The sequence below is a fragment of the Azospirillum humicireducens genome (assembly GCF_001639105.2).
Taxonomy (GTDB): Bacteria; Pseudomonadota; Alphaproteobacteria; order Azospirillales; family Azospirillaceae; genus Azospirillum; species Azospirillum humicireducens.
This window is the reverse complement of record NZ_CP015285.1, coordinates 756,558-867,180: the sequence shown is the minus strand read 5'-3', so window position 1 is coordinate 867,180 and position 110,623 is coordinate 756,558. Positions and strand designations below refer to the sequence as shown.

Annotated in this window: 112 protein-coding genes, 2 tRNA genes, 2 pseudogenes and 1 CRISPR repeat array (2 of these 117 only partly in view); of the genes and pseudogenes, 33 read left to right on the top strand and 83 right to left on the bottom strand. The window is 66.7% G+C overall.

The genetic code is table 11. The features are described 5' to 3' along the window. The 4 genes from A6A40_RS03990 to A6A40_RS03975 form a co-directional block, all read right to left on the bottom strand. Window positions 1-535: the 5' end (the start) of a type I restriction endonuclease subunit R gene (locus A6A40_RS03990; RefSeq protein ID WP_063634214.1), read on the bottom strand. It extends 2,435 nt beyond the left edge of the window; only the first 535 of its 2,970 coding nucleotides appear in the window; the start codon lies at window positions 533-535; its stop codon lies off the left edge, out of view. Then, on the bottom strand, window positions 532-1,749 hold the full coding sequence (locus A6A40_RS03985) for a restriction endonuclease subunit S (RefSeq protein WP_158279275.1): 1,218 nt from the start codon (window positions 1,747-1,749) through the stop codon (window positions 532-534). Before A6A40_RS03985 ends, A6A40_RS03990 begins: the two co-directional genes overlap by 4 nt. Before the next feature lie 91 nt (window positions 1,750-1,840). Beyond that, window positions 1,841-3,358, bottom strand: coding sequence for a type I restriction-modification system subunit M (locus A6A40_RS03980; RefSeq protein WP_063634212.1), 1,518 nt, complete (start codon window positions 3,356-3,358; stop codon window positions 1,841-1,843). Continuing rightward, window positions 3,355-3,969, bottom strand: a complete 615-nt coding sequence (locus A6A40_RS03975) for a restriction endonuclease subunit S (protein WP_082860715.1) — start codon at window positions 3,967-3,969, stop codon at window positions 3,355-3,357. Before A6A40_RS03975 ends, A6A40_RS03980 begins: the two co-directional genes overlap by 4 nt. A 236-nt stretch (window positions 3,970-4,205) precedes the next feature. On the opposite strand from A6A40_RS03975, the gene A6A40_RS03970 reads away from it, so the two are divergent. Continuing rightward, entirely contained in the window at window positions 4,206-4,475 is a 270-nt protein-coding gene (locus tag A6A40_RS03970; RefSeq protein WP_063634210.1) for a hypothetical protein, read from the top strand. 8 nt (window positions 4,476-4,483) lie between these two features. Next, window positions 4,484-5,521 (top strand): DUF4917 family protein, encoded by a 1,038-nt coding sequence (locus A6A40_RS03965; RefSeq protein WP_063636109.1) that lies wholly within the window; start codon window positions 4,484-4,486, stop codon window positions 5,519-5,521. A gap of 18 nt (window positions 5,522-5,539) precedes the next feature. Here the strand turns inward: A6A40_RS03965 and A6A40_RS03960 are convergent, their stop codons facing one another. The 19 genes from A6A40_RS03960 to A6A40_RS03870 all read right to left on the bottom strand — a co-directional run bounded on the left by A6A40_RS03960 (window position 5,540) and on the right by A6A40_RS03870 (window position 20,884). Next, on the bottom strand, window positions 5,540-6,535 hold the full coding sequence (locus A6A40_RS03960) for a TraB/TrbI/VirB10 family type IV secretion system protein (RefSeq protein WP_063634209.1): 996 nt from the start codon (window positions 6,533-6,535) through the stop codon (window positions 5,540-5,542). After that, window positions 6,532-7,488: a TrbG/VirB9 family P-type conjugative transfer protein gene (locus A6A40_RS03955; RefSeq protein WP_063634208.1), complete on the bottom strand. Its 957-nt coding sequence runs from the start codon at window positions 7,486-7,488 to the stop codon at window positions 6,532-6,534. The genes A6A40_RS03960 and A6A40_RS03955 overlap by 4 nt, the downstream gene beginning before the upstream one ends. Further along, the gene (locus A6A40_RS03950; RefSeq protein ID WP_063634207.1) at window positions 7,485-8,255 is read right to left on the bottom strand and encodes a hypothetical protein; all 771 of its coding nucleotides are present in this window, start codon (window positions 8,253-8,255) and stop codon (window positions 7,485-7,487) included. Before A6A40_RS03950 ends, A6A40_RS03955 begins: the two co-directional genes overlap by 4 nt. Then, window positions 8,252-9,568: a type IV secretion system protein gene (locus A6A40_RS03945; RefSeq protein ID WP_063634206.1), complete on the bottom strand. Its 1,317-nt coding sequence runs from the start codon at window positions 9,566-9,568 to the stop codon at window positions 8,252-8,254. The genes A6A40_RS03950 and A6A40_RS03945 overlap by 4 nt, the downstream gene beginning before the upstream one ends. A gap of 6 nt (window positions 9,569-9,574) precedes the next feature. Next, window positions 9,575-9,769, bottom strand: coding sequence for a hypothetical protein (locus A6A40_RS03940; RefSeq protein WP_063634205.1), 195 nt, complete (start codon window positions 9,767-9,769; stop codon window positions 9,575-9,577). A gap of 3 nt (window positions 9,770-9,772) precedes the next feature. After that, complete coding sequence (locus tag A6A40_RS03935; RefSeq protein ID WP_063634204.1) at window positions 9,773-10,678, bottom strand: hypothetical protein; 906 nt, start codon at window positions 10,676-10,678, stop codon at window positions 9,773-9,775. Continuing rightward, a complete protein-coding gene (locus A6A40_RS03930) occupies window positions 10,675-13,146 on the bottom strand; it encodes a hypothetical protein (protein WP_063634203.1) in 2,472 nt (823 codons plus the stop codon). The genes A6A40_RS03935 and A6A40_RS03930 overlap by 4 nt, the downstream gene beginning before the upstream one ends. Before the next feature lie 3 nt (window positions 13,147-13,149). Then, entirely contained in the window at window positions 13,150-13,482 is a 333-nt protein-coding gene (locus A6A40_RS03925; protein ID WP_063634202.1) for a VirB3 family type IV secretion system protein, read from the bottom strand. Between the two features lie 3 nt (window positions 13,483-13,485). Next, complete coding sequence (locus A6A40_RS03920; RefSeq protein ID WP_236783725.1) at window positions 13,486-13,779, bottom strand: hypothetical protein; 294 nt, start codon at window positions 13,777-13,779, stop codon at window positions 13,486-13,488. Further along, window positions 13,760-14,797: a CpaF/VirB11 family protein gene (locus A6A40_RS03915; RefSeq protein ID WP_063634200.1), complete on the bottom strand. Its 1,038-nt coding sequence runs from the start codon at window positions 14,795-14,797 to the stop codon at window positions 13,760-13,762. Before A6A40_RS03915 ends, A6A40_RS03920 begins: the two co-directional genes overlap by 20 nt. Then, window positions 14,794-15,165, bottom strand: coding sequence for a translin family protein (locus tag A6A40_RS03910; protein ID WP_063634199.1), 372 nt, complete (start codon window positions 15,163-15,165; stop codon window positions 14,794-14,796). The genes A6A40_RS03915 and A6A40_RS03910 overlap by 4 nt, the downstream gene beginning before the upstream one ends. After that, on the bottom strand, window positions 15,162-16,625 hold the full coding sequence (locus A6A40_RS03905) for a type IV secretory system conjugative DNA transfer family protein (protein ID WP_063634198.1): 1,464 nt from the start codon (window positions 16,623-16,625) through the stop codon (window positions 15,162-15,164). The genes A6A40_RS03910 and A6A40_RS03905 overlap by 4 nt, the downstream gene beginning before the upstream one ends. Continuing rightward, the gene (locus A6A40_RS03900) at window positions 16,622-16,981 is read right to left on the bottom strand and encodes a hypothetical protein (protein ID WP_063634197.1); all 360 of its coding nucleotides are present in this window, start codon (window positions 16,979-16,981) and stop codon (window positions 16,622-16,624) included. The genes A6A40_RS03905 and A6A40_RS03900 overlap by 4 nt, the downstream gene beginning before the upstream one ends. Beyond that, window positions 16,978-17,721, bottom strand: coding sequence for a hypothetical protein (locus A6A40_RS03895; protein ID WP_063634196.1), 744 nt, complete (start codon window positions 17,719-17,721; stop codon window positions 16,978-16,980). Before A6A40_RS03895 ends, A6A40_RS03900 begins: the two co-directional genes overlap by 4 nt. A 314-nt stretch (window positions 17,722-18,035) precedes the next feature. Then, a complete protein-coding gene (locus tag A6A40_RS03890) occupies window positions 18,036-18,689 on the bottom strand; it encodes a nucleotide-binding protein (RefSeq protein ID WP_063634195.1) in 654 nt (217 codons plus the stop codon). Continuing rightward, a complete protein-coding gene (locus A6A40_RS03885) occupies window positions 18,686-18,925 on the bottom strand; it encodes a hypothetical protein (protein WP_063634194.1) in 240 nt (79 codons plus the stop codon). Before A6A40_RS03885 ends, A6A40_RS03890 begins: the two co-directional genes overlap by 4 nt. Further along, window positions 18,922-19,560 carry a ParA family partition ATPase gene (gene parA / locus A6A40_RS03880; RefSeq protein ID WP_063634193.1) on the bottom strand — a complete coding sequence of 213 codons (639 nt, stop codon included), beginning with the start codon at window positions 19,558-19,560 and terminating at the stop codon, window positions 18,922-18,924. Before parA ends, A6A40_RS03885 begins: the two co-directional genes overlap by 4 nt. A gap of 211 nt (window positions 19,561-19,771) precedes the next feature. Next, entirely contained in the window at window positions 19,772-20,623 is an 852-nt protein-coding gene (locus A6A40_RS03875; protein WP_063634192.1) for a replication initiator protein A, read from the bottom strand. A gap of 9 nt (window positions 20,624-20,632) precedes the next feature. Next, complete coding sequence (locus tag A6A40_RS03870; RefSeq protein ID WP_063634191.1) at window positions 20,633-20,884, bottom strand: helix-turn-helix transcriptional regulator; 252 nt, start codon at window positions 20,882-20,884, stop codon at window positions 20,633-20,635. Between the two features lie 464 nt (window positions 20,885-21,348). Between A6A40_RS03870 and A6A40_RS03865 the strand changes: the two genes are divergently transcribed. Beyond that, on the top strand, window positions 21,349-22,170 hold the full coding sequence (locus A6A40_RS03865) for a restriction endonuclease (RefSeq protein WP_082860714.1): 822 nt from the start codon (window positions 21,349-21,351) through the stop codon (window positions 22,168-22,170). Between the two features lie 11 nt (window positions 22,171-22,181). Here the strand turns inward: A6A40_RS03865 and A6A40_RS03860 are convergent, their stop codons facing one another. The 3 genes from A6A40_RS03860 to A6A40_RS03855 form a co-directional block, all read right to left on the bottom strand. Beyond that, window positions 22,182-22,727, bottom strand: a complete 546-nt coding sequence (locus A6A40_RS03860; RefSeq protein WP_063634190.1) for a DUF2285 domain-containing protein — start codon at window positions 22,725-22,727, stop codon at window positions 22,182-22,184. Window positions 22,728-22,734: 7 nt separating this feature from the next. Beyond that, window positions 22,735-22,941 (bottom strand): transcriptional regulator domain-containing protein, encoded by a 207-nt coding sequence (locus tag A6A40_RS30885; protein ID WP_162363812.1) that lies wholly within the window; start codon window positions 22,939-22,941, stop codon window positions 22,735-22,737. Between the two features lie 200 nt (window positions 22,942-23,141). Beyond that, entirely contained in the window at window positions 23,142-23,417 is a 276-nt protein-coding gene (locus A6A40_RS03855) for a DNA -binding domain-containing protein (protein WP_014248245.1), read from the bottom strand. A gap of 194 nt (window positions 23,418-23,611) precedes the next feature. On the opposite strand from A6A40_RS03855, the gene A6A40_RS03850 reads away from it, so the two are divergent. After that, window positions 23,612-23,857: a transcriptional regulator gene (locus tag A6A40_RS03850; protein WP_236783724.1), complete on the top strand. Its 246-nt coding sequence runs from the start codon at window positions 23,612-23,614 to the stop codon at window positions 23,855-23,857. 190 nt (window positions 23,858-24,047) lie between these two features. Here the strand turns inward: A6A40_RS03850 and A6A40_RS03845 are convergent, their stop codons facing one another. Beyond that, entirely contained in the window at window positions 24,048-24,638 is a 591-nt protein-coding gene (locus tag A6A40_RS03845; protein WP_236783723.1) for a hypothetical protein, read from the bottom strand. 97 nt (window positions 24,639-24,735) lie between these two features. On the opposite strand from A6A40_RS03845, the gene A6A40_RS03840 reads away from it, so the two are divergent. Continuing rightward, window positions 24,736-25,014 (top strand): helix-turn-helix domain-containing protein, encoded by a 279-nt coding sequence (locus A6A40_RS03840; RefSeq protein WP_082860712.1) that lies wholly within the window; start codon window positions 24,736-24,738, stop codon window positions 25,012-25,014. Here A6A40_RS03840 and A6A40_RS03835 read toward each other — a convergent pair. Continuing rightward, window positions 25,007-25,456 (bottom strand): helix-turn-helix domain-containing protein, encoded by a 450-nt coding sequence (locus A6A40_RS03835; RefSeq protein WP_063634186.1) that lies wholly within the window; start codon window positions 25,454-25,456, stop codon window positions 25,007-25,009. The genes A6A40_RS03840 and A6A40_RS03835 overlap by 8 nt on opposite strands. Window positions 25,457-25,611: 155 nt before the next feature. On the opposite strand from A6A40_RS03835, the gene A6A40_RS03830 reads away from it, so the two are divergent. Beyond that, entirely contained in the window at window positions 25,612-25,869 is a 258-nt protein-coding gene (locus tag A6A40_RS03830) for a helix-turn-helix domain-containing protein (protein WP_063634185.1), read from the top strand. Window positions 25,870-25,880: 11 nt separating this feature from the next. On the opposite strand, the gene A6A40_RS30960 is transcribed toward A6A40_RS03830, so the two are convergent. Both A6A40_RS30960 and A6A40_RS03825 read right to left on the bottom strand, forming a co-directional pair. Further along, window positions 25,881-26,054 carry a hypothetical protein gene (locus tag A6A40_RS30960; protein WP_167562460.1) on the bottom strand — a complete coding sequence of 58 codons (174 nt, stop codon included), beginning with the start codon at window positions 26,052-26,054 and terminating at the stop codon, window positions 25,881-25,883. A 300-nt stretch (window positions 26,055-26,354) separates the two neighbouring features. Beyond that, window positions 26,355-26,651, bottom strand: a complete 297-nt coding sequence (locus A6A40_RS03825) for a DUF736 domain-containing protein (RefSeq protein WP_063634184.1) — start codon at window positions 26,649-26,651, stop codon at window positions 26,355-26,357. Window positions 26,652-27,899: 1,248 nt separating this feature from the next. Here A6A40_RS03825 and A6A40_RS03820 point away from each other — a divergent pair. Beyond that, entirely contained in the window at window positions 27,900-28,982 is a 1,083-nt protein-coding gene (locus tag A6A40_RS03820) for a hypothetical protein (RefSeq protein WP_108546628.1), read from the top strand. 346 nt (window positions 28,983-29,328) lie between these two features. Here the strand turns inward: A6A40_RS03820 and A6A40_RS03815 are convergent, their stop codons facing one another. The 5 genes from A6A40_RS03815 to A6A40_RS03795 all read right to left on the bottom strand — a co-directional run bounded on the left by A6A40_RS03815 (window position 29,329) and on the right by A6A40_RS03795 (window position 39,236). After that, a complete protein-coding gene (locus A6A40_RS03815) occupies window positions 29,329-30,267 on the bottom strand; it encodes a DUF2493 domain-containing protein (RefSeq protein ID WP_063634182.1) in 939 nt (312 codons plus the stop codon). 314 nt (window positions 30,268-30,581) lie between these two features. Next, window positions 30,582-31,592 (bottom strand): DUF7146 domain-containing protein, encoded by a 1,011-nt coding sequence (locus tag A6A40_RS03810; protein ID WP_472240441.1) that lies wholly within the window; start codon window positions 31,590-31,592, stop codon window positions 30,582-30,584. Window positions 31,593-31,622: 30 nt separating this feature from the next. After that, a complete protein-coding gene (locus A6A40_RS03805) occupies window positions 31,623-35,996 on the bottom strand; it encodes a strawberry notch family protein (protein ID WP_063634180.1) in 4,374 nt (1,457 codons plus the stop codon). Between the two features lie 66 nt (window positions 35,997-36,062). Further along, window positions 36,063-38,228: a ParB/RepB/Spo0J family partition protein gene (locus tag A6A40_RS03800; RefSeq protein WP_063634179.1), complete on the bottom strand. Its 2,166-nt coding sequence runs from the start codon at window positions 38,226-38,228 to the stop codon at window positions 36,063-36,065. 48 nt (window positions 38,229-38,276) lie between these two features. Further along, window positions 38,277-39,236, bottom strand: a complete 960-nt coding sequence (locus A6A40_RS03795; RefSeq protein ID WP_063634178.1) for an ArdC family protein — start codon at window positions 39,234-39,236, stop codon at window positions 38,277-38,279. A gap of 512 nt (window positions 39,237-39,748) precedes the next feature. Between A6A40_RS03795 and A6A40_RS32385 the strand changes: the two are divergent. Beyond that, window positions 39,749-40,714 (top strand): annotated as a pseudogene (locus A6A40_RS32385) (tyrosine-type recombinase/integrase); the annotation flags it as partial. 449 nt (window positions 40,715-41,163) lie between these two features. On the opposite strand, the gene A6A40_RS03785 reads toward A6A40_RS32385, so the two are convergent. From A6A40_RS03785 to A6A40_RS03770, 4 genes are all read right to left on the bottom strand, one after another. Further along, window positions 41,164-41,239, bottom strand: a tRNA-Ile gene (locus A6A40_RS03785). A gap of 134 nt (window positions 41,240-41,373) precedes the next feature. Then, a complete protein-coding gene (rpoD, locus tag A6A40_RS03780) occupies window positions 41,374-43,374 on the bottom strand; it encodes an RNA polymerase sigma factor RpoD (protein ID WP_063634176.1) in 2,001 nt (666 codons plus the stop codon). 210 nt (window positions 43,375-43,584) lie between these two features. Beyond that, window positions 43,585-45,492 (bottom strand): DNA primase, encoded by a 1,908-nt coding sequence (gene dnaG, locus A6A40_RS03775; protein ID WP_063634175.1) that lies wholly within the window; start codon window positions 45,490-45,492, stop codon window positions 43,585-43,587. Window positions 45,493-45,716: 224 nt separating this feature from the next. Continuing rightward, window positions 45,717-46,181, bottom strand: coding sequence for a GatB/YqeY domain-containing protein (locus A6A40_RS03770; protein WP_063634174.1), 465 nt, complete (start codon window positions 46,179-46,181; stop codon window positions 45,717-45,719). Window positions 46,182-46,546: 365 nt separating this feature from the next. Between A6A40_RS03770 and carA the strand changes: the two genes are divergently transcribed. After that, on the top strand, window positions 46,547-47,719 hold the full coding sequence (gene carA, locus A6A40_RS03765) for a glutamine-hydrolyzing carbamoyl-phosphate synthase small subunit (protein ID WP_063634173.1): 1,173 nt from the start codon (window positions 46,547-46,549) through the stop codon (window positions 47,717-47,719). A gap of 115 nt (window positions 47,720-47,834) precedes the next feature. Beyond that, window positions 47,835-48,179 (top strand): HNH endonuclease, encoded by a 345-nt coding sequence (locus A6A40_RS03760; protein ID WP_063634172.1) that lies wholly within the window; start codon window positions 47,835-47,837, stop codon window positions 48,177-48,179. A 21-nt stretch (window positions 48,180-48,200) separates the two neighbouring features. Here the strand turns inward: A6A40_RS03760 and A6A40_RS03755 are convergent, their stop codons facing one another. Beyond that, window positions 48,201-48,935 (bottom strand): hypothetical protein, encoded by a 735-nt coding sequence (locus tag A6A40_RS03755; protein WP_063634171.1) that lies wholly within the window; start codon window positions 48,933-48,935, stop codon window positions 48,201-48,203. Between the two features lie 93 nt (window positions 48,936-49,028). Further along, on the bottom strand, window positions 49,029-50,273 hold the full coding sequence (gene serA, locus A6A40_RS03750; protein WP_063636108.1) for a phosphoglycerate dehydrogenase: 1,245 nt from the start codon (window positions 50,271-50,273) through the stop codon (window positions 49,029-49,031). Window positions 50,274-50,491: 218 nt separating this feature from the next. Here serA and arsC point away from each other — a divergent pair, with 218 nt between their 5' ends. The 3 genes from arsC (at window position 50,492) to A6A40_RS03735 (ending at window position 52,312) form a co-directional block, all read left to right on the top strand. Then, a complete protein-coding gene (gene arsC / locus A6A40_RS03745; protein WP_063634170.1) occupies window positions 50,492-50,833 on the top strand; it encodes an arsenate reductase (glutaredoxin) in 342 nt (113 codons plus the stop codon). A gap of 34 nt (window positions 50,834-50,867) precedes the next feature. Further along, window positions 50,868-51,800 carry a 50S ribosomal protein L3 N(5)-glutamine methyltransferase gene (gene prmB / locus A6A40_RS03740; RefSeq protein WP_063634169.1) on the top strand — a complete coding sequence of 311 codons (933 nt, stop codon included), beginning with the start codon at window positions 50,868-50,870 and terminating at the stop codon, window positions 51,798-51,800. Between the two features lie 179 nt (window positions 51,801-51,979). After that, window positions 51,980-52,312, top strand: a complete 333-nt coding sequence (locus A6A40_RS03735) for an alpha/beta fold hydrolase (protein WP_063634168.1) — start codon at window positions 51,980-51,982, stop codon at window positions 52,310-52,312. Here A6A40_RS03735 and A6A40_RS03730 read toward each other — a convergent pair. The 20 genes from A6A40_RS03730 to A6A40_RS03640 all read right to left on the bottom strand — a co-directional run bounded on the left by A6A40_RS03730 (window position 52,303) and on the right by A6A40_RS03640 (window position 69,066). Next, window positions 52,303-52,905, bottom strand: a complete 603-nt coding sequence (locus A6A40_RS03730) for a GNAT family N-acetyltransferase (RefSeq protein ID WP_063636107.1) — start codon at window positions 52,903-52,905, stop codon at window positions 52,303-52,305. The genes A6A40_RS03735 and A6A40_RS03730 overlap by 10 nt on opposite strands. An 88-nt stretch (window positions 52,906-52,993) precedes the next feature. Continuing rightward, window positions 52,994-53,449: a MarR family winged helix-turn-helix transcriptional regulator gene (locus tag A6A40_RS03725; protein WP_063634167.1), complete on the bottom strand. Its 456-nt coding sequence runs from the start codon at window positions 53,447-53,449 to the stop codon at window positions 52,994-52,996. Window positions 53,450-53,602: 153 nt separating this feature from the next. Then, window positions 53,603-54,022, bottom strand: a complete 420-nt coding sequence (locus tag A6A40_RS03720; RefSeq protein ID WP_063634166.1) for an organic hydroperoxide resistance protein — start codon at window positions 54,020-54,022, stop codon at window positions 53,603-53,605. Window positions 54,023-54,517: 495 nt separating this feature from the next. Continuing rightward, window positions 54,518-54,835: a hypothetical protein gene (locus A6A40_RS03715; RefSeq protein WP_063634165.1), complete on the bottom strand. Its 318-nt coding sequence runs from the start codon at window positions 54,833-54,835 to the stop codon at window positions 54,518-54,520. Window positions 54,836-54,856: 21 nt separating this feature from the next. Beyond that, window positions 54,857-55,630 (bottom strand): PDZ domain-containing protein, encoded by a 774-nt coding sequence (locus A6A40_RS03710; protein WP_158279274.1) that lies wholly within the window; start codon window positions 55,628-55,630, stop codon window positions 54,857-54,859. Window positions 55,631-56,124: 494 nt separating this feature from the next. Beyond that, on the bottom strand, window positions 56,125-56,280 hold the full coding sequence (locus tag A6A40_RS03705) for a major capsid protein (protein WP_257792287.1): 156 nt from the start codon (window positions 56,278-56,280) through the stop codon (window positions 56,125-56,127). Between the two features lie 2 nt (window positions 56,281-56,282). Further along, a CRISPR array of direct repeats spans window positions 56,283-56,846; the repeat unit is 36 nt; unit sequence GTTGCGGCTGGACCCCGATCCCCCAGCGGCTACAAT. 75 nt (window positions 56,847-56,921) lie between these two features. After that, window positions 56,922-57,251 carry a CRISPR-associated endonuclease Cas2 gene (cas2, locus tag A6A40_RS03700; RefSeq protein WP_199275886.1) on the bottom strand — a complete coding sequence of 110 codons (330 nt, stop codon included), beginning with the start codon at window positions 57,249-57,251 and terminating at the stop codon, window positions 56,922-56,924. Then, complete coding sequence (cas1, locus tag A6A40_RS03695) at window positions 57,205-58,188, bottom strand: type II CRISPR-associated endonuclease Cas1 (protein WP_082860710.1); 984 nt, start codon at window positions 58,186-58,188, stop codon at window positions 57,205-57,207. The genes cas2 and cas1 overlap by 47 nt, the downstream gene beginning before the upstream one ends. 3 nt (window positions 58,189-58,191) lie before the next feature. Beyond that, complete coding sequence (gene cas9, locus A6A40_RS03690) at window positions 58,192-61,371, bottom strand: type II CRISPR RNA-guided endonuclease Cas9 (protein WP_063634161.1); 3,180 nt, start codon at window positions 61,369-61,371, stop codon at window positions 58,192-58,194. 280 nt (window positions 61,372-61,651) lie between these two features. Beyond that, window positions 61,652-62,038: a hypothetical protein gene (locus A6A40_RS03685; protein WP_063634160.1), complete on the bottom strand. Its 387-nt coding sequence runs from the start codon at window positions 62,036-62,038 to the stop codon at window positions 61,652-61,654. Between the two features lie 55 nt (window positions 62,039-62,093). After that, window positions 62,094-62,294 (bottom strand): hypothetical protein, encoded by a 201-nt coding sequence (locus tag A6A40_RS03680; RefSeq protein WP_063634159.1) that lies wholly within the window; start codon window positions 62,292-62,294, stop codon window positions 62,094-62,096. 457 nt (window positions 62,295-62,751) lie between these two features. Continuing rightward, entirely contained in the window at window positions 62,752-63,396 is a 645-nt protein-coding gene (locus tag A6A40_RS30325; protein ID WP_146191537.1) for a hypothetical protein, read from the bottom strand. 647 nt (window positions 63,397-64,043) lie between these two features. Then, a tRNA-Pro gene (locus A6A40_RS03675) sits at window positions 64,044-64,120 on the bottom strand. Between the two features lie 94 nt (window positions 64,121-64,214). Continuing rightward, window positions 64,215-64,661, bottom strand: coding sequence for a MerR family transcriptional regulator (locus A6A40_RS03670; protein WP_063634158.1), 447 nt, complete (start codon window positions 64,659-64,661; stop codon window positions 64,215-64,217). Between the two features lie 103 nt (window positions 64,662-64,764). Next, the gene (locus A6A40_RS03665) at window positions 64,765-65,097 is read right to left on the bottom strand and encodes an integration host factor subunit alpha (RefSeq protein WP_014247260.1); all 333 of its coding nucleotides are present in this window, start codon (window positions 65,095-65,097) and stop codon (window positions 64,765-64,767) included. A gap of 151 nt (window positions 65,098-65,248) precedes the next feature. After that, entirely contained in the window at window positions 65,249-66,220 is a 972-nt protein-coding gene (locus A6A40_RS03660) for a beta-ketoacyl-ACP synthase III (RefSeq protein WP_063634157.1), read from the bottom strand. A 3-nt stretch (window positions 66,221-66,223) separates the two neighbouring features. After that, window positions 66,224-67,276 carry a phosphate acyltransferase PlsX gene (gene plsX, locus A6A40_RS03655; protein ID WP_063634156.1) on the bottom strand — a complete coding sequence of 351 codons (1,053 nt, stop codon included), beginning with the start codon at window positions 67,274-67,276 and terminating at the stop codon, window positions 66,224-66,226. Between the two features lie 82 nt (window positions 67,277-67,358). Then, the gene (gene rpmF / locus A6A40_RS03650) at window positions 67,359-67,547 is read right to left on the bottom strand and encodes a 50S ribosomal protein L32 (protein WP_012973646.1); all 189 of its coding nucleotides are present in this window, start codon (window positions 67,545-67,547) and stop codon (window positions 67,359-67,361) included. Window positions 67,548-67,737: 190 nt separating this feature from the next. Next, window positions 67,738-68,325, bottom strand: coding sequence for a YceD family protein (locus A6A40_RS03645; protein ID WP_063634155.1), 588 nt, complete (start codon window positions 68,323-68,325; stop codon window positions 67,738-67,740). Between the two features lie 174 nt (window positions 68,326-68,499). Further along, the gene (locus tag A6A40_RS03640) at window positions 68,500-69,066 is read right to left on the bottom strand and encodes a ubiquinol-cytochrome C chaperone family protein (protein WP_063634154.1); all 567 of its coding nucleotides are present in this window, start codon (window positions 69,064-69,066) and stop codon (window positions 68,500-68,502) included. 147 nt (window positions 69,067-69,213) lie between these two features. On the opposite strand from A6A40_RS03640, the gene A6A40_RS03635 reads away from it, so the two are divergent. From A6A40_RS03635 to A6A40_RS03595, 9 genes are all read left to right on the top strand, one after another. Further along, window positions 69,214-69,708 (top strand): outer membrane protein assembly factor BamE, encoded by a 495-nt coding sequence (locus A6A40_RS03635; RefSeq protein WP_063634153.1) that lies wholly within the window; start codon window positions 69,214-69,216, stop codon window positions 69,706-69,708. Window positions 69,709-69,757: 49 nt separating this feature from the next. Beyond that, window positions 69,758-70,849: a bifunctional diaminohydroxyphosphoribosylaminopyrimidine deaminase/5-amino-6-(5-phosphoribosylamino)uracil reductase RibD gene (gene ribD / locus A6A40_RS03630; protein WP_063634152.1), complete on the top strand. Its 1,092-nt coding sequence runs from the start codon at window positions 69,758-69,760 to the stop codon at window positions 70,847-70,849. Window positions 70,850-70,951: 102 nt separating this feature from the next. Beyond that, window positions 70,952-71,539: a riboflavin synthase gene (locus A6A40_RS03625; RefSeq protein ID WP_063634151.1), complete on the top strand. Its 588-nt coding sequence runs from the start codon at window positions 70,952-70,954 to the stop codon at window positions 71,537-71,539. Next, a complete protein-coding gene (ribB, locus tag A6A40_RS03620; RefSeq protein ID WP_063634150.1) occupies window positions 71,536-72,675 on the top strand; it encodes a 3,4-dihydroxy-2-butanone-4-phosphate synthase in 1,140 nt (379 codons plus the stop codon). Before A6A40_RS03625 ends, ribB begins: the two co-directional genes overlap by 4 nt. 18 nt (window positions 72,676-72,693) lie before the next feature. Continuing rightward, on the top strand, window positions 72,694-73,158 hold the full coding sequence (ribH, locus tag A6A40_RS03615; protein ID WP_063634149.1) for a 6,7-dimethyl-8-ribityllumazine synthase: 465 nt from the start codon (window positions 72,694-72,696) through the stop codon (window positions 73,156-73,158). Between the two features lie 35 nt (window positions 73,159-73,193). Then, window positions 73,194-73,784 (top strand): transcription antitermination factor NusB, encoded by a 591-nt coding sequence (nusB, locus tag A6A40_RS03610; RefSeq protein ID WP_063634148.1) that lies wholly within the window; start codon window positions 73,194-73,196, stop codon window positions 73,782-73,784. Continuing rightward, window positions 73,781-74,788 (top strand): thiamine-phosphate kinase, encoded by a 1,008-nt coding sequence (thiL, locus tag A6A40_RS03605; protein ID WP_063634147.1) that lies wholly within the window; start codon window positions 73,781-73,783, stop codon window positions 74,786-74,788. Before nusB ends, thiL begins: the two co-directional genes overlap by 4 nt. A 94-nt stretch (window positions 74,789-74,882) precedes the next feature. Next, on the top strand, window positions 74,883-75,338 hold the full coding sequence (locus A6A40_RS03600) for a hypothetical protein (RefSeq protein ID WP_063634146.1): 456 nt from the start codon (window positions 74,883-74,885) through the stop codon (window positions 75,336-75,338). A 245-nt stretch (window positions 75,339-75,583) separates the two neighbouring features. Further along, the gene (locus tag A6A40_RS03595; RefSeq protein WP_063634145.1) at window positions 75,584-77,686 is read left to right on the top strand and encodes a sodium-translocating pyrophosphatase; all 2,103 of its coding nucleotides are present in this window, start codon (window positions 75,584-75,586) and stop codon (window positions 77,684-77,686) included. A gap of 90 nt (window positions 77,687-77,776) precedes the next feature. Here A6A40_RS03595 and nrdR read toward each other — a convergent pair whose 3' ends face one another. The 3 genes from nrdR to rpiB form a co-directional block, all read right to left on the bottom strand. Continuing rightward, window positions 77,777-78,244 carry a transcriptional regulator NrdR gene (gene nrdR, locus A6A40_RS03590; protein WP_063634144.1) on the bottom strand — a complete coding sequence of 156 codons (468 nt, stop codon included), beginning with the start codon at window positions 78,242-78,244 and terminating at the stop codon, window positions 77,777-77,779. Between the two features lie 49 nt (window positions 78,245-78,293). Continuing rightward, window positions 78,294-79,595, bottom strand: coding sequence for a serine hydroxymethyltransferase (gene glyA, locus A6A40_RS03585; protein WP_063636105.1), 1,302 nt, complete (start codon window positions 79,593-79,595; stop codon window positions 78,294-78,296). A 147-nt stretch (window positions 79,596-79,742) separates the two neighbouring features. Next, window positions 79,743-80,180: a ribose 5-phosphate isomerase B gene (gene rpiB, locus A6A40_RS03580; protein WP_063634143.1), complete on the bottom strand. Its 438-nt coding sequence runs from the start codon at window positions 80,178-80,180 to the stop codon at window positions 79,743-79,745. A gap of 561 nt (window positions 80,181-80,741) precedes the next feature. On the opposite strand from rpiB, the gene A6A40_RS03575 reads away from it, so the two are divergent. Next, window positions 80,742-81,185, top strand: coding sequence for a Ros/MucR family transcriptional regulator (locus A6A40_RS03575; RefSeq protein ID WP_014247241.1), 444 nt, complete (start codon window positions 80,742-80,744; stop codon window positions 81,183-81,185). Window positions 81,186-81,365: 180 nt separating this feature from the next. Here the strand turns inward: A6A40_RS03575 and A6A40_RS03570 are convergent, their stop codons facing one another. After that, window positions 81,366-81,851 (bottom strand): hypothetical protein, encoded by a 486-nt coding sequence (locus A6A40_RS03570; protein WP_063634142.1) that lies wholly within the window; start codon window positions 81,849-81,851, stop codon window positions 81,366-81,368. A gap of 374 nt (window positions 81,852-82,225) precedes the next feature. Continuing rightward, the gene (locus tag A6A40_RS03565) at window positions 82,226-82,498 is read right to left on the bottom strand and encodes a DUF6898 family protein (protein ID WP_063634141.1); all 273 of its coding nucleotides are present in this window, start codon (window positions 82,496-82,498) and stop codon (window positions 82,226-82,228) included. A 187-nt stretch (window positions 82,499-82,685) separates the two neighbouring features. Here A6A40_RS03565 and A6A40_RS03560 point away from each other — a divergent pair. From A6A40_RS03560 to A6A40_RS03540, 5 genes and pseudogenes are all read left to right on the top strand, one after another. Next, window positions 82,686-83,197: pseudogene (locus A6A40_RS03560) on the top strand (YciE/YciF ferroxidase family protein). Window positions 83,198-83,318: 121 nt separating this feature from the next. Continuing rightward, window positions 83,319-83,801 (top strand): hypothetical protein, encoded by a 483-nt coding sequence (locus A6A40_RS03555; RefSeq protein WP_063636104.1) that lies wholly within the window; start codon window positions 83,319-83,321, stop codon window positions 83,799-83,801. Window positions 83,802-83,840: 39 nt separating this feature from the next. Next, the gene (locus tag A6A40_RS03550) at window positions 83,841-84,251 is read left to right on the top strand and encodes a hypothetical protein (RefSeq protein ID WP_063634140.1); all 411 of its coding nucleotides are present in this window, start codon (window positions 83,841-83,843) and stop codon (window positions 84,249-84,251) included. 16 nt (window positions 84,252-84,267) lie between these two features. Continuing rightward, complete coding sequence (locus tag A6A40_RS03545) at window positions 84,268-84,729, top strand: GNAT family N-acetyltransferase (protein WP_063634139.1); 462 nt, start codon at window positions 84,268-84,270, stop codon at window positions 84,727-84,729. Between the two features lie 325 nt (window positions 84,730-85,054). After that, the gene (locus A6A40_RS03540; protein ID WP_236783721.1) at window positions 85,055-86,728 is read left to right on the top strand and encodes a methyl-accepting chemotaxis protein; all 1,674 of its coding nucleotides are present in this window, start codon (window positions 85,055-85,057) and stop codon (window positions 86,726-86,728) included. A gap of 74 nt (window positions 86,729-86,802) precedes the next feature. Here the strand turns inward: A6A40_RS03540 and A6A40_RS03535 are convergent, their stop codons facing one another. The 8 genes from A6A40_RS03535 to pdxH form a co-directional block, all read right to left on the bottom strand. Beyond that, on the bottom strand, window positions 86,803-87,624 hold the full coding sequence (locus A6A40_RS03535) for a universal stress protein (protein WP_063634138.1): 822 nt from the start codon (window positions 87,622-87,624) through the stop codon (window positions 86,803-86,805). A 182-nt stretch (window positions 87,625-87,806) separates the two neighbouring features. Further along, window positions 87,807-88,919 carry a hydrogenase formation protein HypD gene (gene hypD, locus A6A40_RS03530; protein WP_063634137.1) on the bottom strand — a complete coding sequence of 371 codons (1,113 nt, stop codon included), beginning with the start codon at window positions 88,917-88,919 and terminating at the stop codon, window positions 87,807-87,809. 125 nt (window positions 88,920-89,044) lie between these two features. Then, entirely contained in the window at window positions 89,045-90,274 is a 1,230-nt protein-coding gene (locus A6A40_RS03525) for a GAF and HD-GYP domain-containing protein (protein ID WP_236783720.1), read from the bottom strand. A gap of 136 nt (window positions 90,275-90,410) precedes the next feature. Next, on the bottom strand, window positions 90,411-91,646 hold the full coding sequence (locus A6A40_RS03520; RefSeq protein WP_063634135.1) for an SLC13 family permease: 1,236 nt from the start codon (window positions 91,644-91,646) through the stop codon (window positions 90,411-90,413). A 70-nt stretch (window positions 91,647-91,716) separates the two neighbouring features. Then, a complete protein-coding gene (locus tag A6A40_RS03515) occupies window positions 91,717-92,541 on the bottom strand; it encodes an MBL fold metallo-hydrolase (protein WP_063634134.1) in 825 nt (274 codons plus the stop codon). Window positions 92,542-92,808: 267 nt separating this feature from the next. Further along, a complete protein-coding gene (locus A6A40_RS03510) occupies window positions 92,809-94,200 on the bottom strand; it encodes a methyl-accepting chemotaxis protein (protein ID WP_082860709.1) in 1,392 nt (463 codons plus the stop codon). A 264-nt stretch (window positions 94,201-94,464) separates the two neighbouring features. Continuing rightward, window positions 94,465-95,388, bottom strand: a complete 924-nt coding sequence (locus A6A40_RS03505) for a cation diffusion facilitator family transporter (protein ID WP_063634132.1) — start codon at window positions 95,386-95,388, stop codon at window positions 94,465-94,467. 53 nt (window positions 95,389-95,441) lie between these two features. Next, complete coding sequence (pdxH, locus tag A6A40_RS03500; protein WP_063634131.1) at window positions 95,442-96,053, bottom strand: pyridoxamine 5'-phosphate oxidase; 612 nt, start codon at window positions 96,051-96,053, stop codon at window positions 95,442-95,444. A gap of 203 nt (window positions 96,054-96,256) precedes the next feature. On the opposite strand from pdxH, the gene A6A40_RS03495 reads away from it, so the two are divergent. The 3 genes from A6A40_RS03495 to A6A40_RS03485 all read left to right on the top strand — a co-directional run bounded on the left by A6A40_RS03495 (window position 96,257) and on the right by A6A40_RS03485 (window position 98,353). After that, window positions 96,257-96,730 (top strand): RT0821/Lpp0805 family surface protein, encoded by a 474-nt coding sequence (locus tag A6A40_RS03495; RefSeq protein ID WP_063634130.1) that lies wholly within the window; start codon window positions 96,257-96,259, stop codon window positions 96,728-96,730. Between the two features lie 51 nt (window positions 96,731-96,781). Next, the gene (locus tag A6A40_RS03490) at window positions 96,782-97,747 is read left to right on the top strand and encodes a DnaJ C-terminal domain-containing protein (protein WP_063634129.1); all 966 of its coding nucleotides are present in this window, start codon (window positions 96,782-96,784) and stop codon (window positions 97,745-97,747) included. Window positions 97,748-97,966: 219 nt separating this feature from the next. Beyond that, window positions 97,967-98,353 (top strand): DUF805 domain-containing protein, encoded by a 387-nt coding sequence (locus A6A40_RS03485; RefSeq protein WP_063634128.1) that lies wholly within the window; start codon window positions 97,967-97,969, stop codon window positions 98,351-98,353. A 4-nt stretch (window positions 98,354-98,357) separates the two neighbouring features. On the opposite strand, the gene A6A40_RS03480 is transcribed toward A6A40_RS03485, so the two are convergent. Next, the gene (locus tag A6A40_RS03480; RefSeq protein ID WP_063634127.1) at window positions 98,358-99,728 is read right to left on the bottom strand and encodes a YihY family inner membrane protein; all 1,371 of its coding nucleotides are present in this window, start codon (window positions 99,726-99,728) and stop codon (window positions 98,358-98,360) included. A gap of 118 nt (window positions 99,729-99,846) precedes the next feature. Between A6A40_RS03480 and fabI the strand changes: the two genes are divergently transcribed. Continuing rightward, window positions 99,847-100,695, top strand: coding sequence for an enoyl-ACP reductase FabI (fabI, locus tag A6A40_RS03475; protein WP_063634126.1), 849 nt, complete (start codon window positions 99,847-99,849; stop codon window positions 100,693-100,695). Window positions 100,696-100,905: 210 nt separating this feature from the next. Then, the gene (locus tag A6A40_RS03470) at window positions 100,906-101,994 is read left to right on the top strand and encodes a hypothetical protein (protein ID WP_236783775.1); all 1,089 of its coding nucleotides are present in this window, start codon (window positions 100,906-100,908) and stop codon (window positions 101,992-101,994) included. A 231-nt stretch (window positions 101,995-102,225) separates the two neighbouring features. Here the strand turns inward: A6A40_RS03470 and ftsH are convergent, their stop codons facing one another. From ftsH to tolQ, 8 genes are all read right to left on the bottom strand, one after another. Then, a complete protein-coding gene (gene ftsH / locus A6A40_RS03465; protein ID WP_063634124.1) occupies window positions 102,226-104,163 on the bottom strand; it encodes an ATP-dependent zinc metalloprotease FtsH in 1,938 nt (645 codons plus the stop codon). An 82-nt stretch (window positions 104,164-104,245) separates the two neighbouring features. After that, window positions 104,246-105,616, bottom strand: coding sequence for a tRNA lysidine(34) synthetase TilS (gene tilS / locus A6A40_RS03460; RefSeq protein WP_236783719.1), 1,371 nt, complete (start codon window positions 105,614-105,616; stop codon window positions 104,246-104,248). Then, window positions 105,604-106,455 (bottom strand): tol-pal system protein YbgF, encoded by an 852-nt coding sequence (gene ybgF, locus A6A40_RS03455; protein WP_063634123.1) that lies wholly within the window; start codon window positions 106,453-106,455, stop codon window positions 105,604-105,606. Before ybgF ends, tilS begins: the two co-directional genes overlap by 13 nt. A 237-nt stretch (window positions 106,456-106,692) precedes the next feature. Beyond that, entirely contained in the window at window positions 106,693-107,163 is a 471-nt protein-coding gene (pal, locus tag A6A40_RS03450; RefSeq protein WP_063634122.1) for a peptidoglycan-associated lipoprotein Pal, read from the bottom strand. Between the two features lie 150 nt (window positions 107,164-107,313). Then, window positions 107,314-108,666, bottom strand: coding sequence for a Tol-Pal system beta propeller repeat protein TolB (gene tolB / locus A6A40_RS03445; protein WP_063634121.1), 1,353 nt, complete (start codon window positions 108,664-108,666; stop codon window positions 107,314-107,316). Between the two features lie 2 nt (window positions 108,667-108,668). Continuing rightward, window positions 108,669-109,856, bottom strand: coding sequence for a hypothetical protein (locus A6A40_RS03440; protein ID WP_063634120.1), 1,188 nt, complete (start codon window positions 109,854-109,856; stop codon window positions 108,669-108,671). A 16-nt stretch (window positions 109,857-109,872) separates the two neighbouring features. Further along, on the bottom strand, window positions 109,873-110,355 hold the full coding sequence (locus tag A6A40_RS03435; protein ID WP_063634119.1) for an ExbD/TolR family protein: 483 nt from the start codon (window positions 110,353-110,355) through the stop codon (window positions 109,873-109,875). A 3-nt stretch (window positions 110,356-110,358) separates the two neighbouring features. Then, window positions 110,359-110,623, bottom strand: partial view of a protein TolQ gene (gene tolQ / locus A6A40_RS03430; RefSeq protein WP_014247212.1) — the end only. Its footprint extends 470 nt past the window's final position; only the last 265 of its 735 coding nucleotides appear in the window; the start codon falls outside the window, past its right edge — the gene reads right to left on this strand; its stop codon occupies window positions 110,359-110,361.

The following is a 110,623-nucleotide window of genomic DNA, read 5'->3' as shown; positions in this document are numbered from 1 at the left end:
GATAGCGCCCGAACTGCTCGATGCCGTCGCCGATGGGATCGGCGAGGCCGGGCGCCTTGCATTCGATAACGCAGAGCGGCAGACCGTTCACATAGATCAGGATGTCGGGAATGATCTCCTGCCGCGGGCCGCGCAGACGGATCCGGCGCGCATATTCGAAGCGGTTGTTCGCGGGCGTGTCGAAGTCGAGGAAGCGCACGGTCCGGTCCTGCCGCCGTCCGTCCGCGTCGGTCTGGCCGAGCGCGATGCCGAAGGTCAGCAGCGTGTGCCCCTTCTCGTTCGTCTCGATCAGATCGATGCCGGTCAGGCGGTTGACGGTGGACACGGCGCGGCGTGCATTGTCCTCGTCGATCCACGGATTCAGCCGCCGCACCGACTCCAACAGGCGGCCGTGCAGAACGGCATCCGCCGGTCCCTCCCGCAGGTCCGCCACAGCGTCCGGCGTCAGCGGGGCATAGCCCAGCACGTCCTCCAGAAGGGCGGCCGCCGGAAGCTCCACCTCGATCAGCTCTTCCTGTCGGCGCGCTTCGGTCATTCGGCGGCGGCCTCGTGCGGCGGAGCGGTCTCGAACCGGGCGATCATCGATGCCGGCAACCGGACCCGGCCGGACAGCAGTTCCTGCGCAAGTGCGTCCTTGGTGGCACGCAACTCCGACAGATGCGCACGTTCGGCCGCGATGCGCCGGTCGAACGCCTCACCAGCATCGGCGATGGCTATCTGTTCGTCGAGCGGGGGGAGAAGCAACTTGAGGCCTTTCAGTTCCTTGACGTTCAGATGCTGTTGTGCGAGGCCACCCTGCAAAACCGCAATCTGCCGCTTTGCCAATGATGAGTTGAGGAATTGGGTCAGAAACCCTGGAACGGCATTCTTACCTATCCTGGAGATAAGGATATCGATACAGTTTGCGCCATCGAGATCATCAGGAACAACAGCACTGATACCTGGAACCCCAGTCCGTACCGTTACAACATTGCCCGCCCTCAACTCGGACTTTTTATTTGCCTTATGAGCTTTCTCCGAAATAAGAACCATATTGGAGCGGTCAACTTGGTTTTCCTTTACATTCAGGGACCGAAGAGCAGGAACCCCAACGTCTGCGTATAGCGATGCAGGTTGAACAACGATGCCAACCTGTATGCTGAGACACGCCTCGTCATACCTGACCAGTTGCCATCCGGCCGGCATATGCGTAACGCCCTCGGCCACCCGCCCAAGCACCCACCGCTCAGGCAGCGGCACCATCCGCGCCCACTCTCCGGCCAACCCGCGCGTCAGCAGTTCGCGCATGACGGCGGTCTTGGCGTGCTCGACTTCCTTGATAAGGAGTTCGACCGCCTCGATAGCGCTGCATACTTCCGACAAGACGCTTGCAATTGCGCATTGTTCGCTCAACCGCGGCATCGGACGCCGAATGGAGCAGAAGTCGGAAAAGCTTGTCGTCCTCCGCTTCCCTTCTTTATTGGCCCCTTGAGAGAGGGCGGAGTAGACTTGGACGATCCTACGGTCTCGAAGCACCAAATCCAAAAAATCGGAGTTTACACTACCACTTGCACAGAAAGTAATGTAAGCCGGACTAACAATAGCTTCCTCGTGCCCGCGATACTTTCCAACCGCTCCATAATAAAGAGACATCGGCGCTGCCGAAAATTCTCCAGGCTTGAGAATTTTGTAGAGGCTTTGATCCTGGCTGGAGACTTCCTTCGTATAGGTTTCCGCCTGCGGAACAATACCGGACTTTGTAACACTCATAATTGGAAGGTTTGAGCGCGCGCGCCCGACTCTTCTGTCCGTCTCAAGACACACGCTGCCGAGTTGAACGGGAGTCCACCCAGAGGGCTGCCTAAACCACATATCCCATCTCCTTCAACAGCGCGTCCATGCGGGCGGCTGCTTCATCGCGCTTTGCCTCGACCTCGCGCAGACGAGCGAGAACGGCGGCGACGTCGATGGGTTCTTCCGGTTCCAGGGTGTCGATGTAGCGGCTGATGTTGAGGTTGTAGTCGTTCTCCGCGATCTCCGCCATCGGCACGACCCGGCAGAAGCGGTCCTCGTCCGTCCAGGCGCGGAAAGCGTCCACGATCCGGCGGATGTGGCCATCGGCCAGGATGTTCTTTTTCGGCCGCGGATCGAAACAATGGGCGGCGTGGACGAAAAGCACCTGCTTCTTCCGATTCGCCGCCTTGGCGCGGTTGAGGATCAAGATGGCAGCGGGAATGCCGGTACCGGCAAACAGGTTCTCCGGCAGGCCGATCACCGCCTCGACCAGATCGTGCTTCAGGATGCCCTCGCGGATGCGGCCGTCGCCGCTGCCGCGGAACAGAACGCCGTGCGGCATGACCACGCCGCAGACGCCGTTGTGGTTCAGCGTCGCCAACATGTGCTGGACGAACGCGAAATCGCCGGTGTTCTTGGGCGGCAGCCCATAGGGAAAGCGCTTCAGCGGGTCCTTGGCCGCCTCCTCGGCGCCCCACTGGTCCAGCGAGAAGGGCGGGTTGGCGATCACCCTGTCATACAGCATCAGGTTGCCGTCGGCGTCCAGCAGACGCGGGTTGCGGATGGTGTCGCCCTTTTCGATCCGCGCGTCCATCAGGCCGTGCAGCAGCAGGTTCATCTTGGCGATGGCCCAGGTGCCCAGGTTCTTCTCCTGGCCATGCAGGGTCAGGTTCAACGGCTCACCACCGCCCAGCAGGCGCCCCTTTCGGCGCAGCACATGTTCGGCCGACTGGATCAGCATGCCGCCGGACCCGCAGGTGGGATCGCAGACCCGCATGCCCTCCTGCGGGTCGAGCAGTTCGACCAGCAGATGCACGACCGTGTAGGGCGTGTAGAACTCGCCGCCCTTCTTGCCGGCGTCGTCGGCGAACTTCTCCATCAGGTATTCATAGGCGCGGCCCAGCATGTCCGGCTCGGCCAGATCGGCGTTGCGCAACGAGATGCGCGAGAAATGATCGATCAGCCGGGCCAGCACGCCTTCGCGGTTCTTGGGTTCGCCCAGGCGGGATTCGTCGAGGAAGTTGATGTTGCGCAGCACGCCGTCGATGACCGGGTTGGCCTCCTCCAGCGCGCCGCACGCCTTGTTCAGCTCGTCGCCGATATCGACGGTCAGCGTCTTCAACACCGGCCAGCGCGCGCGCTTCGGCACGAAGAACTGATGCTCGTCCGGGTCTTCCCAGGCGATCTCCGACTCCATTCCCTCGGCGATCAGCGCCTCCGCCTCCTCCTCGAAGCGGTCTGACAGGCGCTTCAGGAACAGGAAGCCGAAGATGTAATGCTTGTAGTCCGAACTGTCGATCGAGCCGCGCAGGATGTCGGCTGCGGCCCAGAGGTGGGTGTTCAGACGGTCGCTGGTCAGGGTCATATCTGTTCTCGGTCGTTCGGCGTCAGAAGATAGCGCACCGCAATGTTCAAGCCCAGGTCGCGGCGCATGTCGGCGGCATGGACGGCGTGACGGCAGGCCGCTTCGCTTTCGGCGATAAGCGCCGCCGCCCGGTGTTGGACGTCCATCGGCGGCACGGGAATGGGCAGGTCGGCCAAATCCCGCGCGGTGATGGAGATCTGGTTGGTCACGCCGCGCGAGATGCCGGCGATCAGCTTGGCGAAGGACCCGCTTTTCAGGATGGCGTACAGCACCGGCCCGAGGAGGAGCGGTCCGGGACGGATGACCAGCAGGTTAGCGCTCGCCACCGCGCCGGCCGCGTTCATTCCGACCCAGCCGACTTTCGGCGCCGATCCCTTTGCCGCTACAAGCACATCGTTAGGACGGACGACGTAACGTTCAATGGGTGTTTTGTCCGAAACCAGCAACAGGGCGACCGGCTCGGCCACGCCGACTTGTCCCTCTCCGATATCGCGCACCGTGATGAAGGGGATATCCGTACCGTTGGCCGGCGGATCGCCGCGTGGAGGCGCCATGCCCGCGAAGACCGCCTCGGCAACCTCGCCCAATGGCCTTAGTGGGCCGTTCGTCATTCACTATTTCTCCCTCATCCGTACGCTCACAACCTATTCCGGTGGCACAAAACCGTCAATCGTAGAATGCTATGCTATAACAAGCCCGAAGGAAATCGCGTCGGAACAGCGGACCACCCGTCGCCGGAATCAGTACGTAGAGTGCTACGCATAATTTTTCGTTGACAGTGTACCCCAATACCCCCATCGTTTGGGGCAGGGCGAGCCCGCCCCCGACAACCCAGGGGTTTCCGAAGATGATCAAGCGCTCCAGGAATAGCGGTGTCCGGCTGACGGCCAGCGATGCCGCGATCGTCAAAGGCATGCGGCAACGCGGCGACCGCCAGCACGACATCGCCTCGTTCTTTGGCGTCAATGCAGGACGAATCGCGGAAATCTGCACAGGGAAGCGGTTCGCCTCCGTAATGCCGGCCGAGTCTGAGAGCCTGCCGCCGCAGGGTCCCTACCTCACGCTCGCCCAGCGGTGGCGGAGCGAAACGCCGGCTCGCATGACCGGCCGGTGGTGAAAAACGCCATGGAACTCCTGACGTTCGACACTGTGATGCGCCGCGCAGAAAAGGCAACCAATCGCCATCTGCTGCTGGGCAACGGCTTCAGCATCGCGTTGAAGCCGGATATCTTCCACTATGCCTCGCTTTACGAGGCGGCTGACTTCAGTGCGGCACCGAAGGTCAAGGATCTGTTCGAGGCACTGGGCACGCGCGACTTTGAGACGGTCATCCGGCATCTGACGGATACGGCCAAGGTGGTTCGCGTCTACTGGCCGGAGCGGGTCAAAGCGATTGCCCGGCTCGAAGAGGACGCCGCCGCGATCAAGAACGCCCTGGTGTCGGCCATTGCCCGCAACCACCCCGCTCGGCCGTACGAGATCAGTCCCGAACAGTACGCCCATTGCCGGCACTTCCTGATGCCGTTCAAGCACATCTACACCCTGAACTACGATGTGCTGCTTTATTGGGCCCTGATGCAGACCGAGGTGGATGACCTCAAGCTTCTCCCCGATGACGGCTTCCGTCACCCGGAAAACGATCTGGATGCGCCCTACGTGTCCTGGCAAGAGGCAAATTCGCCGACCGTCCACTACCTGCACGGCGCACTCCACTTGTTCGACGCAGGGGCGGAAATCACCAAGTACACATGGTCGAAGACGGACGTTCCCCTGGTCGACCAGATCCGCCGGGCGCTGGACGATAGCAAGTATCCCATCTTCGTCACCGAAGGCACCAGCGCGAGCAAGCGGGCGAAGATCCTGCACAACGCCTATCTCCACAAAGCGCTACGCAGCTTTGAAGCTGTCTGCAAACCCGCGAACAGTGCCCTGGTCATTTTCGGCCATTCCCTCGCCGAGAACGACCAACACATCCTTCGCTGCATCGCCAAAGGCGCGATCGGTCAGGTCTTCGTCAGCTTGTATGGTGATCCGAACACGGCGGGGAACAAGGCGATCATCAAAGGGGCTTCCCGGTTGATGGCGGGACGGGAAAAGGACCGGCCTGCCGCGAAGCTCAACATCAGCTTCTTCGATGCCGCTTCGGCTGAGGTCTGGGGATAGGTCGCGATTGTGGGCAACCTATCCGCCCCGCGCATCATCGGCCCGCAACGCGCCGCGCAGGATCACGGTGATCGGCTCCCCAGCCTCCAGCGTGATTACCGGGGCGCGGTCGAGCAGGTCCTTGGTGACCTTGTCGAGCGGGCTGTCCAGGTTGCGGCCAAGCATTGCTCCGAGCAGGCTGCCACCTCCGGTCAGGGCGGCGGTTGTCAAATCCACGGCGGTGCTGGCGGCGATGAGCAGGCCGGTGCGGAACCACGGCACCTCCACATTGCCCGGTAGGCCGCTCGCTCCCGTGGTGTCGGCGATCATGGCGGCGACGGTGACGGTGTCGTTCTTCGGCCAGGGGCGGGTGATCACCGGGTTGGCGATATCGATGCGTTTCTGGCCGCGCGACATGGCGGGGGTATAGGCCATGCTCAGCATTGAACCGGCCGGTACCGCCAGACAGGAGAAGCCGGCGTCCCAGACGTCGCGGGTCACCATGGCGGTAACGATGCCGCCGTGTTCGCTCACCACCCGCGTGATGGTCTGCGCCGGGATCGGAGTGCCGGACGGCACAACACAAGCACCGTCGACCGACACGAAATCGGAGGCAGCGAGGCCCCCTTCACCGTTCTTCCCCTCCTCCTTGCGGCTCCAGCCGCCGACGCCGGCCTCCATCGCCTTCTTGCGCAGTTCGTCCTCCTTCGAGGCCGCCTTGGCCTGTGGCCGGGGCGGCGGCGGGGCGGGCTCCCTCTTCTCGATGCGGGGAGCCGGCGGCGGGAGCGGCTTGGGTGCCATGTCCTCGTAGCTGGGCAGCCGCGGCTCCGGCTGGGTCGGGCCGAGGGCGACCGACAGCTTCGGCAGGCCGCCGGCTCCCTGGCTGCGACCCAGCATGTAGGCCACCAACCCCAGCCCCATCACGACGGTCGCCACCAGCAGGATGCGGACGACGTGCGGGCCGGAGGTGATCACCCGGTGGCGGGCCAGCGGGTCGGGCGGCAGCGGCGGCGGGGTGTCGTTGACCGATGTCACGGGCGGGTCCTCCGGATATGCACCTCCTGCGCGCCGATCGCCAGCAGCAGGTGGTCGTGGATGCCGGCGACGCGGTAGGTGGCGTTCACCCGGCCGTACTGGACGGGGATGCGGGTGCCGTCGGCGCCGATGCGCCAGAGGATCGGCGCCCCGTAGGCGCCGAGCGCGCCGGGGGTGAAGTTGATGATGGTCACCTCGCCGTCGTCGCACACCGGCGGCTGGCCGTCGGCGGTCGGCACCGGCCGCCACTTCGGCGTGTCGCCGTCCAGCGTGTAGGTGCAGCGCCGATCCCGGTACGCCAGCTCGGTGGTGCGGTCGCTCCGGTCGCCAACCGTGCCTGAAACAGCCCCGGTTTGCCCGTTCAGCGTCGCGAGATAATCCTCGGGATAGCGCCAGCGCACCTCGACGTGGTGGGTGCGCTTGTGGGTCTCGACGTTGAGGTCGTATTTCCGTTCGCTGGTGAAGAGGGAGATCTGCTGGTTGAGGCCGGCCCGGCGCGGCATGAAGGCGATGCACTCGGTGCGCTGAACGCCCTTGCCGAAGCTGTAGGGTTGGTGGGGAATCCACACCTGTGCACCCGGCGCCACGATGTCGCGCACCACCTCGCCCGGCTTCAGGCAGACCAGCGTTTGGTTCCCCTCGGCCATGTAGACGAGGTACTGCAGGTCAGGCTGGTACCAGTATTCGCAACTCTTGCCCTTGAAGCAGGTCAGCGTCGGCAGGTCGAGGGCGGCCTCGTTGGCCTGCCCGACCCAACTGCGGGTCTGCGCCCGCGACGGCCGCGGCTCCGCCTTCTCCTTCGGCTCCCGCTCCATCGCCGTCGGCGGGATGTGCAGGTCGGCCAGGGTGTAGGGGCGCTGCCGAGTGGCGGGACCGGCGGTCGGCGCCGAGGGTGACTCGGTAGCGCAGGCGGCCAGCAGCGGCAGCGCCAGCAGGGAAACCGGGAGTCTCATGGCTGGGGCTCCATCGTCTCGGATTGGGGGATGGGGTGGGCTTTGGCCGGTTCCTTCGTCTCGGCCTTCAGCGGCGTGCCGCTGGGCTCGGAGAAGCCGGAGATCGACACGCCGTCGAGCGCGCCGTCGCGCGAGGGACCGTCCACGGTGACAACGGCGGCGCTCATCAGGGTCTTCGAGCGCGGCTTGAAGTCCCGGTACACCGTCTCCGTCCACACCACATAGAAAGCGGTAGCGCCGGTCTTCGGGTCGGCCTCGCGCTCCTGGACGCGGATGTCGGCGACGTCGCGGGTCCAGCCCTCGGCCGGGTCAAGGTCCGCCGCCAGCAGGGCGTCCCACTTGCGCTCGGCGCCGCCGGTCAGCCGGGCGCGGGCGGCGGCGCGGTCCCTGGCGCGCATCACCGGGTCGGTGCCGATCTGCCGCTGCCAGCGCACGAACCACTGGACGGCGTTGATCCGCGCGCCCTTGCTCACGGTGATGGTGTTGTCCAGCAGCACGAGGCGTTGGTGGCCGTCCATCTCCTGCTCGACGCGGTAGACCGGCTTGTACCGGGCGATCTCCACCAGCTTGCCGGCGATGCGCAGGTTGTCCCAGGTCATCAGCGTGCCCCAGGACAGGCCGAGCACCGCCAGGGCGAAGGTCCAGCGTTTCAGCCGCAGAGCCTTGGCTTCGCGACTGGCGCGATAGGTCATGGCAGCGAGGTACTTGGCGCTGTCGGGCACGGCCGCCGGTGGCGGGTCGTAGACGTTGACGACGCGCTCCTTCATGACGGGTCGATCTCCTTGTCGTCGGCGCGGCGATCCGTTCCGGGCGACTGGCCCGGCGGGTCCTGCGGCCGTTCGGTGGCGTTGGAGGCGGTGCGGCGCAACCACGACTCTTCGCCGCCCCATTGCTCGATCAGGCGGCTGGCCTGCCCGCGGGTGAGATTGGGATCGACGGTGCGGCCGGCGGCGAGGCGGTCGAGTTCGCCGCGCTGGGCATCGGTCATCGGCTTGTCCCAGCCGCTGCCGCGCGGGGCCGAAGCCCGGGAACCGCCGAAGCGGCCGGCCGGGTAACGGCGCCCGGCCGAGGTGCCGGTGGAATCACCGCCGGTCCCGCCACCAGCACTGCCGCCGGTGCTGCCGACAGACGCGGTTGCACCCGTCGTCACATGACGAAGGCCGCTCCACAATGCCGAGGCGCCGACGGCGAGGCTGCCGGGTGCCCCGGTGGTGGCGGCCGCCGCACCCGCCATGGTGCGCATGCCGAGCCAGCCGGCGGTCCACAGCGCGGCCAGCGCCGTCACGCCGTCCATCACCGGGCCGCCGTTCACCAGGCCGGCGGCGGCGCGCGGCGCCTTGATGGCGAGCACGAAGATCGCTGCCGCCAGCACCGCCACGCCGAAGGCCTGGGCCAGGGTCGGGGTGCCCTGGAAGGTCAGCGCCAACAGGGTGGCGCTGCACATCGCGATGATGCAGCCGAGCACGAGCAGCTTGAGCGCGGTGGCCGCGATGTAGCCAATGGCGCGCTCGGCCACGAAGCTGGTGGGACCGAGCAAGGCGAAGGGGATGGCGAGGTAGGCGGCCAGCGACAGCAGCCGGTATTCCAGAAAGGCGAGAAAGACCTGGATCGCCAGGACGCAGAAGCTGACGATCACGACCAGGGCGGCCAGCAGGAAGATGACGATCTCGACGAAGTTCAGGAAGAAATCGACCGGCCCGAGCATCTCCTTGACGCGCTGCATCAGCGGGATGACCGCCTGGATGCCGAGGTGGGCGATGTAGCCGGGATCGTCGAGGGCGAAGCCGCCGCCCGGCACGAGGTTGAGCCCCTGCTGGGCGGCGGCCTGCATCAGCGCCGCCGAGCCGGCGGGGAACCACTCGACCAGCGCGCCGACGGCGGCAAACTTCAGCAGCATGCGCAGGAAGGGGCCGTGCACCGCCGCCTTGCCCTCGAACAGCCAGAGCAGCAGCGCCAGCGTGTAGGACAGCATCATCAGCAGGCGCAAAGCGGTCTGCACGTCCGGCCCGAGCAGGCCAAGGCCGGTGACCACGGCGGCGGTGAGCTGATGCAGGACGACCGACAGGGCGCTGACGTCCATGGCCGGTCACTCCTGTACAGAGCGGGCCGGAACCGGCCGCTCATACCGGCCGATGCCCTCCCAGGCCGGGTTGCTGCGCTCCAGCCGTTCCAGGGCCGAAGCTCCCGTGTCGGAGCGGACGTAGAGGACCAGGGCCACGGCGCCGATGACGCTGACGAACAGCATGGCGCCGAGGGCGAGGAGAATGTGCCGGATGCCCATGGCTCAGCTCCCCGGTGCGCCGTAGGTGTCGAGGCCCTGCCAGTTGATGCGGGTGTGCTGGCGGGCGCGCTCGACGGCGGCCTGCTCGTAGTCGAGCTGGGCTTCCGCCGCCCGATGGTGGGCCGCCTGCATCATCAGGAGCTGGCCGGCGACCTCGGCGTTCAGCAGCGTCGCCTGGGTGCCGGCGTCGATGGCGCAGGTCTGGCCGTCGCACGCCTTCAGCGCCGCCATCAGCACCCGGGCGCGGGCCGGGTAGTCCTCGATCCCGGTCATCACGTCGGCCGAGACCAGCTTGCTCGCCCGGCTGGCGTCCCGGGCGAGACGCGCCTGTTCGGCCTGATGCTCCGCCAGCGCCGCGGCGCTCATCCCCTCGGGCAAGGCATCGGGGTAGAGGTCGGCGAACTGCTGGCCGACGCCGTCCAGGCTCCACAGCACCCGGTCCACCAGACCGGCCGCGCGGCGGGCGTCGCCAAGCCGGACGGCCACGTCGACGCGGGTGTCGAGATCCGAGAGGCGGCGCATGCGGATCATGTTGTCGATCTGGGTGAGCATGTGCGCGGTCTGGGCGATGATCTCGACTTCCTGGCGCTGCACCATGTCCTCGACGATGCGCGGCCGGCTCTCCACGATCGGGCAGCCGGGCGCCTGGGAGCCGCCGCTCCCCGTCACGCCGGATGCGGCCCCCATGGCGGCTCCGGCAGCTCCGCCGGTGACGTAACCGGCGACGACCGAAAGCGCGGTGCCGAACAGCCCATCGCCCTCCTCGGAGAAGCAGCCTCCTCCGCCACCACCGCCGAAGAAGCTGTTGAGCAGCCCGCCCAGGAAGGCGTGGGCCGGGGGCGGGCCGGCGGTCAGGCCGACCGTGAGGGCGAGCGCCGCCGTGGCGGCGCGCAGGGTGCGGGTCCTCATGGGGTTTCTCCTTCATGAAGCGTCTCCAGGGTGTCGGCGGCCTCGGCCAAGCCGTGACGGCGCAGCCATTCCGCGGCGAAGCGCTGCGACCCGGCCTCGGTCCTCAGTTCGAAGGCCCGGCGCTTGTGGGCCGCCCCGCCGCAGCCACAGACGGCCAATGCGGCAGGATCAAGGGTGAGCTGGCCGAGCCGGCTGCCCTCGGGCGTCTTGAAGAAGACGTCGCGGCGCGGCATGGCGCGGGCGACCTGCCCGGCCTGGGTGGCGTTCAGTCCCCAGTCGCGCAGAATGCTCCGCTTGGCGGCGTTGGGGTCGGCCAGCAGCACCAGGACCTGGATGGTCTTCAGCATCGCCGCGATGGCCGAGCCCTCGATGTCGTCGAGCTGGTGGGTGGCCAGCACGAGGGCCACGTTCTTCTTCGGGCCGCGCCGGCGCAGCTCGTCCAACTCGGCCGGCTGGTGCTTGAGCGCCTTGAACGCCTCGTCCACCAGGAACAGGGTCGGCCGGCCGTCCTCGAACAGCCGGTAGAAGCGGCGGAACAGCGCCCTGATCACCGGGGCGGCACCGGGGCCGCGGTCGATCAGCGCGCCGATGTCCACCGTGGTCCAAGCGGAGCCGAGAAAGCGATCCTCCGCCGCATCGACGAGGTCGCCGTAGGGGCCGCCGCGGCAGTAGGGCTCCAGCGCGATGCGGACGATGTTGTCCTGCACCAGATGGGCGAGGTGCGACAGCGTGCGTTCGGCCGGCGGTGAGACGGCCAGCAGGTGCAGGGCGGCGTCCACCACGTCGCCGGCTTCGGCCGCCGACAGGTTGCCCGGCGCCAGCACGCCCTGGAGGCGCAGCAGATCCATGACGAAGCCGTGGCCCCAGGCGAAGCCGTTGGGGGTGTCGACGTCGGCCAGCGGCTGCAAGGCGAGGTCGCCGAGCGCCCCGTCGCCGGAGCCCATGGAGAGGAACTCGCCGCCGGCCGCCCAGGTCGCCACCAGCGACGTGCTCTCGGTGGCGTCCACGTCGATCCACACCACGCGTCCATTTGGGACGCGGGCGAGGAACTGATGGCCCATGAAGGCGAGCACGGTGGATTTCCCGGTGCGCGGCGGGCCGATCACCAGCGCCGCCCCGTCCTGCCCCTGGTGGATGTCGAGCATCAGCGGGGTGCCGCCCTCGGCTTCCAACTGCATCAGCGGATCGCACTTGAGGTGCGGGTTGCGCTCGGGTCCGCCCCAGGCGGAGGAGAGGATGAGGAAGTCGGCGAGTTGGACCTGGGTCAGCGGCACCTTGCGCGGGTTGGGCCGCACATGGCCGGGCAGCGTGCCGTACCACGCGCGCTCGGCCCCCCAGGTCTCCTCGATGACGGTGAAGCCCAGCGTGCGCAGCGCCTTGACCAGCTCGTCGCGGCGTTCCTCCACCTCCTCCACCGAGCGGCCCCACAGCACGGCGGTCGGCGTCATCCAGCCCGAGCTGGTGCCGGCCTGTTCGGCTTCCAGGCGTGCGGCCTCGGCCTCCAGCGCCTCCATCACGCCGACCGGGTCGTGGCGCAGGGCGGCGTAGCCGCCGACGGCGCGCAGCAGAACGGAGCGCCAGTCGTAGGAGGTGTCGTCGTGCTTGCGCCAGAGGGCGGCGAAGACGCCGCGGGCCTGGACGTGGTCCATCGCCTCGAAGCGCACCGACCAGCGGAACTCGAACGGCAGCTTGTCCAGCACGTTGAGCAGGCCGGGATGGCTGACTTTGGGATAGCCGCCGATGCCGATCATGCGGACCGGCCACTCGGCCCCGCCGTTGCTCCAGGCCGGGAACGAGCCGGGCTTGAAGCCGACGTCCACGAGGTTGGCCTTGATCGGAAACCCCGGAATGTCGGGGGCGGTGACGTGGCGCTGGTAGAAGGGCGAGACACAGTTGTGCAGCAAGGTCTGCACTCCGTCGTCGTCCAGCATCCTAGCCCAGCCGACGGCGCGGCCGAGCAGGGAGGCGAACTGGAGCACGAGCTGGCGGAAGGGCTCGACGTGGTCGCGCATGACGTCGGGCTTGACGCGTTCGGGTGGGTTGCGGGTGAACCAGGACGCCACGGTGCGGGTCGTCGGCCGGGACGGCGTATACGTGATCGCCACGAAGGTGCGGGTGCGAAGCTGCCGGCCGGTGTCGTCGAGGCGGTCACGCCGCTCCCGATCAATCAGCTCGGACACCGGGTGCGTTCCGGTGGAGCGCGGATAACCACCGACCTCGCGCCGCTGCATCTCGAAATGGAAGGTCCAGCCGCCGGTGAAGGGGAACAGCACGTTGCCGGCGGCCAGCGCCGTCTGCATCCGCTCGGCCGGGTCCTGACCGTCCTGGTCGCGTCCGCCGTACTCGACGACGGCCATCAGCGCGCCATCTTCCTCCAGCAGCACCACGCCGGGCCAGACGAAGCAATCCCACGGCAGGTGCCGGGACAGGGAATCGAAGCCGTCGTCGAAGGCGGTCAGGTCGAGCATGCCTCACCTCGGGGCGCGGTAGGAGGAGAGGGATAGCGAGCGGCCGCGGGTGCGCAACGCCCGCAGCAGCCAGGCCGAGGCGTTCTGGCGGACGATCTCCAGCCACCAGGGATCGCGGCGCGTCAGGTAGCGCGCCGTCAGGAAGACGAGCAGGAACCCCGCCACCGCCTGCGGGATGGCGCTGAGCGCCAGCCACAGCTCCGCGGCCAGCCAGACGGCGATGGCCAGCAGTTCCATCGGCACGCCGAGCGGCATCTTGGTCGGCCGCACCGAGGTGCGGCGCACCGGCTTCTCCCAGCCATCGGGGACCGACGGCGGCGGCAGCGGGGTCTCCACGACTCAGCCCCCCGCCAGCGCGATGATGGCGTCGCGGGCACCGTAGGCGGCGGCACCGGCCACGGTGAAGACGAAGACCACCACCCCGGCGATGCGGGAGAACATCGCCGCCACCAGCGCCAGCAGCAGCCCGGCGGTGACGGCGATTGGCACGAAGTTGGTGTCGAACACCGCCTGCCAGGACAGCAGTTCCGCGCCGAGATTGGCGATCACTTGGGCGCGCGCCGGCTGCGCCGTCCACGCCAGCACCAGCGCCAAGGCCACTCCCCGGCGCGCGTTACCGTTGCTCCGCATCATCACCTCCACCGTCAAACTCCCTCGCCCCCAGCGGGCGGAGGACGAACCCCCGGTCCGGGTCGAAGCGCTCGACCCGGACGATCTCGTTGACGAAGCGCTTGCCCGTGCGGTCACGGGCGAGGTGCACCACCGCGTGCACCGCCTTGGCGATCCAGCGCATCTGCAGGGCGTCCATGGCGACGCCACCGAGGCCGACCATCTGGGCGATGCGGTCGAGCGCGTCCCAGGCGGAGCCGGCGTGCACGGTGCACAGCCCCGGATGCCCGGTGGTCCAGCCGACCACCATCTGCCGCGCCTCGGCCCGGCGCACCTCGCCGAGCACCAGGTGCGTCATCGGCACGCGCAGCGCGTTGGCGACCAGCGTCTCCAGGGTGACCGGCGGATCGGCCCACGGGTCAGCGATCATGGCGTAGGCGTGCGGGCACGGCGGCTCGAACTCGTAGGGGTCCTGGAGCACCGCCGGCAGGCCCTCCCGGAAGGCCGGTTCCTCCAGGCAGGCGCGCAGCAGCGTCGTCTTGCCGGTGTCCACGTCGCCGGCGATCACCACGGTGCGGCGCCCGTCGATCAGCCGGCGGATAAGCCGCGCCTGGAGTGTTGTCGCGGCGCCGGAGAGCACCCAGTCGTCGAGCGTGATGCGGCCGCGGTAGGGCTTGCGGATCGAGCAGGCCGGGCCGGTGGTGACCGGCTCGATGTCGGCGTGAATGCGCTCGCCGGTCTCCGGCAGGGTGACGTCGAGGGTCGGGCGGTCGCGGCGCAGCTCCTTGCGCTGGAAGCCGGCGACGTAGGCGAGGAAGCGGCGCACCTGATCGGGGTCGGCCTCGCGCACGAACTCCGGCGACGGGCCGTTCTTGACCAGAACCCGGCAGGTGCCCTGACCGCGCAACGGCGGCAGCACCAGGACGTTGGCGACGTCCTCACGGGAGAGCAGGTCGCCGAACAGCCCGTCCATCAGCCGGCGCAGGGCCAGCAGCAGCATCTCGCGCCGCGCCGGCTCGTCGATGACCACCAACTCGGTCATGCCCCGGCCTCCTTCGGGTGGAAGCCGTCGCGCACGCTGGGCACCGTGCGCCGGGGATGGCCGAGCTGTTCCAGGATCGCCGCCTTGGTCGCGGCCACATCCGCCGGGTCGAGGTCATGCACGAGGTTGAGGACCGCGACCACGGTGATCAGCAGGTCGTCGATGCGGGCGACGGTGGCCTCCAGCCGCTCGGTCTTCGCCCGCTCGTTGGCGATGGCGTCCAGCCCCTTGTCGAGCACATGGATCACCGCGTCGCTCAGCGTGCGCAGCCCCTGACGGGCCTGGACCAGGGCGATCTGATCGGCCAGTGGCACCGGCACGCGGGCGGAGACCGGGCGGGTGGCGGTGGGATCGGGGGTGTCCGTCATGTCCAGACCTTTGGGGGTTTGCCGGGGCGCCGGGGGGCCGATGGCACACCACTCTCGGGGGCCGGGCCATTGGCGCCGAACCAGCGGTTGGCGTCGGGGTTGGGACTCCAGGCCGCCGCGGCGCGGCCGTAGAGCGGGCGCCAGCGCGGATCGGCGTAGGGGTGCAGGCGGGCGGCGCGGATGGGCTTGCCGTAGCCGAAGACGATCAGGTCGTCCCCGCCCATCTCCAGCGCCTCATGCATCGGCATCACCGGCCGGCGGTCCACCCGCACGCCGCGGCTGACGGTGGGGAAGAGGTCGAGCAGCTCCTTGGAGGTCGAGCGGGTCGGCACCTCCTCGATGGCCTCGCCGACCATCCGGCTGATCCGCTCGGCCTCGTCCGACGAGTTGGGGCGGAAGACCACCAGCCGGCAGTTGGCGGTGAGGCCGCGGCCGTACTCCTCCTCCACCTCCCACAGGCTCTGCGCCAGCAGCAGCAGGCGGATGCCGTATTCGCGGACGTACTTGATCCACTCCGCCGCCTCGCGGAGGTGGAACTGCAGGAACTCGTCGAGCACCACCAGCAGCCGCCAGCGCCGCGCCCGGCCGTCGTCGGCGAGAGCGCGGTCGATGGTGAGGAAGTCCACCATCTGCGTCAGGATCAGCTTGAACACCCGGCGAAGCCGCCGGGCGTCGAGCGGGCGGGCGACGATGTAGAGGGTGACCGGCCGTTCGCCGGCCACGAGGTCGGATATCGAGAAGTCGCTGGCGGCGGTCTGCGCCTCCAGGACGGAATCCTCGAACTCGGCCAGCAGCACCGATGCGGTGACGTAGACCGACTTGCGGTAGTGCAGGCTCTTGTCGGGCGGGGTGGAGCCGCCGCCCGGCCGCCCCTTCCCCTCGCCGCTGCCGCGCTCCTCGGCAAGCGCCAGACTCTTGTCCCACAGCTCCTGGGCGGCGCGCTGGGCGGTCGGGTGGATGCCCTCGGCCAGCATCAGCGTCAACCCGTCGTCGCCGAGCAGGATGTGCCGGCGCGCCCCGGCCAACGACTTCTCGGAATCGGCCGCCGCGGTGAGCAGGAAGACGAAGACGCCGGCGAGGTAGGAGAAGGCGGCGTTGCGCCAGTGCCCCTCCTGCTCGCCCTCGGTGAGGACGCGGGCGGCGTGCTGGCAGTCGGGGACGAGGTACGGCTCCGGCCGCACCGCCATCAGCGGGTTGTAGCGGGGGCCGCCCCGGCGGGCGAGGTCGAGCACGACGACGTCGCCGAAGCGGGTGCGGGCGCGGCTGGTGTCCTCGGTGACCGAACCCTTGAAGTCCCAGACCACCGCGCTCTCGTCCCAGGCGGCGAGCAGTGTCGGATGCACGGTGGTGGTGGTCTTGCCCGAACCGGTCGGGCCGATCACCAGCACCGGCTGCATGGTGCGCTCGTGCAGCAGGTCGCGGCCGTAGGCGCCGAGAATGACGGAGGAACGGTCGGTCATCGCCGTTCCCCTCCCAGCAGGCCGCTGCGGCGCACGGCGGCGCGGTCGGCCCAGCGGCCGGCGCCGAACCCCGGCCGGCGGGTGCCCCGGAGGTCGAGGACGACGCGGGCACCCAGCGCCAGCGCGCAGAGGCCCGACACCACGGTGGCGCCATCGACGATCCAGCGGTGACCAGGGGCCAGCAGCCCGCGCCAGCCGAGAAACTGGCCGGGTCCGTACAGGGCGATGGGACCGACGCGCAGCCCACCGAAGACCGGGGGCCAGGCGAACAGCCAGCCGGTCAGCTCGGTGATGGCGAAGACGGCGGCGAGCCAAACCAGCAGCAGGGTTGCGACGCGGCGGATGGAAGCGGTCACAGCTCGCGCCCTCCCAGATCGTGGAGGTCGTCGCGCCCGGCCTCACGGCCACGCTGCTGCTCGCGCAGCCGCTGCATCTCGACAAGCTGGCGCTCAAAGTCGCGGCGCTCGCGCTCGGTCATGTAGCCGAGGCGGTCGGTGGTCACCTCGACGGCGTCATGGCGCAGCCAGCGTGAGACGACGTCCGGATCGAGGTGGAGGTCGCGGTCGTGCTGGACTCCGCGCACCATGATGTGCAGGTGCTGGTTGCCCTCCGGGTGGGCCATGTCGGGCTTGCGCTCGACCGAGGCCACCCACTCAAGCGGGCCGACCCGGCGTTCCCAGGCGGCGACGACGTCGCGGCCGTAGGACACCATGTCGTCGATGCGGTGCCCGTCGTTCGGGCTGACGATGAGGTGGAACACCCGGCGGTCGGCCGACCACGCGTCCACGATCCCGGCGGTGTCGATGCCCAGCCGCTCGCGGTCGAACAGCGGCCCCTCCTTGGCGAGGTAGTTGGCCAGCGCCGAGACGGTGTTCGGGTAAGCCCCGCGGGCGCGGTCGTGGTAAAGCACCTTGACCATGACCGGGCGGGCGTAGGGACCGGCCTGCGGCGGTGCCCCCTTGACGCGGACCTTCTGCATCGGCCGGCGGGTGTAGGCGCGGGCCAGGCGGCGACCGCGGTCGGCCAGCGCCTTCATGCGCGCCTTGAAGCCGTCGTCGTCGAGGATGCCGCCGAACAGGCCGAACCGTTTTCCCATGCTCCACCCCACAGATCACCGGACACAAATCCGACATGATCATCGTTGAGCCGTGCGCCGGTATTTCTCAATTTCCCGGAGGTGTTAAGAGGATTGGCACGTTGAATGCGCCTGAATTCCCAAGCATATCTGGAATACAGATAAGCTGTTGATCTGGAACTGGACGAAACGGCGGCGTATACACTCTTTTATCTTGCTGAATAGTCCTTCTTAACACCCCAACAACCTTCGCATATTCTTTCCGATGGCCGCCGGGCGCCTGTCTTTGCCGCCGTTCCTACGCCACACCACGCCCGATCCCGGAACCGCCCTGTTCAGCCCGTTTCCCCCGTCCGGCCACGGCCGAACACCTCATCGACCAGCCGCCGGACATCGACCTCGGCCGGCCCGACAAAGTCGATCTCCTGGACCAGCAGCCCTGTGCCCCGGCTCATGGCGAAGCTCATCCGCTCGCCCACCACCGCGGCGGCCACGGGCAGGCGCAGGCCGCAGACGGTTACCTCGGTGCCCCGCTCGATCTCCAGGCCCGCGGGGGCATGGGTCAGGACCACCGACGCCGTCATGGCCGGCTCGACCGCCAGCGCCTCGACCACCAGCTGCATGGTGGCGGCGCAGCGTCCCATGGCGTCCCGTTCGGGGTGGGTCGGCACCAGCACGGTGTCCGCCGCCAGCAGCGCCGCACGCAGGGCCGCGGTGGACGCCGCCGGGGTGTCGACGATCACGTGGTCGAAGCGGGTGTGCAGGCCCCAGACGCCGCAGCGAAGGTCCGGGCTGGCGATGCCGATGGTCTCGAACAGCGCCGGAATGCCGTTGCGCCGCCGGCACTCAGCCCACTCCAGGGCGCCGGAGCACCCGTCAGTGTCGAGCAATGCCACCCGCTTGCCCTGGAGCGCCAGTTCGCCGGCGAGATGCACCGCCAGCATCGTCCGTCCGGCCCCACGGGTCTGGTTCACAAGCGCCACGATCATGAGGAACTGCCCTCCTCGGGAAAGGCGCCGTCCAGCAGCTCGCGCAGCAGCACCGCCATGGTCACACCCCGGCGGAAGGCGGCGATCCTGATCCGCCCGCGCAGCTCGGGTGTGATGTCCACCGTCAGCCGCGCGGTGTAGAGGTCCGCCTTGGGGGTGGCCGGCCCGTCGCCACGGCGCACCCAGCTGTCGGGGGTGCCGGGGCGTGCCCCGAAGCCGATCCGCCCGCCGCTCATCGCGCCGTCCCCAGCACTTCGGCGGCGAGCGCTGCCATCTCGCGGGCGGCCGGCGATCCCGGCGCCTCCTCGGCCGCCAGCCGGCCAGTGCGGGCGCAGCGGGCGAAGACGACGCGCTGCCCCACCGTCGTCGCCAGGGCCGGCGGCAGCGTGCCGGCGAGTTCCCGGCGGGCGTCGCGCAGCAGCAGCGTGCGGGCGATGCAGCGGTTGAGGACGAAGCGCGCCTCCAGGCCGGGCTTCCAACCGCGGGCGTCGTCCAGCAGGCGCAGCAGCTCCGCCGCCGCCCAGGCGTCGTAGGGGCTCGGCTGCACCGGGATGAGCACGAGGTCGGCGGCCAGCAGCGCCGAGCGGACGAGACCGGTGACACGCGGCGGCCCGTCGATGACGACGTGCTGGTAGCCGCGGGCCAGTTCCGGCACCTCGCGGTGCAGCGTCTCGCGGGCCAGCCCGGTCATGGCGAACAGCCGGGGCAGCCCCTCGCGGTCGCGCTGCACCGACCAGTCGAGGGCGGAGCCCTGGGGATCGGCGTCGATCAGCAGAACCCAGTAGTTTGGGCGCGCCAGTTCGGCGGCGAGGTGGGTGGCGAGCGTCGTCTTGCCGACGCCGCCCTTCTGGTTGAGCAGCGCCACGATCATGACGCCGCTCCCCGGAATCGGACGGCGTACCGCCCGTCCCCATGAATCCGCCGTCCCATCAACAAAGACTCTTTAGACTCTTCGTTAGATAAGTTAAGGGCGCGAATCGGCCCGGTATACCAAGGGCTTGCAGGGTGTTCGTGCACCCGATAGCACGGGTGCCGTGCACCTGATGGCACGAGCGTTTGCACACCCGATAGCACGAGCAGTGTCACCGGTTTATCCCCCGAGTCTGTGGATAAGTCTGCGGCGCAAAGCGCAGCCGTTCGCCGCCGTCCGGCCGGCGCTCGACGGCCAGCCGGTAGCCGGGCAGCCGCTGGCGCCGGGCGACGGTGCGCAGGTCGATGGCGAAGTTGGCGAAGCGGGCAAGGCTGCCCGACTTTGCGTGCAGGTGGCGGAAGTCGAAGGCCCAGCCTTCGGACTGGCGGCCGGCGTGCTTGCGGGCCAGCCGGTACAGCCAGCGTTCGATGCCGCCGGTCAGGCCGAAATAGTCCCGCTCGATGGTCAGCACGAAGGCGTCGGCGAGGACGCCCTGGTAGAACCAGTCCGGCAGGATCAGCTCCAGCCCCAGCGGCCGGCCGGCGGCGTCGGTGCGCTCCTTCCACTCGTTGATCCAGGAGAAGCGATGCCGGCGCCGCAGGTCGGGCTGGCGCAGGTTGGTGACCACCGTGGTCGCCTGCAGCCGGTCGAGCGCGGCGCGCAGGCGCTGGTAGTCGCGCAGCGAGGTGCCGCGGCCGGTGAAGGTGAGGATCTGGTGCGGAGTCGCGCTGAGCAGGCGGGCGGTGCGCAGGCCGGCGTCGCGCGCCTCGACCAGCTGGCTGGCCGCCCAGATCAGCACGTCGGCATCCCAGATGGTGGCGATCCCGTGCTCGGCGGTGCCCTCGACGCGGATGCGGGTGTCGCCGGCGGCGTAGTCGATCGGCTCGGTGCGCTTCGACTTGGCGAGCGAGAAGAACGGATGCGTCATCAGGTCCTGCTGGTCGCGCACCGCCATGTCGCCGGGTAGCGCCACGAACAGGTCGAGTTGCATCTGGCGGTCGCCGCTGCGGAAGACCCCGTCCATGGCACGGCCTTACCCGTGGGCCGGGCGGGCCGGCCGCACGGTGCCGGTGCCCGGATCGGAAGTGGAGGTGCGCAGTCCCTGGTCGGCCCAGCTCTTCAGGTCCTCGACGGCGTAGACCACCCGGCCGCCGATCTTGCGGTAGCGCGGGCCGGTGCCGTAGAGGCGGTGTTTCTCCATCGTCCGGCTGGACAAGCCGAGGAAGCGAGCGGCCTCGGGCGTGCGCAGGAAGCGTGGGGGAAAGCCGCCGGTCTTGTCGTCCATTCGTCCGTCTCCGTGTGCTGCGGGCGCCCCTGGGACAGAAGGGCGCGTCGTGGAGCACGGTGGCGGAGGGAATGCTTGGTCAGGGAGGGGAAAGACTTTATGGGGACGAGTCCCCCGGCAGGGCACGCTTAACACCTTGAAAACGTTTGATGTCAGAGCCCCTTAAGAGTCGGCGCAAGGCGCAACGGGCAACAATCGTGCTTCGAGAACAGCGTGATGCCGCCGGATCAGCGGCAATCCGGATTTCCGATCGGCTTTTTATTGGATGGCGAGATCGTCACCGTGCGCCACGAGTCGTCATTGCCGCTCCTGCAGCAGCGGAAAGCGCTCAGCTTGTGGCCTGTCCACCCGCGGCATATTGCGTATAGTGGTCCTGGAGTTCTGAAGCGGTCGGCGCTGTACACGACCGGCTCGTCGTCAACGACACAACGTCGTGAGTTGAGCAGCCTCCCGAGACGAATGAGATGAACGGACAACCGACACCAGAATGGCGCGAGTTTCAGCATGCCGTGGCAGCGGTATTCAATGCCGCCGGGTGTGATGTCAGGATCGAACATCCCGTAGAAGGAGCCCGTGGAATCCACAACGTGGATGTCGCCGTATATTTCAAAAAACACGGCATTGAATGCCTCTGGATTGTCGAATGCAAATTTTGGAACACCCCTGTTCCCAAAGAAAAGGTTCTGACCTTGCAGACCATCGTTGCTGATTGCGGCGCAGACCGCGGCCTGATGGTATCGAAATGTGGATTTCAGTCCGGAGCGGTGCGAGCCGCCAACAAAACCAATATAACCCTAACCAATCTGGAAGATTTAAGCAGCTATATTGACGACAAGATGATGGAAATCGAATCCCTGCGCCGGCAGCTTGCCGACGCGCAGGAACAATTGGACGACTATCTTTGTCCGCATTGTGGAGCTTCGTTGTCTGAGAGAACAGAAATTCCTTACAACGATAAACATAGCGGCATGATAGAAATATTTGAGTGCGGTTATCAGCGCGATGGTGCAATGATTAGACCTTGCCCTTTCAGCGACGAATTTCCTAGGCTCGATGAATTTGACATGCAGATACACATGGAAAATGGATGGTATTTGTGCTTTCCAAAGCCAACAACCGACAAATCCCGTAAAGTACGATTGCAGACTGGACGCGGCAGCACAGAAAATGAAGCCCGCGCCATGGTGGCTGAGCACTATGCGTATTTGACTACACCACTCGGACAGGAGTTTCGCGGTCGTTGGATATTTCGTTCTGGCCAAAGAAAACCTGACGCATCGGAATAGCGCCTTCTGCTCTACAGCGTCATCCGCCGCAGCAGATCACGATACCCGCCGTCCATTAGTTGGCGCCCACGACGGATCAGGTAGCGCACTTGGTCGCGCAAGGGCGTGTCTCGGTACCAGTCGGCCTTGACGCGCTCGGCACCGAACAGCGCCTCGGCCGTCTCCCGCGCGCTGGCCCCATCGAGGTGGGCGTCGAGTGCCTGGAGGGTGCGCATCAGCATGCGGGTCTGGTACGGCGTCAGGTCGGGGGGCGCGGCCGGGTTGGTCACCGAGTCGTGGAACCGGCGGAGTGCTGCGATCTGGGCGTCCAGGTCACCGTTCAGCGCGATCAGCGCCCGCAGCGGCGTGCCGCGTCCGGGCAGGCGCTTGCCCTCGATCCAGAAGCGGCGCTCGCGCGGCCCTTCGGCCAGCGCAACGTGGAAGCCCTCTGCGGTGTGGAAGATGGCCTGGCGCGACATCCCCCACCAGGGATCGAGGCCGGTGCCCGGACCGGCATACGTCCTGGGGGCCGGCGACAGCCGGACCAGCACCGGCAGCACCTCGGGTCCCCAGAACACCAGGGTCTCAGCCCCGCTCTTGCCCGGATCCTCCAGGACTGTGCAACCCCCAATCGCCGGCCCCCTCGGCGGAGGCCGGCTCGTCGCGCTGTCCCGCCGCATCCGCCTGATAATCCCTGTTGCGGCGCAGGAACTCCCACGCCCAGCAAGAGGCGGGGACGGTCAGGACATACTGGTAGGCGGTCGATGTTCGCCAGTCATTCATCGCCGTCATGGTGCCTTCGCTGCGTGGACAGCGTCAGGTTATGCCCAGGTTGAAGAGTGACCTGCCGCCGCAAATTTGCGATGGCGCCGATGGCGAAGAACGGGGCGGGAACGGCGTACACCGCCAGACTCAGCGCCAGACTCACAGGCACACTCCGCCGATCCGGCCATTCGGAACGGCGGATTTCCGGAAATCCGGCAATGCGGAATTCAGTGCATGCCCTGGCGGAGAAGGTGGCGGTAGCCGACGCGGGTCATCCATTGCGCCCGTGCCAGATGGGTGGCGTGGGCGTGCCGGGCGCGGTCGGGCTCACGGGCGGGATCGATGCGCAGCACGATGCGGGCGACTTCGTCCGGGTCGGCCCCCTCCGCATCGGCATCGAGCAGGCGCAGATAGGTGACGAGGTGCAAGCGGTCGTAATCGGTCAGACTGTCCGAACCGGGCGGCTCGTCGGCCACCGGCGGTTCGAGCTGCGGCTTCGTCATCGACTGGTCTCCTCCCTCTGTGTGGCCTGAACCGAAGCGATGGGCGGGCGCATATTATAATATGCCGGCATGATCCGAAGCGGTGTCGAAGACAGGCCCCGAAAGATCACCGGATTGCCCGGCCGGATCCGAACGGGCGATGTCTTCGGTGGAAACCTGCCCCGCAATCCCGCGCCATCCCGCCGATGGAGGACATGCCCGACATCCTGGCTCTGAACCTCCGCCGCCTGCGCCTTGCCAAGGGCACCACGCAAGAGGAGGAGCGGGGGCGCCGTGCCGACATCGACCGCAGCTATCCCGGCACCATCGAGCGGGCGGAACATAAGGCCACGGTCGTCATTGTCGGCCGCCTGACAGCGGCGCTCCCGGTACTCCCCCGCGGTCTCCTGGAACTTCCCGCCAATCACCCCCACCTCGCGCGGCTTTCCGAAAATCCGTAGATCTGGAACGACGGCGGCGCGTCCTGGATATCACAGTGCCGCTGTGTCTTTAGATGCTCGATAGTGGGTGATCGCCAACGGGGCATCCGGTGGGTTTTAGCTAAACTTTTATCCTATCCCGTTGATCGGTCATTCGTCCGGGTAAGCATGGCGTCGGTTCGGACCGCGGACCGGGCGTGACCGACCCGGATTACGTTTCACTTGCAGTCATCGCGGTCAGGTCTGCGAGGGCGCCGCGGATGAAGTCCCAGGGGTGGCCGTCGGCTCCCGGTTCCAGCTCGCCCCATTCGGTTGCGATGGCGAGCTTGGCGATGACGCCGGGGATCGACCGTGCGGGCGTGCGGGAGGCGGATTTGAGGATCTCGTCCACCCGCCGGTCCGCGGCGGCCTCCCGCTCGATGGCGCTGGTGAGGCCGACCGCCGCCGCCTCGGCGTCCCAGCGCGCCTGTGCCGCGGCGAGGTCGCGTTTCAGCCGCCGTCGCAACGACCGGGTGGCCGGCGCCGTTCCCAGCAGCCGGTCGATCTGACGGGCGGCGGTGGCGACGACCGAGGGGCGCTCCGGGTCTTCGAGAGGAACCTCGACACGGGGGAAGCCGATCCTTTCGGCCAGCTCCCGTTCCAGGCGCTGGGCCTCCTGGCACAGCCGCTGCGAGGAGGCGAAGGTCTCCCGCCAGTCCTGCCAGAGGGCGATGAGCGGGTCGGTGTCCTGACCCTCTTGCGACACAGAGGTGAGCAGACGGGCAGCGGCAGCGATACTCCCCTTCCGGGGTGCGCGATTCATCTTCGGCGCTCGCGTCCTTGGAGACACGTCACCTCCTTTGCGGCTTTCGGCGCAACTGATATGATGCAAAATGACATTGATAATGACACCATAAAAAATGACTGATGCCAAGAATAATGTTATTTCTCCTGCCCAGTGTCGCGCGGGACGGGCTCTTGTGCGGATGAACCAGCAGGAGCTTGCGAAGGCAGCGGAGGTTTCGACGAAGACCGTGGCTGACTTCGAACGGGAGATTGAGCGCCAGCTCAATGTCCGGACTCTGCGCGCCCTCCGCGCAGCGCTGGAGGCTGCCGGTGTGGAAATCATCCCGGAAAACGGCGGCGGCGAAGGGGTTCGTCTGAAGAAGGATCTGCCGCAGGAGACGGACGTCATTTGATCACGTCCTCGACCGCGCCCACCGTCGCCTTGACCAAGTCGAAGACCCCACGGCGTACGCGCGGGTCCTTGATCCGGTAGTAGCATTTCACCAGTTCCAGCGTCTCCCGCCGTCCCATCGGCGGCGCTTCCGGATCGGATGACCCGGATGCACGGGGCGCTGCCTCCGGCATGTCGTCGAAGAAGAAGCTGACCGGAACATCGAGGACGTCCGCCAGCTGCCAGAGCCGCGAGGCGGCGATGCCGTTGGCGCCGCGCTCGTACTTCTGGATTTGCTGGAAGGTCAGGCCGACCTTCTTCCCCAGTTCAGTCTGCGACAGGCCGAGCAGCGTGCGGCGCAGCCGCAGCCGGCCGCCGACGTGGGTGTCCACCCTGTCCAGGCCGGTCCCGACCTTCGGCGTGCGACCGCGCCCCCTGTGTCTCGCCTCTGGTACGACGTTCACGAAGCCTTCTCCTGCATCACGCCTTTGGCTACGGGATGCCTTTGCACCTTTTCTCCCGTACCGGCTGTGCAGCATGGACCGTAACGCGCAGGCTCTCAACAAAATGTTACTCATAGTCTGTAGACCGATAGGCTACATGCCGGCTAGCTGTCCGGATGGATATCTGCAGGCAGGTCGGGCTCAACGTTCAGCGGATCAGGCGCACGCGCGGCTGGTCGCAGGAGCAGCTTGCCTTCGAGTCAGGCCTGCACCGCACCTACATCAGCGGCATTGAGCGCGGCGCCCGCAACCCCACCATCACCGTGCTGAAGGAACTGGCCGACGCGCTGGGCGTCCCCGCGAGTGCGTTGCTGGAGTCGGATGCGGCCCCGGTTGACGAAGAAGGGACCATCGCACCGATCCGGTCATCCTAGGAAACGGCGCCTCAGTCGGGCGCCGGGTCGTCGGCGGCCAAGGTCTCGACCGCGCCGTTCCGGTCCGCGTGCCGGGTGAGGAGGGTGTCCAGCTCTCGCCGGGCCTGGACACGCTCGCGACGGGTCAGCAAGCAGGCAGCCAGTTCCATGCGGAGTTCCTGTATTTGCCGGTCGATGGTCAGCATCGGTCCCTCCTGTGTTTGAAGACAGGGGGCTCGCACGGTGCCGGAGCGGTCCGGGTCGAGGATCGCCGCAGGCGACCGGCCGGCCGGCGAGCGGGGGAGCCGAAATGCGCAGCATTTTGGGGGCACCGGTCGTCCTCGATGCGGGGCGATCCGGCATGGTAGGCTGGGAGGTCTGAAAAGGCAGATAGAACGTTCGGGAAAGCTGAGACGCCGCAGGTCGGACCGCCGCCGTGATGGACCGGACGGACAGACCTGCCGGTTGCAGCTCCCCGGATGGAGCACTGCAACCGGCGTGTCGCCTCAGCGGGACCAGATCAGCGCGTAACCGCCATCGACTTCGACCAGGCTGGCGTAGATCGGGGCCGGAAAGCTGGGATCGTCGAGCTTGACCGAGTGGTAGGGCCGGCCGGTGTCCTTGGCGGCCTTCCGCCAGCCGGCGCCGATCTCGATCGGCCCGCACAGGGCGCGCAGGTCGGGGGACTTGTCGTGCTCCTTCTCCATGGGAACGAAGCGGGCCTTGATGTTGAGGGTGAGGGTCTTGATCGTGCCGGCGAAGGAACCGTCGTCGCTGCGGGTGAAGCTGCCGATCTGGGCCATCTGTCGTCTCCTTGATGGGGTGCGGTCGCGACCATCGCGGCCTTGATGGCGATCAAAGGGCGCCGGGCGGCCGGCCCGCACCCAAAGGGCCGCAGCGCAGCGGAGGACCGGCGGGAGCCGGGCGTCTTGTCTCGCGAGGAAGCCGCGCGCCGGCCTTGGCCGAGCACGGCGGGGAAGACGGTCGGCGTTCGCCGGTTGCGGGATCGAGGTCGGGCTGCCAAGGCAGCCGTCCCCGGCGCCAGAGTCGCCAGCAGACAAAGCCGCGCTGGCCGCACCGGACTCCAGACCGTTGAGTACGCCGGATGGCTCAGCGGGTTCGATCCGGAGAGGGATGATCATGCTGGGCGCGCCCAGGCGCTCCACCATCGGCACACTGCGGCGGCCACACCGGCAGAACGGGCACGACCCGACCCGACCGGCCATGATTGCGCCTCGATAGAACGGCAGAGATAGGACGCGCGCCCCGAACAGCGCCGAACTTTCCGGAGCCAGCATCGATGTTCCCAGGAGACCCTGGTCGAGAAGGCGACCTTGCCCGTGTCGGCGGTGCGCCGTTTCGAGAGCGGCGGGAGATCGTCGCGCGGCTACGCGCCGGGCAGCCTTCAACGGGCCTTCGAAGCGGCCGGCCTCGGCAGCGATCCGGCGGCATGACCGGGTGGTCGTTCCCTGCCTGACTGGCTGCCCCCCCCACGCACCGAGGCCGAAGGACGCATCGGCTCCCTCGCCCTTACTCCCGGCCGAAACGGCGGCCCCGGCAGGGATCGAAGCCCGAAGGGCCGAGACACCTCAGGTGGCTCGGTTCACGAGAGCCCGGTGGGCGGGCCTGCCCGCACCAGGGCAATCGCATATGAAGATCATGCTCCTTTTCAAGGAAACCCGTCATCCCCGCGAAGGCGGGGATCCAGGCTTTTCCAACAGATTCGCCATGCGAACTCTGGATCCCCGCCTTCGCGGGGATGACGGAAGTCCCTTCATAGGACTCTAGATTTCAAATGCGATTGCCCTCGCCCGCACAGCCGCCTACATCGCCACGTACCCTATGGCAATGATAGGATCTGTCGGAGAACCACCATAGGGAGTGTCTTGCCAGGATCGGCACTCGCATGTCGTTCTATAGGTGCGGCAGCAAGTGCTGGACATATTGCTTGCCTTTGATGTAATGAATTTTAAGCGACTTAGAGCAGAAAAGTCTCACATGAAATGCCAGCTCTTCTGAAGTGCTTTTGATCAAATAAAAGGAAATTTGAAATGAATATTTGCTATCTCACGGGAAAAACACTGAAAGCAAAAAGAAAAGATCTTCAAGAAGATGAATCTGAGTCGCTTGAGCATATTATTCCAAATGCATTAGGAGGGAAATTGTCATCTCTCCGTATTTTGTCCCATAAAGCTAATCAGGATCTCAACGATCTGATTGATAAACGATTTGTGAAGATTTTTGAAGGATTTTGTCTTAGATTAGAAATTGAAAAAGATAGAAAAACCACATCGAGTCTGCGAGCGGTGCATGATGGATATAATGTCGATGTTGTACTGAAAAACAACAGATATTATCCAAGGAAACCTTTCTTTGATCCTGATAAAAAAGCCATCTACGCCGACTCGCAAAAAACAGGCGAGAATTATAAGACTTATCTTATAAAAAAGGGAGATATTTCCGAATCCGAAGAAGTTGAGATCTTTGATGATATTTCGGGAGAATTTAAGATCGGCTTTTCTCTCGATAATTCCGTTTTTTCCAAAGGTATTGCAAAAATTTCGGCTGGATTTGCGACATTTCACGGAGTGCCTCGTGATAATATTATAGACGTAATAGATATCAAAAATCATATGTTTCATGACAAACTTCTTATTGCTCCTTCAATACCTATGAACGGAATTGAAGCTGAGTTTGAAGAAAAAGTTCAAAAAAGCCATTATTACCCTGTTCATGGTTTGGTTCTATATGGATCAAAAGAAGACAGGATACTATACTGCTATGTTGAGCTTTTTAGCGCTTTTCAATGGTATGTTATGCTTGATTCTGATTATAATGGAGAGGATATTCATCGCACATATACGTACAGCATCATTGATGGTAGTGAAATATCATTGGATGATTATATCGGCTCTTTATTAACAGGAGATGAGGCCTCATCATTGCTGAAAACATATAAGATAATATCTCGGCAAAATTTTATAGAACTAAACCGCAGCAGCGGTACGCAAAAAACAAAAAACTACACTTTCTCTAAGTTTAACGCCTTATCTTCTTTTTCAAATTATGTGTTCATAACAAAAAAGGCTAAATTGATCGGTCTTGATCTGAACTCTGGAAATATTTCAGTTTGATAAAACAAATGGGGAGATGATGATTTAATCAATCATCGTGCAAAAATAATCAGAAAAATTGCAAACATGAAATTGATAGCAGTTAATTCAAAGCGGTGGATGGTGAGAGTTAATTATCCTGCATATTAAAGAAGATTATAACCTATAGAAACACCAAAATATATCTATGACAAAAGAAGGAAATTAAGTAATGCACAGGGGGATTATTTACGGAAAACTCTGGAAGAAGTCTTAGTCAAAGAAATTTTTCCGCGACCGCTTCTGGCGCTGAGCGGAAGCTCGCCTTCTGCGATTTCTGATCTACGGAAATTTGGCAATCCGCCTTTGCAGATCGCCGGACGGACGCTCACGCCGTCCCCTCACCGAAGCACCAGACCGGGATGCCCATCGCCCGCGCCTTGTCAGCCAGGTTCTGCACGATGCCCGAACCGGGAAAGGCGATGATCCCGATGGGCAGCGCCTCCAGCAGGCGGTCGTTGCGCTTGAAGGGGGCGGCCTTGGCGTGGCGGCTCCAATCCGGCTTGAACAGCACCTGCACCACCTTGCGGTGCTCGGCCCAGCAGGCGGCGATCCGCTCTGCCCCCTTCGGGCTGCCGCCGTGCAGCAGCACCATGTCGGGGTGCTTGGCGCGGACCTTGTCGAGCACCGCCCAGATGCGGTGATGGTCGTTGCATTCCACCCCGCCGGTGAAGGCGATGCGGGGGCCGGCCGGCAGCAGCGGCTCGGTCTCGGCCCGCCGCTTGGCGGCGAGGAAGTCGCGGCTGTCGATCCGCGACGCCGTCAGGGTGCGGCGGCTGACCAGCGAACCGGCGCGTGGCCGCCAGGCGGAACCGGTGTGGACCTCGAACAGCTCGGCGGCGTGGTCGCGGAAGATTTCCATGGCGGTGCGGCGCTCGATCAGCGTCAGCCCCTCGGCCAGCAACCGTTCCAGCTCGACCGAGCGGATCTCCGAACCGTCCTGCTCGCGCTGGCTGCGCTTCTGGGCGTCCTCGTTGTCGTCGAGTTCACGCTGCACCCGGTCGGCGGCGCGGTGGAACAGGTTGACGGTGGACCACAGCAGGTCGGCCAGATCGGGCTCCAACCGGGTGTCCGTCAGGGTGGAAACCAGGGCGTCGAAGACGTCGACCAGGGCGGCGCGGATGGCGGTCTCGTCGGGCAACGGCCGGGGATCGGGATCGTCCTGGAAGGGCCGGTGGCCGTAGAGCTGGAGTTCGACCAGCGCGTGATCGGTGGATGAGGCGGCGTGGCGGGGCTCGAAATCGTCGGTGTCGGGGGCGGTGACCATGGCGGATCGTCCTTCGGCTGGGACCGGCCGCGCCCATCGCGGCCTTCGTGGCGATCCCTTCGCGGCGGGCGGGGTGGGTCCGCACCCTCTTGGGCCGCAGCGCGAGCGGAGGACGGCGGCGGGCGGCTTTCTTGGTGCGCGAGGAAGGCCGGCTGAGCCGGCCGGGGAAGAAAGTTGACCGCCGCCGTTGCGGTCCTGCCCCGGCTGCCGCCCGATCGCCCGCTGGAAGGCCGAGGCCGCGGCCTCTCCCGGACCGGAGGGTCTGCCCGGCTCCAACCAGCGCCCCACCCGACACTGGCCCGCTTCCCGCCTGCCTATCCATCAGCCCCCGGATCGCCGGTTTCCCAGCCCCCTGCGCCGTCCTCCGGCGCGAGCTGCGCCCGCAGATGCGCCCGAAGCATCGCCGGACCGTGGTCCCGCAGGTCGTCGTTGAGGTCCTTGGCCTGCGGCGCCAGCACCCGGACCTCGACGCCGGCCGCGTCGGCACGGTCACCCAACCGGTCCACGGCGCGCTGCCCGGCCGCGTCGTTGTCGCGGGCGATGTAGAGACGCCGCAGCGCCGACGGCAGCCGCAGAGCGGCGAGGTGCCCGGCCGAGAGCGCGGCCACCGCCGGCAGGACCGGCAGGGCGAGTCGCAGCGCCAGCATGGTCTCGATGCCTTCCCCCGCCGCCAGCGCGTCGCGCGCCACGCCGAAGCGGACGCCGTTGCCGAGCAGGTGCCCCAGCGCCCGGCGCGGTGATGGCATGGCCGCCTTGCCCCCGCCGACCGGGTCGAGCCAGAGCCGCTGCACTCCGGTGATCCGGCCGTCCAGGTCGGTGACCGCCGCCACCAGCGCCGGACCGGCGGCAAACCGGTCCTCGGCATCCCGGTACCAGCAGCGCGGCTGGAAGCGCAGGGGGCCGGAATTCTGGATGTCCGGAAGTCCGCGGTTGCGCAGATACGTCTCGGCCAGCGTGCCGGCGATCGGCAAGGATCGGGCGAACAGCCGGCGGGCAGCCTCCGGCGACCCGACCGCCACTGACGGCGTCCAGCCTCCGCAGGCGGACGGGGGACGAGGTTGGCCGAGAAACCCCCGGGCCTCGGCCAGGACATCGCGCAGGCGGCCGAGCCCCCGATTCGCCCCGATGAGATCGAGCAGGTCGCCGTGCTCGCCGGTGGCCCCGTCGGCCCATTTGCCGGCGGCGATGCCGTACAGGTGGACGTAAAGGCTGCCCCCCGGCGTGCCCTGAACGTCGCCGATCCGCCAGTAACATCCTTCCCGCCGGCCAGCCGGGAGGTAACGCCGACACACCGCCTCGGCCTCCCGCGCAAGGCGTTGCGCCATCTCCGACGCCGCGGACATGGTGCCGGCCGCTCACGCCACCGTCCGATCGACGAGGCGCAGCAGCGGGTGCCGCGCGAGCAGTGCCGCGAACACCGCCGCTCCCCGCTCGCCCACCGGTACGAACAGCCGCAGGCTCCAGGCGATGATCTCCCCCGTCAGCCCCAGCGTCTTCAGCCGGTCCACCATCCCGCCGGTGAAACCGAACAGCTCGATGCGATGCGCGCCCGCCACCGTCACCCGGCGCAGCCACAGCCCGTCGGCCAGATGCAGGGCCACCCGCTCACCTTGCACCCGCGTCCAGGCCTCCTCGACCGATGGCACGGGAACCGCTGCCCCGGCCCCAACGCCGAAGTTCCGCTCGACCTCGGGCAGCGCATCCGGCGCCACCACGCGGCCGATGATCCGCTCGCCCGCGTCGGTCTGCAACCGCACCACCCGCAGGTTCGTGTCCGGCAGGCGCCGCCACACCGGCAGCAGCAGCCCGGTCACGAGGTGGAGCGTGCTGGTGGAAAACTCTGGCACGGCGGCGACCTCCGCCTCCCAGGCGGCCGAGAAGGACTCCGGCTCGGCCGGACGCCATTGGCTCTGGGCAAGTTCGGCCAACGTCACCGTGACCCGCTCCATCGGCCGGAGCAGCCGCACCCGGCGCTCCACCGTGCCGTCGTCCAGCATCAGGCTCGCCGCCGGCACTGCCACCGCCGCCCGCCCCGAGCGCGTGTTCACCAGCAACCGGGCCTGCGGCCCGGCACCGCGCTCCAGCGCGTCCTCCGCACCCATCGGCTGGTTGCGGTCGCGCCGAGCCAGCGTGAACAGCCGGGTTTCCGCCCCGGTCGCCGCGTGGGTGTGGAGCGTCCGCCGCCCGGTGACGGTGAAGCTGTCCGCCACCAGCGTCTCGACGCCGCGGTCGTAGGTGCCCGACGAGATGGCCCCCTCGATCCTGGCGGTCAGCAACTGCTCGAACACGGTGAACAGCGTGTTCTGCAAACCGATGGTCAGCGCCAGCAGCCGGTTGAGGAAGGTGGTGATCGGCGGCAGCTCGTCCCGCAGGCCACCGTCGCGGTCGCTCAGGGATAGCCCGGTCGCCGCCTCGAAGTCCCCCAGCGAACAGCCCTCGACCTTGCCGGCGTGCAGCAGGCCGTAGAGCTGGCGCAGGGCGGCACGGGCGTAGACGGATTCGAGGTTGTCGTCGGCGCGGAACAGGCCCTGACCGCCGGTCTGGCGCTGGCCGCGGGTGATGGCGCCCAGCGTGTCGAGCCGGCGGGCGATGGTGGAGAGGAAGCGCTTCTCCGCCCGCACGTCGGTGGCGATCGGACGGAACAGCGGCGGCTGCGCCTGGTTGGTGCGGTTGGACCGCCCCAGCCCCTGGATGGCGCTGTCGGCCTTCCAGCCCGCCTCCAGCAGGTAATGCACCCGCAAGCGCCGGTTCTTGGCGCCGAGATCGGCGTGGTAGCTGCGACCGGTGCCGCCGGCGTCGGAGAAGACCAGGATGCGCTTGTCGTCGTCGAGGAAGGCCTGGGTCTCGGCGAGGTTGGCCGAACCGGGGCGGCTCTCCACCGCCAGCCGCTCCAGCCCGCCGGGGTCGAGCTTGCGCACGATACGCCGCGAGCGGCCGGTGACCTCGGCCACCATTTCGGCGCCGAAACGCTGGACGATCTGGTCGAGCGCCCCCGGCACCGGCTCCAGCGCCGCCAGCCGCTCGATCATGCGGTCGCGCCGCTCGACCGCCTCCCGGCACAGCACCGGCTGGCCGTCCCGCCACACCGGCCGCGACGACAGGTTCCCATCGGTGTCGGTGAAAGGTTCATGCAGTTGGGTCGGAAAGGAATGGGCCAGATAGTCCAGGGCATATTCGCGCGGCGTGATGTCGACCTGGATGTCGTTCCATTCCTCGGTCGGGATGTCGGCCAGCCGGCGCTCCATCAGCGCCTTGCCGGTGGAGACAAGCTGCACCACAACCGCGTGGCCGGCGGCGAGGTCGCGCTCGATCGCGCGCAGCAGGGTCGGCGTCTTCATCGCGGTGATCAGGTGGTTGAAGAAGCGCTGTTTGGCGCTCTCGAAGGCGGAACGGGCGGCGGCCTTGGCGGCGCGGTTCAGGGTGCCTCCGCTTCCGGTGACATTGCTGGCCTCCAGCGCCGCGTCCAGATTGGCGTGGATGATCTGGAAGGCGGCGGCGTAGGCGTCGTAGATCGCGATCTGTCCCGGCGTCAGCCGGTGCTCGACCATCTCGTAGGCGACGCCGTCGAAGGAGAGCGAGCGGGCGCTGTAGAGGCCGAGGGCCTTGAGGTCGCGGGCCAGCACCTCCATGGCGGCAACGCCGCCGGCCTCAATGGCCTGAACGAACTCCCCGCGCGTGGCGAAGGGGAAGTCGGCGCCGCCCCACAGGCCGAGGCGCTGGGCGTAGGCGAGGTTGTGCACGGTGGTGGCGCCGGTGGCGGAGACGTAGAGGATCCGTGTGTCCGGCAGGGCGTGCTGAAGGCGCAGGCCGGCGCGGCCCTGCTGGGACGGGGTGACGGGACCGCCGTCCCGGCCGAAGCCGGCGCTGCCGCCGGCGTTGCGCAGGGCGTGCGACTCGTCGAAGACGATCACCCCGTCGAAGTCGCGGCCGAGCCAGTCGACGACCTGCTGGACGCGCGGCACGGCGTTCTCGCCGCCGTCGCCGCGCAGGGTGGCGTAGGTGGTGAAGAGGATGCCGCGTTCCAGCGCGATCGGGGCGCCAGGGCGAAAGCGCGACAGCGGGGTCACCAGCAGGCGCTCCTGGCCGAGCGCCGACCAGTCGCGCTGGGCGTCCTCGATCAGGGTGTCGGACTTCGAGACCCAGAGCGCGCGCTGGCGTCCTTTGAGCCAGTTGTCGAGCAGGATGCCGGCGACCTGCCGGCCCTTGCCGGCGCCGGTGCCGTCGCCGAGGAACCAGCCGCGGCGGAAGCGCACCGCCCCCTCGGCCCCCTCCGGTGCGGCCGAGACGGTGTCGAAGGTCTCGTCCACCGTCCAGGAGCCGGCGAGGTGGCCGGCATGCGCCTCTCCGGCGAGGATGACGCTCTCCAACTGGGCGTCGGAGAGGGTGCCGCCGGTGATCAGGGCGGCGGGCAGATGCGGACGGTAGCGCGGTTTGGGCGGGGCGACTGACGCCATGGCGGCGGACTGGACCAGCGGCGTCGGGTGCGGCCGGGCGCCGGGAATGGTGATCGATTGCAGCGCGTAGGGTTCGTAAATCCCCGCGCTCAGCCGGGTGTCGGCGGTCGGCGTCCAGTCGCGCGTCTCGTAGACCAGCTCGACCGCCGTCGGCTCCATCGGCGCCATGGTCCTGGGGCTGGGCATTGCCCGGCGCGCCTTTCGTCCCGCCGCAGGCCGAGCCATCATCGACTGGAGCGGTGCTGTGGACGCTGCCATCGGTGCACGGCACGGAACGGCCTGTCGGACCCAGCCGAGCAGCGTCGCGACGTCGGGGGCGGTGCCCAAGGAGACAGGGATGACGGTCGGGTCCTCGGCCGGGATGCGGTCGATGACGGTGAGGCGGGTATCGACGGTGGTGCCGTGGCGGGCGTAGACCCTGCCGTCAACGGCGGCGGAGAAAACGACCCGGCCGCGCTCCTGCACGCGGGTGAAGGCGTCCCGCCACGCGGGATGATCCGGGGACAGCCCGGCGCCGGTGACGGCGACGAGGCGCCCGCCCTCGGCCAGCCGAGCCAGGGCCGCGGCGATGTGCCGGAACGCGGCGTCGGCCACCCGGCCGTCCACCGCGGCCAGGGCCGAGAAGGGCGGGTTCATCAGCACCACCGTCGGCACCACCGCCGGGTCGAGGTGATCGTGCAGGCTGGCGGCGTCGAACCGGGTCACCGGCACGCCGGGAAACAGCCGCTCCAGCAGGCCGGCCCGGCAGTCCGCCAGCTCGTTGAGGGCGAGCGAGGCCCCGGCCAACTCGGCGAAGATGGCCAGCAGGCCGGTGCCGGCGGAGGGCTCCAGCACACGGTCGGCCGGGGTCAGCGCCGCGGCCGCGGCGACCGCAGCAGCCAGCGGCAGCGGGGTCGAGAACTGCTGGCGGGCCTGGCTCTCCTCGGAGCGGCGGGTCTGGGACGGCAGCAGCGCCGCCACCCGCGCCAGCAGCGCCGCGAAGGCCGCCGGGTCACCGGCCCGGAGGCGCATGGCGGTGCCGAAACGGCGGAGGAACAGAAGCTGCGCGGCCTCGCCGGCATCGTAGGCCAGCTTCCAGGTCCAGGCGCCTTCTGCGTCGGTGCCGCCGAAGGCCGCCGTCATCGCGGTGCGCAGCGCGGTGGTGTCGATGGCACGGCCGCGTTCGAGGTCGGGCAACAGCCGCTCGGCGACGGCGAACAGGGCGGCGCCCGCGGTTCCGCGCGCGGCGGCACGGGCGTCCGCGGGGAAACCGCGGGCATCGGCGGTCATGGTCATAGCGAACCTCCGGATGAAGGAAGGGAAGAAGGCGGAGCGGCCGGGCGCCGCTCCGCCACACCGCGATCAGGCTGCCTTGGCGGGAGCCTCCTCTTCCTCATCCCCCGGACCACCGGCGCCGGTCAGGAAAGCGGGCAGAGCATCGGTGCCCGCACCGCCGACGCTGTCGCCGCTGTCAACCGCGTCCCCATAATCGACCCCGTCTCCATCCCCGGCCGTTGGAGCTTCCTCCGACCGGGCGCGCAGCGGTTCCGGCAGCCAGCCGCTGCCGGCGAGCAGCCGCTCGGCCTCCTTCGCCATGTCGCCTTTGCGCAGATGGTCGATCAGCCGGGCCGCCTCGGCGCCCCGCGCCTCCCGCACCGCTTCGAGGATGCGCATCTTCGGCACCCGGCCGAGATAGCTGTCCACCGTCGCGGTCCAGCCTGCCGCCACCATGTCCAGCCCGACCGCCCCGGCCAGCACGTCGGCGTGGGCGGCACGCTGCGGCGCCCGGTTCCAGGACTCATGCACGGCGTTGACGCCCAGAGAGACGCAGTGGGCGAACAGCGCCGCCCGGCTGTCGCCGTCGAACCCCAGCAGCACCGTCCACAGCTCGTCCGGCTCCCGCGGCAACTGCTCGACCCACAGGCGCTGGCGGGTGTCGATCGCCTTCGCCGCGGCGCTGGTGGCGAGGTCCGGCGGCTGCACGCTGAAGGTCGCGCTCTTCACCTCCAGGTCGAGGCAGGAGCCGCTGCCCCGGTGATAGAACAGGCGCAGGCACAGCGCGTGGAGCGCCGCCAGGAAGGCGGTGTCGGGATCGCGGGCCAGCGCGTCGCGCAGCGCCAGGGTGCGGTGGACGCTCAGCTCGGTCAGCAGCCGGTCGGGCAGCGGCCGGATGGCGTCCTCCTCATCCGCACCGTCCGATCCGGTGGCGGGGATAGGGACCGGCGCCGACACCCGGCTGCCGCCGCTGATGGCGGCGGGCTGGGCCGCAACAGGGCCGGTGGTGCTGCCGGCACCGCCCGCCGGTTCAACTGCCGGGGCGTCGTTGCTGCCGGCCACCGGCACCGGCTCGACCGGCGCCTCATCCTCCGGACGGACATAGCCGCGGTCGACCTGGAGCCGGCCCTCGGCATCGACGCTGACGAACACCCCCGCCCGCGCCACCTCGGCCGACTCGAAGACCAGCGGCCGCTCCTCCAGCTCCCGCAGCGCCACGTCGATGGCGTTGAGCCGCTGCGACGCCGTCTCCAGCGCCTCCAGGTCGGCCGGATCGGTGTTCTCCAGTTGCTCGTACTCGGCGTGCAGCGCGTCGTAGGTGGCCTGTTCGGCCTCGGTCAGCGGCACCGGCTCGCCGGCCAGCCGGCGCAGGCCCCGGCTGTGCCCATAGGGGAAGCCCAGCGCCACCTCCACCCATTTCCAGCCCTCGGCCTGGATGGTGGCGGCCTCGGCCTCCAGCTTCCCGGCGACCAGCCGGTCGAGCAGCGCCGGGTCCTGCAGCCAGCCGCCGTCGTCGTGCTGGAACAGGTCGCGCATCACCATGCCGCCGGCCGCCGCATAGGTCTCCAGCCCGACGAACAGCGCCCGCTTGTCCGACGCCCGCACCGCCCCCTCGGTCAGCAACCGGCGGATCTGATACGGCTCGCGGCTGTAGGATTTGGACAGCGTCTCCCACACCTGCTCCTGGCGCGTCCGGTCGTCGGTGACGGTGAAGGCCATCAGCTGCTCCAGCGTCATCCGCTCCTCGGCATAAGCGTCGAGCAGCGCCGGCGCGACGGCGGCCAGCTTGAGGCGCTGCTTCACCACGCCGGGGGCGACGAAGAAGCGGGCGGCGATCTCCTCCTCGCCGAGGCCCGCCTCACGCAGGGTGTGGAAGGCGCGGAACTGGTCGAGCGGATGCAGCGGCTCGCGCTGCAGGTTCTCGGCCAGCGAGTCCTCCTCGGCGAGGCCGCCGCTGCGCACCACGCAGGGCACCGGCTGGGTCCGGCTCATGCGCTTCTGCCTGACCAGCAGCTCCAGCGCCCGGAAGCGGCGGCCGCCGACCGGCACCTCATAGACTCCGGTCTCGTTGCCCTCGGCGTCGAGCACCGGCCGGACGGTGAGCCCGTGCAGCAGGGTGCGCCGGGCGATGTCCTCGGCGAGGTCCTTGATGGAGACGCCGGCCTTGAGTTTGCGGACGTTGGCCTGGGACAGCACCAGCTTGTTGAAGGGAATGTCGCGCGAGGCGCTGAGGACGATCTTGGCGATGGCCATGGGGATGATCTCCGCGACGGGCGGCCGGGAGCCTCTCTCCCGATCTCCTCACCCGTCCCCCCGATCCCCACCCCCCTCTTCCTCTCTTCCGGGCATGGTGCCTTCGGGCAGGCAAGCGAGCAGATAATCAGCGGCTCGGCTGGCCTGACTGGCGGCCCGGACGATGGCGCGATCGTCCTCGCGCAGCACCTCCAGCCAGGTGCCGATGTAGTCGGCATGGCGGACGGTGGGTACGATGCCGAGGGCCGCGCAGAGAAAGGCCGAGGCGATCTCCGCCACCAGCTCCTCGAACGCGTATTTCCGGGAGCCGAAGGCGCCGGACAGGTCGCGGCCCAGCCGGCTGGGATGGCCGGTGCTGTGACCCAGCTCATGCAGCGCCGTGCGGTGCCAGTTGACCGGCTCGAAGAAGCTCTGGGGAGCCGGCACCTGCACGTAATCGTGCTGGAGATGGTAAAAGGCCCGGTCGCCGCCGATGCGGACCTCCACCCCGCTGGCGCGGATCAGCGCTTCGGCCCGTGGCAGGATCAGTCCCGCCGGAATCGGCGGCGGCATCGGGGCGATGTTCTCGGGCAGGCCCTCGCACTGGTCGGTGTTGAAGACGGTAAAGCGCTTGAGGAACGGGATCGGCTGGGCGGTCTCACCTTCCTCGCGCGCTCGAAGGCGCTCGCGGTCGGGAACGAAGCGGTCGGCATAGACCAATGTGGTGCCGCGCTCGCCCCGGCGGACAGTGCCGCCCAGCGACCGAGCTTGCCGGTAGGTCAGCCAGTTCTGGCCGGAGAAGCCGCCGGCGAAAACGGCGCCCCATAGGATCAGGACGTTGATCCCCGAATAGGCCCTCCCGGAAGAGGCGTTGCGCGGCAGGCCGAGGGAGGCAGTGTCCGCGCTCCCCCAGGGCTGCACCCAGGGCAGCCGCCCGGCTTCCAGTTCGGCGATGATCCGGGCAGTGATCTCGGCATAGAGGCTGACGCGCCCGGAAGCAGGCTGGGCGTCTCGCAGGGCATGAGGCATGGCAGGTCTCCGCGACGGACCGGCCGGAGGCCTCTCCTCCAGTCTTCAGGCCCGTCACGGTCTTCCCCGTAGCCCTCTTCCTCTATGCCGATTGCCCGTATGCTCGATTTCCCCACCGTGACGCCCTACGCCATGGCTTCTTTTTGCGCTACGCCCAACCACGCAACGGTACTCCACTGCACGAATGCCCAAGCCGTTGCCGCCGAATCTACGTTGGAAGCCAAATCGCCCATGGATTGACGAGCGGCTTGCAAGAAACGATCTGCCATCTACAAGACGGCATTGCGCCCTGCTTCAAGAAGCTGGCAGCTAAATTCCATGATTGAGCACACCGATACCCACATTCCTCAGCTGATGACTGAACGGGAGGCGGCAAACCTGCTGAGGGTTAAGCCATCCACCATTCGCGCAGAGCGAATACGGGGAAGGTTGGGTTATACTCGGGTTGGTTGCCACATCTTCTATACGATGCGACAGCTTGGCGAGTATGTGGAAAAGCAGTCGGTGCCACCATGCGCAAACGTCGTGAACAGCGTCCTGGCCAGATCGGACAATACTGGCTCAGCAAGAAGCCCGGCCGTGACGGCGCGGACGACGCATGGTGCCGGACTTGGTACGAGTCCGGAACGCGACAGACATGCCGTGTCAGCCTTGGCACGTCAGACTTTCAAGAGGCAGGCCTCCTCCTCGCCGCCTGGGTCGTCGAGAACGAGCGTCCCCGAAACGCAGCCCCAAATCGCGTCCTCATCGAAACCATCCTGCTGAACTACTGGAACGACTACGCCCAGCACCTGCCGAGTTCCCGAACGCAATGGCTCGGCCTGTCCTACTGGCAGGAATTCTGGACAGGGCGTACGGTTGCCGACATCACGCCTCACGAGCAGCGCCGGTTCCGCGAATGGCTGGCCTCCCGGGGAACCGGTGCCAGCGGCATCGATCGCATCCTGTCGGTCGGGCGGGCGGCGCTGAACCGCGCCAGGAAATGGCAGGAGCTGAGCGAGGTTCCTCACATCTTCGGGACGGTCACGGCGGAGGCCAAGCGGGCGCGCCAGCCGAAAGGCCGTCCGATCACCCCGGAGGAACTGGCGCGTCTCATCGACGCGGCGCAATCACGCCACATGCTGCTGTTCCTGCTGATCGCCTCCAACACGTTGGCCCGCCCGGCGGCCGTTCTGGACCTCGAACCGGCACAGCACGACCCGGAACATGGGCTTCTCGACCTCAACCCACCCGGCCGCGTCCAGAACAAGAAGTTCCGCCCGGTGGTGCCGGTCTCGCCGACGTTGCGCCCATGGCTCAGTCAGCCGGTGGGGAAAAGTGGCCGGTACGTCAGCTATCGGAACCAGCCGATCCGCTCCATCCTGCACATGTGGCGGATCACCCGCGAAGCAGCAGGGCTGGACGAGCGTGTCACTCCATATTCGATCCGGCACGGCATGGCACGCGAGATGCGCAAGCGGCGGGTTCCCACCGAGCAGATCAGCCTGTTCCTGGGCCACCTGCCGGACGGCTCGGCCGCAACCACGTCGATCTACGCGCCCTACGAGCCCGGCTTCCTGGCCGACGCCTTGGAAGCTATCGAAGCGGTGATGGGGGCGGTGCGCAAGCACCTGAAGCACGCCCGGATCGATTGCCCGCAGCCAGTCCCCGACTCTGGGATCGAGATCAGCCTCACCGGCCGGGCATACCGGCACGGGATAGGCGAAGACAAGCGTCGGGAGGTCCGGCAGCTCATCCTGTCCGGCGTGCCGCATGCCGAGGTGGTCCGGCGGACGGGCGTGTCGAGCGGCACGGTGAGTGCGATCCGGCAGGAGCTGAAGGCAGCCATGCCGCTCTACCGGAACACGGAATTCGGCGATTGCGTGCCGCTTGCGTGCCGCGACGGCGAGGACGACGACGGCGACCTGCCGGAAACCCTTGAAAAGAGTGGTGGGCCCGGCCGGATTCGAACCGACGACAACACCGTTATGAGCGGCGCGTTCTAACCGCTGAACTACAGGCCCTACCGCGGGGCGCACTTTGCGACAAAGCTCCGGGGGAATGCAACCCCTCGTTCATCGTTCCGACGCAAGAAGGCCGCAAACGAAAACGGAGGCCTTCCGGCCCCCGCTTCGTCTCGAACGATAAGACTTCCGGATCAGGTATCCAGGAAGCTGCGCAGCTTGCGCGACCGCGACGGGTGCTTCAGCTTGCGCAGCGCCTTCGCCTCGATCTGGCGGATGCGCTCGCGGGTCACGTTGAACTGCTGGCCGACCTCTTCCAGAGTGTGGTCGGTGTTCATGCCGATGCCGAAGCGCATGCGCAGCACACGCTCCTCACGCGGCGTCAGCGAGGCGAGCACGCGGGTCGTCGTCTCGCGCAGGTTCGCCTGGATGGCGGCGTCCAGCGGCAGGACGGCGTTCTTGTCCTCGATGAAATCACCGAGATGCGAATCCTCCTCGTCACCGATCGGCGTCTCGAGGGAGATCGGCTCCTTGGCGATCTTCAGGACCTTGCGGACCTTCTCCAGCGGCATCATCAGACGCTCGGCCAGTTCCTCCGGAGTCGGCTCGCGGCCGATCTCGTGCAGCATCTGGCGGCTGGTGCGGACCAGCTTGTTGATCGTCTCGATCATGTGGACCGGGATGCGGATGGTCCGCGCCTGGTCCGCGATGGAGCGGGTGATGGCCTGGCGAATCCACCAGGTCGCATAGGTCGAGAACTTGTAGCCGCGCCGGTACTCGAACTTGTCCACCGCCTTCATCAGGCCGATGTTGCCCTCCTGGATCAGGTCCAGGAACTGAAGGCCGCGGTTGGTGTACTTCTTGGCGATGGAGATCACGAGACGCAGGTTCGCCTCGACCATCTCCTTCTTGGCGCGGCTCGCTTCCTTCTCGCCCTTCTGGACGGTGGAGACGATGCGGCGGAACTCGTTGATCGGCAGGCGGGCCTCTTCGGCCACCTGGGCGATCGACTCGCGCGTCTTGCGGATGTCGCCGTCGTACTTCTCGGCGAACTTGCCCCAGGTCTTGGGGTTGAGGCCACGGATACGCTCCTGCCAGTTCGGGTCCAACTCGTGTCCGAAATACTGGTTCAGGAAGTCCTCGCGCTTCACCCGGCAGTCGGTCGCCATGCGCAGCAGGCGGCCTTCGAAACCGGTCAGCTTGCGGTTCAGGCCATAGAGCTGTTCGACCAGCTGCTCGATGCGCTGGTTGTTCAGGCGGACCGTGTTCATCAGCTCGACCATCTCGGTCTTGAGCTTCTCGTACTTCTTGTCCGTCTGCTTGCCCAAGTCCTCGCCGCGCTGCATCGCGGCCATGCGGGCCTCATGCAGCTTGTGCAGCTTGTCGTAGGTCGCCTTGATGTTCTCGAAGGTCTCGATGACCTGCGGTTTCAGCGCGGCTTCCATTGCCGACAGCGACAGGCTGTTGTCGCCCTCTTCGCCTTCCTCGCCCTCTTCGCCCTCGCCTTCGGCGCGCGGCGGACGCGGTTCGTCGCCGTCCTCGCCGGCCGGCGCATCGGCGGCGGGAGCAGCCCCGGCACCGGCGGCCTCGACGACCTCGGCCAGGCCTTCCGGCATCTCCTCGCCGTCCGGGCCGCCGCCATAGGTGGCGTCCAGGTCGATGATGTCGCGCAGCAGCATCTTCCCTTCCATGAGGGAATCATGCCACTCCAGGATGGCGCGGATGGTGAGGGGCGATTCGCAGATCGCACCGATCATCATCTCGCGGCCGGCTTCGATCCGCTTGGCGATGGCGATTTCGCCTTCGCGCGACAGCAGCTCCACCGACCCCATCTCGCGCAGGTACATGCGGACCGGGTCGTCGGTACGGCCGATGTCGTCGTCGTCGAGATTGCCCGACGAACGGCCTTCGCCTTCGCCTGCCCCCTCGCCGCTGTTCTCCGAATCCTGCTCTTCCGATTCGACGATGTTGATGCCCATCTCGGACAGCATCGCCATCGTGTCTTCGATCTGCTCGGACGAGGACGAATCCTGCGGCAGCGCTGCGTTCAGCTCGTCATAGGTGACATACCCGCGCTCCTTGCCGCGGGCGATCATCTTCTTGACGGCCAAACCCATGCCGTCCATCAGAGGACCGTCTGCGGATTCCTCCCGCGTCTCGGAAACTTCCACGCTGTTCGCAGCTTTCGTGGCCATGCGATCGGTGCCCCCGCATTACCCCATTGAAAAAGACGAAAGGAGCGCCCGGTCCCGGTTGCCCGGCCCGTCCGCCCCACCCCCAACCATGTATCTACCCAGAACCCGCCATCACAGAAACTGCCATGCGGCCCTGTCCCATCACTGCTTCCTGTTACCCGGTGTCCCGTCAGCCGTTGCCGAACCGCCGACGGCACAAGCCATCAACCGTCAGACATCGTCAAAGTCACTGTCCGCGATACCCAAACCGGACTTGATGACCTCCTGCTGAAGAGCCACGACCCTCGCGAAGTTCGCCTCGCTGTTGTCACGGGTCAAAGCCGCCTTCGCTTCCCTAAGATCGTCGAGCACCCGCTCGTGATGCAGATGCCGCCACGCAGGCCACCATCCCTTCCTGGCGTCCTCCGTAGAGGCCTCCGGACGGGCGAAGCCGGCATGGACATAGGTTGACTCGCCTAGCAAAGCACCGACCATCGTCTCGTGGCCGGCGGATGACAAGTGGCGACAAAGCGCTGCGGCGTCAAGTGTCGAGTCGTGGTTACGATCGTCCGAAAGGCATTCGATCACCGCCCAGCGCAGTTTTTCGAGCTCCGGGTCACCGAACGGCAACAGGCCGAGAGGCTCGCCCAACTCGCCGAACAGCTCGGGATGATTGATGATCGTCGCCAGCAGGATCCTCTCGCGCATCGAGGCGAGCCGGGACGCGCGGCCGCGCCCCTCCCCCGCCGGCTTGGAAGTCAGGCGACCAGGAACTCCCGGCACATGGCGGCGCGGCGGCTCGCCGAAGCGCCCCCTGCCCTGCCCGGGCACCCAGGGACCGCGGTTGTAGGCCGGACGGACGGGCGCGAAGGCCTCGTCGACGCGGCGGCGCATCTCGGTCCGGTAGAAGCTCTGGACATCGCGGTCGGCGATGGTGGCGACACGGGCCTCCAGCGCCGCCTTCACCGCGGCCTTGGCCTCCGGCGTGTCGGTCGGCCTTCCCTCGCTCTCCATCCGCCAAAGGGCGTCGGACAGCGGGATGGCGGCGTCCAGCACCGCGCCCATCGCCTTGGCCCCTTGCGCGCGGATCAGGCTGTCGGGGTCCTCGCCCTCCGGCAGGAAGGCGACACGGGCCGACTGGCCGGGGGCGAGGTGCGGCAGGATGCGCTCCACCGCCCGCCAGGCCGCGCGCCGGCCGGCATTGTCGCCGTCGAAGCACAGGAATGGCACCTTCTCCGCCGCCGGGATCAGCTTCCACAGCTCCTGCACCTGGGTTTCGGTCAGCGCGGTGCCCAGTGGCGCCACCGCCCCTTCGAATCCGGCGCGGACCAGGGCGATGACGTCCATGTAGCCCTCGGCGACGATCACCGGCTTGCCGTCCGCCGCCGCCTGCCGCGCCCGCGACAGGCCGTAGAGCAGCGTGCCCTTGTGAAAGAGGGGCGTGTCGGCGGTGTTGACGTATTTCGGCCCGTCGCCTTCCAGGATGCGCCCGCCGAAGGCCACCACCTGCCCACGCCGGTCGGTGACCGGGAACATCACCCGGTTGCGGAAGAAGCTGTAGGGCGCCCGGCCGTCGTCCGGCCGCTTCAGCAGCCCGGCATTGACCATGTCCTCGTCGGAAAAGCCCTGCTTGCCGAGATGGGTGCGCAGCGCGTTCGAATCGCCGGGCGCATATCCCAGCCGGAAGCGCGCGATGCTGTCTCCGTCCAGCCCGCGGCGCATGAAGTAATCCAGCCCGGCGCGGCCGGCGGAGCTGTGCAATTGCTGCTCGAACCAGCGGGTTGCCTGTTCGACGAGGTCATGCAGGGTCTTGCGCCGCTCGTAACGCTGCCGGTCCTCCTCCGTCGGGCGCGGCACCGGCAAGCCGGCTTCGCCGGCCAGATGCTCGACCGCCTCGGGGAAGCCGAGATTGTCGTGACGCATGACGAAGCCGATGATGTCGCCATGGGCGCCGCAGCCGAAACAATGGAAAAAGCCCTTCTGGTCGTTGACGTAGAAGGACGGCGATTTCTCGTTGTGGAACGGACAGGGGGCCTTGTACTCCCGGCCGGCACGGATCAGCCGCAGCCGCTTGGAGACCACTTCCGAGAGGGTCAGCCGGGTGCGCAGTTCTTCCAGGAATTGGGGCGGGAAAGCCATGGTCGAACGGTCACCGGGGAGCGGACGGGAAACAGGCGCAAGCCTATAGCAGAGGCTATGGTATGGGGACCAGCGCCACTGCCGGCAAGGGCTGGATGGCCCCGCGACAGCGGGGATGGCGCCCGAGGGACAGGACGAACAGGATGCGGCAGGCGCCCGGACAACCGGCTGCGCAGCGATCCGAGCCCCTCCCCAGACTCCACCCCCCCCTTGTTTTCAAACCGTTACTTGCCGGACAGCCGCGCCTTCACCAGACCGCCGGCCTTGGCGAAGTCCATCTGGCCGGCATGGCGGGCCTTCAGCTCGGCCATCACCTTGCCCATGTCCTTGATGCTGGCGGCACCCAGCTCGGCCAGGATGGCGTCGATGGCGGCGGCGGCCTCCTCGTCATTCATCTGCTTGGGCAGGAAGCGTTCGATGACCGCGATCTCCTCGCGCTCCTGCTGGGCCAACTCGGGACGGTTGCCCTGCTCGTACAGCGCCGCCGATTCGTTGCGCTGCTTCACCAACGCCTGGAGCATCGACAGGATCTCCGCCTCATCGATCCCATCGGTCACGCCGCGCGTGCGGGCCGCGATGTCACGGTCCTTCAGCCCGGCGAGGATCATGCGGATGGTCGAGACCGCGCGTATCTCCTTCGCGCGCATCGCATCCTTCAGGGAATCGTTGAATTGCGTGCGCAGAGTCATGTCCTGTCTTCCTTGTTCATCGTACCCGGCATGCGGCCGGGCCCCGTATCCGGCCGGATTTGGCGACTATCCAGAAAGCGCCCGTCGATTTCCATACAAAAGCCCGGCCGGCAAAGGCACGACGGGCCGCCGTGCCGACGCTTCAGGGCCGCCTTGCAAAGCTATTGCTGGAAATCCGGCAGCCAATCGTCATATAGGATGACCGGCCCACCCGATCAGCCCACTCGATCCCACGTCACCGTCCGTACCGGCGGAGGTGGGGTGCGAGCGGTTCCGTGTGCGCGCCCGGCGGGACGCTAGGCCGTCGCCGTTCCGCCGATCACCCGATCCGTCGCCGGCCGCGGTTTTTGGGAAGGTTCACAGGAATGACTCTCGCCACTCCCCCCTCCGACGATGCGGTTCACACCGGCGTGCTTGTTCTGGCCGACGGCACGGTGTTCCGCGGCCGAGGCATCGGCGCCACGGGGGATTCGGTGGGCGAGGTGTGCTTCAACACCTCCATGACCGGCTATCAGGAGATCCTGACCGATCCCAGCTATGCCGGCCAGATCATCACCTTCACTTTCCCGCACATCGGCAACACCGGCGCCAACGCCGAAGACATCGAGACGATCACGCCGGCCGCCCGCGGCCTGATCCTGCGCGCCGACATCACCGACCCGTCGAACTGGCGAGCCACCCGCCACCTGGACGACTGGCTGAAAAGCTACGGGCTGGTCGGTCTGGCCGGCGTCGACACCCGGCGGCTGACCCGCCGCATCCGCGACCTGGGCGCGCCGAACGGCGTCGTCGCCCATGCGCCGGACGGCAAGTTCGACATCGAGGCGCTGGTCGCCAAGGCCAAGGGCTGGCCGGGTCTGGAGGGCATGGATCTGGCCAAGGACGTGTCCTGCCGCCAGACCTATGACTGGACCGAGGCCGGCTGGACCATCGGTGGCGGCTACGCCACCCAGGACAAGCCGCAGTACCATGTCGTCGCCATCGATTACGGTGCCAAGCGCAACATCCTGCGCTGCCTCGCCGCGGCCGGCTGCAAGGTGACGGTGGTGCCGTCGACCGCCTCGGTCGAGGATGTGATGCGCCACCAGCCGGATGGTGTCTTCCTGTCCAACGGCCCCGGCGACCCCGCCGCCACCGGCGAATATGCCGTCCCGACCATCAAGGGCCTGCTCGACACCGGAGTGCCGATGTTCGGCATCTGCCTCGGCCACCAGATGCTGTCGCTGGCGCTGGGCGCCAAGACCACCAAGATGCAGCAGGGCCATCGCGGCGCCAACCATCCGGTGAAGGATCTGGCCTCCGGCCGGGTCGAGATCACCAGCCAGAACCATGGCTTCGTCGTGATGCCGGAGACGCTGCCGGCCGACGCCGAAGTCACCCATGTCAGCCTGTTCGACGGCACCAACGAGGGCATCCGCCTGAAGGGCAAGCCGGTCTTCTCGGTGCAGTACCACCCGGAAGCCTCGCCCGGCCCGCAGGACAGCCATTATCTGTTCGACCGCTTCGTCCAGCTGATCGCCGAGAAGAAGGCGGCCTGACGCCGGGCAGCGGACGGGGTGCGAGAAAGGGGGGAGTCGCCGGCGCGGTTCCCCTTTTTCTTTGGAGCACCGCTCCCGCCTTGGCCGACCGACGGGGCAAACCATATGGATCGGCATGTGTCTGCCCGATCATCCCTTCGCCGCCAAGCCCGCGCCGGTCACTCCGCCCGACGGTCCCGCCTGCCCGCTCTGCGGCCGGCCGATGGTTCCCGGCGCCAGCCTGAACGAGCATCATCTCGTTCCGCGCACCTATGGCGGCCGGGACACGGTGACGATGCACCGCATCTGCCATGCCAAAATCCACGCGGTGCTGACCGAGCAGCAGCTGCGCGACGAGTATCACCGGATCGAGGCCCTGCGCGGACATCCCGACATCGCCGCCTTCATCCGCTGGGTCCGGCGCAAGCCGCCGGAGTTCACCGACGGCCACGCCACCGACCGGCGGCGGCGCAAGCGATGATCGGGGTTCGGCCTCCCCAGTTCATCCCCGGCGCACGGTCTGCCGCTGGGCGGGCTTCGGCAGATAGTTGCGGGCCTCGCCGTTGCAGACCCGGCTGACCCGCTCATACTCCTCCACCGTATCGACCTGGGCCTGCCGGCGGTCGCGCTCGCGCCCGAACTCCTGCATGATCCGCCGCATCGCCGATTCGAGCGGCCGGCGGATCGCCGCCATCGCCTGGGCCTGACTGCGCGAGCGTACCGGTGCCATGCCCTCCAGCACCTGATCCAGCCGGATGCGGATCATCGGCATCATCTCGCGCAGCAACGCCTCGTCCACCGCGACATGGCGCATCTCATGGGCCAGCACCTCGCCATGCAGGCAGGAATTCACCGGAATTTCGCGGGCGACATGGACGATGCGCTGCTGGAAGCCGAAGCTGATGGTCACCGTGCTGGCCGATGCGCAATAGGTGCCGTCGCCCATGGTCCTGAACAGGGCGGAGACTTGCGACTGTTCGCCATAGCGGGCCAGGGTCAGCCCCAGCACATGGCCGCCGGCGCTCCCGGCCGGTCCCGGCGTGCGTCCCGGCAATCGGGTCAGCTGCGCGATCGACAGCGCGTCGTCGCGCTGGATCGGTGCCAGCACGCTGTCGAATACGAGCCTGATCGGCGGAAATCCGCTGCAGCCATTGGACTGCGCCGCAGCCGGCGAAGCAGCCGGCAGTGCAGCGAACAGGACACCCGAAAGGAAGAGGAACAGGAAGCGAACGGTCATCCCGATACAGATATCAGGAAACCGTCGGCGGACAAGAGACATGGAGAGAGGATCGGGATGCCGGCGACAGACCCTCGCCGGCATCCCCACCTCTCACTGATGCGCCGGGAACAGGAAGCGCGCCTTCAGGGTGCCTTCGATGGCGCGCAGGTCGTTGACGACCTCCAGTTCCTCGACGTCGCCATTGACATCGACCACCACATAGCCCAGCTCCGGATCGGTCTGGAGATACTGGGCGGCGATGTTCAGGTCGCGGCCGGAGAACACCTCGTTCACCTTGCGCAGGATGCCCGGCCGGTTCTCGTGGACGTGCAGGAAGCGGGTGCAGCCGGCCTGGACCGGCAGCGCCACCTGCGGGAAGTTGACCGCGCCCACCGTGGAGCCGTTGTCCGAATATTCGAGCAGCTTCTGCGCCACCTCGGTGCCGATGTTGGCCTGCGCCTCCATCGTCGAACCGCCGATGTGCGGGGTCAGGATGACGGTCTTGATGCCGCGCAGCGCGCTCTGGAACTCCTCCTTGTCGGAGCCGGGCTCGACCGGGAACACGTCGATGGCGGCACCCAGGACCTGGCCGCTGTTCAACGCGGCGGCCAGCGCCTCGATGTCCACAACCTGGCCGCGGGCGGCATTGATCAGGTGGCTGCCCTTCTTCATGGCCGCCAGTTCGCCCGCGCCGATCATGTTGCGGGTCTGCGGGGTGTCCGGCACATGCAGGGTCACCACGTCGGACACCGACAGCAGTTCCTCCATCGAATCGCAGGCCCGTGCATTGCCGAGCGCCAGCTTGCGCACGACGTCGTAGAAGCGGACCTGCATGCCCATCGCTTCCGCCAGGATCGACACCTGCGTGCCGATATGGCCGTAGCCGATGATGCCCAGCGTCTTGCCGCGAATCTCATAGGAATCCTTGGCCGACTTCATCCAGCCGCCGCCATGGACCAGCTGCGACTTCTCGAAGATGCCGCGCATCAGCATGATGATCTCGCCGATCACCAGTTCCGCCACCGAGCGGGTGTTGGAATAGGGGGCGTTGAACACCGGAATGCCGTTGCGGCGCGCCGCCTTCAGGTCGACCTGGTTGGTGCCGATGCAGAAGCAGCCGACGGAGATCAGCTTCTGCGCCGCCTCGAACACCTTGGCGGTCAAATGGGTGCGCGACCGGATGCCCAGGATATGGACCGCACCGATGCGCTCCAGCAGCTCATCCTCGTCCAGGGCGCGCGGCAGCCGCTCGACGGTGGCATAGCCGCCGCGGGCCAGCTCGTCGATGGCGTTGTCGTGGACACCTTCCAGAAGGAGGATGTTGATCTTGTCCTTGGAGAGCGAGAGCTTGGTCACGGCCGGCATCCGTATCTGGGCATCGGGTCTGATCGGCAGCCCGCCTGCCGGAAACGGCGCGATGGGCCACGGAAAAGCGAGCGCGCAAAATAATACCAATGGCAGCCCTTGTCACCTGACGGATGTTGCGCCGCCACAGAGCTTTCCGCATGCCGGATTGGCGTGGAACGCGGGTTGGGTGTATCTGTCGGACCGACCTTCGAACTTGGAAGCCCGCCATGAGCGACGTGACGATCTACCACAACCCGCGCTGCAGCAAGTCGCGCGAGACGCTGGAGCTCCTGCGCTCCCGCGGCATCGAGCCGGCGGTGGTCGAATATCTGAAGACCCCGCCCGGCCCGGCGGAGCTGTCCGCCATCCTCGCCAAGCTGGGCAAGGGTCCGCGCGACATCACCCGCGCCAAGGAGGCGGCGGAGGCCGGCTTGCCCAAGGATCTGGACGGCGAGGCGCTGATCGCCGCCCTGAGCGCCAACCCGGCCGCCATAGAACGCCCCATCGTGGTGAAGGGCGACCGCGCCCGCGTCGGCCGTCCGCCGGAGTCGGTGCTGGACCTCCTCTGATCCCATTCCCGTTCCCGACCGGAGCCTGCCGCCCGTGACTGCCAAGCACACCGCCGCCACCGCCGCCGCCGAACTGACGACCATCCGCGATTTCCTGCGCTACGGCGTCAGCCGCTTCAACGAGGCCGAGCTCGATTACGGCCACGGAACCACCACGGCCTTCGACGAGGCCGTGTTCCTGGTGTTGGAGACGCTGCACCTGCCGGTCGACCAGCTCGACCCCTATCTCGACGCCCGGCTGACCGCGGCGGAGCGCGAGGCGGTCGCCGGCATCCTCCATGCCCGCATCGACACCCGAAAGCCGGCGCCCTACCTGCTGAACAAGGCCTATATCCAGGGCATCCCCTTCTATGTGGACGAGCGGGTGATCGTCCCGCGCTCCTATATCGGGGAACTTCTGTTCTCCGACCTGTTCGGCGGCGACGAGTTCACTCTGGTCGAGGATCCGACCTCGGTCGAGCGGGTGCTGGATCTCTGCACCGGATCCGGCTGCCTCGCCATCCTGGCGGCGCGCATCTTTCCCGAGGCCCAGGTCGATGCGGTCGATCTGTCGGCGGACGCGCTGGAGGTGGCCCGACGCAATGTCGCCGACAGCGGGTTCGAGGACCGCATCTCCCTGCATCACGGCGACCTGTTCGCGCCGCTGAAGACGCGGAAATACGATGTCATCATCACCAACCCGCCCTATGTCGACGCCGAGGCGATGGACGCCCTGCCGCCGGAATTCCGGGCCGAGCCGGAGATGGCGCTGGCCGGCGGCGACGACGGGCTGGACATCGTCCGCCGCATCCTGAAGGAAGCCCCCAAGCACCTGACCCCCGACGGCGGCCTGCTGTGCGAATTCGGTACCGGCCGGGAAATCCTGGAGGCGGAATATCCCAATCTGGACTTCCTGTGGCTGCAGACCGCCAACAGCTTCGGCGAGGTGTTCTGGCTGACGCGGGAGCAGTTGAAGGCGGGGAAGTGAGGGGCTGACGCTCCCACAGCCGGGAAGCCTTCCCCACATCCACGGTTGTCCTCTCGACGATGCTGCATCGCAGCAGCCGCTTGGGAGGACCACCGCCATGGCCGACCGCCAAACCATCATCCTCAAGACACTGGCCTCAAGACCCTGGCCTCAAGACCCTGGCCATCACCGCACTGGCCTTGGGCGGGCTGGCCGTCGCCAACTCGGCGGCGGCCCGCGCGGCGGAGCGGCGCTATCCTCCGGACGGGCGCTTCGTGACCGTCGACGGCGTCCGGCTGCACCGCTATGCCGATGTAACAGTCCCGGTGGCGATCTTCGCCGGCCATCACGACCGCGTGGTCGAGCAGGAGGAGCAGAGCGGCCTCCCGCACCATGTCCTGTCCGACAGCACCCTGCATTGGGTGCCGGATTGCGGCCATATGGTGCATTACGCCGACCCGGAACCGGTGGTGCGCCGCATCGACGAGATGTCGACCGAAGGAGCGCCGCTGCGCGTCGCCGCTCAGAGATAGCGCCGCATGAGGATGCTGCCGCCCCGGTGCGGCAGGCGGGGGTGCCAGGGGATGTCGGCGCGGCCGATCTCCTCGAACCCCTCGCCGGCATAAAGACGGCGGGCCGGGTCGTTGTCGGCCCAGACATGCAGCGTGACCCGGTCGAATCCGCCGGTCCGCGCCCGTTCGTAGAACCAGCCGAGCAGCCGTCCGGCGATGCCGTGACGCCGCTGCTGCGGATCGACTGCCAGGGCCGACAGGAAATAGCTGCCCCAGTCCAGCATTTCGGAGAATGCAGCCATATGGGCAACCCGGTCGGGCGGCAGGCCGCTGTGATCCTCCGTGCGGATCCAGTCGGCGGGATAGCCATGGGCGACGCCGACCACCTGCCCGTCCAGTTCAGCGACGCCGCTCTGCCGGTGGGACAGCGAACCGCTGCGCCCGGCGAGGCCCGGCATCAGCATCTCCGCCGCCGTCAGCCCCGGCATCAGCCCATCCAGAAGGAAGCCATAGACCCCGCCGCCGGCAATGTCGATCAGCCGGGCGAGGTCCGGCGCGTCGTCGGCATCGCCCGAACGGATGCGAAGACGGTCGTCGAAGATATGATGAGTCACGCCAAGCACCTTCTTTCCGGAAATCGGCCGCACAGGAAAGGCCGTTCGGTCGCCGATTTCCAGCCCCTTCCGACGCCGCCGGATCGGCTCAGCCCTGGTCCGCAGCCCGGTTGAGATCGTCGCGCAGCTTCAGCAACGCCTCGCGCAGGGAGGTCAGTTCCTCGACCGAACAGCCGGAAGCGGCAGCGATGTGGGTCGGCAGACACGCGGCCTTCCCGCGCAACGCGGCCCCCTCCGGCGTCAGGCGGATGCGGACAAGCCGTTCATCCTGCGGATCGCGGGCGCGGGTGACCAGCCCCTGTCCTTCCATCCGCTTCAGCAGCGGAGTGAGCGTTCCGCTGTCCAGGCCAAGCCTTTCGCCCAGCGCCTTCATCGACTGCCCATCCTCCTCCCACAGCAGCAACATCATCAGATATTGCGGGTAGGTCAGGCCGAGCGACTCCAGCAGCGGACGATAGACGCGGGTCATCGCCAGGTTCGCCGAATACAGGGCGAAGCAGGCCTGGTTGGAGAGCAGAAGCGGATCGTTCCTGTCGGCAGTCATGGCTTGGTGGAACCTTCGAAACGGCGCGCGCCGCCGGGCTGTTGCGCGCCGGCCGATCATGCGTACGGCACAATCGCGCGCAACAGCCCGGCGGCGCAATCCTGAAGCATGACGCCTCAGGCATTCACGCGACGCAAACCATAGGCAACAGCCTCATGCGACCGTCGTGGTGACCGGGATGTTGCCCTTGGTGGCATGGCTGTAAGGACAGACCTTGTGGGCGCGGGCCAGCAGATCCTCGGCCGCGGCCTTGTCCATGCCCGGCAGAGACACGATGAAATCCACGGTCAGGCCAAAGCCCTCGCCATCGTCGCGGGCACCGATGCCAACCGTGGCGGTCACCGACAGGTCGGCCGGCACGGCGATCTTGTCGCGATTGCCGACAAACTTGATGGCACCGATGAAGCAGGCGGAATAGCCGGCGGCAAACAGCTGCTCGGGGTTGGTGGCCCCGCCCTGCCCGCCCAATTCCTTCGGCGCCGCCAGCGCGACGGACAACAGCCCATCCTCGCTCACGGCTTTGCCGTCGCGGCCACCGGTGGCGGACACCGTCGTCGAATAGAGGGTCTTCATGCTGCTCTCTCCTTCACTGGATATCGGGGATGGGTTGGCCGGACGGTGGGAAGAACCGCCGCCGGCGATCTCGTGAGGAGGAGCATCGCTCACAATTCAATTGCGCGCAATTTATTTGATCATGCGCAATTCAATTGTGCGAAATGCGTTTGGCGCATGACTCCCGTGTGGTGTTCCAGGCGTCACAGCAGCAGGCCTGGACGACGGCATCGTCGTCCATTCGCTCCTTCCCATTGCGATGGCGAAGCGAATGATGGATTGCCAACCTTGGGAATCCCTCTCCGTGAGTCAGCGGCTCCGCTCGCCGGTATCACTCCTATCGAGAGACCCTGCGGCGCTACCGACGAACCGCAACTCGGCATTGGTCAGGTCGGGGATGATCCGGGACGGCGGCTGTTGGAGTCAGGCAGCCGAACACTGGAGACCCTGATGAGCGACGAGCCAACCAAGGACCAGCCCGTCGAGGGGGCTGCCGGCGCTCTCCCCCGGTCCGTCTCACGGCGTCGGCGGCGACCAAGCCAGCTCGGTCAGCTGCTTGCTCTGGCTGAGGGCCCCGTACAGCTGCGCCCCCTCCTCGCGTTCCGTCCGGCACAGCAGCATCAGAACCTCCGAGTCAGCGTTGACCGAGCTGCATACGGTCGAATCCCGATTGCAGGTCGGCCGCATCTGCGGAGCCAGCCACCGGCCGGGTTGAGCCTTCTGTGCCGCCAGCAGGAAGGCCGCCATGACCTTGGCGATCTCCGCCTCGCTGCCGGTGTTGCGCACCGTGAACAGCGGCGAGCGCACGCCGCCGGCAGGAGTGCCCGAGGTCATCAGTTGCGCCACGCAGAAGCGCTAGCGGCGCGGGGCGGCCATTGGGGCCGGCGCATCGGCATGGACGGCGCCCGCCGGCAGCGCCGGGGTGTTGCTGGCAACCGGCCCCACGGCCAGTTCGTGCAATTCGCGGCCGCGCCACAGTTTCACAAGCACGCTCTGCCCATCCGGTACCTGGCCCAACACGCGGCGTATCTGCATCGGATCGGCCATCGCCACGCCACGGACCTCGAGAATCACGTCGCCCGGCCGGATACCCGACACATCGGCCGCTTGGCCCGGCATCAGTTCCACCACCAACAAGCCGCGCGGAGCCTCCAGCCCCACGGCCTGCGCCAGTTGGGCCGTCACCGGGGCCACCGACATTCCCACCCTGCCCTGCGGCTCGTTCGCCGATACCGTTGCCGATCCGGGCGGCGTGCCGATCGCGGTTCCGCCCAAGCCCATTGACCCGGCGGTGGTGCCCGGAGCCAAGTCGGACCTCGCTCCCGCCGCCGCACCCGAACCGGAAGGCGGACAGCGCTGTTCCGTCATGACCTGGCGCAAGGCCTGGATGTTGACCGACATCGATTGGCGGTACTCCGGCGGCGTCGATGACAGGCTGTCGGTGTTCGTTTGCAGCAGCATCGCCAGCGCCTGACAGCTCGTGCCGCGGTAGTATGACGCCGTCTCCGCCACCTGAGACGCCTGCGACGGTGCGCCGGCGCCGCCCGCGGCACCTATCGCCAGCCCGACCGGATCGACCGCACAACCCGACAGCATCCCCGCCCCCGAAACCATCACAAGCGCTGCCATCCATAGAGAGGCTGCTGTGCGACCGTTCTGCATCGAATCTCCTCCGCCGTGCATTCACCAAAGGGCTTCCCGCTGAATCTGCTATCCGGCAGGCCTCTCCCGAGATGAGCCGGCCATCCCACCCATTCCGGGTTGCAGTGTGCCCGCTCGAAATCGGTAATAAAAGTGGCGAAAGGTGCGAGTCGCCTTCTTTCCCCATTTCAACGCCAACGCTCCGCCGGACTCTCCGGGTCTGTGATGCCGCAGCATCAAGGCGGGTACGGTCACTGTCATCGACACGGGTGAACGCCAGTGCAAGAGCCTTGCAGAATGGTTGGGACACCCAGGCGTGGTTTTCATTGTCATCGGACAATGCAACGCAAGTGGCGCGCGAGACTGAAAGCACTCCACAAATTTACGCGTGTCGGCGCAGAAAAATTCACCACATATTCACTTCACATTCTGAAATGATGCTGAGGGGTTGAATTGGCCTGCAGCATGATATGCGGCATCCCCTAGACCAGCGGCGCCGACTGGCTCAGCAGCAGGCGCCGGCCCGGGTTCTCTTCGATCCAACTCTTGGGGAAGACCTTCAGGGCCTGCTGGCCGGCGCGCGGGTCGAGGATGGCGCCGTGGGCCTGGGTGCCCTCCATGGCACCGGTTGCGCCCAGCTGTTGCGGCTGGCCCCCGATCCCCCAGCGGCTACAATGAACGGGTCCAGGATGGACGCGCCAGCGCCGTTGCGGCTGGACCCCGATCCCCCAGCGGCTACAATCTTGCGCAGCTCGCATACGGTGGCCAGTTGTTGCGGCTGGACCCCGATCCCCCAGCGGCTACAATAGCGCCTGTCGCTGGACGAAGCGGTCGATAGTTGCGGCTGGACCCCGATCCCCCAGCGGCTACAATCCGGCTAATTTGGAGGCCCCCGTTAAGCTCGTTGCGGCTGGACCCCGATCCCCCAGCGGCTACAATCTCCGCCTTCTCCGCCACCTGCGAAGAAGGGTTGCGGCTGGACCCCGATCCCCCAGCGGCTACAATGCGGCTCGGCTTGGCGCGGGACGACAAAACGTTGCGGCTGGACCCCGATCCCCCAGCGGCTACAATTCGCCAGCGACACAAGCGAACGGTCGGAGAGTTGCGGCTGGACCCCGATCCCCCAGCGGCTACAATTTCCGGCCCCACCCGATTTCCCACCGGTAGGGTTGCGGCTGGACCCCGATCCCCCAGCGGCTACAATCGGACCCCGGATAACCCTCTGAAGTAAAAAGGGTTATCCGGGTTTCTTTTCTGAAGACCTTCCATCGGATGCCCATCAAAACAGCTTGAACTGTTCGTACTTCGCGGCGGGTTCCTGTTTCGTGCGCGTTTCGAAACACACCATCGTCTGGTATTGACGGTCGGTGAAGGTCAGGATCTGCACCTTTCCCCGCTTCGGCAGGTTGGATCTGATCCGTCCGATTCGCGCCTCGACCTGCGGAGTGCCGGCACAGAAGCGCATATAGACGCTGAATTGCGACATCTCGAATCCCTCATCCAACAGAAAATTGCGAAACCGAGTCGCCGCTTTCTGGTCGGTTTTGGTCACGGTTGGCAGATCAAACATCACCATCATCCACATGAGCCGATACGCGCTGAGTGGCATGCGCGCCCTCCTTGCCTGACGGTCCACGAGCGATTTCGAGGGGAAGCGGAGACAGCGGAAGATCGAGAACCTGGCGCTCGCCAGAAAGAACCTGTGCAAGCGATGTCGCCAGCCGGAACAGACAGGTGGACAAAGGCGTCACCCCGGCGTCCGTTCGCAAGTCCTGCACCAGCAGTCCGGCCAGGATCCGCTTCGTCTCGCGATCGACCTCCAGAAGCCCATCCGAGACCATGCGGTGGACGGCGATGTCCACCATCGGCCGGAAGGGTTCCAGCAGATCGTCCACCAGACACATGGGGTTGGAGCGGTTGGAGTGCTTCAGCCCAAGGCTGGGATGCAGTCCGGCGGCGGCGGTCGCCCGTGCCGTGCCGCCGCGCAGCACCGCATAGCCATAGTTCAGCAATCCATTGATTCCCGGCTCATCGGCATCTCGGCGAAAATCCGGCCCGAACAGCAGCGGCCAATAGCGCCGCGCCGCCTGCGCCTCGATGTTCTCCGGGTCGCCGGTCCGCATCTTGCGGGCAAGCTCCTCGAAGGCGCCGGCGGGATGGCCGAGCGCCTGGAGGATCGCCCCCTGATTGCGGACCTTGGCGCGGGCGATGGCTTGCCACAGCCGGCGCTTGAAGGCGTCGGTGATGTCCGCCTGCGCCCGCATGCGCTGGGCCTGGATGTGATGGCCGTCCAGCGGCCAAAGGATGGCTGCCGGGGAGAAATTCCGCCCGCACAGGACGACCGAGCAATCCCGTTCCAGCAGGGCCAGCAGCAGGTTGTTGGAATAGGTCAGCCCATGCGCGGTGGCGATCAGCACCGCCATGTCGTCGAGCGGGACGCGGCCAAGCTCCCGCCCCTTTTCCGACACCACCATGAAACCGCGGTCGAGCGACAGATGCCGCCCGTCCTCGGCCACCTCGACCACGACTCCGGCTGCGCTCGCCATGGCCTACTCCAACGGCCCGCGGTCATGGACGAAGCCGGCGGGATCCACGCCAACCGGCCGGGCTTGCGCCTTGCGTAGCGCCTCGGGAGAACAGGTCCGATATTTGAACGGGTCATCCTTGTCGGCGTCCCGTTCCTTCAGGTTGCCCGCCTCCCTATGCCCGGCAAAGACGATCCGGCCTTCAGAGAACTTGACCACCTTCATGATTTCCCGGTTCGGCGCGGTTCCGAAGGCCAGCATGTCCCCCTTGAACAGGCGGAACAGCGGCTTGCCGATGCCGGCGCACAGCCGGCGTGCCGCCCAGTCCGGGAAAGCGGCATCGCTCCGCCCGCCGTCCCCTCTCTCGGCCAGCCATTCGGCATGCAGCCGGTAGGCCTCGTAGGTGCTGACGATCCGTCCGGTCCAGCGCCCGCGCCCGTCGCGCAGGATCTCGTACCAGGCGTTGCTGTCGCCCTTGTAGAGCTTGAAGGTGTGTCCGTCATCGTCCTGGACCGCGACGGGGCTGCCCAGCTTGTCCAGCATGCGGACCCGGCGCACCTCTCCCCCCGTCCAGGTGAAGCAGGACAGCGCCTCGCCCAGGCTGCGACCCTGCGCCGCCTGTTCGGCGACATGGCGTTCCAGTGCCGCGGCAAGGGCGCGGTCGCGGATGTTCCCGAAATCCTTTTCGGCAAGCGACCCCAGCGGCTTGCGCGTCACCACCCGATGGGTTCCGTCGGGCAGCCGCTCGACCGGACCATAGGCGGTGTCGTTGTGCATCCGGCCTTGCCAGCCATGTTCGGGCTTGTGGGACACGATGATCCCCTGCGCCCTCTCCTGCACCTGATCGCGGAAGGACGGGCCGGGCAACCCCTCGAACGGATCGGGCAGGCCGTCGAACAGCTTTTCCAGCTCCTTCTCTTCCGCCCGCTTGGCGGCGTCGGCCACCCGCTGCACCAGCCGCTGGTCGATCACCCCCAGCACGGCGGCATCGACGGCATGGTGCCGATGATCCGACCGGTTTTTCAGATTGGCGTCGGACAGGATGGAGTTCAGCCCCCAGCGGCCGCGCAGCATCGCCGTCAGCCGGCCGGGAGCGGCCCGCACCTTTTCCAGCGGCACGATGCAGCCCAGATATTCGCGGGCGACCCTCGACAGGTGCCGGGTCTCCACCAGCTGCCGGTCGATGAATCCCCGCTCGGTCTCGAACCGCTCCATCGCGTTGGGCAGGAAGCGCCAGCGCTTGTTCTTGGGGAGCGACTCGGCGCGTTCGGCGATGGCCGCCCAATCATAGCCGTCGGCGGAGACGACGCCGAACGCCTCCCACGGCGTCCGGTTGCGCTTGATGCGGTTGGCGCGACGGTGGCAGACGATCTTGTTGTCGGCGCCGTTGGCCAGCGTCCGGCTGAAGGGCAGGATGTGATCGACGTCCACATCGCCTTGCAGCAGCTGCGTCATACTGATCGGTTGGCCGGTATAAACGCAGACATGGGCGCTGCCGATGCGCGGCAGCTCCTCCCACAGCCGCAGCCGCAGCAGCGCCTCCCCGGTCGGCTCCATCCCCAATTCGCGAAGCTGCTGGGTCCGCGTCCAGTTCTTTTTCTGATTGTCCGCCTGCTCGCGCTGCGTCTTGTCGCGGTCGGCCCGGCTCTGTTTCAGATCGCGGGCCAGCTCCACCACGATCTCCTCCGGCTTGCCCCAGCGCCGGATGATCCGGTTCACCACCCGCCGCAATTCGTTCAGCGCCACATGAACGGTCGGGTTGGGAAAGCGGCCGATCCGCAGCTCCGGCGGGTCGTCCGCCTCGCCGGTGCCGAAGGCGATGAAGCGCTCCAGCGGCAGGCCGTAATAGGGCAGCTCGTCCAGAAACTCGCCTGTGCGATGGTCGGAGTGATGCAGGCCGAGCGCGCGCACCGCCTCGTCATAGGGCAGATGCTCCTCGTGCATCAGCGGCACCACCTGCTCCAGCGCCTTTTCGCTCAGGCGGCAATAGCCGTCGGGCAGGCCCGGCCGTTCGGCCGTCAGGATCGCGACCTCCCAGGGCAGCCCCAGCTCCTCCACCAGCCAGGCGGCCAGTTCCCCCTCATCCTCGGCATCGATCAGGCGGCCGACGATCTCGCGCTGACGGTCGGCCGGGAAGCTGTGCCAGGCGGCACCGATCCGCCGGCGCTTGCCCTTTTCCGCCGACAGCGCGTCGGCGGTGGCGTCGCCCTTCAGCCGGTCGCGCTTGTCGTCCTCCAGGTTGATGCGGGCGTCGGGTGGGAGTTTCAGCTCCTTGGCCAGCGTCTTGAAGGTCAGATCGCCCTTGCGGCACAGCCGGTCAAAGAAGCGGTCGAAATCGGCCGGCGACAGCCCCTCCTCCCCCTGCCCCGGCCGGACGATGCGCAGATTGTGCAGCTCATGCAGGATGCGGAAGCGCTGGGCGATGGGCAGCGCCCAAGGCGCCCGCTCCTCCTCCGGATAGAGGGTGCATTTGCCGGGCTTCACCGGCTTCAAGGGTCGCTGGTGGAAGATGACGCTTTCGATCCGGTCCCACTGTTCGGCGGTGACACCGGGATGATGCGGCGCCTGGGCGGCGCGGATCGCCTGGAACTCCTCATGGACCAGCGCGCGCTCCGGATAGAAGCTGTAGGTCGCCTTGGCCCCCGTTCCGGTCAGCCTTGCCCGCACCGGCTGGCGGTTGGCATGGCGGGCGGCGAGCCACTGGCCGAGCGTGCCGGCGCCACTGGCGGCCAGCTCGGCCTTCAGGGCGGAAATGCCGCTCTTGACCTTGCCCGCCTCATTCTCATCCCCGGCAGCCTTGCGGTTGCTCTTGAAGCCCCGGCGCTGGTTCAGATGGAACAGGGCACGGCCGAGCTGGTGGGCCGGCAGCGGGCCGGCGACCGCCGCCGCGCGCAGCTCGTAGGGGTCCAGCGCCTCCAACGCCTTGCGCGCCTTCGGGTCCGCCGGCATCAGGGCGGCGGCAACCAGAGCGTTCATCAGAGCCTTGCGCCGACGAAGATAGCGATCCCGGCGCCGGCGCATCGACCGCGCCAGTCGCCGATCGGCCGCCAGGGACTGCTGCAATTTTGAAAAATCCGGAAAAATGCGCACACCCATGCGACGCACTCCGCAGGGCCTGCCGTCCCCGTTCAGATCGAGCAGACAGAACCCAATGCTGTTGGTGCCGAGATCCAGGGCGAGGCGATAGCGGAGACGCTTGGACAAGACAGACTTCCTCCCGCGCGTGATGCAAACGGAAAGGCTCCATTCGCATTTGAAGAGCGGAATTGTCCAAGGGCACCCTCACCGTGTCCAGATGCAAAGGTTTCACAACCCAGTTGACGGCCACCAAAGCCCATGAGATGGTTTTCGCGGAAAGACAATCACCTTGCTTAGCCGCTGGGGGATCGGGGTCCTTCCGTTAACACGTCGCGGGGGTTCATCCCTTTGCGGCACAAGATGTGCGGCGGGCTTCGGCCCGCCGCGTTTTTTTGGCATCGCGTTGTCAGATCGGGATGCGCTGGTGGAATTTGTGGGCGTGGCTGGCGATCATCGCGGCGATGCCGTCCCACATGCCGCAGGCCGATGTCGCCGTCCACAGGCCGCGCAGGGACTCGGTGTAGGTGCCGGCGGCGGCAATCGGTCCGAAAAGCTGTTCCCCCCGCTCCGGAGGCCGGTCGCGGGAGGCCGGGATCAGGCTGCGCTCGTTGAAGGACAGATCCGACAGCGGGGGGCCGATCCGCGACGGGGTCGGGGTCGGCAGCAGGGGCCCGGTGGCGGGAGCAGGCAGGGCCTTGCCGCTGGTCACGGCATCGAACAACTCGACCATCTGGATCGTCACCAGCGCGGCGCGTCCGGTGTCCGACTTGGCCGTGATGTAGAGCGCCTGCATTTTGGTGAGGTAGAAGCTCTTGGACGGAAGGCCGCCGCGACGGCCGGGTTTCGCATCAAGATATGAAAACCTCCCCAAACGTACCGAGCGCATCCATATGCCGCTCGATCAGCCGGCGGATGGCGTGCGGATTGGCCATGCCCAGAGCTTCGGCAAGCCGAAGGTCGCGGATGCGCGGCTCATGATTGATCGTGGTGTCGATGTCGGTCGGTGATAACGTCGGCAAGGCTTGCCCGTCGTCGCTGATGCTGCCCATGGCGACGGCCTCCTATGCGGCATTGCCGGCGGAGGACCGCTCCTTAGGACAACCCTGGCGCCAGGGGACAAGAACCTGCATAGGTCAGGGCAGACTATTCCCCTTGCGGGTGTTGTATTATGCGCCCCCCCGGCAAAGGGTCGTTCGTGGTCAATCTGGACCTCGTCCAGGACCTGATATCCCAGATGCGCAGCTTCCTGGTCAGAGAGGATGCGACCGCCGCCGCCGCCAACCTTCTGGTGCTGCTGAGAGCTCGTTTGAAAAGGCTTGGGGCATCGAACACATGATATGATTCACGCTTCATGTGTGGTCCGAAACAACGCACAGCCGAATGGACAGCGCCGAAAAGGCCGACATGCATAACATAGATGACTTCTGCTGCGCGATCAGAACAAGCGCCGCCAAATCCTTTAATCCTGAGATCTCAGGATTAAAGGATTTGGCATAACGAAAATTATTACGAAAATTCTTTAATTTGTTTGATTTTTCCGTATTTTGGTGCAATTTGAAGTTTTATACATTTATTTAATTCATTGCGAGATTTTGCTTTTATTACAAAACCATTATTCGGATCGTATAGATAAATATACCCACCATTTGGCATAATTCCACATGAAAATTTTGTGCTCACTATCCCGACGGCGTGATAAGGGTCTTTCTCGGAATTACTCTCATAAATTAACGCATAAAGTCTTTTACTATATTCGAGTTTTAGAAGAATGTTATTTAAATTTATCTCAAAATCAAGAGTTATTGTTCTTTTAACACTTAAATTGATGCTATCATAGAATTGCTTATCTATAATTTTTTGGTGATCTTCTCTGTAACTTATGGATTGATAATTATTTATATCGATCGCACCAGGCTTCATTAAAAAAGCAGAACCATACTTATGGTTAGCTTCAATATGATATGCATAAAATTTACTAGGCAGTTCTTGTTTATGAGCATCTTTACACCAATTCACTCCCTCATCCTCACTTTTTTTCATCGCAGACAGCCAAGAATGTACCAACGAATAACAAACGTCCGGCTGGTATTGATTAGCATCAATAAAATCTACATCTTCATCCCATACCATTACACTATTTTTGTCAGACATATTGTTATCTCCCGTCAATTTTCCGACCCAAATATCCTTACTGATGCACCATTAAAATTCAAGAAAATTGATTGCAATTCAACCGTCAGGAGTCATCGTATCGATAGTTAAGACGGACGAGCCCGGTTTGCGGGAGAAATGCAGTAGAAAATTGACCATCGCCAGCCCAGACCGCTCTGGATGGGAGCGCAGCCGCCACAACGCGCCGAAGGGTTTGGCCCGCCGCCAGGAGAAGGACATGCCGCGGTGACGGCTCCTGCGCGAGCGCGGGACAGGCGGGCATTCCCCAGGTTACGGGCAGTCGGTGCTATCGTCAGGCTCCCATCTCGGCGGACAGATAGGCTCACAGGCCGGGGAACAACGGGCCGATTCGGGGAAGAGCTCCACCGCGGTCGGCGTGTCGATCACCAGCAGGTCGAGGCTCTGCGGCGTCGGCGCCGCTGTTCTGTTCGGCGCCGCAGATCATGCCGCCCCGCGTCAGGCGGTGGAGGGGGCAACCATGGCGGCGCTGCGTGTGGGAACCGGTTCGACTTCCACACAAGAGTTCCGCACGCCGCCGAAAGATGACGCATCGGCAACCCAGGACGCGGCCAAAGAAAAAGCCCTGGAACCGTTGGGTTCCAAGGCTTTTTCGTTCCCTCCGGAACTGGTCGGAGCGACAGGATTCGAACCTGCGACCCCCAGACCCCCAGTCTGATGCGCTACCAGGCTGCGCTACGCTCCGTCAACTTCACCGCAGTGCTTGCGGCTTGGCTCCGGAAGGGAACGGGACTATAGCCGCGGACTTTCGCCGATGCAACATCTCCCGTGATGATTTTTCAGCTTTTTTTGTCTCCGATTTCGGAGAGGCGCGACAGCATCGACCGCAGCGACTTCAGTTCGTCCACCACCATGGTGATCTCATGCCGCAGGGACGCAGAGAGTGACTGCTGCGGCCCACCGTCGAACACGCCCCCCTCCTCCAATGCGGCAGCGATGTCGCCGAACTCCTCCGCGTCCTCCGGCAGCGGAGGCGTCGGATCGGACATCCGTCCTTCCTTCAGCAGACGCTGCACACCCTTGATGGTGTAGCGGTCCTCATACAGCAGCGCCTGGATTCGCCGGAGCAGCTCAACGTCCTCCGGCCGGTAAAAGCGCCGGCCGCCGCCGCGCTTCAGCGGGCGGATTTGGGGGAATTTGGTCTCCCAAAAGCGCAGAACATGCTGAGGAACGTTCAGGTCGGTCGATACCTCGCTGATCGTGCGATAGGCCGTGGCGGATTTCATGGCAAGGTCAGGCCGCCACCCGGCAATGACCGGATGCGGCAATCCACGGACAGGGGCAACACGGCGGCGTGCGGCGAGCCAGGCTCATAACGGACAGCCGCCCTCAGGAAAGAGCCCGCGCAGGCGTCGGTGCCCCACCCTCCTGGACATCGTTGATGCGGTTCTTCAGCACATGGCTGGCACGGAAGACCAGCACCCGCCGCGGCAGGATCGGCACCTCTTCACCGGTCTTGGGATTGCGGCCGATCCGCTCGCCCTTCTGGCGAACCTGGAAACTGCCGAAGGAGGAGATCTTCACCATCTCCCCCCGGGCCAGCGCGTCGGAAATCTCGTCCAGGACGGTTTCGACCAGATCGGCCGATTCGTTGCGCGAAAGACCGACTTCCTGGTAGACGGCCTCGCTCAATTGGGCCCGTGTGACGGTGTTCTGAGACATGGTTCGACCTCCCCCGCAACCGTTGCGAAGACGGTAATCCGGGGAAAGAAGGTCCGTCAATTCAAAAGGTTGGCAGCCTCATACGGCCCGGCCGCAGCCGGGCTGGGCGTGCGGCGCAGCATTGAAGCCGGTTTGGAAAAGGAGAGGCTATCTACCAGCGCACCAGCGCCGAACCCCAGGTCAGGCCGCCGCCGATGGCTTCCATCAGGATCAGGTCGCCACGCTTGATCCGGCCGTCGGCCACCGCCTCGCCCAACGCCAACGGGATCGATGCAGCCGACGTATTGCCATGCCGGTCCACCGTCAGAACGACTTTCTCCGGCGACAGCTTCATCTTGCGGGCAAGCCCGTCGATGATGCGGCGGTTGGCCTGGTGCGGAACCATCCAGTCGATGTCGGTCGACTCCAGACCATTGGCAACCAGCGCCTCCTCCACCACGGCCGACAGCTTGGAGACGGCGTGGCGGAAAATCTCCTGCCCATGCATGCGGACATGGCCGATGGTGCCGGTGGAGGAGGCGCCGCCATCGACATAAAGCAAATCGTACTGGCTGCCGTCGGAATGCAGATGGGTGGACAGCACACCGCGGTCGGTCGAATCGCCCTTGGCCTCATAGGCTTCCAGCACGATGGCACCAGCACCGTCGCCGAACAGCACGCAGGTGGTGCGGTCGTTCCAGTCCAGCAGGCGGGAGAAAGTCTCCGCCCCGATCACCAGGGCGCGGCGCGCCTGACCGTTGCGCAGGAAATTGTCGGCAACCGCCATCGCATAGACGAAGCCGGCGCAGACCGCCTGAATGTCCATGGCGAAGCCGATGGTGCCGAGCGCCGCCTGCACTTTTGTCGCGGTGGCCGGGAAGGTGTTGTCGGGCGTGGTGGTCGCCAGCACGATGCAGTCGATGCTGCCCGCCGGCACGCCGGCATGCTCCAGCGCACGGGTCGCCGCGGCGATGGCGAGGTCGGAGGTCTTCTCGCCATCGGCTGCGATATGGCGCGACCTGATGCCGGTGCGCTGGACGATCCACTCGTCCGACGTATCGACCCGCTGTTCCAGATCCTGGTTGGTGACGACGTTGGCCGGCAGGTAGGTGCCGCAACCGAGAACTCGGGAACGCATGACCATGGTTCAGCCCGCCGCCGCCTTCGTGTCGGGAAGAGGAGTCGCGTCGGCTATGCGCCCCATCTCTTCCTTGATGCGCTCATTGAAACCGTGAGTCGCCAGATTGATGGCCACCGCGACGGCATTGGCAAAGCCGACCGGGTCGGTGCCGCCATGGCTTTTCACGCAGACGCCGCGCAGGCCCAGGAACATCGCGCCGTTGTAGCGCCGCGGGTCGATCCGCTCGCGGAAGCGCTTGAAGGCGCCGCGTGCCAGCAGATAGCCGATCCGCGCCAGGAAGGACGTCGCGAATGTGCGGCGCAGGAATTCGGAGAACAGCTTGGCCGTCCCCTCCGCCGTCTTCAGAGCGACGTTCCCGGTGAAGCCATCGGTGACGATGACATCCACCGTGCCCAGCCCGATGTCGGTGCCTTCGACGAAGCCATGGAAGCGGCCGGGCAGCGGCATGTCGCGCAGGCTGGCCGCCGCGGCACGCACCACCTCGTTGCCCTTCATGTCTTCCGAGCCGATGTTCAGCACACCGATCGACGGCTCCGGCAGCCCCAGGATGGCGCGCGCGAAGACGGCCCCCATCACGGCGAACTGGACGAGGTTTTCCGGCTGGCATTCGGCGTTGGCGCCGAGATCCAGCATCACGCTCTCGCCCCGTTGTGTCGGGAAGAAGGATGCCATCGCCGGCCGGTCGATGCCCGGCAGCGTCTTCAGCACGAATTTCGCCATCGCCATCAGGGCGCCGGTGTTGCCGGCCGAAACCACGCAGGCGGCTTCACCCGACGCCACGGCGTCGATGGCAAGCCTCATGCTGGACTGGCGGCCGGCGCGCAACGCCACTGCCGGCTTGGCGTCTCCGGCCACGAAGTCGGCGGTATGGCGGATCTCCGCCACCGCCTTCAACGCGGGCCGCTGGTTCAGCAGCGGTTCGATCCGCTCCCGGTCGCCGTACAGCAGAAAACGCACGTCGGGATGGCGCTCCCGCGCGATGTCCGCCCCGGCAATGACCATCTCGGAACCGAGATCGCCACCCATGGCATCCAGGGCGATGGTCAGGCGCTGGCTCACCGCGAACAGGCTCCCCGGCTACGACCCCGGCAGGGGCGAAGAACGCCCCTGATCATCGGGACCTCAGACAACGCGATCGCGATCAAGCGGCCGCGGTGCCGCTCTGAACCACTTCGCGCTGGTCGTAATGGCCGCAAGACCCGCAGACGTGGTGCGGACGCTTCAGCTCGCCGCAGTTCGGGCACTCGTTGTACGCCGAGGTCGGCAGAGCGTGGTGCGAACGCCGCATGTTGCGCCGCGACTTGGAGGTCTTCTTCTTCGGAACAGCCATGACCGTAAACTCTCTTCATTGGAAAGGGCGGCCCGAACAGGGGCCGCCCAGCGCGAGCGGCATTCAATAAGGCAAATGCTCCCGAAGGGCAAGCCCGAACAACCCCCATTTCGCAACCCCGCGCCGCTCATTGGAGGGGGTGGAAATTCCGGCCCTTATACAAGGAACCGCGGGGGACGCAAGACCGCAGTCACTTCCGCTGCTTCAATTGTTGCAGAACGGCGAACGGATTGGGCTTCTCCGGCTCTTCCGCCGCTGCGTCTTCGGCCGGTTCCCCGTCATCACCCTCGTCATAGCCCTCGAACTCCACGCCCTCGGCATGCGGATAGGGATCGAGACCGAGCGACAGATGCTGTGCGGCAAGCTCGCCGATGTCGATTCGGTTGTTCTCCATCGGCTCGGGGATGTCCTCGTCCGACAAAGAGGGGTCGAAATCGATCTCCAGCCCCGGTTCCTCGACCATCGACGGCGGGGCGAACAGCGCCTCGAAGCTCTCGCTGACATGGGCCGGCACCGGCTCCAGCGTGACGACGCAGGTCTGGACCACATCGGCCTCCAGCGTGCCGGACACGCGGATCATCTGGCCGCCCCGCACCGCGCGCAGCTTCACCGTGGCGGTCAGGCTGCCGATCGCCTCAAGCTCCAGCCGCTCGGCAAGGGCGCGGCGCTCCGCCTCCGTCGCCTCGATGGTCTCGGTCATGTCGGCGCGGCGCACCGCGTCGGCGGTGACGATGCGCGAGAATTCCGGGGCCGGCAGGGCACCGTTCACAGGGCTCATGGCGAAAGACTCTCTGGTGGAACCAAGGCGGCGGTCGCAAGGGGCCGACGGGAGCAACAGACGCCCGCCCGCTTCCGAGTCACATGCAGCGGCCGGCCGCGAAAGGCAAGCCCTCTGCAAAGCCGGCGGCCCCCGTGCGCACCATAATGCGCACTATAATATAGTGTGTGCCGGTCAGGCGGGCGCAGGGGCGAAGCGCAGCTGGCCGCGCATCAGCGACTCCAGCGGCTGTTCATCCAGCGTGGCGGCGCAGGCGCGCACATAGGCGGCCATGGCGGGAAGCGCCCCGACCGGCACCGGATCGACCGTGCCATACAGGTTGTTGTCCAACGCCACCTCCAGCCGATTGTCGCCAGGCTCAGCCAGCGCCTCATCATAGGCGCGGATTCGTCCGGCCATGCCGCGCGCCATCGTCTTCACGCGCCGGGCGATGCCGCTGTCGCCGGCCCCCAGCTCCATGATCGACTTCTCGAAATCGTCGACCATCGTCTCATAGAGACGCTGCGACAGCTTGGCTGCCGCCGCCCCCTGCCCCTTCAGCCGGCGCATGACCAGGAACAGATGCAACGCCACCATCTCGAACCGGCCGTCCAGCGTATCGGGCACGCCGAGCGCGGCGTAGAAGCCGGGCTGGCGGGCCTGGGCGACGATGCCGGTGAACAGCCCGCCCACCGCCTCCACATTGCGGGCGCGCGCGCCGCCGCTCAGGCCATTCAGCAGAGGAGCCAGCAGGCGATCCATGAAACTCTCAGACACGAACGGCAGCCCTTCCCCGACTCGGAGTCTCGTTGACAGGGCGAAGCGCCCGGTGCGATTGTCCCGCCCAAGCGACTATCCGCGTCAGCAGGCAGTCCCATGCCCCGCCGGCTCCATCATAGCCCGAGCACCATGACCAGATCGAACTTTTCCGCCCCGCGCGCCGTCATTCGCACCGCCCTCCTGGGAAGCGTCCTGTTCGCGGCCCTCGCCGCGGCCGGCTGCTCCCCCATCGTCGCCACCCGCGGCAACCTGACGGACCCGCAGCTGGTGGCGGAGCTGCAGCCCGGCCAAAGCCGGCGCGACGACGTCGCCGCGGTTCTGGGCACGCCGACCTCGGTGGGCACCTTCGATCAGAATGTCTGGTACTATATCGGTCAGAAGACCGAGAAGACCGCCTTCTTCGAGCCGGAGGTGACGGAGCGCCGCGTCGTCATCGCCCGCTTCGACGATGCCGGCGTCCTGCGCGAGATCAAGACGCTGGACAAGTCGAACGGCCAGGACATCGACCTGGTGGAGCGCACGACGCCCACCGCCGGCCGCGAGATGGGCTTCCTGGAACAGATGATGGGCAACGTTGGCCGCTTCTCGGCCAAGGACACCAAGGGCAAGGGTCCCGGCAGCTGATCGCCTGACCGTTATCGTGGCCGTTTCACCCGACACCGACCTGGGCCACATGCGCGCCGCCCTGTCCCTCGCCGCGCGCGGGCTGGGGCGGACATGGCCCAATCCGGCGGTCGGCTGCGTGCTGGTCCGCGACGGTGCCGTGATCGGCCGCGGCTGGACCCAGCCCGGCGGCCGTCCCCATGCCGAGGCGGAGGCGCTGACCCGCGTCCGCGACCTGCCGGGCGGGGCGGAGGGGGCAACCGCTTACGTCACGCTCGAACCCTGCAACCATTATGGCAAGACGCCGCCCTGCGCCCTGGCGCTGGTGGAGGCGAAGGTGGCGCGCGTCGTCGTCGCCTGCCAGGACCCGGATCCTCGCGTCGCCGGCGGCGGGCTGGCCCGTCTGCGCGACGCCGGGATCGAGGTCGTCACCGGCGTCTGCGAGGCCGAGGCGCTTGCCCTCAACGAAGGCTTCTTCAACCGCATCACGCTGGGCCGCCCACTGGTCACGCTGAAGGTCGCCAGCACGCTGGACGGCCGCATCGCCACCCGCACCGGCGAGTCGCAATGGATCACCGGCCCGACCGCCCGCGCCTGGGGCCACCGGTTGCGTGCCGGCCATGACGCGATCCTGGTCGGCATCGGCACCGCGCTGGCCGACGATCCCGAACTGTCCTGCCGCCTGCCAGGCCTGGAAGACCGCAGCCCGGTGCGCGTGGTGGTGGACAGCAGCCTGCGCCTGCCCCCCACGGCGAAGCTCGCCGTCGGGGCCAGGCGCATTCCGACATGGGTCGTCACCGGCCCCACCCCCGACCCTGCACGCTCGCAGGCGCTGATCGCGCTCGGTGTCGAGGTGCTTCCGGTCGCCGCCGCTGCGGACGGCCGCGTCGATCCGGCCGCCGCCCTGTCGGCCCTGGCCTCCCGCGGCATCACCCGCGTCCTTGTGGAGGGCGGCGCGGCGATGGCCGGCTCCCTGCTCGGCGCCGCGCTGGTCGATCGCCTGGAGTGGTTCCGCGCCGCGTCGCTGATCGGCGGCGACGGACTGTCGGCGGTCGCCGGCTTCGGAGTCGAGGCGCTGTCGGCGATGATCCGCTTCGAACGCACCGCTGTGCGCAGAGCCGGAGCCGATCTCGCCGAGAGCTATCGCCGGATAGCGGCCTGACCATCGCTTTCGCCACCGGTCCAGGCCACGCAACAGACCGTTGCGCCGCCCGCGGTGTCGCGCGCGCTTCCCCTGGCCGCGAAACCTGCTAAATTCCCCGGCATGTTCACCGGAATCATCACCGATGTCGGGCGCGTCCGGGCCGTGGAGCGGCAGGGCGACACCCGGTTCACCATCGAGACCGCCTTCGACACGGAGACGATCGCGATCGGGGCGTCCATCGCCCACAACGGCGTCTGTCTGACGGTCATCGAAAAGGGACCGGGGACATACGTCATCCAGGCCTCGGGGGAAACCCTGTCGAAGACGACGCTCGGCGGGTGGGAACCCGGCACGCGCGTCAATCTGGAACGCGCCCTGAAGGTTGGCGACGAGCTGGGCGGGCACATCGTGTCCGGCCATGTCGACGGCGTCGGCCGGCTGCTGTCGATCCGCCCCGAAGGCGAATCGCTGCGCCTGACCTTCGAAGCGCCGGCCACTCTCGCCAAATACATCGCGTCGAAGGGCTCGGTGGCCATCGACGGCGTGTCGCTGACCGTCAACGAGGTCGAGGGCAGCCGCTTCGGCGTCAACATCATCCCCCACACCCAGACCGCCACCAATTTCGGCGGGCTGAAGGAGGGCGATCCGGTCAATCTCGAAATCGATATGCTGGCGCGCTATGTCGCCCGGCTCGCGGGGCAGGAATGACGTCCGAGTTTCACCAATACCTGTCGACGGCCGAAGAGATCATCGAAGAGGCGCGTCAGGGCAGGATGTTCATCCTGGTCGACGACGAGGACCGGGAGAATGAGGGCGATCTGGTGATCCCCGCCTCCTGCGCCACGCCGGAAGCGGTGAACTTCATGGCCAAGCATGGCCGCGGCCTGATCTGCCTCACCATGGACCGGCCGAACATCGAACGGCTGCGGTTGCCGCTGATGGCGCAACAGAACGCCTCGCGCCACCAGACCGCCTTCACGGTCTCGATCGAGGCGCGCGAGGGCGTCACCACCGGCATCTCGGCCGCCGACCGCGCCCGCACCATCGCGGTCGCCATCGACCCGGCGTCCGGCCCTCAGGATCTCGCCACCCCCGGCCACATCTTCCCGCTGCTGGCGCGCGACGGTGGCGTGCTGGTGCGCGCCGGCCATACCGAGGCGTCGGTCGACATCGCCCGGCTGTCCGGCCACTCCTCCTCCGCCGTGATCTGCGAGATCATGAACGACGACGGCAGCATGGCCCGCCTGCCGGATCTGGTGCAGTTCGCCCAGTTCCACGGGTTGAAGGTCGGCACCATCGCCGACCTGATCGCCTACCGCCGCCGGACCGAGACCATCGTCGAGCAGGTGCTGGCCGGGACGCTGGACAGCCGCTTCGGCGGCCGGTTCCAGAGCTACGTCTACATCAACAAGATCCAGTATGCGGAGCACATCGCGCTGGTGCGCGGCGACATCTCCGGCGACGAGCCGGTGCTGGTGCGCATGCATGCCCAGTCGGTGCTGGACGACGTGCTGGGCGACCGCAATTCCGGCCGCGACGCCGACCTCCATGCCTCGATGGAGCTGATCGCCAAGGAAGGCCGCGGCGTCGTCGTGCTGCTGCGCGAGCCGAACCCGAACGGCCTGTCCACCGTGCTGAAGGCCCGGCTGGAAGGCCAGTCGAGCAGCGCGCCGGAACTGCGCGACTACGGCATCGGCGCGCAAATCCTGCTGGATCTCGGCGTGCGCAAGATGGTGCTGCTGTCCAACCGCAAGAAGCCGATCATCGGGCTGGAAGGCTACGGCCTGACCGTGGTCGGCCACCGCGCCATCACGCCGGGCGCTGCCGACCCCGGCGACGACTGAGGACCAGAACGCCGCCGGATGACCGACACGCCCCACATCATGGTCGTGGACGCCCGCGTCCATGAGGACATCGCCGATGAGCTGGTGCGTGGCGCCGTCACGGAGCTTGACCGTGCCGGCGCCACGCACATCCGCTACGGCGTGCCCGGCTGTCTGGAGCTTCCGGCGGCGATCATGTACGCCATCCGCTCGATGGATTTCTTCACCGCCCGCAAGCGGTTCGACGGGTATGTGGCGCTGGGCTGCGTCATCCGGGGCGAGACGACGCGCTACGAAACGATCTGTGCCGAAAGCGCCCGCGGCCTGCAGGATCTGGCCCTGCGCTACAGTCTGGCGGTTGGAAACGGCATCCTGACGGTGGAAAACCGCGAGCAGGCCTGGGCGCGTGCCAATGTCGGATCGGTCAATATGGGGGGCCGCGCCGCGCGGGCCTGTCTTGACATGATTGACCTGAAGCGCAAATTCCGCCTCTATCCGCGCTGACCCCGACATCTCCTCTCTTTTAGCGACTGCAGACCATGAGCAACGACGACGCGGGCAGCCCCGTGACACCCGAACGCGCCTCCACCGGCGGCGCCTCCAAGGGCAAATCGAAGTCCCGCAAGAACAAGACCGGCGGCGGCTCCGCCAAGGCGCGCCGCAAGGCCGCCCGTCTGGCCGCCGCCCAGGCGCTGTACCAGATCGACCTGGCCCAGGCCCCGGTCGAGACTGTCGTCGGCGAGTTCGTCGCCCACCGGCTGGGCGAGGAGATCGACGGCGACAAATTCGTCTCCGGCGATCCGCAGCTGTTCGCAGACATCGTGCGCGGCGCGATCCACCGCCGCGCCGAAGTCGACGGGGTGTTGGGTGCGGCACTCGATCCGCGCTTCCCGCTCGACCGGCTGGAGCTGCTGCTGCGCGCCATCCTGCGCGCCGGCGCCTATGAGATCGCGGTCCATTTGGACACCCACCCGCGCATCCTCATCAGCGAATATGTCGACGTCGCCCGCGCCTTCTTCTCCGGCCGCGAGCCGGCGATGGTGAACGGCGTGCTCGATCACGTTGCCCGCGCGCTCCGTGCCGAAGACCTCGCCAAGCCCGACCCCGGCCGCGGTTCGGGCGAGGAGTGACTCTGGAAGAAGCCCCCTCTCCCCCTCTCGGCGAGTTCGGCCGCATCACCCGCTTCTTCAAGCCGCTGGCCGCCGGGTTTCCCGGTGCCCGCGGCCTGCGGGACGATGCCGCCGTGTTCGGCGTCCCGGAGGGGCGGGAACTGGTGGTCACCACCGACGCCATGGTTTCCGGGGTGCATTTCTTCCCCGATGACGCGCCGGCGGACATCGCCGCCAAGCTGATGCGCAGCAACCTGTCGGACCTCGCCGCCATGGGAGCCGAGCCGCTGGCCTACACGCTGGTGACCGCCCTGCCCCGCAGGCTGGACGAATCCTGGCTGGAAGGCTTCGCCGCAGGATTGGGCGAGGACCAACGGCAATTCGGTATCGCGCTGGCCGGCGGCGATTCGGTTTCCACCACCGGCCCCATCACCCTGGCGGTGACCGCCTTCGGATTGGTCCCCACCGGCCGCGCCCTGCCCCGCTGGGGTGGGCGTCCGGGCGACCGCGTCTTCGTCACCGGCAGCATCGGCGACGCCGCCCTGGGGCTTGAGATCGCCTATGGCCGGCTCGATATCCCGGACGAGGAGACCCGCGCCCAGCTGCTGCGCCGCATGCGCCGGCCGGACCCGCGCACGACGGTGGGGCCGCGCCTGATCGGGCTCGCCAGCGGCGCCATGGACGTGTCGGACGGGCTGGTCGCAGATCTCGGCCATCTCTGCGAGGAGTCGGGCTGCGCCGCCCTGCTGCGGGCCGATGCGGTCCCGCTGTCGGAGGCGGCGCGCGGCGCCATCGACGGCGATTCCGCCCGGCTGGCCCTGGCCATCACCGGCGGCGACGATTACGAGCTTCTGTTCGCTGCCCCGCCTTCGGCACGCGATGCGCTCGCCGCCCTGGCCGTGGACAGTGGGGTCGCCATCACCGAGATCGGCGAACTCACCCCCGGCAGCCCCGGCGAGGTCACCGTCCTGGACGCTGCCGGGGCCGCCCTGCCGCTGACCCGCCGCGGCTGGGATCATTTCTGACCGGGTTTCCTCTCCCGCCCCTTAACCCTTAAGACAATCGAAAGCATGACCGGCGCAGGGTGCGGCGGTTCTGCGTCTGCGAAGGTGTGCTGCGGTGGTCAAGGCCCTGATCGTTCTCGTCCTGGGCATCGTGCTGCTGGGCGGCGCCAGCTTCGGCGGCTGGTTCGTCTACCAGAAATATTTCACTGAGCAGCCGGACCAGCCGAAGAAGGTGGAACCGCCGCCGAAGCCTCCAACCGCGTTCGTCCGCCTGCCGCCGCTGGTGGTCCCGATGATCGGCCCGTCCCGAGTCGAGCAGTTCGTGACCGTCGTCGTCGCGGTTGAGGTGGTCCTGGAGAAACAGCCGCTGGCCCAGGCCAACCAGCCGCGCCTGACCGATGCCTTCCTGACCGCGCTTTACGGGGGCATTGCCGACCAGTCGATCCTGAATGGCGCTTTGGTCAATATTCCTGCCGTAAAGGCAAAACTGATCGAGGCAGCGGGCAAAGTGATCGGCAAGGATGCCGTGCACGACGTTCTTGTTCAGGCGGTTACGCAACGCAATCTCTGATCTGCCGCATATTTGCCTGAAATCCACGCCTGTTGTGCAGCGCAAAAGACCGGCGCCACCTGCAAAGGCCAGGGTATCCCGCGGCCATTTCGCCGCGCCGCCTCTGACCGGGGGGCGGTTGCAAAGCGGCGGCGCGGGGAGCATGCTTTTTTCCGGGAATACTTGCGCCCGACTTCTCCCCCATTTGATTACGGTCGGGAGACAGCCTTTCCTGGGCGCGACCTTGAAATCAATCGGGGGATGCGATGGCTTTAGCGTTCATCGTCATCATCGCCGCCGGCCTGCTCGCGCTGGCCTACGGTTTTCGCACCGGAAAAGAAGTCATGGCCGCATCGCCGGGATCGGAGCGGATGCAGGCCATCGCCGCAGCGGTACAGGAAGGGGCTCGGGCCTACCTGAACCGCCAATACACCACCATCGCCATCGCCGGCGCCGTCCTGCTGGTCATCCTGTGGGCGACGCTGGGCTTCCCGGTGGCCTTGGGCTTCCTGATCGGCGCCGTGCTGTCGGGCAGCGCCGGCTATATCGGCATGAACGTGTCGGTCCGCGCCAACGTCCGCACGGCGCAGGCCGCGACCAACGGGCTGGCGCCGGCGCTGGACATCGCCTTCAAATCGGGGGCGATCACCGGCATGCTGGTGGTCGGGCTGGGGCTGCTGGGAGTCGGCGGCTATTTCGGAATCCTGACGCTGGTCTACCGCGTCGGCGACCCGGTGGAGGTCCGCACGATCCTGGAGGCGCTGGTGGCGCTCAGCTTCGGCGCGTCGCTGATCTCCATCTTCGCCCGGCTGGGCGGCGGCATCTTCACCAAGGGGGCGGACGTCGGCGCCGACCTCGTCGGCAAGGTTGAGGCCGGCATCCCGGAGGACGATCCTCGCAACCCGGCGGTCATCGCGGACAATGTCGGAGACAATGTCGGCGACTGTGCCGGCATGGCCGCCGACCTGTTCGAAACCTATGCCGTCACCATCGTCGCCACCATGCTGCTGGCGGCGATTTTCTTTTCCGGGGGCGTGTTGCGGCTGATGCTGGTCTATCCGCTCCTGATCGGCGCGGTCTGCATCCTCGCCTCGGTCGCGGGCACCTTCGCGGTGAAGCTCGGTGCCGACAACGCCATCATGAAGGCGCTGTACAAGGGGCTGATCGTCGCGGCCGGACTGTCGCTGGTGCTGATCCTGATCGTCACCGCGATCCTGTTCGGCTTCACCCGCGCCATTCCGATGTCCGACGGCACCTCGATCAACGGGTTCAACCTGTTCGTCTCGGCCCTGGTCGGGCTGGGCGTCACCGGTCTGCTGGTCTGGATCACCGAATACTACACCTCCACCGCCTTCCGCCCGGTGCGCAGCGTCGCCAAGGCGTCGGAGACCGGACACGGCACCAACGTCATTCAGGGCTTGGCCGTTTCGATGGAATCGACTGCCCTGCCGGTGATCGTCATCTGCGCCGGCATTCTGATCGCCCATGGCCAGGCAGGCGTCTTCGGCATCGGCATCGCCGCGACGACGATGCTGGCGCTGGCCGGCATGGTGGTGGCGCTCGACGCCTATGGGCCGGTCACCGACAATGCCGGCGGCATCGCCGAGATGTCGGACATGCCCGCCAACATCCGCGTCACCACCGACGCGCTGGACGCCGTCGGCAACACCACCAAGGCGGTGACCAAGGGCTACGCCATCGGCTCCGCCGGGCTGGCCGCGCTGGTCCTGTTCGCAGCCTATGTTCAGGACTTGGGCCATTACTTCCCGAACGTGCCGGTGGAGTTCCGGCTGAACGACCCCTATGTCGTCGTCGGCCTGCTGGTGGGCGGCCTTCTGCCCTACCTGTTCGGCGCCATGGGCATGACCGCCGTCGGCCGCGCCGCCGGTTCGGTGGTGGTGGAGGTGCGCCGCCAGTTCCGCGAGATCCCCGGCATCATGGAGGGAACCGCCAAGCCCGACTATGGCCGGGCGGTGGACATGCTGACCCGTGCGGCGATCAAGGAGATGGTGATCCCCTCTCTGCTGCCGGTTCTGGCCCCTGTGGTTCTGTATGTCGTCATCGCCGCCATCGGCGGCCAGGCGGCGGGATTCGCCTCGCTGGGCGCGATGCTGCTGGGGACCATCGTCACCGGCATCTTCGTCGCCATCTCGATGACGTCGGGCGGCGGCGCCTGGGACAACGCCAAGAAATACATCGAGGAGGGCAATCACGGCGGCAAGGGCTCCGACGCCCACAAGGCGGCGGTGACCGGCGACACCGTCGGCGATCCCTACAAGGACACCGCCGGCCCGGCGGTGAACCCGATGATCAAGATCACCAACATCGTGGCGATCCTGCTGCTGGCGATCCTGGCCCAGCTGGCCTGACGCGGCAGCACACCCGCCCCAAAAAAGAACCCCCGCGAAGACATCCTTCGCGGGGGTTCGTCTTGTGAGGCCCTATTCCCGCCCGCCGGGTCAGATCCCAGGCGAAGCCTCCGGTGCCAGCTGTTCAACGAACTCGTTGAAGTCCGACGCCTCGCGGAAGTCCTTGTAGACCGAGGCGTAGCGGATGTAGGCGACCTGATCCATCGTCTGCAACGCCTCCATGATCTTCTCGCCGATCTGCTTCGACGGGATCTCGCTTTCGCCGGAGGATTCCAGCTGACGGACCATGCTGTTCACCACCCGGTCGATGCGGTCGGCATCGATCGGGCGCTTGCGCAGCGCGATTCTCATCGACCGCAACAGCTTCTCCCGGTCGAAGGGCTCGCGCTGCCCGTTGCTCTTCACCACCGTCAGCTCGCGCAGCTGGACGCGTTCGAAGGTGGTGAAGCGGGCGCTGCAGCTGGGACAGAAGCGCCGCCGGCGGATGGCCGAGTTGTCTTCGGTCGGGCGCGAGTCCTTGACCTGGGTATCCTCGTTTCCGCAGAACGGGCAGCGCATCTGTCGATCACCTTGGTCGGATCAAAAGGTCTGATCAGAGAGTCGGGCCTTAGAGAGTCGGATAGATCGGGAACTGACGGCACAGGCCGCGCACACGCTCGCGCATCGCCGCCTCGACCGCCGTGTTGTCGCCGGAGTTGCTGGCGGCCAAACCGTCCAGCGTCTCGACGATCATCTCGCCGACCTGTTTGAACTCGGCTACGCCGAAACCGCGGGTGGTCGCCGCCGGGCTGCCCAGACGGACGCCGGAGGTGATCATCGGCTTCTGCGGGTCGAACGGCACGCCGTTCTTGTTGCAGGTCATGCCGGCATGCTCCAGGCTGGCTTCCGCAGCCTTGCCGGTCAGGTTCTTCGGACGCAGGTCGACCAGCACGATGTGGCTGTCGGTGCCGCCCGACACGATGTCCAGCCCGCCACCGATCAGCGTCTTGGCCAGCACCTGGGCGTTGTCGACCACCGCCTGGGCATAGGTCTTGAACTCCGGACGCAGCGCCTCGGCAAAGGCCACCGCCTTGGCGGCGATGACATGCATCAGCGGACCGCCCTGCAGGCCGGGGAACACCGCCGAGTTGATCTTCTTTGCGATGTCTTCCTTGTTGGTCAACACCATGCCGCCGCGCGGGCCGCGCAGGGTCTTGTGGGTGGTGGTGGTGACCACGTCGGCATAGGGGAACGGGTTCGGATACACGCCACCGGCGATCAGACCGGCATAGTGGGCGATATCCACCATGAAGATGGCGCCGACCTCGTCCGCGATGGCGCGGAAGCGCTCATAGTCGAGAACACGCGGATAGGCGGAACCGCCGGCAATGATCAGCTTCGGCTTGTGTTCGCGGGCCAGCGCTTCGACCTGGTCGAAGTCGATCAGGTGGTCGTCCTTGCGCACGCCGTACTGCACGGCCTTGAACCACTTGCCCGACATGTTGGGGGCGGCGCCATGGGTCAGGTGGCCGCCGGCGGCCAGCGACATGCCGAGCACGCAGTCGCCCGGCTGCAGCAGGGCCAGCAAGACCGCCTGGTTGGCCTGGGAGCCGGAGTTCGGCTGCACGTTGGCGAACTCGCAGTTGAACAGCTTGCAGGCGCGCTCGATCGCGAGGTTCTCGGCGACGTCGACGAACTCGCAGCCGCCGTAATAGCGCTTGCCCGGATAGCCCTCGGCATACTTGTTGGTCAGGACCGAGCCCTGCGCCTCCAGCACCGCCTGCGAGACGATGTTCTCGGACGCGATCAGTTCGATCTGCTCCTGCTGGCGGACCAGCTCGTCGCGCACCGCGCGGGCCAGTTCGGGATCGGTCTCGGCGAGCGAGGCGGCGAAGAAGCGGCCGATCTCGGCGGTGTTGCTGCTGGTCATGGCGGAAAGTTCCTCATCGAAGGGCATGAAGCAGTCCGGGAGGCCCGGACGAACGGCTTCCATACTGGTCGGTCCGGGATCTGTCGCGCCCCGGTTGCGGGCTTCTGCGGCCTAGTGCTGGGCCAGGAGAGGCGGCGCCGGTGGCGCTCAGCCCATCTTGGCGATGCGGCGGCTGTGGCGCTCGCCGCCTTCGAATTCGGCCTTCAGGAAGGCGTCCACGCAGTCCTTGGCGATCTCCGGCCCGACGATGCGGGCGCCCAGTGCGATCACGTTGGCGTCGTTGTGCTCGCGCGACAGGCGCGCGGTGGTGACGTCATGGACCAGGGCGGCACGGATGCCGGGATGGCGGTTGGCCGCGATGCTGATGCCGATGCCGCTGCCGCAGATCAGCACGCCGCGCTGCGCCCGGCCGTCGGTGACGGCGGCGGCCAGCGCCGCGGCGAAATCCGGATAGTCGACCGAAGCCGGCCCGTCGGTACCGAGATCGAGGACGGTGTAGCCGGCGGCCTCCAATTGCCGGGCGATCTGAGCCTTCAGCTCGTAGCCGGCGTGGTCGGAGGCGAGTGCCACAGTGCTGACGGTCATGACGACGGAAACTCCGGTGCGTGCGGTAGCGGATGCGATCATCGGTGAAGCGGTGAAAGACGCCCGCACCCTACCAGATGTCGGTACAAACCGCCACAGCCACACCATGACGTGGATGCATGGCTAGGTCGGGACGGGGTCAGGCCCGCTTGCCGCGGCTTGCCGCATCGGCCTCCTCCCTGCCGATATCGGGGCCGACATCTTGCGGGTCCGACCGGAGCGCGCCCAACTCCCGCGAAAGTTTAGAGACGTGTTTCACCCCTTCGTTGTCGATCCCCTGAAGCAAGGGAGATAACCGATTCGTTATAGGAGTTGGAAATCAGCCAATTACCGCATCCCAGTCGTCGGAAAATCGCAAGCCGGCGCTTACTAGACGCCCCTTAAAGCCGCGACACAGCCACGACGCGATGACGGTTTTCAGCGAAAGCTGATTTGCACCTTGCTCCTTTGTTCTGAATGGCAAGAGCAACTAATTTGCCGCTTGCCGAAATTATATTGACACTCAAATCACGGTATGCAACTTGGTTCGTACGGACAAATGAAAAGCCAGGACACAGTGCAATGAGCGACCAGCTTCGCGCCGATGTACCGGACAATGCGCTGCTGCGGATGACCGCCGACATCGTATCGGCGTATGTCAGCAAGAACGTGTTGCCTGCTCAGCAAATCCCCGACGTGATCAATACGGTCTACTCGTCGCTGACCGGACTGAATGGTCAGCCCCGTGAGGTCGCGGCGGAACCGCTGAAGCCGGCCGTTCCGATTCGCAAGTCGGTGACGCCCGAGTACATCGTCTGCCTGGAAGACGGGAAGAAGCTGAAGATGCTCAAGCGGCACCTTCGTTCGACCTACAACATGTCGCCGGACGAGTACCGCGCCCGTTGGGGACTTCCGCCCGACTACCCGATGGTCGCGCCGAACTATGCCGCGCAGCGGTCGGAATTCGCCAAGCGCATCGGCCTGGGCCGCAGCTCCGGCCGCCAGACCCGCCGCAAGGCAGGCTGAACGAGTAAAGTCCGTATGCAACACGGGCTGGTCCCTGCCGGGATCCGGCCCGTGTGCGTGTCCGGCCGGTACAGGCCATATCGGATTGATTGAAGACGCGACCATTTCTCGCGGTCGCCGAAGGTCGGTGCCAAGAACAGGCCCAATGTTCAGGTCTCCACCTCCGTCCGGAGGCGCGTCTCAGTTGGCGCAGCCCTTCCGGCCCGACAGGCGGCAGTTGAAACGATCGACATTCCGGCTCAATTCGCGCCCCGTGGCGATGTTCTCGTCGTTCAGGCAGGTCAGATAGGTCATCGACCTGTCGACATACTCCTTCACCTCGCCCTGGCAGGACGACATCCTGTCGGCGCTGAGGAAGGTGGCCTGGTCGTCCATGCACAGCGGAACGCCCGGCTTCAGGCAGCCGGCGGCCGGTGTCGACGACGGGGGAGCCGTGGAAAGCGGCGCCGCGTTGGCCGGGCCGGCCTGCTTGTCGCCACCGGACCGCGACACCGCCTGCCCTCCATGACCTTGACCGCCTTGCCCCTGCGCGGTGTGGACGCCGGCATTCGGCCCTCCGCCCGGCTGCGCGGTCCCCGCTGCGGTCGCCACCTGGGCAGCAAGCAGGGTTGCCGCAAGCGCCGCCGACATGAAGGACACGCGCAGGAAAGCCGTCACACGAACCATCGCCTCGATCCTCTGGTGTTTCGGTCCTTGGCTCCGGAGAACAACCGGCCCCGCAAGGCCGGCCCGGAAACGATCGGTCCACGTCCGCCGATCGCGATCCGAACGGACGGCGCGGATGAGCGCCCTTCATATGCGCCATTCGTTCAGCGATGCGCGGTTCTACAAGCGTTACACCCCCTGCGCCAGTGTCAACGGGCAGGCATAGGTCTACTGTCGGGGTCGAGCGGTTCGCTCTACGACCGGCGGCCCGAGGTTACTGCCCGGACCGCCGACGGGGGCATGCCGGCGCTCACCATCAGCAAAGCCAGACTTCGATCCGCGCCGCCCGGTCCCGACCGGCGGCGCGTTTTCTTTTTTACGGCACCGGACGGAGGTCAGTAAAGCCCGCCGGTTCGCGGCTTGGTGCCAGTGCCGGGACCGGATTTCTGCCCTGGTGCCGCCTTGGCATCCTTGTTCTGGCCGCCCTTGTTCTGGACAAAGCGCAGCTTGTTGATCGCCGTCCGCTTCAGCAGTTCCTGGCTGCCGGTCGCCGGGCCGGCCACCGTCACCTCCACGCCGGTCTGGGCGTCGATGGCGGTGACCCGCAGATAGCTGCCGACCCGCTGGAACTCGAACAGAACCTCGCCATCCCCTTTGCCTGCCGTCATATGAATCCTCCTTCGGCACTCATTCGCCCGGCCATCCGTCAGCCCATTCGCCCGATGGTCAGTCCCCGTTCGAGACTGCAACACCCGGCCGTCGCCGCTGTTGTCCACGCTGCCGATCCGGCGCGCAGGAGCCCCGCTCCGCAAACGCCCGCCGGATGGACATCCACAGCGAGGAAGGACCGTCACCATGGCTGCCAAGACGATGCAGGATCTGCTGATCGAGGATCTCCGCGACATCTACCACGCCGAGAAGCAGATCACGAAGGCCCTCCCCAAGATGATCAAGGCCGCCCATTCCGACCAGCTCCGCCAAGCCTTCGAACCCACCTCGAACAGACCAACGGCCAGATCGAACGGCTGCAACAGGCCTTCGAGGAGCTGGATACCCGCCCCCGCGGCAAGCATTGCGACGCGATGGAGGGGCTGATCAGCGAAGCCCAGGAAATCCTCGAAATGGGGCTCGCCCCGGAGGTCCAGGACGCCGCCCTGATCGCCGCCGCCCAGAAGGTGGAGCATTACGAGATCGCCAGCTACGGCACGCTCCACGCCTATGCCACCGCCTGCGGCCTGGACAAGGTCGCCCAGTTGCTGGACGAAACCCTTCAGGAGGAAAAGGACACCGACTCGCTGCTGAACAAACTTGCCATCGGCGACGTCAACAAGAAGGCAATCGCCGCCAGCGGCAAGAAGGCGGCCTGACGGACACCGATTTGCGGTGACCGCCCGCATCCGGGCCAACCCTGAGAGCATGGGCCAAGGTTGCAAGCATCGCGGCGGACCGGTAGGCTTCGACACCTTCCGGTTCTTCGCGGTGCTCCCGATGCGCAGCCTTCAGCCTGCCGATCCCAATTCGAACAGCATTCCGGCCCGCAGCTTTTCCGGTGCCGCCCGCGCCGCCCTGGTCGCAGCGCTGTCGCTGGCGGGCATCCTGACGGCCGCCCTGCCCGCCTCCGCCGCCGAAGGGGCGCCTGGCGCCCTGCCCCCGTCGGTGCGAATCAAACCGCTGATGGTTCCGGTGGTGAATGGGGGCCGGATCGAGAAATACACCCAGGTCGAAGTGAACCTCGAGATCGGCGACGCCCTGCGGCTGGGCGAGGTGCAGTTGAGCATCCCCCGCCTGCACGACGCCGTGCTGACCGCCATCTACAAGGGCATCGACGAAGGCTGGATCGTCCGCGGCAACATCGCCAACGTCCCGGCCCTGCGCCGCCGCATCGATGAATCGGTGATCGCCATGTTCGGCAAGGACGTGGTCACCCGCATCCTGATCACGCCGATCGCGCGCCAGTCGTCGCTGCAGTAACCCGCTTCCACCATTTCTCCTCAAGAGGATCAAGTCGTCATGGCCGTCGTCTTCGTCGCGCGCAGCGCCGCCCTGACCAAATGGGCGTCCGACGTCGGGCAGGGGAAGCACATCTTCAAGCTGGGCGTCGCCGAGGACGAGGCCGCCGTGAAATCCGCCGTCGCCACCGGCTGGGGTGGCGAGACCGACTGGAAGCTGATCGACGCCAAGGAGATCGACGGGCTGGACGAGGAGAACGCGCTGGCCCGACTCGGCAGACGTGAAAAGGTGATCGACCCCACCTATTACCCGCGGCTGAAGGGCGCGGCCGGCATTTTCCGCGTCGCCCTGACCAATGTGCAGAACAGCCTGCTGGTCGCCAAGGCGATGACCGCCGACGAACCGCTGACCGAGGTCAAGATCAAGCCCAAGGATATCGCCGACTATATGATCCGCAATGCGGTCGCCTGACCGGTACGCCTCCCCGATGTCCAGACCGCCCATCCGCCGTGTCCCCTTCGACGCCCTGAGCCTTCGCGAACTGCACGGCCTGCTGGCCCTGCGCAGCCGGGTGTTCGTGGTCGAGCAGGCCTCCCCCTACCCCGACATCGACGGCCGCGATCCGGGCGCCCTGCACCTGATCGCCACCGACTCAGCCGGTTTCGTCGTGGGCTGTGCACGCTGTCTTGATCCGGGCGAGGACGGGCCGGATGCCCCGGCCTCATTCGGGAGGCTGGCAGTCGATCCGTCGCAGCGTTCCACCGGACTGGGACGGGCGCTTGTCGCCGAGTCCCTTGCGGTGCTGGCGGAACGCTGGCCGGAGCGCGAGGTGGTGATCGGCGCCCAACAGCATCTGGAGCGCTTCTACGGCAGCTTCGGTTTCGTCAGGATCACCGAGTCCTATGACGATTTCGGGATTCCCCACATCGACATGCGGTTGCGCCGCTGAACCGGACAATCGCGCGTTCGATGCGACACTATGTCCTGTCCATACCCCTGTATCGCAAACAAGACTCCCTGCAAGCAACGGGAGAGAACAGGAGCGTTGCCGGCGCTTTGTTTGGAAATCCGGCATAGCCTCTATGTAATAGACCGAAGATTTCGACATACGAAATATTTTCGATGATCGAAGTCTCGAATGCCGCCGTATCAGTGGGTGCATTCGATTGGGTAAGCCACTCACCCATTTGAATGCAATTCGGCAAGCGAGGCGATTGTCCGCGCAAACAGAATGCCCCTTCGGTCACATGAGGCGCAAAAAGATGTCCTGGTTCATGAACCTCCGTATCGGCGGCAAGATTATGGCCGCCTTTACCGCCCTGATCGCCATCACCAGCATCATCAGTGCCGCCAACTATTCGACCTTATCGTCAATCCAGGCATCCATCGGCTGGACGATCCACACCTACCGGGTGATCCAGAACACCGGCACGGTGCTGACGGCGATGATCGACCAGGAGACCGGCTTGCGCGGCTATCTGGTCAGCGGCGACGAAGCCTTCCTTGAGCCCTACCGCAAAGGTGCCCAAACCTTCGACCGTGCACTGGCCGAGATGAAATCGCAGACAGCCGACAACCCGCAGCAGCAGGCCCGGTTGGAAGAGCTGCGCAAGCATGCCGACGTCTGGCGCCGCACCATTGCCGAGAAGGAGATCGCCCTGATGTCCAAGCCCGAAACGCGCGAGGAAGCCCGCGCGATGGAGGCCAAGGCGCTGGGCAAGTCGGCGATGGACAGCATCCGCACCCTGGTGGTGCAGATCGAGGACGCCGAACGTACCCTGCTGGACATGCGTTATGTGGAGCAGCGGTCCGCCTTCTCCACCGGCTACTCCGCCGCCATCGCCGGCGCGCTCGCCTCTGTCCTGGTCGCCATCGCTGCCGGCATGCTCCTGCGCAGCGCCATTGCCAGCCCCATCGTCGCCATGACAGCAGCCATGAGCCGGCTGGCCGGCGGCAACCGGTCGGTCGAAGTTCCCGGCGTCGGCCGCCGTGATGAGATCGGAGCCATGGCCGAGGCCGTCGATGTGTTCAAGCGCAATGCCATCGAGGCCGACCGCCTCGCCGCCGCCCAGCGCGCCGAGGATGAGGCCAAGACCCGCCGGGCCGCCCGTCTGGAAGAGCTGACACGCGCCTTCGAAAACAATGTGACCGCGGTGGTCCAGAGCCTGTCGGGTGCAGCCACCCAGATGCAGCAGTCGGCCGGCACGTTGACCTCCACCGCCGAAGAGACCAACCGCCAGAGCACCACGGTGGCCTCGGCGGCCGAGCAGGCCTCCGCCAATGTCCAGACCGTGGCCGCGGCGGCGGAAGAGCTGTCCTCCTCCATCGCCGAGATCGGCCGGCAGGTCTCGCAATCGACCCGCGTCGCCGATCAGGCGGTCAGCGGCGCCGGACGCGCCAACACCGTCGTCTCCAGCCTTGCCAACGGTGCACAGAAGATCGGCGAGGTGGTGGATCTGATCAACAACATCGCCGCGCAAACCAACCTGCTGGCGCTGAACGCGACCATCGAGGCGGCGCGCGCCGGCGAGGCCGGCAAGGGTTTCGCCGTGGTGGCGAGCGAAGTGAAGAGCCTCGCCAACCAGACCGCCAAGGCGACCGAGGACATCACCGGCCAGATCGCCACCATCCAGAGCGCCACCCGCGAGGCGGTTGCCGCCATCGACGAGATCGGCCGCATCATCACGGAGATCAGCCAGATCTCGGCGACCATCGCCTCGGCGGTGGAGCAGCAGAGTGCTGCGACACAGGAGATCAGCCGCAATGTCCAGGAAGCGGCCCAGGGCACCCAGCAGGTGAGCAGCACCATCGTCGGCGTCACCCGCGCTGCCGGCGACACCGGCCGCGCCGCCGGCGAGGTCCGCAGCGTCGCCGACCACCTCAGCAGCGAGTCCACCCGCCTGCGCCAGGAGGTGCAGAGTTTCCTGGACGGGGTCAAGGCGGCGTGACGGAGGCGGCAGCCCCCCACCATGCCTCCCCCGCTCTCAGCGGGAGAGGCATGGATGGGACAATCGACAGACGCTCAATGCGACAGCAGCAGCGGCACCGGGCAGGTGCGCAGGACATGCCGGGTTCCGCTGCCGCGGTGCAGGAACGGGAAACCGTAGTGGCCGTGGGCGCCCATCACCAGCAGGTCGGCGCCGGTGTCCATGGCACGGGCAAGCAGGGCGTCCATCGCGCCGATGTCGTTGACGGTGAAATGGGTCTGCTCGGCCGTCACGCCGTGGAAGGCGAGATGGTCGAGAAGACCGACCCGCGGCGCCTCGGGCGCGGAGCCGGATGCCTGGGTCAGAACCGTGATCACCGTCACCTCGGCGGCCTTCTCCAACACCGGCATGGCATCGGACAGAGCACGGGCGGCCTCGCGCTCCGCGTTCCAGGCGACGGCGACGCGCTTGCCGATCACCGGGAAGCGGCCGGCATAGGGCACGACCAGAACCGGACGGCCGGAATTCAGCACCACCTGCTCGTTCAACTCCTCCGGCGCCGCCTGCGTTCCGGCGTCGCGGTCATACTGCCCCAACACGGTCAGGTCGGCGAAGCGCGACCAGATGATGACCTCGCGGATGACGTGGTTGTATTCGCCATGGGTCAATCCATGCCATTGGCCCTGCAGACCGGCCGCCGCCAGCTTATCCCGGAACAGCGCCTCGCTGCGCGCCGAAGCCTCGACGAGATGGTCGCTCGACCGGCGGGCGATCACGCTGGTGGCGTTGCGGTCGCCTTGGGCGAACAGTCCACGCAGGAAAGCACCGTGGCGCTGCGCCAGCGCGATGGCGGCATCGAGCCGCGCCTCGACATGGGGGCTGCTGTCGAGGTGAACGAGGATGTGCTTGTAGGTCATGGGGGCCCTCCCGGAATGAAATGCGATGTCCTTCGACGTCCGCCATTCTCCGCCGGGCCAATGAAAGGCCGAGCGGATTGTTTCATCTGCATCATGTTTGAACCGCACGGCACTCGTCCAGCCTGCGGTGGGCGGTCTGCGGTGAAAGGCCGCAGCAGCCTGGCCGGCCTGATGCCGTCCGGTCAGGCGTCTCTGAACCGTCCATAGGTGTAATGCGCCGCGCAGGCTCCCTCGGCCGAGACCATGCAGGAGCCCATCGGATTCTCCGGCGTGCAGACGGTGTCGAACAGCTTGCAGTCGACCGGCCGCTTCACCCCGCGCAGGATGGCCCCGCAATCACAGCCCTTGTGGTCGGGAACGCTGGTCCCGGCGATGGGAAAGCGCCGTTCGGCATCGAAGGAGGCATAGGCCTCGCGCAGCTTCAATCCGCTGTGCGGGATGCTGCCCAGACCGCGCCATTCGAAGGACGGGCGCGTCTCGAAGATCTCGGCCACCATCGCCTGGGCCTTGCGGTTGCCATCGGCGGTGACGGCGCGGGTGAACTGGTTCTCCACCTCCGCCCGCCCGTCGTTGATCTGGCGGACCAGCATCAGGATCGACTGCAGCACGTCCAGCGGCTCGAATCCGGAGATCACCACCGGCTTGCCATGCTCCACCGCGGCGGGGGCATAGGCTTCCGAGCCGATCACCACCGAGACATGGGCCGGCCCGACGAAGCCGTCCAGCGACAGCCCCTCCTCCTGTCCGGACAGGATGCCCTGGATGGCCGAAGGGGTGAGCACATGGTTGCAGAAGACGGAAAAGTTGGTCAGCCCCTGCGCCGCGGCCGCCCGCACCGCCAGCGCGGTGGGCGGGGTCGTCGTCTCGAAGCCGATGGCGAGGAACACGACCTGCCGCCCCGGATTCTCCGCGGCGATGCGCACCGCGGCGTCGGCCGACACCACCATGCGGACATCGGCGCCCTGCGCCTTGGCCTTCAGCAGGCTGAGCCGCCCCGACCCTGGCACGCGCATGACGTCGCCATAGGTGCACATGGTCACCTCCGGCCGGCGGGCAAGCGCGATGGCGTCGTCGATCCGCCCCACCGGCAGAACGCAGACAGGGCAGCCCGGCCCATGGATCATGCGGACATTTGCAGGCAGAAGATCGGGAATGCCATAGCGGGAGATGGCATGGGTATGCCCGCCGCAGAACTCCATCAAGTGATAGGACCGGTCGGCCCGCACCTCCCGAGCAATGGCAGCGGCGACATTGCGGGCAAGAACCGGATCACGGAACTCTTCGACATACTTCATGGTCGCTCCCTCTGCCCGCCATTTCACCCGTAACACCGACCGTTCGCGTTGATACGGATCAAGGAGTGTGTTTGGCGGAGTGCCGGAAGCGTCCTTCATGACAGGCCGGCTCCTGCCGGCGTTCTTCACGCCTCGATCTTCTCCTGGTCCTTCAGCGCCACCCAGATCGCATCGAACTCCGCATGGCGGGTGGAGAACAGCGCAAGAAGACGGGGATCGAAATGCACCTTGGGATCCAGCCGGTCGTCGCCGTTCAGCAGAATGTCCACCGTCTTCTCATGGCTGAAGGACGGCTTGTAGGGACGGGCGCTGCGCAGGGCGTCATAGCAGTCGGCGATGGCGACAATGCGGGCGGCAAGCGGGATCTCCTCGCCCTTCAGCCCTTGGGGATAGCCGGTGCCGGCCCACTGCTCGTGATGGCACAGCGCAATGTCCGCGGCCATCTTCAGCCGGTCGGACGCGATCAGGATGTCGTGGCCGTAGATGGGATGCCTCTGCATCTCCGCCAGTTCACGCTCGTCCAGCCGGCCCTTCTTGTGCAGAACCGCCTGATCGACACTCATCTTGCCGACATCGTGGAGGGCTGCGGAAAAGCGGATTTCCTTGCAGAAGGCACGGCTGCAGCCGGCCCAGCCAGCAAGCGCATAGGAGTATTCGTTGACGCGCAGGATGTGGTTGCCGGTCTCCTCGTCATGCACCTCGGCGGCGCGCGCCAGCAGGTTGACCGACACCATGAAGGCGCGCTCCGTCTCCGCCTGGAGTTCGGCGACGCGGCGGCGCTCCCTGGTCAGGGCGCGGTTGCGTTCGGTCAGCCGTTCCAGCGTCGCAGCCCGCTCCAGGGCGCGGCCGACGATGTGGTTGACCGGGGCGATCATCTGCTCGTGGTAGGGCAGGAAGATCGGCGGCCCCGCCTCCCCCGGCATGGACCGGCGGTTGATCAGTTGCACCACCCCGATCGGCCGGCCGCGGGCCCCCTTCAGGGCGAAGGCCATGATCGAGCGGGTGCGAAAGCCGGTACGCTGGTCGAAGGCGGGGTTGAAGCGGTAGGGCCGCTCCTCGGGAATCTCGTAGGCGTCGTCCAGCAGCAGGGTCTCGCCGGTGGCGGCGACATAACCGACGATGGAGGTCTGGTTCATCGGCACCGTGAACAGGGCGGATTTGGCGCGGATCACGTCGTTCTGGGCGCTGACCGCCTCCAGATGCCGTCCCCGCCCCTGCCCGCGCAGCATGAAGACCGTTCCGGCTTCGGCCCCCGTCACCTCCCGGCACTTGCGCAGCACGCGGTCGCTCAGCGCCCGAAGCGACTGGTTCGGCGCGCTCTCGATGAACTCCATGAACTGGACGACCAAACTCACAGCGCGCCCTCCCCCGGTGCGCATAGAGACTACTCCATTTGTCGCAGTTCGAAAAAGAGTCTTGCACTTTACAGAATCGCAATACGATTACGAAATACAGCCCGTTAATTGCAGCCAGTCCTTTGCAGCCCTTCCTTCAAGGGGCCATCCAGCCGCCGGCCCACAACCAGACCGCCGCCACCGCCATCGACAGCAGCGCCATCGGCACGCCGCAGCGGGCATGCTCCACGAACCCCAGCCGCACGCCGGAGGCCGCTGCCCGTTCCGCCACGATGATGTTGGCAAGGCTTCCCGGCAGCAGCAGGTTGCCGGCCAGCGTCGACAGCAGCGCCAGCCCGTACAGCGCCCCTTCCGGCGGGTTCGGCCAGGCGGCGAGCAGCAGGATCACCGCCGGCACGTTGCCGATGCTGTTGCTGCCGGCAAGCGCCAGCGGGACCATCACCGCCAGCCGGTCGGGCAGCCATCCCGCAGCCTGGAGATCGCCGACCAGCGCCGCCGGGATGCCGGTCAGCCCCAGCGCATGGTTGATGGCGAACAGCGCCGCGAACAGGACCAGCAGGTGCCAGTCCACCATGCCCAGCATGTCGCGGCTGGCCATGCGCCGGCTGACCATCATCACGCCTGCCACCAGCAGCACCGAATGTTCCTGAGGGATGTCGCGGGTGAACAGCACCAGCAGCGCCAGCGTCGCCGCCACCGCCTTGCCCAGCTGCCAGCGGTCGAGCGCCACCGGCGCCACCTCTGCGCCCATCCCCTCCCGTGAGGGTTCGCCGAAGCGGCCGCGCCAGACGAACCAGACGGTCAGGTAGACGATGAGCATCGCGGCCAGCGCCGGGCCACCGCACACCGCCGCAAAGCGCCAGAAATCGAGATGCCCGACCTGCCCGATCAGGATGTTCTGCGGATTGCCGATCACCGTCGCCGCCGAGCCGGCATTGGCGGCGCCCGCCAGCGCGATCAGGTAGGGCCGCGGGTCCAGCTTGCGCGCCAGCAGGCCAAGGCACAGCATCGGCGTCATGGCGAAGACGACCACGTCGTTCGCCAGCACCGCCGACAGCCCGCCGGCGACCAGCACGATCACCGCCAGCAGCCGCGCCGGCGACCGCGCCGCCTGGGCCACCTTCAGCGCGCACCAGTCGTAGAAGCCGCTGCCGGCATATTGCGCCGACAGGATCATCAGCCCCAGCAGGATGAAGATCGTCGGGAAATCGACCGCCGCCACCAGCTGGCCGGTATCGAGCGCCCCGGTTGCCAGCAGCAGGATGGCGGCGACGAGCGCGATGCCGGTTCGGTCGATGCTGAGACCGGGAAAGCGGCCCAGCGCCATGCCCAGATAGGTGGCGCCGAACAGGATCAGGATTGTGGCCGTCATTCTATGGGGAGCATTCAGTCCGGGAAGATCGGATCAGGCGGATCGATCCGGGGAGATCAATCCAGGGAGATCAATCCAGGGAGATCGTCGTGCCTTCGCGCGCGGCGAAGCAGTTGGGGAATTCCGCCTTCGCCGCGGCTTCGATCCGTTCCATCGCGGCGTCGTCGTGGTCGGGATCGTGGTGGAACAGGCCCAGAGTCTTCACATGGGCGGCGCGGGCGATCCGAACCGCCTCCATCCAGGTGGAATGGCCCCAGCCGATCCGTTGCGACCACTCCTCGTCGGTATAGGTCGAATCGTAGAGCAGCAGGTCGACCCCGTCGACAAGGTTCAGGATGTTGCGGTCGGGATGGTCCGGCACATGTTCGGTGTCGGTGACATAGGCGAGCGAGCGTCCCTGATATTCGATCCGGTAGCCGGTGGCGCCGTCGGGATGGTTCAGCGCCGCGGTGTGGATGCGCACCCCGCCCTCCAGCTTGAAGCTGTGGCCCGGCGGCACCTCCAGGAAGCTCAGGTCGCCGCCCATCGTGCGCAGCGGCACCGGGAACAGCGGACGCTCCATCTGGCGCGCCATCACCGACTCGATATCCGGACTGCCGGTGAGATGGCCGGAGATCACCCGCAGGCCGAAGCCCTTGGTATAGGCCGGCGCGAAGAAGGGAAAGCCGCTGATATGGTCCAGGTGGGTGTGGCTCAGCAGCAGCGTTGCACTGCTCACCCCCTCCGCCAGCAGCTTGCGTCCCAGCGCGCGCAGCCCGGTTCCCGCATCGATGATGATGTGCTGCTTGCCGGCCCGCACCTCGACGCAGGAGGTGTTGCCGCCGAAGCCCAGATGCGAGGCCATCGGGCAGGGAATCGTGCCGCGCACGCCCCAGAAGGTAACCGTGAAGCCCATTCCCCCGCCTCCGAAGCGCAAGTTTGCGCCGTCTCAACCCCTTTGGCCGGCGAGTTTAGCGCGATTCACCGCCATGTACACGGTGGTGCTGCCGTAAGCGCCTTGGAAGGAGGTTGAAGCGGGCTTGCCCCCTCCCCGACCCTCCCCCGCTCTCGGCCGGCCAACGGCCGGTCCGATCGCGGGAGAGGGAGTCAGGTGTCGAAGCGGCGGAGTTCCCTCTCCCGCGGAGCGGGGGAGGGTTAGGGAAGGGGCAAGCCCGAATTCTCCTCACACCTTGTAGGCCAGCCGCAGCCCGCCCCAGTGCCGGCCGCGCACCGTGACGGGCGCCGAGACGTCCTTCATCAGGGCGTATTTCCCGCCGCCCATGTCGCGGCGGTAGGTCTGCAGCAGGAATGGCTTGGTGCTGCGCCCGGCGGCCAGACCGACGCGGTCGTTGAAGAGGCGCCGGTTGCGGCAGTTGGCGGCGTTCCACACCGGATCTTTGCCCTGCGGCTGGCTGAATTGCCGGTTGTGGGTGGGCAGATAGCCGTTGTCGTCCACCGCCACGCAGAAGACGATCCGTCCGTTGGCCGACAGCACCGGCTCCTGGATTCCGGGCAGCAGGCGGTCGCACAGCTGGGTGAAGCGGGTCGTCACCTGTTGAGGGTCCGATCCGGCGACCGGCTGGTAACTGCGGTCGAACAGATCGGCCTCGCTGATGTCGCCGCGGGCCAGCGCCTCCTCGAAGGCTGCGGACACCTTGGCGGCGGCGTCCTTCACCGCGGCGATGAAAGGCGTGTCGACCGTCTCGATGTTCAGCTCCGCGGTGACGCCGATCAGCCGCTCGCTCATGCCGACCAGATTGTTAACCCGGTCGCGCGCCTGGGCGAGGTTGTCGCTGGACAGCTTCACGCCGGCGGCCAGATCGGCGATCTCGTGCTCCAGTTCGCCGCAGTTTGCGCCGATCTCGGCCGAGGCGGCGTCGATCTTGTCGGTCTCGCCGTTCAGCTCGCGCATGGCGCGGCCGACCGTCTCGATCACCGTGCCGATGGCGGCCGTGCCTTCGCTGACCGCACGGGCCTTGGCCGCACTGGCCGAGCTTTCGGCCATCAGGCGCTGGGCCTGTTCATTCAGCACCTTCAGCGTCGCGTCGATCTCCGTCGTCGCCTCGCTGGTCTTGGTCGACAGCGATTTCACCTCGTTTGCGACCACGGCGAAGCCACGCCCGGCCTCTCCGGCCCGCGCCGCCTCGATGGTGGCATTCAGCGCCAGCAGATTGGTCTGCTTGGCGATGGTGAAGATCTCCTTGGCGACCTTGCCGACGCGGTCCAGCGCATCGCGCAGGCCGGCGATCTGCCCCTCGATGCCCGTCACCGACGACACCAGCGCATGGATATCGGACAGCGACCGCTGCACGCGGTCATGCGAACTGTCGACTTCCTGCCGGGCCTGCTCCGTCACCGACCGCGCGACCGCCGAAGCATCGGAGATTCGCTGCGTGCTGCGCGACATCTTGGCGCCGGTGTCCCGCAGCTGCGTGAAGACCTCCGACTGGTGGGTGACGCGGGCGTTCACATCCTCGATGTGGCCGGCGATGTCCGCGATCTCGATGCCGAGATTGCCGGCTTCCGTCGCGATGTCCGCGATCAGATGCGGCCGAAGCGTGAAGCTTCCATCCATTATGCCCACCATTCTTGCTGTTTTGTAATCGAGCGCTTTCTCCCAAGCATTATTATTGCGCTTTTGAGACATGTTCGCAACGAACCGGCGGTCCGGGATGGGCCCTCCCCCCCTGTCCTTTGGTAGGATACCTTTAGGAGAGGCCACGCCCTGAAATTGTGCATCAACTGATATTCGTCACGAAATACGGGATCTCCCGCAATACCGAACCGTATCGTATGGACCAACCCGGAAGCGGTCCCGACAAGCCTTGAGACCTTGTCCTCAACCGCCGATGCGGTTGTCCAGCCGGTCGTCGGCCAGCCCGGCGGGCTCCTGATGGACCAGCACCTCGGCGTTGACGAAGGCGTCCCGCAGGCGCCGCTCCACCCGGTCGGCAATTTCATGGGCGGCGGTCAGTGTCAGGGTGCCGTCCAGTTCCAGATGCAGTTCGATGAAGCAGCCGGTGCCGGCATTGCGGGTGCGCAGGTCGTGCAGGCCGCGCACGCCCGGCTCGGCGCGGGCGAGCGCCGCGATGCGGTCGCGTTCCTCCTGTCCCAGCTCGCGGTCCATCAGGACGTCCAGCGCGTCGCGCGCCACGCCGCGGGCACCGTTCAGCAGGAACAGCGCGATACCGATGCCGAACAACGGATCGACGATGGCGAGACCGGTCGCCTCGGTCAGCAGGATGGCGGCGATGACGGCGCTGTTCATCAACAGGTCGCCGGAATAATGCAGCCGGTCGGCCCCGATGGCGACCGACCCGGTTGCCGCCTGCACCCGGCGCTGGAAGGTGATGAGGCCGGCCGTCAGCACGATCGACAGCAGCATCACCGCAATGCCGACCGTCCCCTCTTCGATCGGTTCCGGCCGGACGATTCGCCGCACGGCCTCGACGGTCAGCAGCACGGCCGAACCGGCGATGAAGGCTGCCTGGGCCAACGCCGCCAGCGCCTCCGCCTTGCCATGGCCATAGCGATGGTTGGCATCGGCCGGCCGCATGGCTTGGCGCACCGCCAGCAGCGTCACCAGCGACGCCATCAGGTCGGTGGTCGAATCGATCAGCGACGACAGGATGCTGACCGATTCGGTCAGCAGATAGGCCCCCAGTTTGGCCGCGATCAGGGTGGAAGCCACCGCCACGCTGGCATAGGTGGCGTGGCGGCGCAGACGGTCCGCCCGAGCCCCGCTGTCCAGGTTTTCGCTCACGAGTCGCCTTCCGCTCCGGGCTTCTGCCCAGAGCCAATGTTCGGGGCCATTGCTCAGGGATACAGCCGCTCGGTCGTCCAACCCTGCGGCGCCGCGTCCGTCGCCTCCCCGGCGCGGTGGAAGACCAGCCGGTCGTGCAGGCGGAAAGGCCGGTCGCGCCAGAACTCGATCCGCGAGGGCAGGATGCGGAAGCCGGTCCAATGCGGCGGCCGCGGGACGGTGCCGATGGCGTATTTCGCGGTGAACTGCGCCACCCGCTTCTCCAGTTCCCACCGGCCTTCCAGCGGGCGCGACTGCTGCGATGCCCAGGCGCCGATGCGGCTTTCGCGCGGGCGGCTTTCGAAATAGGCGTCGGCCTCGGCGTCGGTCACGACCTCCACCGCCCCTTCGACCCGCACCTGCCGGCGCAGGGTCTTCCAGTGGAAGCAGAGGGCGGCGTTCCGATTCGCGAGCAGTTGCTCGCCCTTCCGGCTCTCGGTGTTCGTGTAGAAGACGAAACCGCGCGGATCGATGCCCTTCAGCAGGACCATGCGCACCGACGGAACGCCGGCCGCATCGGCGGTCGCCAGCGCCATGGCGTTGGGGTCGTTGGGCTCGCTCTGCTCGGCCTCCTTCATCCATTCGGCGAAGAGTTCGTATGGGTCGCGCTCGCTGCTGTCGGTCATGCCCATGGTCCTGTTACGATCGGGTCCTGCCTCGATGGGTCCCGCACCGTCCGAAAACGGGGGGCGGGGGCGATCTTCTGTGCAAAAGCGAAAGGGTCACAGCCTCATCACAATTCACAGCAAGGATAGGGTCGCTTATATCACTGTCCACCGCGAAGCCACCGATAAGGTGCCGCGGCAACCAACCTTTTCGAGGCGCAAGGATGTTCGTGAAGAAAGTCGTTCCGGCCGTGATCGTCGCGGCCCTGCTGGCAGGCTGCCAGCTGGGCGGTCAGAAGGAAACGGTCGGCACGGTCGGCGGCGCGGTGGCCGGCGGCCTGATCGGTTCGCAGATCGGCGGCGGAACGGGCAAGCTGGTGGCGACCGGCGTCGGCACCCTGCTGGGCGCCTTCATCGGCCGCGAGGTCGGCAGCTCCCTCGACAAGGCCGATGCCGGCTATGCCGAGACGGCGGCCCGCCAGGCCTATGCCGCCCCGGTCGGGGACCGCATCACCTGGAACAACCCGCAGTCGGGCAACTCCGGCACCATCGTCACCACCCGTGACGGCTACAGCAACACCGGAACCTACTGCCGCGAGTTCCAGCAGACCATCGTGGTCAAGGGCCGAACGGAGCAGGCATACGGAACCGCTTGCAAACAGGCCGACGGTACGTGGAAGATCGTCGGCAATTCGTAACACGTCCAACCTGCAACCCTTGAGCCCCGTTGGGGCGGGAACTCTCTGCCCGTGGCCACGCGCGATCCCTACAGCGTTCTCGGCGTCAGCCGGTCCGCCAGTGCCGACGACATCAAGAAGGCGTACCGCAAGCTCGCCAAGCAGCATCACCCGGACCTGAAACCGGGCGACGCCGCCAACGAGGAGCGGTTCAAGGAAATCTCGGCCGCCTACACGCTGCTGTCGGATGCCGAGAAGCGCGCCCGCTACGACCGGGGCGAGATCGACCCGTCCGGGCAGGAACGGCACGCGGGCTTCGGCGCCCGCGGCCGGACCAGCCGGGGCAAGGCCTACAGCGGCACCGCCGACGACAGCTTCTTCGGCGGCGGTGACGACTGGTTCTCCGACCTGTTCGGCGGCGGCCGGCGCCGCCCCGGCGGGGCCGGGAGCGGGGCAGGAATGGGCGGCTCGACCGGCGGCTCGACCGGGCCGAAGGTTCGCGGCAGCGACATCTCCTATTCCGTCACCGTCCCCTTCGTGGAGGCGGCGAACGGGTCGAAGCGGCGCATCAACCTGTCCAACGGCAAGAGCATCGACGTCGCCATCCCGCCTGGGACGGAGAACGAGACCAAGCTGCGCCTGAAGGGCCAGGGCCTGCCGGGCATGGGCGGCATGCCCAACGGCGACGCCATCGTCGAGGTTCATGTCGAAAGTCACCCCTTCTTCACCCGGCAGGACAGCGACATCCATGTCGAGGTGCCGATCACCCTGAACGAGGCGGTGCTGGGCGCCACCGTCAATGTCCCGACCATCAGCGGCAAGGTCGCGGTGAAGGTGCCGCCGGGCGCCAACACCGGCTCGGTCCTGCGCCTGCGCGGCAGGGGCGTGGTCAATCAGGCCACCAAGCAGCCGGGCGACCAGTATGTGAAGCTGAAGGTCGTCCTGCCCGACCCGCCCGACGCCGAACTCGTCAAGTTCGTGGAACAGTGGGCGAAGACCCGCAGCTACGACGTCCGCAGGAAGGCGGGGCTGGAGTAAGCGATAGCATCCGATCGCCGTGCCTGCGGCGGCATCGACATGCGGCCTGCCCTCCGGGGCGGGCCGTTTTCGTATGCAGCGCCCTGTCCAGGATGGCGCCACGCTGTGGCCGGAGCCGATTTGTCTCGACAGAGAGTGTTGCACCGCACCGATTGCCTGCGGATCGTGGCTCCATCAGGCTCTCCAATCGCGGCAGGCCATTCGCCGAGGTAGCGGACAATGAATTTCTTCGAAGCCATCAGGTCGGTGTTTTCCCAATATGTCGGGTTCTCCGGCCGCGCACTGCGATCCGAATACTGGTACTGGGTTCTGTTCACCGTGCTGATCAGCATCGTCACCGGCATCATCGATGTCGCTCTCTTTCCATTCGAGGATGCCAGCCCCCTGAGCTCGATCGTCAATCTGGCACTGCTGCTGCCGGGCTTGGCTGTATCCGCCCGCCGCCTACACGACGTCGGGCGGTCCGGCTGGTGGCTGCTGTTGGCGATTGTTCCGGTGATCGGATGGATCGTCCTCCTCGTTTGGACGGTGACCAAGGGCGATGCCGCGGAGAACCGTTTCGGCCCGCCGCCGCAGCCGACAGCCGGTTCGCCCGCCGTCGCCTGAACGGCTACTTCTTCACCGCCCGCAGCGGCACCGGCCCCGCCGCTCCCTGTCTTTCCCCCTGCCCCGCCGGTTGCCCTTCAGGCGGCGGGTCGTCGTTCAGCAGCGTCTTCAGCGGTACGCTCAACAGGTCGCTCTGGCTGGCTTCCGCGGCGTCCAGCAGCCGGGCGGTGCGCTCCTGCCAGGGCAAGTTCAGCCCGCCCAGCCCGTGGACGGAGCCGCGCATGCCGATGCCCAGCGCCTTCATCAGCTCCAGCAGCGTCGCCTCGCCCATGTCGCGGGTCACCACCCAGGCGTCGCGCGTGGTGTGGGCGACCCAATGGGCGTCGCGCAGCTGTTCCAGGATGCCGTCGATCAGCAAGGTCCCCACCGGCACCCGGCCGACCAGCGTGCGGCGGCGCAGCCCCACGCCCAGCCGGCTCGCCTCCATCAGCTCGTGCAGGACGGCGAGCGCCAGCGCCAGCCGCTGGGCCGGCAGCAGCCCCTCCATGCCGCCGCGGGTGACCTTGCCGGCCCGCCATTCCGGCAGGGATGCAGCGACCACCGCGCCGAACAGCACCGTCGACCACGCGATGTACAGCCAGAACAGGAAGATCGGCACGACCGACAGGGCGCCGTAGATGGTCTGGTAGGCCGGGTATTCGCGCATGTACCAGCCGAAGATCGCCTTCGATCCCTCCAGCAGGACCGAGCCGATGGCCCCGCCGCACAGGGCGTCCAGCCAGAAGACGTCGCGGTTGGGGATGATGAGGTACAGCAGCGTGCAGCCGATCAGTTGCAGCAAGAAGGGCAGCAGCATGCCGATGCCGGCCAGCGGATGGACCATCCCCTCCAGATGCGCCAGTTCCAGCGCGGTCCACAGCGTGCTGGACAAGGACAGGCTGGCACCGGCGAACAGCGGCGTCAGCGACACCACCGCCCAGAAGGACAGGATGCGGGTGACGTAGGACCGCGGCTCCCGCACCCGCCAGACGGTGGCGAAGGACCCTTCGATAGTCCAGATCAGCAGCACCGCCGACATCGCCAGCCCGATCACGCCGAAGATCGGCATCTGGCCGGCATTCGCCATGAAGCGGCCGAGATATTCCAGGATCGCGTCGCCGATCTCCGGCACCAGATTCTTGATGACGGCGGTCTGGATCCGCATCTGCAGCGCGCTGAAGGCCGGAAAGGCCGAGAAGATCGCGAAGCCGATGGTCATGATCGGCACGATCGCCAGCAGCGAGGTGTAGGTCAGCGCCGCCGCGGTCTGGAAGCAGTTGTCGTTGTAGAAGCGCAGCATCGAATGGCCGAAGAAGCCGCCCAGTTCCCTCAGCCCGCCGAGAATGCGGCTGCGCTCCTCCTCCTCCGGGCGGGATTCGTCCTTAGGGAATGACATGCGACGCCTCCTGCGGCAAGACCGCCCGCGTCGGTTTGACCGGTGGGCGCTTTCGTGTAGGATGCGCCGCACTTTTAGCGGCTGGAGCCGCAGCACATCCGTCGTTCACGAGGTTCCGATGTCCAATCCGATGCCGCTCATGTCCGGCAAGCGTGGCCTGATCATGGGCGTGGCCAACGATCGTTCGATCGCCTGGGGGATCGCCTCCACCCTGGCCCAGCACGGGGCGGAGCTTGCCTTCACCTATCAGGGCGATGCGCTGCTGAAGCGGGTGAAGCCGCTGGCCGAACAGGTCGGCGCCAAGCTGGTCCTGCCCTGCGACGTGACGGACGAGGGCAGCATCGATGCGACCTTCGCCGCCATCGAAAAGGAATGGGGCGGGCTGGACTTCGTGGTTCATGCCATCGCCTTTTCCGACAAGAACGAACTGGACGGGTTGTACCTGGACACGACGCGGGCCAACTTCCTGCGCACCATGGACATCTCCTGCTACTCCTTCACCGCGGTGGCGCAACGCGCCGTGCCGCTGATGAAGGACGGCGGCAGCCTGCTCACCCTATCCTATTACGGCGCCGAGCGCGTCATGCCCCATTACAATGTGATGGGTGTCGCCAAGGCGGCGCTGGAGGCCAGCGTGCGCTATCTGGCCGTCGATCTGGGTGGCCGCAACATCCGTGTCAACGCCATCTCCGCCGGCCCGATCAAGACACTGGCCGCCAGCGGCATCGGCGACTTCCGCTATATCCTGAAATGGAACGAGCTGAACGCCCCGCTGAAGCGCAACGTCACCATCCAGGAGGTCGGCGGCGCCGGCCTGTTCCTGATGTCGGATCTCGGCAGCGGCGTCACCGGCGAGGTGATGCATGTCGACAGCGGCTACCACACCGTCGGCATGGTCGCGGTGGACGAGGCGGCCGAGGTCGCCAGCCTGCTCGGCTCGCTGGGCGGCACGCCGAAGGCCGGCTGAGGCCGGCCAGGTTGAGCCACGGCGACGCGCCTGCAATCGCATGATGAAGAGAGGGATCGGCCCGCCGATCCCTCTTTGCGTTTGCAGAGGCGGCGTTTATGATTTGCGCAATATTCGCGGATTTGGGTAATATTCATGCGCGCTCGTAAGAAAATGGACTCGGTTTCTCCGATCCTTGAGCAGATCCTTTACGGCGGGTCCAGCGTGTCGATGAATCTCATCGCCATCACGCGCGAAATCCCCGAAGAGCAGCGCATGTTCAAGGCGCAGGGCCTGAACAACTGCATCCTGTTCAAGTACCCGAACTTCGACGACCGCGACGACGACGGTGGCGATCCGATCGCGGAGGACGAGGAGCTGGAAGGCGGCAGCCGGCCGGTCGAAACCGGCATCTATGTGCCGCACAACGCCAAATCGCCCGAATCCGGGGGCGTCGCCGTCTATCTGCGCGGCCGCAACAGCGAGGCGCTGTTGGAGGAGCAGTTCGGCATCAAGCACGGACCGCAGGAAAACGGCATCATCGGCGACATGAAGATGCTGTCGATGATCGACGACGTTCCGTCGCTCGACGCCTTCCTGCTCAAGACCTGCTTCGAGGGGGAGAAGGTCAACGTCGATCCGCGCCACTGGCTGATCAGCAACGAGGAGGACCACCAGCTCCGCCGCCTGATCCGCGCCCGCATCGAGCCGATCGTCCGCAAGGCGCTCTCCGGCAGCCAGGGCAACGCCCAAAGCATCGAGCGCTTCCTGGAAGCGATCTGGAATCCCAACCTGGAAGAGGCCGGCCTGTTCGTCTCCGCCTTCGGCATCGAGCGGGCGGAGGCCGACACCATCTTCAGCGCCTGGAAGGGGACCACCTTCTACGAATATCAGCTGCGTCGCATCGCCCCGCGCGCCCGCATCATCCTGACCTGGCTGAAGTCGCGCGAGTGCATTCCGGTCGACATCCGCATGCACAAGCCCTACGAGACCCAGCTGCTGATGCACATCGAGAAGGTCGGCAAGCTGCTGGAGACGACTCTTCTCGACATCCGCACCATCCTGTCGGACTACGAGACCGCCTTCAGCAGCTTCATGAATGGCCAGCCGGAGCCCTTCCGCGACTATCTGCGCAGCATCCGCTCGCGCTACTGGCTGCTCGGCTACTGCGTCTCGGCCCTGACCAGCGTCGCCCACCTGGACGCCCGCTGCATGAAGAATACGCCGTCGCGCAAGCTCTACTTCGAAGGCATGCAGAAGCTGCTCCGCCAGTTCGACGTGGCGCTCGACCGCCGCCGCGAACAGAAGGGCGCGTTCTGAGGGTTGTCCCGAGCCTGCCAGTCTGCCCCCTCCCCATCCCTCCCCCGCTAACGCGGGAGAGGGGGCAAGACACTTGGTGACGCGGTTTAGCCATATGACAGCGGCAGTCCCCTCTCCCGCAAAGCGGGGGAGGGTTAGGGAGGGGGCGAGCGCTCATCCACTACAAACACTCCCGCAAGAAAAAAGGCGGCGCCTCGCAGCGCCGCCTTTCTCATTTCCAGTACCGAAGCCTTACGTACCCTGCGGCTCCGGACCCATGCCACCGCTTTCCTGCCCGCTGCTGGGCGGGACGGAGGAGCGGCGTCCGCCGGCGGTCGGGCGCGGCGGCGGAGCGGCGACCGTGTCGCGGTCGTCGTCGCGCAGGATCGGTTCGCCGCGCAGCAGACGGTTGATCTCGTCGCCGCTCAGCGTCTCGTACTCCAGCAGGCCCTTGGCCAAGGTGTGCAGCTGGTCGATGTTCTCGGTCAGGATGGTCCGGGCGCGCTCGTAGCTCTCGTCGACGATGCGGCGGATTTCCTCGTCGACCAGCTGGGCGGTCCGGTCGGACATGTTCTTGTGCTGGGTCACGGAATGGCCCAGGAACACCTCCTGCGTCGGCTCGCCGTACAGCAGCGGGCCGAGCTTGTCGCTCATGCCCCACTCCGTCACCATGCGGCGCGACATCTCGGTCGCCATCTTGATGTCGCCCGAGGCGCCGGTGGTCACCCGCTCCTTGCCGAAGATCAGCTCCTCGGCGATGCGGCCACCCATGGCGACGCACAGATCGGCCAGCAGCTTGGCCTGCGACAGGCTGATGCGGTCGCCTTCCGGCAGGCGCATCACCATGCCCAGCGCACGGCCGCGCGGGATGATGGTGGCCTTGTGGACCGGGTCGCTGTCGGCGCAATGGATGGCACAGATGGCGTGGCCGGCCTCGTGGTAGGCGGTCAGCTTCTTCTCATCCTCGGTCATCACCATGGAGCGGCGTTCCGCACCCATCATGACCTTGTCCTTGGCGGCCTCGAACTCGGCCATGCCGACGACGCGCTTGCCGATGCGGGCCGCCAGCAGCGCCGCCTCGTTGACGAGGTTGGCCAGATCGGCGCCGGAGAAACCGGGGGTGCCGCGGGCGATGACCTTGGCGTCGACGTCCGGCGACAGCGGAACCTTCCGCATATGGACCTTGAGGATCTTCTCGCGGCCCAGCACGTCGGGGTTCGGCACCACGACCTGACGGTCGAAGCGGCCCGGACGCAGCAGCGCCGGATCGAGAACGTCCGGACGGTTGGTCGCGGCGATCAGGATCACGCCCTCGTTCGCCTCGAAGCCGTCCATCTCGACCAGCAGCTGGTTGAGGGTCTGCTCACGCTCGTCGTTGCCACCGCCCAGGCCGGCGCCGCGATGGCGGCCGACCGCGTCGATCTCGTCGATGAAGATGATGCAGGGGGCGTTCTTCTTGCCCTGTTCGAACATGTCGCGGACGCGGGACGCACCCACGCCGACGAACATTTCGACGAAGTCCGAACCGGAGATGGTGAAGAACGGGACATTGGCTTCGCCGGCCACCGCACGGGCGGTCAGCGTCTTGCCCGTACCCGGCGGGCCGACCAGAAGGCAGCCCTTCGGGATCTTGCCGCCCAGCCGCTGGAACTTCTGCGGGTCCTTCAGGAACTCGACGATCTCCGTCAGTTCCTGCTTGGCCTCGTCGATGCCGGCGACGTCGTCGAAGGTCACGCGCCCGACCTTCTCGGTCAGCAGGCGGGCCCGCGACTTGCCGAAGCCCATCGCCTTGCCGCCGCCGGACTGCATCTGGCGCATGAAGAAGATCCAGACGCCGATCAGCAGCAGCATCGGGAACCAGGACAGCAGCACCGAGAACAGCGACGGAACGTTGCTGTCGTCGGGGACCGCGTTGATCCGGACGTTCTTGTTGGTCAGGCGCTCGACCAGCCCCGCTTCGGGCGGGACATAGGTGCTGAAGGAGCGGCCGTCCGAGAAATGGCCGGAAACCTGGTTGCCCTTGATCGTCACGTCGGCGACCTGGCCCCGGTCCACTTCGGCGAGAAGCTCGCTGAACGGAACGGTCGTTTGCGGGCTGCGGGTGGAGGAACTCTGGAACAGGTTGAACAGGGCTACCAGCAGCAGCCCTATGATGATCCAGAGTGCGAGGTTCTTGCCGAAATTGTTCACGTCACACGCCTTTCTGCGAACCCATCGCCATGCGGTGCGCCGACAAGGCCGCACCCCGGACTCCTACGGGCACGTTCCCTGATTAAATAATGCCGCGCCGGTCCGAAACAACCGTAAAAGCTGGTCTTCCCAACAGCGAAATCGGACGGAAGATCGCGCAGTCCGCCGGGGCCTGTCCATCCGCGCAGAACCCGTATGCGCCACCAATCATCGGGATGGCAAGCATTTCCGTTCCCAACCAAAGGCTTGGCAGCGTTTCCCGCACGAGAGCCGGGAGGCCGGACAACCTCGAATGCCCGCTCCGCCCCACCCGTTCGCGCCAGCCTGCGATGCCAAGCGCCCTGACTTCCAAGGGTTGTTCCCACCGGTTCGACAGCCGCAGGTCGAAGCGCCCATCCCACAGGACGCGACCGCCGGGCGACACGAGCCGATGCTCCACCGATGCCGGTTCGCGCGCGACCATGACGGCTCCCCGGTGCAGCCGCACCACGCAGCCGCCCAGCGTCCCGCCCCGCCCCTCGGCCAGAGAGCCGAGCAGACGCGCCAGCGCCTCGTCCCGCAGCGGTCCGGCCCCGCCGACCGCCGCCAGCGCCTGAGCCAGCGCCCGCAGTGCGATCTCCTCCGGCGCGGCGAACAGCGGGGCCGGCGCCAGCGTGATCCAGCCTTCGGGATGGATGACGGCCGCCTGCGCCAGCAAGTCCGCGGTCGCCTGCTCCAGCGCGGCGCGCGCCCGTCCGGCCCGGCGGGCGACCTCGCACAGCCGGTCAGCGTCCAGACCTTCCCCGCCCAGCACATCGCGGGCGGCCCGCAGCCGGGCACGGGCGAAGCGCGGGTTCCGGTTGGAGGGATCCTCGATCCAGTCCAACCCGGCGGCGCGGCAGGTCTCCAGCAGGCGGCCATGGGAAAATCCCAGCAGCGGACGGATCACCCGGACCGCGCCGTCGGCGCGCACCGCGGCCATGCCGGCCAGCCCGTCGGTGCCGGATCCGCGGGCCAGCCGCAACAGCACAGTCTCCGCCTGATCGTCGCGATGATGGGCCAGCGCCAGATGCAGGATGCCGGCCTCGACGCAGGCGTCCGCCAGCAGCCGGTGGCGTGCCTCCCGTGCCGCTGCCTGCAGTCCGGCCACCGGCTTCTCCCCCTCCCAGCGAAGGACGCGGTGAGGAACGCCGAGGCGGGCCATCGCCTGCGCGATGGCCGACGCCTCGTCGGTGGATTCGGCACGCAACCCATGGTCGACGGTGAGCGTCAGCAGGCTGCCGCCCCGCTCTGCGACCCAATGCCGCATCAGCAGGACCAGCGCCAGACTGTCGCCACCACCGGACAGTCCGACCGCCACGGCGGGGGCCGGCTCGAACCCGTCCAGCGCCGCCATCGCGCGGCCGAACTCCGCCGCCGTCACCGGAGCGGAGTCGCCCTGCCCGGCGGTGCCGTCGGCAATCAGGCCGGGCAATTCAGACGCTTGCGCTCCGTATCGGCGCGGCGCTTGACGTTGGCCGAGGCTTCGGGAAACTTGGTCAACAGCTGGTTGAAGGCGGTGCAGGCATCCGACTTGCGGTTCATCTCCTGCAGCGTCATGCCCAGCTTCAGCAGGCTGTCGGGGGCCTTGGGATTGGTCCTGTACTTGGACAGCACCTCGCCGAACGCCTGGGCCGCATCCGGATATTTCTTGCGGACGTAATAGCTCTCGCCGAGCCAATACTGCGCGTTGCCGGCATAGGCATGGCTCTTGTTCTTGACGATGAACTCCTGAAGCGCCTTTTCCGCCCGGTCATAGTCGGAATTGCGCAGCAGCTCGAAGGCCTGCTCATACTGCTTTTCCGGCGACAACCCGGCGGTGGAGGGCGGGTTGGCGGCGGCGGTCTGCGCCGGCTTGTCGGCGGACTTCCTGTCGTCGGTCTTGGCGGCGGCCTTCGGCGGCGCGGAGTCGGACATCGCACCGCCCATGGCGCCACCCATGGCGCTGCCGCCCTTCTCCAGATCCTTCAGGCGGAAATCGATGTCGGCGTTGACCTTCTCCAGACGGTCGCGCAGCTGCGTGATCTGATAGGTCGATTCCTCGTACTTGCCGGTCAGCTCCTGCATCGAGCGCTCCAGGTTCTGCAACCGGATCTCGAAATCCGCCGCGACGGAGGGCGACAGCTGCGCCACCTCCACCGGCCCGCCAAGCGCCGCGACCTGCGTTTCCAGCGAGTGCAGCCGCTCGATCTGCCCCTTCGACTGGGCCAGTGCGGGACTTGCCGCGAGCATGCCACCCAGCAGAAGGGCGGCGACGGGACGGATGTGGGTCATGCGCGTGGGATCCTGAGGAGATCTGAGGCCGGAGGGCGGAAGCACCCCCGGCGACCATGGCAAACGAAAAAGGCGACGCAATGGCCGCTGTTTAGCAGAAGTTTCGCAGCGGCGCAAAGAACCGCCGTCGTCCTATGCCCCAGCCGGAACGTGCCGCCGCCAAAAGAAAAGGCGCCGCACCGGTTGCCCGGCGGCGGCGCCTTGCCTTCAATCCCCGTCAGACGGGGACCGGCGTCATCAGTTGACGACGGTCACGCCACGGCGGTTCTGCGACCAGGCGGCCTCGTTCGAGCCAACAACCGCCGGACGCTCCTTGCCGTAGGACACGACATTGACGCGGTTGGCGGTGATGCCCTTGGCGGCCAGGTAGTTCTTCACCGAGTTGGCGCGGCGCTCACCCAGGGCCAGGTTGTACTCGCGGGTGCCGCGCTCGTCGGCATGGCCCTCGACGGTGACGGTGACCGAGCCGTAGGTCTGCAGCCACTTGGCCTGGCGGTCCAGGGTGGCGCGGGCTTCCGGCGACAGGTCGTAGCGGTCCAGGCCGAAGAAGACGCGGTCGCCGACGTTGACGACGAAATCTTCCGCCGAGCCCGGACGGACCGACGACTGCTGGGCACCGGTGTTCGCGCCGTTGGCGGCGTCGTTCGGAGTGGATTCGCAAGCGGCGAGCAGAGCGACCGCGGCGAGGGCGAGGAACTTCATACGCATGTTCAGGGACCCCTTGAACGAAACTTGTTGATTGACCGGATAATAGTCTCCGCGAGAGCCGCTTCTTTCCGCCAAGCCCCGACGAAAAGACAACATCCGGCCTAAGTCTTGAGCATTGCTCTCGCGTGGCCGCAAAATAGGGCTACTCCACTAGGGAATCAAGGGCGACCATGCGGGGTCCGATGCATCGACCGGGCTGCTGACGCGGCGCTCGTTGGCGCCGGTGATGTCGATGCTGTACAGCTTGGCATTGCGCCCGCGGCCGTCGCCCGACGGCAAGTCCTTGAAGAACATGAGAACACGGCCGTTCGGCGCCCAGGTCGGACCTTCGACATGGAAGGCTTCGGTCAGGATTCGTTCCCCCGTCCCATCCGGACGGATTACGCCGATTGCAAAGCTGCTACCACGCTGGCGCGTGAATGCGATCAGGTCGCCGCGCGGCGACCACACCGGCGTGCCGTAGCGGCCTTCGCCGAAGGTCAGCCGCTTCACGCCGGACCCGTCGGCGCTCATGGTGTAGAGCTGCTGGGTGCCGCCGCGGTCCGATTCGAAGACGATCCGCTGCCCGTCCGGCGAATAGCTGGGACCGGTATCGATGCCCGGCGCGTCGGTCAGCTGGGTCTGGCGGCGGGTGCGCAGGTCCAGCGTATAGATGTCGGTGTTGCCGTTCTGGGCCATCGACATGATGACCTTGTTGCCGTCCGGCGAGAAGCGCGGGGCGAAGGTCATGCCGGGGAAGTCGCCCAGGACCTCCTGGCGGCCGGTGTCGATGTTGAACAGGTACACGCGCGGCTTCTTGTTGAAGTACGACATGTACGTGATTTCCTGGGACGTCGGCGAGAAGCGCGGCGTCAGGACGAGCGTCTGCCCGTCGGTCAGGAACTGATGGTTGGCGCTGTCCTGGTCCATGATGGCCAGCTGCTTCTTGCGCGCGTTCGCCGGGCCAGATTCGGCGACATAGACGATGCGCGTGTCGAAATAGCCGTCCTCGCCGGTCAGTCGCTTGTAGATGGCGTCGGCGACGATGTGGGCGATGCGGCGCCATTCCTGCGGCGAGGCGCTGTAGCTCAGCCCCTGCATGTACTGGCCGGCGGCAACGTCCCACAGGCGGAAATCGACCTTCATGCGGCCGTCGGCGCCCGTCGTGGTGTTGCCGGCGACCAGCGCCTGGGCACCCAGCGCCTTCCAGTCCTGGTAGCGCGGCTCGCCGGTCCTCAGTTGGTCCGGCGTCTGGAGGAAGCCACGCGGGTCCAGCGGCTTGAACAGGCCGGAGCGCTCCAGGTCGTCGGAGATGACCTTGGAGATGTCGGCGCCCATCTGCGCATCGCGCCCGCCCGCACCGGCAAAGCTGGTGATCGCGATGGGCAGCGGTTCGGACACGCCCCGCGTGATGTCGATGCGCAACTCGGCGCGCGCCTCCTGCGGAGCGGCAACGCCGAGGGAGAGGAGAAGCGCGCCGGTGGCCCCGGCCAGCTTCAACAGAAGCCTCGTCTTCGTCGTCATGGTCAGAACATGTCCCTCGGGTCGAAATTGAACACGATGTAGCGCCAGCTTTCATAAGTGTCAGCCGTGAACTCGCTGGAAAGCAACTCCAGCGGGCTCGACCGCTTGACCGCGCGCACGGCGGCGTCCGCCGACGCGCGGAAGGCGGCGTCGCTCATGTAGCGCGACCGGTACTTGTCGTCGATCCAGGCGCGGACCACGCTGTGGTCGCGGCCGACCTCCACATGGATCTCGATCTGCATCGACGCGGCGTCCTTGCGGCCGCTGTCGAAGTTCCAGTTCTTGCTGAGCTGCCCGCGGATGGCGTCCAGCGCACGGCCCGACGGCTTGAACGGCCTGTCGGGTCCGTTCGTCGCCTTCGCCGCCCCGGCAGGAGCCGCCGAGGCGGTCTTCTGGCTGGGCTTGGCGTCGCTGTTGGCGCTGGCCGATGCCTTGCCGTCAGCCTTCGGGCTGTCCGACGGCTTGATCTTCCCGACGTTCGACAGCAGGTCGGACAGCGGGTCGGTCTTGGCCGACGGTTTCTCCGGCTGCTTGGCGGGAGCCTCCGTCTTCTTCGGCTCGGCTTTCACAACCTCCTTCGGCGGCTCCTTGTGCGGCTCCGGCTTTTTCGGCTCGACCTTCGGCGGCTCCGGCTTGGGCGGTTCCGGCTTCGGGGGTTCGGGCTTCTTCGGTTCCGGCTTGGGAGGCTCGGGCTTGGGCGGCTCGGGCTTGGGCGGCTCCGGTTTCGGAGGCTCAGGCTTCGGCGGCTCCGGCGGCTTGGGAGTCGGTGACGGCGCCGGATCCGGGGGCGGCGGCGGAGGGGGTGGCGGAGGGGGTGGCGGCGTCGGGGCCGGCTTGGGCGGCGGCGTGGGCTCGCGCGGGGGGGGCGGCACCTGGGCGACCTTCGGCGGCTCCGGCGTCTTCGTCGGCGGCGGAGGCGGCGGTGGCGGTTCGTCCTCCTCGTCCGGCGGCTCGGGAGCCGGCGGGGCGGGCTTCGCTTCCGGCACGGGCGGTCGGGCCGCAGCGCTGGCGGCCGGCTTCGGCTCGCCCTTCTCGACGCGGGCGGCTTCGGTGATCTCGCCGACGTCGACGATCTCGATCGGGATCGAGGAGGCGATTTCGAGCTTGCGATCGCTGGGCGGCATGCCGAGCACCATCAGCGCGACCAGCGCGACGTGCAGCACCGCCGATGCGATCAGGGGCTTGCGCATGGGAGTTCCGCCCGCCTCAATGCGCCGGCTTGGGTGCGCCGACCCGCGTGCTGGTCGCGGTCGCACCGTTCGGCATCTCGGCGACCAGTCCGACCTTCTTGAAGCCGGCGGCGCTCATGGTGCCCATCACCTCCAGCATCTTGCCATAGGCGATCTTGGCATCGCCGCGAACCAGGATGCGGGCCTCCGGGTTGTTGTTGGTCACGGCGATCAGCAGCGGCACCATGTTGGTCAGTTCGACCGGCGTCTCCTGCACGAAGACGCGGCCGTCGGTCTGCACCGTGACGAACAGCGGATCCTTCTGCTGCTCCAGCGGAGCGGCATTGGTCTTGGGCAGGTCGACCGGCACGCCGACGGTCAGCATCGGGGCGGCCACCATGAAGACGATCAGCAGGACCAGCATGACGTCGATGAAGGGCGTCATGTTGATCTCGGCCATCGCGCGATAGCCCCGGCGCTTGCCGCGCCCGTGGGATTTGCCTGCGAGTTGTCCGGCCATGGTTCAGGCGGCTCCCCGCTCCTCGAGGTGGCGCGACAGGATCGCCGAGAACTCGCCCGAGAAGGTGTCCAGCCGGTCGGCGTAGCGGCCGAGATCGGTGGAGAACTTGTTGTAGGAGAGCACCGCCGGGATGGCGGCCAGCAGGCCCATGGCGGTGGCGAACAGTGCCTCGGCGATGCCGGGCGCCACCACGGCGAGGCTGGTGTTGCCCGAACCGGCGATGGAGGTGAAGGAGTTCATGATGCCCCACACCGTGCCGAACAGGCCG

Excerpts from the sequence above, each read along its gene's own strand:
- A6A40_RS03520 (WP_063634135.1), bottom strand. The coding sequence starts at position 91,646 with ATGACGGCCACAATCCTGATCCTGTTCGGCGCCACCTATCTGGGCATG.
- A6A40_RS03635 (WP_063634153.1), top strand. The coding sequence starts at position 69,214 with ATGACCAGATCGAACTTTTCCGCCCCGCGCGCCGTCATTCGCACCGCC.
- A6A40_RS30325 (WP_146191537.1), bottom strand. The coding sequence starts at position 63,396 with ATGTCTGACAAAAATAGTGTAATGGTATGGGATGAAGATGTAGATTTT.
- A6A40_RS03535 (WP_063634138.1), bottom strand. The coding sequence starts at position 87,624 with ATGACCTACAAGCACATCCTCGTTCACCTCGACAGCAGCCCCCATGTC.
- A6A40_RS03850 (WP_236783724.1), top strand. The coding sequence starts at position 23,612 with ATGCCCGACATCCTGGCTCTGAACCTCCGCCGCCTGCGCCTTGCCAAG.
- A6A40_RS03935 (WP_063634204.1), bottom strand. The coding sequence starts at position 10,678 with ATGAGGACCCGCACCCTGCGCGCCGCCACGGCGGCGCTCGCCCTCACG.
- A6A40_RS03865 (WP_082860714.1), top strand. The coding sequence starts at position 21,349 with ATGAACGGACAACCGACACCAGAATGGCGCGAGTTTCAGCATGCCGTG.
- A6A40_RS03905 (WP_063634198.1), bottom strand. The coding sequence starts at position 16,625 with ATGACCGACCGTTCCTCCGTCATTCTCGGCGCCTACGGCCGCGACCTG.
- rpmF (WP_012973646.1), bottom strand. The coding sequence starts at position 67,547 with ATGGCTGTTCCGAAGAAGAAGACCTCCAAGTCGCGGCGCAACATGCGG.
- A6A40_RS03930 (WP_063634203.1), bottom strand. The coding sequence starts at position 13,146 with ATGCTCGACCTGACCGCCTTCGACGACGGCTTCGATTCCCTGTCCCGG.
- dnaG (WP_063634175.1), bottom strand. The coding sequence starts at position 45,492 with ATGGCTTTCCCGCCCCAATTCCTGGAAGAACTGCGCACCCGGCTGACC.
- A6A40_RS03685 (WP_063634160.1), bottom strand. The coding sequence starts at position 62,038 with ATGCAGGCGCTCTACATCACGGCCAAGTCGGACACCGGACGCGCCGCG.
- A6A40_RS03870 (WP_063634191.1), bottom strand. The coding sequence starts at position 20,884 with ATGGACGACAAGACCGGCGGCTTTCCCCCACGCTTCCTGCGCACGCCC.
- carA (WP_063634173.1), top strand. The coding sequence starts at position 46,547 with ATGACTCTCGCCACTCCCCCCTCCGACGATGCGGTTCACACCGGCGTG.
- A6A40_RS03965 (WP_063636109.1), top strand. The coding sequence starts at position 4,484 with ATGGAACTCCTGACGTTCGACACTGTGATGCGCCGCGCAGAAAAGGCA.
- A6A40_RS03920 (WP_236783725.1), bottom strand. The coding sequence starts at position 13,779 with ATGATGCGGAGCAACGGTAACGCGCGCCGGGGAGTGGCCTTGGCGCTG.
- ribB (WP_063634150.1), top strand. The coding sequence starts at position 71,536 with ATGACGTCCGAGTTTCACCAATACCTGTCGACGGCCGAAGAGATCATC.
- A6A40_RS03710 (WP_158279274.1), bottom strand. The coding sequence starts at position 55,630 with ATGGCAGCGCTTGTGATGGTTTCGGGGGCGGGGATGCTGTCGGGTTGT.
- A6A40_RS30885 (WP_162363812.1), bottom strand. The coding sequence starts at position 22,941 with ATGACGGCGATGAATGACTGGCGAACATCGACCGCCTACCAGTATGTC.
- rpoD (WP_063634176.1), bottom strand. The coding sequence starts at position 43,374 with ATGGCCACGAAAGCTGCGAACAGCGTGGAAGTTTCCGAGACGCGGGAG.
- A6A40_RS03840 (WP_082860712.1), top strand. The coding sequence starts at position 24,736 with ATGACTGATGCCAAGAATAATGTTATTTCTCCTGCCCAGTGTCGCGCG.
- A6A40_RS03545 (WP_063634139.1), top strand. The coding sequence starts at position 84,268 with ATGTCCAGACCGCCCATCCGCCGTGTCCCCTTCGACGCCCTGAGCCTT.
- A6A40_RS03985 (WP_158279275.1), bottom strand. The coding sequence starts at position 1,749 with ATGAGTGTTACAAAGTCCGGTATTGTTCCGCAGGCGGAAACCTATACG.
- nrdR (WP_063634144.1), bottom strand. The coding sequence starts at position 78,244 with ATGCGCTGCCCGTTCTGCGGAAACGAGGATACCCAGGTCAAGGACTCG.
- arsC (WP_063634170.1), top strand. The coding sequence starts at position 50,492 with ATGAGCGACGTGACGATCTACCACAACCCGCGCTGCAGCAAGTCGCGC.
- A6A40_RS03755 (WP_063634171.1), bottom strand. The coding sequence starts at position 48,935 with ATGACCGTTCGCTTCCTGTTCCTCTTCCTTTCGGGTGTCCTGTTCGCT.
- A6A40_RS03625 (WP_063634151.1), top strand. The coding sequence starts at position 70,952 with ATGTTCACCGGAATCATCACCGATGTCGGGCGCGTCCGGGCCGTGGAG.
- A6A40_RS03470 (WP_236783775.1), top strand. The coding sequence starts at position 100,906 with ATGAATCTCATCGCCATCACGCGCGAAATCCCCGAAGAGCAGCGCATG.
- A6A40_RS03645 (WP_063634155.1), bottom strand. The coding sequence starts at position 68,325 with ATGAGCCCTGTGAACGGTGCCCTGCCGGCCCCGGAATTCTCGCGCATC.
- A6A40_RS03515 (WP_063634134.1), bottom strand. The coding sequence starts at position 92,541 with ATGGGCTTCACGGTTACCTTCTGGGGCGTGCGCGGCACGATTCCCTGC.
- A6A40_RS03440 (WP_063634120.1), bottom strand. The coding sequence starts at position 109,856 with ATGCGCAAGCCCCTGATCGCATCGGCGGTGCTGCACGTCGCGCTGGTC.
- A6A40_RS03480 (WP_063634127.1), bottom strand. The coding sequence starts at position 99,728 with ATGTCATTCCCTAAGGACGAATCCCGCCCGGAGGAGGAGGAGCGCAGC.
- A6A40_RS03665 (WP_014247260.1), bottom strand. The coding sequence starts at position 65,097 with ATGTCTCAGAACACCGTCACACGGGCCCAATTGAGCGAGGCCGTCTAC.
- glyA (WP_063636105.1), bottom strand. The coding sequence starts at position 79,595 with ATGACCAGCAGCAACACCGCCGAGATCGGCCGCTTCTTCGCCGCCTCG.
- A6A40_RS03940 (WP_063634205.1), bottom strand. The coding sequence starts at position 9,769 with ATGGGCATCCGGCACATTCTCCTCGCCCTCGGCGCCATGCTGTTCGTC.
- A6A40_RS03435 (WP_063634119.1), bottom strand. The coding sequence starts at position 110,355 with ATGGCCGGACAACTCGCAGGCAAATCCCACGGGCGCGGCAAGCGCCGG.
- A6A40_RS03660 (WP_063634157.1), bottom strand. The coding sequence starts at position 66,220 with ATGGTCATGCGTTCCCGAGTTCTCGGTTGCGGCACCTACCTGCCGGCC.
- A6A40_RS03800 (WP_063634179.1), bottom strand. The coding sequence starts at position 38,228 with ATGGCCATCGCCAAGATCGTCCTCAGCGCCTCGCGCGACATTCCCTTC.
- A6A40_RS03555 (WP_063636104.1), top strand. The coding sequence starts at position 83,319 with ATGCGCAGCCTTCAGCCTGCCGATCCCAATTCGAACAGCATTCCGGCC.
- A6A40_RS03845 (WP_236783723.1), bottom strand. The coding sequence starts at position 24,638 with ATGAATCGCGCACCCCGGAAGGGGAGTATCGCTGCCGCTGCCCGTCTG.
- A6A40_RS03575 (WP_014247241.1), top strand. The coding sequence starts at position 80,742 with ATGAGCGACCAGCTTCGCGCCGATGTACCGGACAATGCGCTGCTGCGG.
- A6A40_RS03980 (WP_063634212.1), bottom strand. The coding sequence starts at position 3,358 with ATGACCCTGACCAGCGACCGTCTGAACACCCACCTCTGGGCCGCAGCC.
- ribH (WP_063634149.1), top strand. The coding sequence starts at position 72,694 with ATGACCGACACGCCCCACATCATGGTCGTGGACGCCCGCGTCCATGAG.
- A6A40_RS03795 (WP_063634178.1), bottom strand. The coding sequence starts at position 39,236 with ATGCCTCATGCCCTGCGAGACGCCCAGCCTGCTTCCGGGCGCGTCAGC.
- A6A40_RS03595 (WP_063634145.1), top strand. The coding sequence starts at position 75,584 with ATGGCTTTAGCGTTCATCGTCATCATCGCCGCCGGCCTGCTCGCGCTG.
- A6A40_RS03770 (WP_063634174.1), bottom strand. The coding sequence starts at position 46,181 with ATGACTCTGCGCACGCAATTCAACGATTCCCTGAAGGATGCGATGCGC.
- A6A40_RS03885 (WP_063634194.1), bottom strand. The coding sequence starts at position 18,925 with ATGAGCGGCGGGCGGATCGGCTTCGGGGCACGCCCCGGCACCCCCGAC.
- A6A40_RS03565 (WP_063634141.1), bottom strand. The coding sequence starts at position 82,498 with ATGACGGCAGGCAAAGGGGATGGCGAGGTTCTGTTCGAGTTCCAGCGG.
- pal (WP_063634122.1), bottom strand. The coding sequence starts at position 107,163 with ATGCGTATGAAGTTCCTCGCCCTCGCCGCGGTCGCTCTGCTCGCCGCT.
- A6A40_RS03955 (WP_063634208.1), bottom strand. The coding sequence starts at position 7,488 with ATGAGACTCCCGGTTTCCCTGCTGGCGCTGCCGCTGCTGGCCGCCTGC.
- A6A40_RS03550 (WP_063634140.1), top strand. The coding sequence starts at position 83,841 with ATGGCCGTCGTCTTCGTCGCGCGCAGCGCCGCCCTGACCAAATGGGCG.
- A6A40_RS03720 (WP_063634166.1), bottom strand. The coding sequence starts at position 54,022 with ATGAAGACCCTCTATTCGACGACGGTGTCCGCCACCGGTGGCCGCGAC.
- A6A40_RS03510 (WP_082860709.1), bottom strand. The coding sequence starts at position 94,200 with ATGGATGGAAGCTTCACGCTTCGGCCGCATCTGATCGCGGACATCGCG.
- A6A40_RS03890 (WP_063634195.1), bottom strand. The coding sequence starts at position 18,689 with ATGATCGTGGCGCTTGTGAACCAGACCCGTGGGGCCGGACGGACGATG.
- hypD (WP_063634137.1), bottom strand. The coding sequence starts at position 88,919 with ATGAAGTATGTCGAAGAGTTCCGTGATCCGGTTCTTGCCCGCAATGTC.
- A6A40_RS03540 (WP_236783721.1), top strand. The coding sequence starts at position 85,055 with ATGAACCTCCGTATCGGCGGCAAGATTATGGCCGCCTTTACCGCCCTG.
- A6A40_RS03875 (WP_063634192.1), bottom strand. The coding sequence starts at position 20,623 with ATGGACGGGGTCTTCCGCAGCGGCGACCGCCAGATGCAACTCGACCTG.
- ribD (WP_063634152.1), top strand. The coding sequence starts at position 69,758 with ATGCGCGCCGCCCTGTCCCTCGCCGCGCGCGGGCTGGGGCGGACATGG.
- A6A40_RS03895 (WP_063634196.1), bottom strand. The coding sequence starts at position 17,721 with ATGGGAAAACGGTTCGGCCTGTTCGGCGGCATCCTCGACGACGACGGC.
- ybgF (WP_063634123.1), bottom strand. The coding sequence starts at position 106,455 with ATGACCCACATCCGTCCCGTCGCCGCCCTTCTGCTGGGTGGCATGCTC.
- A6A40_RS03910 (WP_063634199.1), bottom strand. The coding sequence starts at position 15,165 with ATGACGGACACCCCCGATCCCACCGCCACCCGCCCGGTCTCCGCCCGC.
- A6A40_RS30960 (WP_167562460.1), bottom strand. The coding sequence starts at position 26,054 with ATGCTGACCATCGACCGGCAAATACAGGAACTCCGCATGGAACTGGCT.
- A6A40_RS03680 (WP_063634159.1), bottom strand. The coding sequence starts at position 62,294 with ATGGGCAGCATCAGCGACGACGGGCAAGCCTTGCCGACGTTATCACCG.
- A6A40_RS03815 (WP_063634182.1), bottom strand. The coding sequence starts at position 30,267 with ATGGTCACCGCCCCCGACACCGACGATTTCGAGCCCCGCCACGCCGCC.
- A6A40_RS03945 (WP_063634206.1), bottom strand. The coding sequence starts at position 9,568 with ATGGACGTCAGCGCCCTGTCGGTCGTCCTGCATCAGCTCACCGCCGCC.
- A6A40_RS03855 (WP_014248245.1), bottom strand. The coding sequence starts at position 23,417 with ATGACGAAGCCGCAGCTCGAACCGCCGGTGGCCGACGAGCCGCCCGGT.
- A6A40_RS03495 (WP_063634130.1), top strand. The coding sequence starts at position 96,257 with ATGTTCGTGAAGAAAGTCGTTCCGGCCGTGATCGTCGCGGCCCTGCTG.
- nusB (WP_063634148.1), top strand. The coding sequence starts at position 73,194 with ATGAGCAACGACGACGCGGGCAGCCCCGTGACACCCGAACGCGCCTCC.
- A6A40_RS03485 (WP_063634128.1), top strand. The coding sequence starts at position 97,967 with ATGAATTTCTTCGAAGCCATCAGGTCGGTGTTTTCCCAATATGTCGGG.
- parA (WP_063634193.1), bottom strand. The coding sequence starts at position 19,560 with ATGATCGTGGCGCTGCTCAACCAGAAGGGCGGCGTCGGCAAGACGACG.
- rpiB (WP_063634143.1), bottom strand. The coding sequence starts at position 80,180 with ATGACCGTCAGCACTGTGGCACTCGCCTCCGACCACGCCGGCTACGAG.
- A6A40_RS03820 (WP_108546628.1), top strand. The coding sequence starts at position 27,900 with ATGAATATTTGCTATCTCACGGGAAAAACACTGAAAGCAAAAAGAAAA.
- A6A40_RS03760 (WP_063634172.1), top strand. The coding sequence starts at position 47,835 with ATGTGTCTGCCCGATCATCCCTTCGCCGCCAAGCCCGCGCCGGTCACT.
- A6A40_RS03915 (WP_063634200.1), bottom strand. The coding sequence starts at position 14,797 with ATGACCGAGTTGGTGGTCATCGACGAGCCGGCGCGGCGCGAGATGCTG.
- A6A40_RS03805 (WP_063634180.1), bottom strand. The coding sequence starts at position 35,996 with ATGACCATGACCGCCGATGCCCGCGGTTTCCCCGCGGACGCCCGTGCC.
- A6A40_RS03725 (WP_063634167.1), bottom strand. The coding sequence starts at position 53,449 with ATGACTGCCGACAGGAACGATCCGCTTCTGCTCTCCAACCAGGCCTGC.
- A6A40_RS03670 (WP_063634158.1), bottom strand. The coding sequence starts at position 64,661 with ATGAAATCCGCCACGGCCTATCGCACGATCAGCGAGGTATCGACCGAC.
- A6A40_RS03950 (WP_063634207.1), bottom strand. The coding sequence starts at position 8,255 with ATGAAGGAGCGCGTCGTCAACGTCTACGACCCGCCACCGGCGGCCGTG.
- A6A40_RS03975 (WP_082860715.1), bottom strand. The coding sequence starts at position 3,969 with ATGACGAACGGCCCACTAAGGCCATTGGGCGAGGTTGCCGAGGCGGTC.
- A6A40_RS03570 (WP_063634142.1), bottom strand. The coding sequence starts at position 81,851 with ATGGTTCGTGTGACGGCTTTCCTGCGCGTGTCCTTCATGTCGGCGGCG.
- cas1 (WP_082860710.1), bottom strand. The coding sequence starts at position 58,188 with ATGGCGAGCGCAGCCGGAGTCGTGGTCGAGGTGGCCGAGGACGGGCGG.
- A6A40_RS03715 (WP_063634165.1), bottom strand. The coding sequence starts at position 54,835 with ATGACCTCGGGCACTCCTGCCGGCGGCGTGCGCTCGCCGCTGTTCACG.
- A6A40_RS03825 (WP_063634184.1), bottom strand. The coding sequence starts at position 26,651 with ATGGCCCAGATCGGCAGCTTCACCCGCAGCGACGACGGTTCCTTCGCC.
- A6A40_RS03970 (WP_063634210.1), top strand. The coding sequence starts at position 4,206 with ATGATCAAGCGCTCCAGGAATAGCGGTGTCCGGCTGACGGCCAGCGAT.
- A6A40_RS03640 (WP_063634154.1), bottom strand. The coding sequence starts at position 69,066 with ATGGATCGCCTGCTGGCTCCTCTGCTGAATGGCCTGAGCGGCGGCGCG.
- cas2 (WP_199275886.1), bottom strand. The coding sequence starts at position 57,251 with ATGCCACTCAGCGCGTATCGGCTCATGTGGATGATGGTGATGTTTGAT.
- A6A40_RS03810 (WP_472240441.1), bottom strand. The coding sequence starts at position 31,592 with ATGGCGCAACGCCTTGCGCGGGAGGCCGAGGCGGTGTGTCGGCGTTAC.
- A6A40_RS03830 (WP_063634185.1), top strand. The coding sequence starts at position 25,612 with ATGGATATCTGCAGGCAGGTCGGGCTCAACGTTCAGCGGATCAGGCGC.
- tolB (WP_063634121.1), bottom strand. The coding sequence starts at position 108,666 with ATGACGACGAAGACGAGGCTTCTGTTGAAGCTGGCCGGGGCCACCGGC.
- fabI (WP_063634126.1), top strand. The coding sequence starts at position 99,847 with ATGTCCAATCCGATGCCGCTCATGTCCGGCAAGCGTGGCCTGATCATG.
- pdxH (WP_063634131.1), bottom strand. The coding sequence starts at position 96,053 with ATGACCGACAGCAGCGAGCGCGACCCATACGAACTCTTCGCCGAATGG.